Origin of the sequence: Chryseobacterium edaphi, assembly GCF_025628985.1 — a bacterium.
GTDB lineage: Bacteria > Bacteroidota > Bacteroidia > Flavobacteriales > Weeksellaceae > Chryseobacterium > Chryseobacterium edaphi.
In genome coordinates this window covers 1211099-1326441 of the sequence record NZ_JAOTEM010000001.1, presented here as the reverse complement: position 1 = coordinate 1326441, position 115343 = coordinate 1211099, and the positions used below count along the sequence as shown (strand labels likewise).

114 protein-coding genes (2 of these 114 running past the window's edge) are annotated in these 115343 nt (G+C 34.0%); 76 read left to right on the top strand and 38 right to left on the bottom strand.

Translation table 11 applies throughout. The features are described 5' to 3' along the window. The 3 genes from NZ698_RS06290 to NZ698_RS06280 form a co-directional block, all read left to right on the top strand. Positions 1-656: the 3' end of a TolC family protein gene (locus NZ698_RS06290; RefSeq protein WP_263002227.1), read on the top strand. Its footprint begins 697 nt before the window's first position; only the last 656 of its 1353 coding nucleotides appear in the window; the start codon falls outside the window, past its left edge; its stop codon occupies positions 654-656. A 65-nt stretch (positions 657-721) separates the two neighbouring features. Then, complete coding sequence (locus tag NZ698_RS06285) at positions 722-1783, top strand: efflux RND transporter periplasmic adaptor subunit (protein WP_263002226.1); 1062 nt, start codon at positions 722-724, stop codon at positions 1781-1783. A 7-nt stretch (positions 1784-1790) separates the two neighbouring features. Then, positions 1791-4979, top strand: coding sequence for an efflux RND transporter permease subunit (locus NZ698_RS06280; RefSeq protein WP_263002225.1), 3189 nt, complete (start codon positions 1791-1793; stop codon positions 4977-4979). 815 nt (positions 4980-5794) lie between these two features. Here NZ698_RS06280 and NZ698_RS06275 read toward each other — a convergent pair. After that, on the bottom strand, positions 5795-6391 hold the full coding sequence (locus NZ698_RS06275; RefSeq protein WP_263002224.1) for a T9SS type A sorting domain-containing protein: 597 nt from the start codon (positions 6389-6391) through the stop codon (positions 5795-5797). Positions 6392-6543: 152 nt separating this feature from the next. Between NZ698_RS06275 and NZ698_RS06270 the strand changes: the two genes are divergently transcribed. After that, positions 6544-7416, top strand: a complete 873-nt coding sequence (locus tag NZ698_RS06270) for an AraC family transcriptional regulator (protein ID WP_263002223.1) — start codon at positions 6544-6546, stop codon at positions 7414-7416. Positions 7417-7585: 169 nt separating this feature from the next. Here NZ698_RS06270 and NZ698_RS06265 read toward each other — a convergent pair whose 3' ends face one another. The 8 genes from NZ698_RS06265 to NZ698_RS06230 all read right to left on the bottom strand — a co-directional run bounded on the left by NZ698_RS06265 (position 7586) and on the right by NZ698_RS06230 (position 12322). Then, on the bottom strand, positions 7586-8032 hold the full coding sequence (locus NZ698_RS06265) for a KTSC domain-containing protein (RefSeq protein WP_263002222.1): 447 nt from the start codon (positions 8030-8032) through the stop codon (positions 7586-7588). A gap of 386 nt (positions 8033-8418) precedes the next feature. Continuing rightward, positions 8419-8748, bottom strand: coding sequence for a hypothetical protein (locus tag NZ698_RS06260; protein WP_263002221.1), 330 nt, complete (start codon positions 8746-8748; stop codon positions 8419-8421). Between the two features lie 81 nt (positions 8749-8829). Continuing rightward, complete coding sequence (locus NZ698_RS06255; protein WP_263002220.1) at positions 8830-9156, bottom strand: hypothetical protein; 327 nt, start codon at positions 9154-9156, stop codon at positions 8830-8832. 11 nt (positions 9157-9167) lie between these two features. Further along, positions 9168-9740, bottom strand: coding sequence for a hypothetical protein (locus tag NZ698_RS06250; RefSeq protein WP_263002219.1), 573 nt, complete (start codon positions 9738-9740; stop codon positions 9168-9170). 20 nt (positions 9741-9760) lie between these two features. Then, on the bottom strand, positions 9761-10342 hold the full coding sequence (gene nudK, locus NZ698_RS06245) for a GDP-mannose pyrophosphatase NudK (protein ID WP_263002218.1): 582 nt from the start codon (positions 10340-10342) through the stop codon (positions 9761-9763). Positions 10343-10375: 33 nt separating this feature from the next. Then, positions 10376-11284: a TIGR01777 family oxidoreductase gene (locus NZ698_RS06240; protein ID WP_263002217.1), complete on the bottom strand. Its 909-nt coding sequence runs from the start codon at positions 11282-11284 to the stop codon at positions 10376-10378. 97 nt (positions 11285-11381) lie between these two features. Continuing rightward, entirely contained in the window at positions 11382-11723 is a 342-nt protein-coding gene (locus NZ698_RS06235; protein ID WP_438265557.1) for a hypothetical protein, read from the bottom strand. Between the two features lie 2 nt (positions 11724-11725). Further along, positions 11726-12322: an HPP family protein gene (locus NZ698_RS06230; protein WP_263002215.1), complete on the bottom strand. Its 597-nt coding sequence runs from the start codon at positions 12320-12322 to the stop codon at positions 11726-11728. Positions 12323-12875: 553 nt separating this feature from the next. Between NZ698_RS06230 and pnuC the strand changes: the two genes are divergently transcribed. Together pnuC and NZ698_RS06220 are read left to right on the top strand one after the other, a co-directional pair. Beyond that, complete coding sequence (gene pnuC / locus NZ698_RS06225; protein ID WP_263002214.1) at positions 12876-13472, top strand: nicotinamide riboside transporter PnuC; 597 nt, start codon at positions 12876-12878, stop codon at positions 13470-13472. Beyond that, on the top strand, positions 13459-14478 hold the full coding sequence (locus NZ698_RS06220; RefSeq protein ID WP_263002213.1) for an acyl-CoA dehydrogenase family protein: 1020 nt from the start codon (positions 13459-13461) through the stop codon (positions 14476-14478). Before pnuC ends, NZ698_RS06220 begins: the two co-directional genes overlap by 14 nt. Before the next feature lie 15 nt (positions 14479-14493). On the opposite strand, the gene NZ698_RS06215 is transcribed toward NZ698_RS06220, so the two are convergent. Further along, the gene (locus tag NZ698_RS06215) at positions 14494-15135 is read right to left on the bottom strand and encodes a hypothetical protein (protein WP_263002212.1); all 642 of its coding nucleotides are present in this window, start codon (positions 15133-15135) and stop codon (positions 14494-14496) included. A 248-nt stretch (positions 15136-15383) separates the two neighbouring features. Here NZ698_RS06215 and NZ698_RS06210 point away from each other — a divergent pair, with 248 nt between their 5' ends. From NZ698_RS06210 to NZ698_RS06190, 5 genes are all read left to right on the top strand, one after another. Next, positions 15384-15716, top strand: coding sequence for a single-stranded DNA-binding protein (locus NZ698_RS06210; RefSeq protein ID WP_263002211.1), 333 nt, complete (start codon positions 15384-15386; stop codon positions 15714-15716). Positions 15717-15738: 22 nt separating this feature from the next. After that, the gene (locus NZ698_RS06205; RefSeq protein ID WP_263002210.1) at positions 15739-16200 is read left to right on the top strand and encodes an HRDC domain-containing protein; all 462 of its coding nucleotides are present in this window, start codon (positions 15739-15741) and stop codon (positions 16198-16200) included. A gap of 141 nt (positions 16201-16341) precedes the next feature. Beyond that, positions 16342-17712 (top strand): histidine--tRNA ligase, encoded by a 1371-nt coding sequence (gene hisS, locus NZ698_RS06200; RefSeq protein ID WP_263002209.1) that lies wholly within the window; start codon positions 16342-16344, stop codon positions 17710-17712. Positions 17713-17716: 4 nt separating this feature from the next. Then, positions 17717-18784 carry a leucine-rich repeat domain-containing protein gene (locus tag NZ698_RS06195; protein WP_263002208.1) on the top strand — a complete coding sequence of 356 codons (1068 nt, stop codon included), beginning with the start codon at positions 17717-17719 and terminating at the stop codon, positions 18782-18784. Then, entirely contained in the window at positions 18781-19578 is a 798-nt protein-coding gene (locus NZ698_RS06190) for a class I SAM-dependent methyltransferase (protein ID WP_263002207.1), read from the top strand. Before NZ698_RS06195 ends, NZ698_RS06190 begins: the two co-directional genes overlap by 4 nt. Positions 19579-19634: 56 nt before the next feature. On the opposite strand, the gene NZ698_RS06185 is transcribed toward NZ698_RS06190, so the two are convergent. From NZ698_RS06185 to NZ698_RS06175, 3 genes are all read right to left on the bottom strand, one after another. Continuing rightward, positions 19635-19877, bottom strand: coding sequence for a YtxH domain-containing protein (locus NZ698_RS06185; RefSeq protein ID WP_263002206.1), 243 nt, complete (start codon positions 19875-19877; stop codon positions 19635-19637). Positions 19878-19974: 97 nt separating this feature from the next. After that, on the bottom strand, positions 19975-20817 hold the full coding sequence (locus NZ698_RS06180; protein WP_263002205.1) for an isoaspartyl peptidase/L-asparaginase: 843 nt from the start codon (positions 20815-20817) through the stop codon (positions 19975-19977). Between the two features lie 56 nt (positions 20818-20873). Beyond that, the gene (locus NZ698_RS06175) at positions 20874-21758 is read right to left on the bottom strand and encodes a cyanophycinase (protein WP_263002204.1); all 885 of its coding nucleotides are present in this window, start codon (positions 21756-21758) and stop codon (positions 20874-20876) included. A 197-nt stretch (positions 21759-21955) separates the two neighbouring features. On the opposite strand from NZ698_RS06175, the gene cphA reads away from it, so the two are divergent. Continuing rightward, entirely contained in the window at positions 21956-24583 is a 2628-nt protein-coding gene (gene cphA, locus NZ698_RS06170) for a cyanophycin synthetase (protein ID WP_263002203.1), read from the top strand. A gap of 282 nt (positions 24584-24865) precedes the next feature. Here cphA and NZ698_RS06165 read toward each other — a convergent pair whose 3' ends face one another. From NZ698_RS06165 to NZ698_RS06130, 8 genes are all read right to left on the bottom strand, one after another. Beyond that, positions 24866-26050: a hypothetical protein gene (locus tag NZ698_RS06165; protein WP_263002202.1), complete on the bottom strand. Its 1185-nt coding sequence runs from the start codon at positions 26048-26050 to the stop codon at positions 24866-24868. A gap of 75 nt (positions 26051-26125) precedes the next feature. After that, positions 26126-26959, bottom strand: a complete 834-nt coding sequence (locus NZ698_RS06160; RefSeq protein WP_263002201.1) for a type 1 glutamine amidotransferase — start codon at positions 26957-26959, stop codon at positions 26126-26128. A 33-nt stretch (positions 26960-26992) separates the two neighbouring features. After that, positions 26993-28111, bottom strand: a complete 1119-nt coding sequence (locus tag NZ698_RS06155) for a carboxylate-amine ligase (RefSeq protein WP_263002200.1) — start codon at positions 28109-28111, stop codon at positions 26993-26995. Positions 28112-28135: 24 nt separating this feature from the next. Next, positions 28136-29089 (bottom strand): ATP-grasp domain-containing protein, encoded by a 954-nt coding sequence (locus tag NZ698_RS06150; RefSeq protein WP_263002199.1) that lies wholly within the window; start codon positions 29087-29089, stop codon positions 28136-28138. A gap of 42 nt (positions 29090-29131) precedes the next feature. Next, positions 29132-29845 (bottom strand): alpha/beta hydrolase-fold protein, encoded by a 714-nt coding sequence (locus NZ698_RS06145; protein ID WP_263002198.1) that lies wholly within the window; start codon positions 29843-29845, stop codon positions 29132-29134. 125 nt (positions 29846-29970) lie between these two features. Next, positions 29971-31182: an ATP-grasp domain-containing protein gene (locus NZ698_RS06140; RefSeq protein WP_263002197.1), complete on the bottom strand. Its 1212-nt coding sequence runs from the start codon at positions 31180-31182 to the stop codon at positions 29971-29973. A gap of 140 nt (positions 31183-31322) precedes the next feature. Next, entirely contained in the window at positions 31323-32738 is a 1416-nt protein-coding gene (locus NZ698_RS06135; RefSeq protein ID WP_263002196.1) for a M17 family metallopeptidase, read from the bottom strand. Positions 32739-32744: 6 nt separating this feature from the next. Then, positions 32745-33866 carry an alpha/beta hydrolase gene (locus NZ698_RS06130; protein WP_263002195.1) on the bottom strand — a complete coding sequence of 374 codons (1122 nt, stop codon included), beginning with the start codon at positions 33864-33866 and terminating at the stop codon, positions 32745-32747. A 217-nt stretch (positions 33867-34083) separates the two neighbouring features. On the opposite strand from NZ698_RS06130, the gene glgB reads away from it, so the two are divergent. From glgB to apaG, 7 genes are all read left to right on the top strand, one after another. Next, positions 34084-36030, top strand: a complete 1947-nt coding sequence (glgB, locus tag NZ698_RS06125) for a 1,4-alpha-glucan branching protein GlgB (protein WP_263002608.1) — start codon at positions 34084-34086, stop codon at positions 36028-36030. A 2-nt stretch (positions 36031-36032) separates the two neighbouring features. Further along, complete coding sequence (locus tag NZ698_RS06120) at positions 36033-37439, top strand: glycogen synthase (RefSeq protein ID WP_263002194.1); 1407 nt, start codon at positions 36033-36035, stop codon at positions 37437-37439. A gap of 134 nt (positions 37440-37573) precedes the next feature. Then, positions 37574-38842 (top strand): glucose-1-phosphate adenylyltransferase, encoded by a 1269-nt coding sequence (locus NZ698_RS06115; RefSeq protein WP_263002193.1) that lies wholly within the window; start codon positions 37574-37576, stop codon positions 38840-38842. 71 nt (positions 38843-38913) lie between these two features. Next, entirely contained in the window at positions 38914-39954 is a 1041-nt protein-coding gene (locus NZ698_RS06110; protein WP_263002192.1) for an SRPBCC domain-containing protein, read from the top strand. A 123-nt stretch (positions 39955-40077) separates the two neighbouring features. Beyond that, a complete protein-coding gene (locus NZ698_RS06105) occupies positions 40078-42894 on the top strand; it encodes a 2-oxoglutarate dehydrogenase E1 component (RefSeq protein ID WP_263002191.1) in 2817 nt (938 codons plus the stop codon). 40 nt (positions 42895-42934) lie between these two features. Then, positions 42935-44185, top strand: a complete 1251-nt coding sequence (odhB, locus tag NZ698_RS06100) for a 2-oxoglutarate dehydrogenase complex dihydrolipoyllysine-residue succinyltransferase (protein ID WP_263002190.1) — start codon at positions 42935-42937, stop codon at positions 44183-44185. Positions 44186-44266: 81 nt separating this feature from the next. Beyond that, entirely contained in the window at positions 44267-44653 is a 387-nt protein-coding gene (apaG, locus tag NZ698_RS06095) for a Co2+/Mg2+ efflux facilitator ApaG/CorD (protein ID WP_263002189.1), read from the top strand. Positions 44654-44660: 7 nt separating this feature from the next. On the opposite strand, the gene NZ698_RS06090 is transcribed toward apaG, so the two are convergent. The 3 genes from NZ698_RS06090 to NZ698_RS06080 are packed head-to-tail and all read right to left on the bottom strand — an operon-like array spanning position 44661 to position 47121. Next, entirely contained in the window at positions 44661-45215 is a 555-nt protein-coding gene (locus NZ698_RS06090; RefSeq protein ID WP_263002188.1) for a 3'-5' exonuclease, read from the bottom strand. 32 nt (positions 45216-45247) lie between these two features. Further along, positions 45248-46231 carry a glycosyltransferase family 2 protein gene (locus NZ698_RS06085; RefSeq protein ID WP_263002187.1) on the bottom strand — a complete coding sequence of 328 codons (984 nt, stop codon included), beginning with the start codon at positions 46229-46231 and terminating at the stop codon, positions 45248-45250. A 5-nt stretch (positions 46232-46236) separates the two neighbouring features. Further along, positions 46237-47121 (bottom strand): lysophospholipid acyltransferase family protein, encoded by an 885-nt coding sequence (locus NZ698_RS06080; protein ID WP_263002186.1) that lies wholly within the window; start codon positions 47119-47121, stop codon positions 46237-46239. Positions 47122-47303: 182 nt separating this feature from the next. On the opposite strand from NZ698_RS06080, the gene NZ698_RS06075 reads away from it, so the two are divergent. Beyond that, positions 47304-47885: a thioredoxin family protein gene (locus tag NZ698_RS06075; protein ID WP_263002185.1), complete on the top strand. Its 582-nt coding sequence runs from the start codon at positions 47304-47306 to the stop codon at positions 47883-47885. A gap of 34 nt (positions 47886-47919) precedes the next feature. On the opposite strand, the gene NZ698_RS06070 is transcribed toward NZ698_RS06075, so the two are convergent. The 7 genes from NZ698_RS06070 to NZ698_RS06040 form a co-directional block, all read right to left on the bottom strand. Continuing rightward, positions 47920-49281, bottom strand: coding sequence for an aldehyde dehydrogenase (locus tag NZ698_RS06070; RefSeq protein WP_263002184.1), 1362 nt, complete (start codon positions 49279-49281; stop codon positions 47920-47922). Between the two features lie 112 nt (positions 49282-49393). Then, entirely contained in the window at positions 49394-49912 is a 519-nt protein-coding gene (rplI, locus tag NZ698_RS06065) for a 50S ribosomal protein L9 (RefSeq protein ID WP_263002607.1), read from the bottom strand. A gap of 134 nt (positions 49913-50046) precedes the next feature. Further along, positions 50047-50349 (bottom strand): 30S ribosomal protein S18, encoded by a 303-nt coding sequence (gene rpsR / locus NZ698_RS06060; RefSeq protein ID WP_034757623.1) that lies wholly within the window; start codon positions 50347-50349, stop codon positions 50047-50049. A gap of 31 nt (positions 50350-50380) precedes the next feature. Then, positions 50381-50722 carry a 30S ribosomal protein S6 gene (gene rpsF, locus NZ698_RS06055; RefSeq protein WP_263002183.1) on the bottom strand — a complete coding sequence of 114 codons (342 nt, stop codon included), beginning with the start codon at positions 50720-50722 and terminating at the stop codon, positions 50381-50383. Positions 50723-50852: 130 nt separating this feature from the next. Then, positions 50853-52217, bottom strand: a complete 1365-nt coding sequence (locus NZ698_RS06050) for a chloride channel protein (RefSeq protein WP_263002182.1) — start codon at positions 52215-52217, stop codon at positions 50853-50855. Between the two features lie 184 nt (positions 52218-52401). Further along, on the bottom strand, positions 52402-53718 hold the full coding sequence (locus NZ698_RS06045) for a dihydrolipoamide acetyltransferase family protein (RefSeq protein ID WP_263002181.1): 1317 nt from the start codon (positions 53716-53718) through the stop codon (positions 52402-52404). A 63-nt stretch (positions 53719-53781) separates the two neighbouring features. Then, complete coding sequence (locus tag NZ698_RS06040; protein ID WP_263002180.1) at positions 53782-54609, bottom strand: SAM hydrolase/SAM-dependent halogenase family protein; 828 nt, start codon at positions 54607-54609, stop codon at positions 53782-53784. Between the two features lie 124 nt (positions 54610-54733). Between NZ698_RS06040 and NZ698_RS06035 the strand changes: the two genes are divergently transcribed. From NZ698_RS06035 to NZ698_RS06020, 4 genes are all read left to right on the top strand, one after another. Then, a complete protein-coding gene (locus tag NZ698_RS06035) occupies positions 54734-55690 on the top strand; it encodes a PhoH family protein (protein ID WP_263002179.1) in 957 nt (318 codons plus the stop codon). A 98-nt stretch (positions 55691-55788) separates the two neighbouring features. Next, positions 55789-56454 (top strand): porin family protein, encoded by a 666-nt coding sequence (locus tag NZ698_RS06030; RefSeq protein ID WP_263002178.1) that lies wholly within the window; start codon positions 55789-55791, stop codon positions 56452-56454. Positions 56455-56584: 130 nt separating this feature from the next. Further along, positions 56585-57106 carry a hypothetical protein gene (locus NZ698_RS06025; RefSeq protein WP_263002177.1) on the top strand — a complete coding sequence of 174 codons (522 nt, stop codon included), beginning with the start codon at positions 56585-56587 and terminating at the stop codon, positions 57104-57106. 209 nt (positions 57107-57315) lie between these two features. Next, the gene (locus NZ698_RS06020; RefSeq protein ID WP_263002176.1) at positions 57316-57951 is read left to right on the top strand and encodes an outer membrane protein; all 636 of its coding nucleotides are present in this window, start codon (positions 57316-57318) and stop codon (positions 57949-57951) included. 116 nt (positions 57952-58067) lie between these two features. On the opposite strand, the gene ffh is transcribed toward NZ698_RS06020, so the two are convergent. After that, entirely contained in the window at positions 58068-59429 is a 1362-nt protein-coding gene (ffh, locus tag NZ698_RS06015; protein WP_263002175.1) for a signal recognition particle protein, read from the bottom strand. Between the two features lie 459 nt (positions 59430-59888). On the opposite strand from ffh, the gene atpB reads away from it, so the two are divergent. The 34 genes from atpB to NZ698_RS05845 all read left to right on the top strand — a co-directional run bounded on the left by atpB (position 59889) and on the right by NZ698_RS05845 (position 90961). Beyond that, positions 59889-61040, top strand: a complete 1152-nt coding sequence (atpB, locus tag NZ698_RS06010) for a F0F1 ATP synthase subunit A (protein ID WP_263002174.1) — start codon at positions 59889-59891, stop codon at positions 61038-61040. A 38-nt stretch (positions 61041-61078) separates the two neighbouring features. After that, positions 61079-61297 (top strand): ATP synthase F0 subunit C, encoded by a 219-nt coding sequence (locus tag NZ698_RS06005; RefSeq protein WP_263002173.1) that lies wholly within the window; start codon positions 61079-61081, stop codon positions 61295-61297. A 104-nt stretch (positions 61298-61401) separates the two neighbouring features. Further along, positions 61402-61896, top strand: a complete 495-nt coding sequence (locus NZ698_RS06000) for a F0F1 ATP synthase subunit B (protein WP_263002172.1) — start codon at positions 61402-61404, stop codon at positions 61894-61896. Between the two features lie 2 nt (positions 61897-61898). Further along, positions 61899-62438 carry an ATP synthase F1 subunit delta gene (gene atpH / locus NZ698_RS05995; protein WP_263002171.1) on the top strand — a complete coding sequence of 180 codons (540 nt, stop codon included), beginning with the start codon at positions 61899-61901 and terminating at the stop codon, positions 62436-62438. An 18-nt stretch (positions 62439-62456) separates the two neighbouring features. Beyond that, positions 62457-64034 carry a F0F1 ATP synthase subunit alpha gene (gene atpA, locus NZ698_RS05990; protein WP_263002170.1) on the top strand — a complete coding sequence of 526 codons (1578 nt, stop codon included), beginning with the start codon at positions 62457-62459 and terminating at the stop codon, positions 64032-64034. A gap of 84 nt (positions 64035-64118) precedes the next feature. Beyond that, entirely contained in the window at positions 64119-64988 is an 870-nt protein-coding gene (gene atpG, locus NZ698_RS05985; protein ID WP_263002169.1) for an ATP synthase F1 subunit gamma, read from the top strand. A gap of 96 nt (positions 64989-65084) precedes the next feature. Next, a complete protein-coding gene (locus NZ698_RS05980) occupies positions 65085-66446 on the top strand; it encodes a hemolysin family protein (protein WP_263002168.1) in 1362 nt (453 codons plus the stop codon). 12 nt (positions 66447-66458) lie between these two features. Continuing rightward, on the top strand, positions 66459-66764 hold the full coding sequence (locus NZ698_RS05975; protein ID WP_263002167.1) for an ATP-dependent Clp protease adaptor ClpS: 306 nt from the start codon (positions 66459-66461) through the stop codon (positions 66762-66764). A 122-nt stretch (positions 66765-66886) separates the two neighbouring features. Next, on the top strand, positions 66887-67501 hold the full coding sequence (gene udk, locus NZ698_RS05970; RefSeq protein ID WP_050380023.1) for a uridine kinase: 615 nt from the start codon (positions 66887-66889) through the stop codon (positions 67499-67501). Positions 67502-67504: 3 nt separating this feature from the next. Then, positions 67505-67861, top strand: a complete 357-nt coding sequence (locus NZ698_RS05965; RefSeq protein ID WP_263002166.1) for an FtsB family cell division protein — start codon at positions 67505-67507, stop codon at positions 67859-67861. A 96-nt stretch (positions 67862-67957) separates the two neighbouring features. Beyond that, positions 67958-69118, top strand: coding sequence for a methylmalonyl-CoA mutase family protein (locus tag NZ698_RS05960; RefSeq protein ID WP_263002165.1), 1161 nt, complete (start codon positions 67958-67960; stop codon positions 69116-69118). 11 nt (positions 69119-69129) lie between these two features. Continuing rightward, positions 69130-69600: a hypothetical protein gene (locus tag NZ698_RS05955; RefSeq protein WP_263002164.1), complete on the top strand. Its 471-nt coding sequence runs from the start codon at positions 69130-69132 to the stop codon at positions 69598-69600. After that, positions 69593-70033, top strand: coding sequence for a DinB family protein (locus tag NZ698_RS05950; protein WP_263002163.1), 441 nt, complete (start codon positions 69593-69595; stop codon positions 70031-70033). Before NZ698_RS05955 ends, NZ698_RS05950 begins: the two co-directional genes overlap by 8 nt. Positions 70034-70037: 4 nt before the next feature. Then, the gene (locus tag NZ698_RS05945; protein ID WP_263002162.1) at positions 70038-71186 is read left to right on the top strand and encodes a class I SAM-dependent methyltransferase; all 1149 of its coding nucleotides are present in this window, start codon (positions 70038-70040) and stop codon (positions 71184-71186) included. Between the two features lie 125 nt (positions 71187-71311). Beyond that, positions 71312-71569: a hypothetical protein gene (locus NZ698_RS05940; protein WP_263002161.1), complete on the top strand. Its 258-nt coding sequence runs from the start codon at positions 71312-71314 to the stop codon at positions 71567-71569. Between the two features lie 137 nt (positions 71570-71706). Beyond that, the gene (locus NZ698_RS05935) at positions 71707-73086 is read left to right on the top strand and encodes a dipeptidase (protein ID WP_263002160.1); all 1380 of its coding nucleotides are present in this window, start codon (positions 71707-71709) and stop codon (positions 73084-73086) included. A 115-nt stretch (positions 73087-73201) separates the two neighbouring features. After that, positions 73202-74755: a T9SS-dependent choice-of-anchor J family protein gene (locus NZ698_RS05930; protein ID WP_263002159.1), complete on the top strand. Its 1554-nt coding sequence runs from the start codon at positions 73202-73204 to the stop codon at positions 74753-74755. 223 nt (positions 74756-74978) lie between these two features. After that, the gene (locus NZ698_RS05925) at positions 74979-75944 is read left to right on the top strand and encodes a T9SS type A sorting domain-containing protein (RefSeq protein WP_263002158.1); all 966 of its coding nucleotides are present in this window, start codon (positions 74979-74981) and stop codon (positions 75942-75944) included. Between the two features lie 76 nt (positions 75945-76020). Next, a complete protein-coding gene (locus NZ698_RS05920) occupies positions 76021-76728 on the top strand; it encodes an SDR family oxidoreductase (protein ID WP_263002157.1) in 708 nt (235 codons plus the stop codon). Between the two features lie 140 nt (positions 76729-76868). Then, on the top strand, positions 76869-77615 hold the full coding sequence (locus NZ698_RS05915) for an electron transfer flavoprotein subunit beta/FixA family protein (RefSeq protein WP_263002156.1): 747 nt from the start codon (positions 76869-76871) through the stop codon (positions 77613-77615). Positions 77616-77696: 81 nt separating this feature from the next. Beyond that, positions 77697-78644 carry an electron transfer flavoprotein subunit alpha/FixB family protein gene (locus NZ698_RS05910; RefSeq protein ID WP_263002155.1) on the top strand — a complete coding sequence of 316 codons (948 nt, stop codon included), beginning with the start codon at positions 77697-77699 and terminating at the stop codon, positions 78642-78644. Between the two features lie 188 nt (positions 78645-78832). Then, a complete protein-coding gene (locus tag NZ698_RS05905; RefSeq protein ID WP_263002154.1) occupies positions 78833-79432 on the top strand; it encodes a bifunctional nuclease family protein in 600 nt (199 codons plus the stop codon). A gap of 21 nt (positions 79433-79453) precedes the next feature. Then, positions 79454-80713, top strand: coding sequence for a nucleoside permease (locus tag NZ698_RS05900; protein ID WP_263002153.1), 1260 nt, complete (start codon positions 79454-79456; stop codon positions 80711-80713). Between the two features lie 114 nt (positions 80714-80827). Beyond that, a complete protein-coding gene (locus NZ698_RS05895; protein WP_263002152.1) occupies positions 80828-81382 on the top strand; it encodes an RNA polymerase sigma factor in 555 nt (184 codons plus the stop codon). Further along, the gene (locus NZ698_RS05890) at positions 81348-82043 is read left to right on the top strand and encodes a hypothetical protein (RefSeq protein WP_263002151.1); all 696 of its coding nucleotides are present in this window, start codon (positions 81348-81350) and stop codon (positions 82041-82043) included. Before NZ698_RS05895 ends, NZ698_RS05890 begins: the two co-directional genes overlap by 35 nt. Before the next feature lie 79 nt (positions 82044-82122). Then, on the top strand, positions 82123-83202 hold the full coding sequence (locus NZ698_RS05885) for a hypothetical protein (protein ID WP_263002150.1): 1080 nt from the start codon (positions 82123-82125) through the stop codon (positions 83200-83202). 158 nt (positions 83203-83360) lie between these two features. After that, a complete protein-coding gene (locus NZ698_RS05880; RefSeq protein ID WP_263002149.1) occupies positions 83361-83744 on the top strand; it encodes a hypothetical protein in 384 nt (127 codons plus the stop codon). Then, complete coding sequence (locus NZ698_RS05875; protein ID WP_263002148.1) at positions 83741-84145, top strand: hypothetical protein; 405 nt, start codon at positions 83741-83743, stop codon at positions 84143-84145. The genes NZ698_RS05880 and NZ698_RS05875 overlap by 4 nt, the downstream gene beginning before the upstream one ends. A gap of 25 nt (positions 84146-84170) precedes the next feature. After that, positions 84171-85349: an acetyl-CoA C-acyltransferase gene (locus NZ698_RS05870; RefSeq protein WP_263002147.1), complete on the top strand. Its 1179-nt coding sequence runs from the start codon at positions 84171-84173 to the stop codon at positions 85347-85349. 7 nt (positions 85350-85356) lie between these two features. Continuing rightward, the gene (locus NZ698_RS05865; RefSeq protein ID WP_263002146.1) at positions 85357-85566 is read left to right on the top strand and encodes a gliding motility protein GldL; all 210 of its coding nucleotides are present in this window, start codon (positions 85357-85359) and stop codon (positions 85564-85566) included. Between the two features lie 743 nt (positions 85567-86309). Further along, positions 86310-87788 (top strand): MFS transporter, encoded by a 1479-nt coding sequence (locus NZ698_RS05860; RefSeq protein ID WP_263002145.1) that lies wholly within the window; start codon positions 86310-86312, stop codon positions 87786-87788. Between the two features lie 73 nt (positions 87789-87861). Then, on the top strand, positions 87862-88788 hold the full coding sequence (locus NZ698_RS05855) for a mevalonate kinase family protein (protein ID WP_263002144.1): 927 nt from the start codon (positions 87862-87864) through the stop codon (positions 88786-88788). 11 nt (positions 88789-88799) lie between these two features. Then, positions 88800-89729 carry a UbiA family prenyltransferase gene (locus tag NZ698_RS05850; protein WP_263002143.1) on the top strand — a complete coding sequence of 310 codons (930 nt, stop codon included), beginning with the start codon at positions 88800-88802 and terminating at the stop codon, positions 89727-89729. Positions 89730-89794: 65 nt separating this feature from the next. Then, positions 89795-90961 carry a proline dehydrogenase family protein gene (locus tag NZ698_RS05845; protein ID WP_263002142.1) on the top strand — a complete coding sequence of 389 codons (1167 nt, stop codon included), beginning with the start codon at positions 89795-89797 and terminating at the stop codon, positions 90959-90961. Positions 90962-91016: 55 nt separating this feature from the next. On the opposite strand, the gene NZ698_RS05840 is transcribed toward NZ698_RS05845, so the two are convergent. After that, entirely contained in the window at positions 91017-91553 is a 537-nt protein-coding gene (locus NZ698_RS05840) for a helix-turn-helix domain-containing protein (protein ID WP_263002141.1), read from the bottom strand. 848 nt (positions 91554-92401) lie between these two features. Here NZ698_RS05840 and NZ698_RS05835 point away from each other — a divergent pair. Beyond that, positions 92402-93511 (top strand): M14 family zinc carboxypeptidase, encoded by a 1110-nt coding sequence (locus NZ698_RS05835; RefSeq protein WP_263002140.1) that lies wholly within the window; start codon positions 92402-92404, stop codon positions 93509-93511. Between the two features lie 49 nt (positions 93512-93560). Here the strand turns inward: NZ698_RS05835 and NZ698_RS05830 are convergent, their stop codons facing one another. After that, positions 93561-94067 (bottom strand): DUF4920 domain-containing protein, encoded by a 507-nt coding sequence (locus NZ698_RS05830; RefSeq protein WP_263002139.1) that lies wholly within the window; start codon positions 94065-94067, stop codon positions 93561-93563. A 142-nt stretch (positions 94068-94209) separates the two neighbouring features. Here NZ698_RS05830 and NZ698_RS05825 point away from each other — a divergent pair, with 142 nt between their 5' ends. The 3 genes from NZ698_RS05825 (at position 94210) to NZ698_RS05815 (ending at position 98393) form a co-directional block, all read left to right on the top strand. Beyond that, on the top strand, positions 94210-95625 hold the full coding sequence (locus NZ698_RS05825) for an APC family permease (RefSeq protein ID WP_263002138.1): 1416 nt from the start codon (positions 94210-94212) through the stop codon (positions 95623-95625). Between the two features lie 424 nt (positions 95626-96049). After that, the gene (locus NZ698_RS05820) at positions 96050-96490 is read left to right on the top strand and encodes a GPW/gp25 family protein (RefSeq protein WP_263002137.1); all 441 of its coding nucleotides are present in this window, start codon (positions 96050-96052) and stop codon (positions 96488-96490) included. Between the two features lie 19 nt (positions 96491-96509). Further along, positions 96510-98393 carry a type VI secretion system baseplate subunit TssF gene (locus NZ698_RS05815; protein WP_263002136.1) on the top strand — a complete coding sequence of 628 codons (1884 nt, stop codon included), beginning with the start codon at positions 96510-96512 and terminating at the stop codon, positions 98391-98393. A 54-nt stretch (positions 98394-98447) separates the two neighbouring features. Here NZ698_RS05815 and NZ698_RS05810 read toward each other — a convergent pair whose 3' ends face one another. The 3 genes from NZ698_RS05810 to NZ698_RS05800 form a co-directional block, all read right to left on the bottom strand. After that, a complete protein-coding gene (locus tag NZ698_RS05810) occupies positions 98448-98747 on the bottom strand; it encodes a putative quinol monooxygenase (RefSeq protein WP_263002135.1) in 300 nt (99 codons plus the stop codon). Between the two features lie 21 nt (positions 98748-98768). Next, on the bottom strand, positions 98769-99449 hold the full coding sequence (locus NZ698_RS05805) for a type 1 glutamine amidotransferase domain-containing protein (protein WP_263002134.1): 681 nt from the start codon (positions 99447-99449) through the stop codon (positions 98769-98771). A gap of 388 nt (positions 99450-99837) precedes the next feature. After that, positions 99838-100407, bottom strand: coding sequence for a Crp/Fnr family transcriptional regulator (locus tag NZ698_RS05800; protein ID WP_263002133.1), 570 nt, complete (start codon positions 100405-100407; stop codon positions 99838-99840). A 196-nt stretch (positions 100408-100603) separates the two neighbouring features. On the opposite strand from NZ698_RS05800, the gene uvrA reads away from it, so the two are divergent. The 7 genes from uvrA to NZ698_RS05765 all read left to right on the top strand — a co-directional run bounded on the left by uvrA (position 100604) and on the right by NZ698_RS05765 (position 106608). Continuing rightward, positions 100604-103432: an excinuclease ABC subunit UvrA gene (gene uvrA / locus NZ698_RS05795; protein ID WP_263002132.1), complete on the top strand. Its 2829-nt coding sequence runs from the start codon at positions 100604-100606 to the stop codon at positions 103430-103432. A gap of 75 nt (positions 103433-103507) precedes the next feature. Beyond that, positions 103508-104293: a leucine-rich repeat domain-containing protein gene (locus NZ698_RS05790; RefSeq protein ID WP_263002131.1), complete on the top strand. Its 786-nt coding sequence runs from the start codon at positions 103508-103510 to the stop codon at positions 104291-104293. 160 nt (positions 104294-104453) lie between these two features. Beyond that, positions 104454-104858, top strand: coding sequence for a hypothetical protein (locus NZ698_RS05785; RefSeq protein WP_263002130.1), 405 nt, complete (start codon positions 104454-104456; stop codon positions 104856-104858). A 111-nt stretch (positions 104859-104969) separates the two neighbouring features. Beyond that, on the top strand, positions 104970-105482 hold the full coding sequence (locus tag NZ698_RS05780) for a DUF421 domain-containing protein (RefSeq protein ID WP_263002129.1): 513 nt from the start codon (positions 104970-104972) through the stop codon (positions 105480-105482). A 3-nt stretch (positions 105483-105485) separates the two neighbouring features. Continuing rightward, positions 105486-105980, top strand: a complete 495-nt coding sequence (locus NZ698_RS05775; RefSeq protein WP_263002128.1) for a GNAT family N-acetyltransferase — start codon at positions 105486-105488, stop codon at positions 105978-105980. A gap of 88 nt (positions 105981-106068) precedes the next feature. Beyond that, positions 106069-106215 (top strand): hypothetical protein, encoded by a 147-nt coding sequence (locus NZ698_RS05770; RefSeq protein ID WP_263002127.1) that lies wholly within the window; start codon positions 106069-106071, stop codon positions 106213-106215. Between the two features lie 108 nt (positions 106216-106323). Then, positions 106324-106608, top strand: a complete 285-nt coding sequence (locus NZ698_RS05765) for a hypothetical protein (protein WP_263002126.1) — start codon at positions 106324-106326, stop codon at positions 106606-106608. 65 nt (positions 106609-106673) lie between these two features. Here NZ698_RS05765 and NZ698_RS05760 read toward each other — a convergent pair whose 3' ends face one another. Further along, entirely contained in the window at positions 106674-106988 is a 315-nt protein-coding gene (locus NZ698_RS05760) for a DUF4286 family protein (protein WP_263002125.1), read from the bottom strand. Positions 106989-107136: 148 nt separating this feature from the next. Between NZ698_RS05760 and gyrA the strand changes: the two genes are divergently transcribed. From gyrA to NZ698_RS05725, 7 genes are all read left to right on the top strand, one after another. Then, the gene (gene gyrA, locus NZ698_RS05755; RefSeq protein WP_263002124.1) at positions 107137-109731 is read left to right on the top strand and encodes a DNA gyrase subunit A; all 2595 of its coding nucleotides are present in this window, start codon (positions 107137-107139) and stop codon (positions 109729-109731) included. A 24-nt stretch (positions 109732-109755) separates the two neighbouring features. Then, on the top strand, positions 109756-110808 hold the full coding sequence (locus tag NZ698_RS05750; RefSeq protein WP_263002123.1) for a tetratricopeptide repeat protein: 1053 nt from the start codon (positions 109756-109758) through the stop codon (positions 110806-110808). Positions 110809-111058: 250 nt separating this feature from the next. After that, complete coding sequence (locus NZ698_RS05745; RefSeq protein ID WP_219969150.1) at positions 111059-111895, top strand: 1,4-dihydroxy-2-naphthoyl-CoA synthase; 837 nt, start codon at positions 111059-111061, stop codon at positions 111893-111895. Positions 111896-112032: 137 nt separating this feature from the next. Continuing rightward, positions 112033-112578, top strand: coding sequence for a PH domain-containing protein (locus tag NZ698_RS05740; RefSeq protein ID WP_263002122.1), 546 nt, complete (start codon positions 112033-112035; stop codon positions 112576-112578). Then, positions 112562-114067 (top strand): PH domain-containing protein, encoded by a 1506-nt coding sequence (locus NZ698_RS05735; protein ID WP_263002121.1) that lies wholly within the window; start codon positions 112562-112564, stop codon positions 114065-114067. Before NZ698_RS05740 ends, NZ698_RS05735 begins: the two co-directional genes overlap by 17 nt. A gap of 11 nt (positions 114068-114078) precedes the next feature. Beyond that, positions 114079-115008, top strand: coding sequence for a 1,4-dihydroxy-2-naphthoate octaprenyltransferase (gene menA, locus NZ698_RS05730; RefSeq protein ID WP_263002120.1), 930 nt, complete (start codon positions 114079-114081; stop codon positions 115006-115008). A 307-nt stretch (positions 115009-115315) separates the two neighbouring features. Then, positions 115316-115343: the start of a metal-dependent hydrolase gene (locus NZ698_RS05725; protein ID WP_263002119.1), read on the top strand. 659 nt of this gene lie beyond the right edge of the window; only the first 28 of its 687 coding nucleotides appear in the window; it begins with the start codon at positions 115316-115318; the stop codon falls past the right edge of the window.

Sequence of the window (115343 nt, the reverse complement as noted above, 5' to 3'; positions counted from 1 at the left end):
TTGAAACGGATATCGAGCTTGAGGAAAAAACTATTGAGCCAAAACCTGAATTGGTTGCCGGAACTGTAGATTTAGATACAAGAACAGAAGTGAAAGTTTTACAGAAAAACAGAGAGCTTTTACAATTTAATAAGAAAGCGACTGAAGCTTATCTTTACCCTACAGTTGGTCTTCAGGCAAACTACGGGTGGGCCGGTCAGGGTGGAAAATTTCCTTTAACCAACGGATTGAATAACGGAGTTCTTTGGAGTGATTATTCAGCAATTGGTTTAAATATCAATATTCCGATTTTTACTGGTGGTGCTACAAAATCTAAAATCCAGCAGGCTGAAATTGATATTTTAGATATCGATCAGGATATTCAAAATACACAGTTGACTTTAAGTTTAGACTATAAAAATTCAATTACCAATATTGAAAATTCTTTGATCAATATTGAAAGCATGAAAAATAACGTAACGCTGGCTGAAAAAGTTCAGAAAGATACTCAGGCAAACTATCAGTATGGTTTGGCAACGTTGACTGAAGTTTTAGATTCTGAAAATGCTTTGACTGATGCAAAACAAAATTATACCACTGCATTATTAGACTATAAGCAAGCTGAGATTAAATTAATTAAAGCTAAAGGAGAACTTAATACATTACAAAACCCATAATAAACTATAGTGGAAATCTTTTATTTAAAAGGATTCTATTTACATTAAAAATAATCATTATTAAAATGAAAAAAACTTTAATATATATCATCGTAGCTGCAGTTCTTGTAGGTTTAGCGGCTTGGAAAATTGCAGACAACAAAAAGAAGCAGGAAACTGAAGTAAAAGAAGTAGCAAAGCAGGTTGACAAAATCAACGTGAATGTGATTACTGTTTCAAGAGAAAATATTGACACAGATTATTCAGCTAACGGAACTTTTATCCCCAAACAGGAATCAAATCAGTCTTCAGAAATCGCAGGACGTATTGTCAGTGTTTTCGTGAAAGAAGGTTCTAGAGTAGGAGCAGGTCAGGTTTTAGCAACTATCAAAAGAGACGCAATTGAAGTAGACGTTACCCAAGCTCAGAATAATTTGCAGAATGCCATTGCAGACAACCAGCGTTATGAAAATGCTTTTAAAACTGGAGGTGTTACAAAACAACAGTTGGATAACTCAAGATTACAGTTGAAAAACATGCAGGCTGCCGTTCGTGCTCAAGGTGTTAAAATCAATGATACAAGCATCAGAGCAGGGATCAGCGGCACCATCAACAAGAAAATGGTGGAGCCGGGAATGGTGGTTGCACCGGGAACAGCTTTATTTGAAATCGTTAATATCAACAGTTTGAAATTGTCAGTTTTGGTTGACGAAAGCCAGATTGGAAGAATTCAGTTGGGTCAGGAAGTTTCAATTAATGTTAATGTTTTGCCTGAAGAATCTTTCAGCGGAAGAATTACATTTATCGCTCCAAAAAGTGATGCTTCTCTTAATTTCCCTGTAGAAATTGAAGTTCAAAACAGAGGAAACCTTAAAGCGGGTATGTATGCAACAGCTTTATTTAAAACAAATAATGGTGCTGAAACGCAGAATATGCTGACTGTGCCTGCTGAAGCTTTTGCAAATGGGGTAAGCTCAGGACAAATTTTCATTGTTCAGAACGGAACTGCTAAAATGATTAACGTAAAAACCGGAAAAGTATATGGTGATAAAGTACAGATCATCAGTGGATTGAATGGTGGTGAGCAAGTAATTACCAGCGGACAGATCAACCTTGATAACGGTTCAAAAATCAATATCGTAAAGTAACAGAAGAATGAAGTTAGCAGAAATATCCATTAAAAGACCGTCCCTCGTTATCGTATTGTTTACGATTCTTACGCTGGGAGGTTTGTTAAGTTACTCCATGATGGGGTACGAGTTGATTCCGAAATTTGAAACCAACATGGTAACGATTTCTACGGTATATCCGGGAGCTTCGCCTTCTGAGGTGGAAACTTCGGTGACCCGAAAGATCGAAGATGCTGTAGGTTCTTTGGAAAACGTAAAAAAAGTAGAATCATCTTCATACGAAAGTTTATCGGTTATTATGGTTCAGTTGAACACTGGTGCCGATGTAAACTATGCTTTGAATGATGCACAGAGAAAGGTAAATGCTATTTTGGCAGACCTTCCTGAGGATGCAGATCCGCCATCATTACAGAAGTTCTCACTAGATGATTTACCGATCATGACTTTGAGTATTACCAGTAATAAACTGAATAATAAAGAGCTTTATGATCTTTTAGATAAAAAAATAGAGCCGATTTTCTCCCGTGTAAACGGTGTGGCTCAGGTTGACCTTGTTGGTGGACAGGAAAGAGAAATTCAGGTAAGTTTAGATGAAAAGAAAATGCAGGGTTACGGTCTTGCGATCGGAGATATTCAGCAGGCAATTCTTTCGTCCAACTTAGATTTCCCGACGGGAGCTTTGAAGACAAGAACTTCAAGATCTACGATCAGACTTTCCGGTAAATATAGAAATGTACAGGAAATGAACAATCTTGTGATTTCTAATAAAGACGGAGCACAGGTTCGTTTGTCAGATATTGCAACGGTTTTTGATACACAGAAAGATATCGAGAAAGTAGCGAGATTCAACCAGAATCCTACGATTTTGATGCAGGTGAAGAAACAGTCTGATGCAAATGCAGTATCGGTTTCAGAATTGGTACAGAAAACTATCGCCCAGGTTCAGACCAACTATAAAGCTCAGGATGTAAAAGTGAGTATTGTAGATGACTCTACAGACTTTACTTTGGAAGCTGCAGATCACGTAATTTTCGATTTGTTCCTTGCGATTATCTTGGTGGCAGTAGTAATGTTGCTATTCCTTCATAACATCAGAAACGCATTCATTGTAATGGTCTCAATTCCAGTTTCGTTGATTGCAACGGTGATTGGAATGTATTTGATGGGATATACCCTAAACTTGATGAGTTTATTAGGACTTTCATTGGTTGTGGGTATTCTTGTGGATGATGCGATTGTGGTTTTGGAGAACGTTTACCGTCACATGGAGATGGGAAAAAGCAGAATTCGTGCGGCTTACGATGGAGCTTCAGAAATCGGGTTTACAGTAACAGCGATTACGATGGTAATCGTGGTGGTATTCTTACCGATTGCAATGAGTTCAGGATTGGTTTCTGATATCCTTGCGCAGTTCTGTGTCACGGTAGTTATTGCGACCATGTTCTCATTATTGGCTTCATTTACCATTATCCCATGGTTATCTTCAAGATTTGGTAAATTAGTTCATTTGACAGGAAAAAATCCTTTCGAGAAATTTATCCTTTGGTTTGAAAAGCAATTGGAGAAATTCACTCACTGGATTTCAGGAATTCTGGAATGGGCTCTAAAATCTGGATTGAGAAGAATAATGGTGGTTGTAGTGACTTTTATTATTTTGATTTCATCATTTATGTTGGTAGCATTCGGATTTATTGGTGGAGAATTTTTCCCGAAAATGGACAGAGGTCAGTTCCTTGTTCAGATGGAATTACCAAAAGATGCTTCTGTAGAAAAAACCAATCAAGTGACTCTTGCAGTTGAAAAATATCTGAGAAATGATAAAGATGTTGTAGACATGATCACTACAGTTGGTCAGCAGTCATCAGGTTTTGGTGGAGCTCAGGCAACTTTATATCAATCTGAAATTCAGGTAATCTTAGTTGATAAAGCTGATCGTAACGAAAGCACAGACATCAAATCAGCGAAAATCAAGAGAGCTTTAGAAGAAAAATTCACAGGAGTTGAATTTAAAACAGCACCAATCGGATTAATGGGAGCAGATAATGCACCGATCGAAATGGTGGTAACAGCTCAGGATAATGCCACGGCAAATAAGGAAGCAAACAGAATTTTAGCTTTACTTAAAAAAGTTCCGGGATCTGTAGATGCTGAGTTATCAACCGACTCAGGAAACCCGGAAGTTCAGGTAAATATCGACAGAGATAAAATGGCTTCTTTAGGTTTAAATCTTTCAAGTGTAGGACAAACGATGCAGACTGCATTTAGTGGAAATACAGATGGGAAATTCAGAGCCGGAGAATATGAATATGATATCAACATCCGTTTTGGTGATGCCAACAGACAGTCAATTGATGATGTAAGAAATCTGATGTTTACAAATCCTGATGGTGAACAGATCAGACTAAGTCAGTTTGCAGATGTGAAAATGGGTTCCGGACCAAGTTTGCTTGAGCGTAGAGATAAAGCGCCTTCCGTAAAAGTAAAATCTAAAGTTGTAGGTCGTCCGGTAGGGGATGTTGCCAACGAATGGTCTGCTCAGTTTATGGATAACGAAAAAACAAAGCCAGCTGGTGTAACGTATATTTGGAGTGGTGATATGGAAAACCAGACTGAAGGTTTCGGTACTTTAGGAATCGCATTATTGGCGGCTATTGTATTGGTTTATCTGGTAATGGTTTCACTGTATGACTCATTCGTATATCCGTTTGTGGTATTGTTCTCAATTCCATTGGCATTGATCGGGGTAATGGTTATTTTGGCCATCACCGGAAATTCACTGAACATCTTTACGATGTTAGGGATGATCATGTTGATTGGTTTGGTAGCGAAAAATGCGATTATGATTGTCGATTTCGCCAATATGAGAAAAGCAGCCGGAGCAAATACGCACGACGCTTTGATTCAGGCTAACCATGCCCGTCTCCGTCCGATCTTAATGACGACGATTGCGATGATCTTCGGTATGATCCCGATTGCGATTGCAAAAGGAGCAGGAGCGGAGATGAACAACGGTTTGGCTTGGGTAATTATCGGTGGTTTGACCTCATCACTATTCCTTACTTTGATTATCGTACCGGTGGTTTATTCACTATTCGATTCATTATTAAGAAGAATGGGCAAAGGTGAACCGGTAGATTATGACGCTGAAATGAAAGCAGAATATGAAGAAAAAGAGCTAAGTGAAGATGGTTACACGCCAAAACACGTAGATTAATATAACAACCTTAATTAACCTGAAAGCGCATCAAAAATGATGCGCTTTTTTATTTTAAATCATGAAAAAAGTGTTTAAAATAATTCAAATATTTTAATTGAATTAACCGGACACGTTTTGAAGTGATCCAAATACGTTATACATTAATTCGATGATGTCATGAACCACAGAAGATACGTTACCTAACCTCAATTTTGACGTTCCCAACCCAAAATTATCAGTTGTCGACCCATGTCGATAGGTTATCAACCTCAGCCAACCCGTTCTGAAGTAATCCAGATACGTTCTATACTAATCTGACGGGATAATGAACCTTAAATCATACTTTCCACAACCCCAACGTCGAGGCTGCAGACCCTAAAGTATACGTTGACGATTACGCCCGATAAGTTATCAACCCCAACCGATTGCTCAAGAACCATTTCGGATATATCTTTAACCCCAAAAGACATGTAAAAAACATAGACGGATGATTTCGCAACCTCAAATTTCCTGTCGATCAACCTCAATCAATAGATCCGAAACCCCAACAGATGTGTAAATAACCTAATCTGTTCCGTAAATAACCTGGGAAGATTGGTTTAAATAATTAAAGGTGATATTAAAAAAACTTTGCGTTCTTAGCTAAGTGAAACGCCTTTGCGAACTTAAAATAAAGCAGTTGATATTAAAAAAAAATCTCTGCGAACTTTGCGTTAAAAAACCAACACAATAATATCAGCACAACAAAAAAAGTCAGATTTTCCTGAAAACTCAGCAAAACCTAACTCTAAAACAAACTATATAATATTCTTTTACAAAATTGAAATAATTGATTATCTCAAATTGATCACTTTATTAAAAACTTTACCGCCTTGCTCTACAGTAATAATGTAGTTGTCGGCTGTATTTGGATTTAAGTCGAAAGTCAAATCCAACTCACCATCAGTTGCAGATTTTGTCGAATTGTAATAAACAGTATTTGAAAAATCTGATACTGTAATTTTCACTGAATTTTTCAACCCCGAGAAATGCAATTTTGCTTTATTTCCATTTACAGAAAATTCAGGTTTTATGATTTCTGCCAAAGGTTTCTCTTCAATAAGAACTTTTTTGTCAGAGTTTACATTTATTTTATATTTCTCAATTTTACTTTCAGATTCTACGATCAAGTAATAAATTCCTGAATCAAGATCTTTAAAATTGTAAGATTTTGCAACGTTCTTATCTGAATTTAATTCTTCAGAAAGCAACTCACCATCAACATCACTATAAATCGTTACAGAAACATTTTTTGCGTTTGATACTTCAAAGGTTACGGTTTCTGCTTCGTTTTTTCCAAATGAAAGAGAAAAGTCCTTTTCTTTACTCATTGCACTCATAGAGATTGATAAGAAACCGATCATTAAAACTGATTTAAATACTTTTTTCATACTATTAATTTTTCACTTGTTAATACTGCAAATTTAGATCAAACCTCAACGCGGTTCTACTGCACAATTTTCTTATATATGTGCTATTTTAACCCTAAGATTAATTATTTAAATAGTATTTGTTAATTTTGCATACAAATAACATTATTGATATGAAACATTCGCATCCCGCCTTCGAAGCTGTAAAACCCAATCTGGGAAGCAGTTTCACGAGTTTAAAGTTTTTGAAAAATGAAAACATTAAGTCTCATGTTTGGCATTATCATCCTGAAATTGAGTTAATTTTCGTCTGTGGAGGTTCCGGTAAAAGACAAATCGGAAGTAATATCTCTTACTTTTCAGATGGAGATCTTGTTTTAATGGGAACCAACCTTCCTCATTGTGGAATGACCAATGAAAATACCAACAACGATTACGAAATGGTCATCCAGTTCAAACCTGATTTTTTAGGCGAAGAGATTTGGAATTTACCCGAAATGCAGAAGATTGCTAACTTACTGGAAAAAGCAAAAGCAGGAATTGTTTTCTCAGAAAATATTAAAAGAGATGTTGGTTTAAAAATTACCGAAATGCACGAAGCATCTTCACTTGAAAAACTGATGAAATTTATTAAAATTCTGGAAGAATTGGCTTCTACAAACGAATACAGGATTTTAAATGCAGGAAAATATTACTTGCAAACTCAGGTAGAAGATAACGAGAGAATCAATCATATTTTCAATTATGTGAAAGATCATTTTAAAGATCAGATCACTCTGGAAGAAATTTCTGATTTGGCGAGCATGAAAGTGCCTTCGTTTTGCCGTTATTTTAAGAAAATTACGAATAAAACTTTCACCCAGTTTGTGAACGAATATCGAATTACCCATTCCCTTAAACTTCTTGCTGAACAGCCTTTAAGCATTACCGATGTATGTTTTGAATCGGGATTTAATAATTTCAGTTACTTTAATAAAACGTTCAAAGAATATACCGGAAAAAGTCCGTCGCAGTACAGAAAAGAATTTAATTACTTATTGGATTGACATGATTTTGTATTTACAAACTCTATCGGAAAAACCACGTCAGTTCAAGTGGGTTTTTGAAGCAGAACATATTGAGAATTTGAAAACTGCCAAATAAAAAAACCGCATTCAGAGAATACGGTTTTATATTTTAACTGTTGTTACAGCAACTTTTATTTTCAAAAGAAAATTAATCAGCCATCACTTCACCAGACTTTCTAAAGATAAAATTTCCGTAGATATGTCTTCTTGCAAAACGGCTTGGAGAATCTGCATTCACCATTTTAATGTAGGTATTTCTTGGAACTCCGATATATTCGAACATTTTTCCATTCAGATGCTGAACTTTCAAGATCGATTTTTCAAGATAGAAATCCTGAATATTAGATTTTGTGATCGTTTCAGTATATTCTTCTTTATATTTTTCCTGAGTTTCAGGGTTGATGCTTACCAGAAAATGATAGGCTTCAATGATTGATTTGCTTTTTTCTTCAGCAGCCAGTTTCCCTTCTTCATCATTGATAAATTTATCAGGATGCGTATCTTTCATCGTATTCCTGTAAATCGTTTTTAAATCCTTTAACGTAGCAGTATTGTCTACTCCAAGAAGTTTTCTGTGTTCGCCTATTCTTTTCATATGAAGATATTTATCAATTTTCAAAGGCCATATGCAATTGAGATTTCATAATGGATGATCCTTTTTACGGGATGCAAAATTAGGCTTTTTAATTGAAAAAACCGTAAGTTTTTGATTATTAATTTGTTTGGAGGCAAAAAATTAGTTTTTCTTTTAATACAAGTAATATATTTTATATTCGCCTTAAGATTATCGTAACTTTCTTTTTAAGTTAATAAGTTTTTTCTTCCTGTTACTAATGAACTTGTTATAAAAGTTTCTGAAATATATTTCGCTATATCTGACTGTTATTTACCATCCTGTCCACACAAAGTATGATCTGTTCCAATATAAATTTGATAAGCAATTTTTTAATTGCTGGGTGAAAAATCCATCAATTAAGTATTTTAAGGAATGATTATCTTTCTCCAATGATCTGCATATTTATTTGCAAATCTTTCCTTTTCACTCTTAGGCAATTTAAAATAATAATCTTCTCGTCTCTCTTTTTCTTCGTAATTTTCATCTTCGTTACCAGATCTTTCGACAACTTCCAGGTAATGAACATAATGTCCGAATTCATGCAATAAAGTTCTGTAAAGTTGAGTATATCTCGAAGATTCAATTTTTATTCTTGAGCAAAATTTTCTTTTATCTTCAATGAAAATATGTCCATCTTCTTTTAGACGGGCAAATTCTTTTTGTTGATTAACAGTTTGTTTTTTTGTCCAGATCAATTTTTTATTTATCTCAACTGCATCTAGAATAATTGCGGGAAAATATTCATCTTCAAATTCAAAACTATATATAAGTCTTCCCTAAACCGGTGAAAGTATTTCTTCTTTTCGCTTAGGTTGTCTTAGAATTATAAATTTTAAATCTCCATAATCCTCTTTTGGAATTTGCTTAATAATACTTTCTAAATCATCGAATGTACAGGTGTGATGACAATTCTCTCGGGTTTCTTCTTCAATGAATAGAAACTCATGGTCATTAATAATTCTTACTTCTTTTTGATACTTTTCGATTCTTTCGTAAAACGATTTTAAAGTTCCATATGGTGTTGAAATCTGAAGTCTGTTATTTTGACCAAATCCTTGATTTTCGGTTCCTATGTTTCTGTTTCTCCGGACCGGATTGTACATTGATCTAAAATTTAGTTTTCCTGATTAAGGTATGTAAGTTTCGCATCTTTTACAAACTCATCAATACTCATATTTTTAACGGCTTTTGAATTCGTCAATTCTAAAAGGTAAATAATTGAATTCGGCAGATTTCTGTTTTTGGTAATCAGTCTGAATCTTTTTACTTTTTCATTTACGTTTAAAAAAGGAAGCTCAGAAGTTTTCACCAAAATATTATTCACATCAAAGCCAGCTTTCGGATCTTTTTGCAGTTTCAAAAATCTCTTTTGAGTTTTATCTGTAGTTTCATCAAGAAATTTCTGCATCTGATAATCTGTCAGAAGTTGAGGATAAACCAAGCCTTGCTGTAAAATTGAAACAGTCAATTTATCAGTTTTTTCAAAGTAAGTTACTTTGTCATCAAAAAGAATCTGGTTATCTTTTGTATTAATTTTACCTTCAAACTTTTTATAATTTTTCTTTTTATATTCTTTTTTAAAATGCTCAACGGCATGTTGATCTTTTGAGCTTAATACTTCTTTTTTCTGTCCGAATACCAACACAGAAAATAAAAAACAAAGTATTGCAGAAAATTGCAGTTTCATAATTTCAATTTTATAAATATTTACAACTTATTTTTAATGCGTAAATGCTGAATCAGCATAATGGTTTTTGCATCTTTTATTTCTCCCGAATCAATCATGCCGAGAGCTTTTTCAAAACCAATTTCGAGAACCTCAATGTCTTCACCTTCATCTTGAAGTCCGCCACCATTTGTGATTTTCATTTCACTTGAATATTCGGCAATGAAAAAATGCAGAATTTCTGTGACGGATCCCGGTGACATATATGCTTCAAAAATTTTCTCAACTTTTGATATTTTGTAGCCGGTTTCTTCTTCGGTCTCCCTTTTGATGCATTCTTCGGGATTATCGTCATCCAGCAAACCAGCACATGCTTCAATCAGCATTCCTGTGGAATTTCCGTTGATGTAAGTCGGCATTCGAAATTGTTTTGTAAGAATAACTGTTTTTGAAATCGTATTATAAAGTAAAATGACAGCACCATTTCCTCTGTCATAAGCTTCTCTGCTTTGAGTTTCAACAGTTCCGTCTTTCTTTTTAATATTAAATGTGATCTTTTTTAAAGTATACCAATTATCTGACAAGATTTCGGTTTTTTCGATATGTACGTTTGTATTTTGCATAGATTTTACAATCTTGATAAGATAATTTGTTAATTAATTTTTAGTTAAAAGATTTTTTAATGCAGGTTTTAATTCAGTAAATTTAAATTGAAATCCTTCATTTTGAAGTTTTTCCGAAGAAGTTCTGGAACCTTCAAGCAATACCACCGACAACTCGCCAAAGATCATCTTCATCACAAATCCAGGAATATTGGGTATAAACATAGGTTTGTTTAAAACTTCTGCAATCTCTTTCGTGAAATTTTCATTGTCGGTATGTTGAGGAGCAGAAGCGTTGTAAGCTCCATTTATATTTTCGTTTTTTAGCGCAAATTCAAATACAGAAGAAAGATCATCAATATGAATCCACGGGATATACTGTCTTCCGGTTCCTACTGGTGATCCGATCCCGAATTTTACGGGAACTGACATTTTTTTCAATGCACCTTCATTTTCAGAAAGAACGATGGCTATTCGTACTTTTACCACTCTTTCGGCAACACCTTTTTCTTGAAATTCATCCGCTGCTTTTTCCCAAAGAATCACAACTTCACTTAGAAAATCATTTCCTTTTTCGTCATCTTCTTTAAATATTTTTTCGGAAGTAATCGCTCCGTAAATTCCAACGGCAGAAGCTGAAATGAACGATTTTAATTTTATATTTTTCTTTTGTAGAGTTTCTAAAATCAGTTTTGCAGAATCAACACGGCTTGAAATAATTTCTTTTTTTCTTTCGTTACTCCAACGTTTTTCCGAAATATTAGCTCCGGCAAGATGGATGATGTGACTTACATTTTCGAAAGCTTTTTCATCAATGGTTTTATTTTCGATATTCCACTCAAAATCATTTTCATGTTTTTTAGTTCGTGTCAGAAAGCGAACTGTATATTCGTTTTCAAGTTTTTTGGCTAAAACTTTTGCGACGGCTCCGCTTGCTCCTGTTATTACTACGACTTCTTTCATGTATTGATTTTGCTTTTTATTTAATTAATTTTTAGATAATTGTCCTTCCTTTAAGGTGGGATAAAAAATTATCTAAAAATTTTTCATCACATTCCATTTAATTCTTAACAATCAAAATATAATCTTCATCTAAAATTTTATAGCCTTGATCATAAACAAATTTATATTCTGAACCGTTTTTATAAACTTTTATTTGTGTGAAATAATTAAAATCAAATCCTAAGCCACTCAATTTAGATTTGGCGATTTTGGTTTTTCCTTCAGTATTTGTATCGCTCAAGATACGGTAATTTCTGCGGAGTTTATTATTTACGTTCCGCATCAGATTGCTAGAATCTTTATTTTGTTTATTGTTATAAGCATTTCTACACGCGTCATTGCAGAATTTTTTATCTGATCTTCCAATGATTTTTTCGCCGCATTCAAGACAGTTCATAATAATTAATTTTTCAAATTGTGCTTGTGTTTTTTATGAAGAAGCTTTTTCCATTTACTGTTTGTAGGATAACTTCTGTTTTTTGTGATATTATTAAAAAATAAAGCTACCAAAAGTAAAATAACGCATCCCGACAAAACAGGAGACAACACATACCAATATCCCAATTCAGGAATTTTTCCGGTTGATGTTACTGCAATCAAAGCCGTCGCGCCACCGGGAGGATGAAGTGTTTTTGTGCATTGCATTAATACAATTGAAAGTGCAACCGCCAAAGGTGCGGAAAGCCATAAAATATCAGGAACAATCTGATAGATAGTGACTCCAACCAAGGCTGAAAGTACATGACCGCCAACGAGATTTCTAGGTTGAGCCAAAGGACTCTGAATAGCGCCGTAAATCAAAACACTTGATGCGCCGAATGATCCGATAAGAAATACATTTTCTTGTTCGAGTAAATAGTGGGACTGCAAAAAAGCAATGATTCCAATTCCGAAAAAAGCTCCGAGAAAAGACCAGAAATGTTCTTTATAGTCGACAAGCGTTTCTTTATAAATCACATATTTTGATACACGGTAAGTTCTTCGTAGCGTCTTCTTCACAGTTTGGTATTAAAATTTAAATATACAAAATATCCATTTGAAAACGGTTGTTGTTTTACCGCAAATGAGACAAAAGAAATAATTCACAAGCGATCAATCATTAAGTACTTTGTATTTCTTTGTTAAATGAAATGCCATTGTCTATCTTAAAAAGAGCATTTATTGTAAAAGCCTTGTTTTTCTTAGCGTTAAAAAAAACCGTAAGGATATAAGATAGTAAAAAAAAACCTGAAATAAAGATATACAAAGCCGTTCCACTTATTTTTGAATAAAAAGATTATAAGAGTGACTAATGATTTTAAAATTTTAACAGGAATTTTTTATATTCTCTTTGAAATCTGAAAAATAAAATATTTTATCTCTTTTGTGGATAAAAAAACTTTTCAGTTTAATTTTTTATTCTCAGAAAAAAGTTCCACTTTTGCGGCATCAATGGGGTGCTGCACGATTGCGGCTGAGATGATACCCAGGAATCTTCCACACCTGATCCGGATAATACCGGCGTAGGGAATTTGATTTTATCATCTCATCATTTAATTTTATAAAAGTTAATTTGATGCAGGAAATTTTACAACAGACAACTTGGCCTGAATGGTTGGGTGTCTTCTTTTCAATTTTTCAGGTTTTATTAGCCCGAAAAAACAACTCAAACAATTATCTGTTTGGAATTGCAGGAGTTTCACTCACGCTTTATGTAATGATTACTTCGAAACTTTACGCAGAGTTTACGCTGAATCTCTACTATTTAATCATGAGCATTTACGGATGGCTTTACTGGAAATTTGGCAAGCGAAAATCCGAAACTGCGATTTCCGAAACTACAAAGCAGGAAAAATTAATAACTGCGGGAATTGTCACTGGAACTTTCAGTCTTTTTTGGTTTTTTCTGACGCATTTTACCGATTCTGATGTTCCGATTTGGGATTCTTTGGTCAGCGCGTTTGCATGGGCAGGAATGTGGTTGATGGCGCGCAGAAAAATTGAAAACTGGATTTTATTGAATGTTAGCAATATCATTGCGATTCCGTTATTGATTCACAAAGATCTCTATTTGTATGCAGTTTTGACGGCTTTCTTGTTTATCGTCGCAATCTCAGGATATTTGGAGTGGAGGAAAATAATTAATAAAAAAGAGAATGCTTACGCCTGAAAAAATCAGAAAAGAAATGTTGGGAGCTTCTGAAGTTTCTGCGTTAATCATGAATCAAATTCATCATGAAAGATTGCTTCAGATTTGGGTTCCTAAAATCTATGGCGGATTGGGATTTCGCTTACGAGAAGGTTTGTCTGTTTTACATGATTGGTCAAAAATCGACGGAAGTTTAGGCTGGATGTTAACATTATGTTCGGGAGCAAATTTTTTCTCAAGAAATTTAAAACCAAATATTGCAAAAGAATTATTCTCAAACCAAAAAACCTGTTTCGGTGGAAGCGGAATGATTGGAGGAACAGCAGAAAAACAAGCTGACGGAACTTTCATGATCGACGGCCTTTGGCATTTTGCTACGGGAGCGCCACATTTAAGCCATTTTACGTTAAATGCAAAATTAACTGAAAATGGGATTCCTTTGATCGATGAATCCGGTTCTGAAATTATACGTTCTTTTGTTATTTCTAAAGATCATGTAGAAGTTATTCCCAATTGGAAATCGATGGGGATGAAAGCAACCGGAACGTATTCTTTTAAAGTTGATCATGTAAAAGTTTCGGAAGATTACAGTTTTATTTACGATGAATTTTTCACAGAAGATGTTTTAGACAAAATTCCATTCAGAATTTTTGCAGATTTAACTTTGCTGGTCAATTATCTTGGAATGGCGTCTCATTTTTCGGAGGAAGCGATTAAAATTCGACCACAACTTGATCTGAATTCATTTAATGAAAATATAGAACAGCAGATGGAGAAAGTGTTTCAATATGCTGATGAAATTGAAGATTTACTGAATGATTTTGAATTAGTAAATTCTGAAAAACAATCTGTGATTCACAGTTTTGCAACCAGTTTGGTAGAAAAATTATCGCATGAGATTTTGGAAATTTATTTTCAGTTGGGACTTCGGGCAACTCATACAGATTCTGAAGTTTATCACATTTTTTGTGATTATTTTACAGCGACGCAGCATTCTAACTTTAGGAGGGAGTTTGTTGGAACTTAGTCAATTTTGTGCATCTCATTCATTCACTAACTCGATCCAATAATTGACTAACTCATCTTTAGAAAAAAGCTTTGAAATTTCTTTTTTAACATTTATACTTTGTCCATTTGTATTATCTATTTCATTTTGAAAAGGTTTAGTTATTGAGTAGTACCATTGCTTTTCGATTAAAAGATCTTTTGGTGAAAATGTCTTGATGGGACCTACTATTTTATATGAATCAACCAAAATTGTATCAATCTGCATATTTTCATAGGGATTGCTAATTTCAATTGAATCATCGTGCAATATCTCTTTTGCAATTTCCTGATCTGTAAGATTACCGTAAACGGATGTCCAAAGATAAACAGGTTGATTTGAAAGATTTAAAAAACCGCCTTTTTCAATAATATTATCATTAACTTGAATCCTTGAATTCACTAAAACTTTATCACAATATGAATAAACTTTATGATTTCCACGCTCAAGAACTAAATTATATTCTTTCTTAGGTTTAATTATATATTGTTTATTATCAATTTTGACAATCATATCTTTTAAATATGGATTGTACATTACAATATCATTTTCATGAGATTTACTGATAAAGAAAAATGTAAGTAATAAAATTGCAGGAAGCAATGCTAAAAATATAAAAAATAAATTTTTACTTTTCATTTGAAAATTTAAATATTGTTTTAGAACTTGTAAACTTAAAATGTAAATGAATCCAAATATAATAAATAAATTCTACCAAGATTAAAATTTATATAGTTAAAACGGACAGCCGTTTTCAAACGACTACAAGCGAATTCAAATAATTTTCTACCGAATAAATTTTCAAACCTTATGAATCTTTGCAACAGAGATTTGAGAAAACAGTGAACGTCTCTTATCTGAATAATTAATTAAAAAAAATAAAAGTTATGTCACTAAGAAACAAAGTTACCTTGATTGGTCACACAGGAAAAGAAGTTGAAATGATGTCTTTCGACAACGGAACTCTCAGAGCGACTGTGTCGTTGGCAACAAATGACCATTACACCAATGCAAAAGGTGAAAAAGTCGAAGAAACACAATGGCACAGTCTCGTTGCGTTTGGAAAAACTGCCGAGATCTTTCAGAAGTATGTTCCGAAAGGAAAAGAAATTGCCATTGAAGGAAAAATTACATACAGATCGTATGACGATAAAGACGGCGTGAAAAGATATATTACAGAAATAAGAGTTGATGAACTTTTACTTTTAAGCGGAAAATAAATGTCGAATTCTAAAATCACAAATGATGAATATCAAAGTTTTAAAAGTGAGAATTGCAGATGAATTTCTGCTTCAGGATCAAAAGATGATTGATGATTTTCTAAACAATCACGAGATCATCAAAGTGGAAACCGCTTTTGTACATGATGAAAGTTTCTGGTCTGTTGTTTTGTATTTTAATGAATATAAAACTATAGTCAACAAAAATGTGGTGAAAGATTCAAAAACGGCAAAATATTCTGCAGAAGATGAAACGCTGAATCCCGATGAGATCGAAATTTTGGATGCTTTAAAACTTTGGCGTTCTGAAAAAGCCAGAGAGCAGAATCTTCCATCATATTTTATTGCCACTAACAAAGAGCTCATTTCTGTAGCAAAATATAAACCTGCAAAAATTGAAGAACTGCTTGACATCAAAGGATTCGGAAAGCATAAAATTGAAAACTATGGTGAGGAGATTCTTGAAATCCTGGAAAGTGTCTGAAAATTTCAAAACTTAAAACACAAATGATTAAATGAAAGGTCGGCGAGTAAAATCTCCGGCTTTTTATTCATTTAAAAGTCTTTTCAATTCCTTATTTTTGCAGGTAATTACTCATTACCTATTATTTATTACTCATAAGATATGAAGCCAAGCTTAGCAAAAGGAACGAGAGATTTTACATCACTGGAAGTTTCAAGAAGAAAATACATCATCAATATATTACAGAAGAATTTCGAATTATTTGGATTTCAACCTTTGGAAACTCCAAGTTTTGAAAATCTTTCTACTTTGACAGGGAAGTATGGTGAAGAAGGAGATCGTTTGATTTTTAAAATATTGAATTCAAGCATTAACGAAGCTAAAGATGATAAGAAAGTTCAGATGCAGAATGATTTTCAGAAAGCTTTAGATAAACCTTTCAGCTCAGAAAGTCTTACTGATAAAGCTCTTCGTTATGATTTAACAGTTCCTTTCGCAAGATTTGTAGCCATGAATCATGGAAAATTGACTTTCCCTTACAAACGTTACCAGATTCAGCCAGTTTGGAGAGCCGATCGTCCACAAAAAGGAAGATTCAGAGAATTTTATCAGTGTGATGCCGATGTTGTAGGAAGTGAAAGTCTTTGGCAGGAAGTTGATTTGGTACAATTGTATTTAAAATCTTTTGCTGAATTAAAAGTCTCCGTAACCATTCACATCAACAACCGAAAAATCCTTTCAGGTTTGGCAGAATATGCAGGAATTACGGATAAATTGATTGAGTTCACCGTTGCTTTAGACAAATTAGACAAAATCGGGAAGGATGGGGTAGTGAAAGAACTTTTAGAGAGAAATATTTCTCAGGATTCGATTGATAAACTGGATTTTTTATTCACTCAATCAAATGATGCCTTGGAAAACCTTCTTCAGCTAAAAGAAAAATTTGCAGGAAACGAAACCGGACTAAAAGGTGTTGAAGAATTGGAATTTGTTCTGACTCAGTCTGTGAATTTAGGCGTTGATATTCAGAATCTGGTTTTTGATATTACTTTGGCTCGTGGATTAGATTATTATACCGGAGCGATTTTCGAAGTGAAAGCTGATGAAGCACAAATGGGATCTATCGGCGGCGGCGGAAGATATGATAATCTGACTGAAGTTTTCGGAGTGAAAAATGTTCCGGGAATCGGGATTTCTTTCGGTTTAGACAGAATTTATCTCGTAATGGAAGAATTGAATCTTTTCCCTGAAGATCCTACTTCAAACGTAGAATATCTGTTTGCTAACTTTGGTGGTGAAGAAACCCTTGAAGCTTTGAAATTGATCATCCAATTAAGAGATAAAGGAATTTCTGCAGAATTGTATCCTGAAAGTTCAAAAATTAATAAGCAATTTAATTATGCAGAAAAGAAAGGAATTAAAAACCTGATTTTCTTAGGTGAAGAGGAAATTAAAAACGGAACAGTTACTTTTAAAAATCTTGAAGCTGGAGAGCAGAAAACGGTTTCTTTGGAAGAGTTTATGAAATTTTAGAATCATGAAAAAAATTATATTCTTCTCACTTTTTTTGTCTGTATTTATGCAGGCACAATATGAAGTAATGCCAGACATTCCAAAACAAGATCTAAGTAAAGAGAGTGATCGCGTTGTGCTTACAGAAATTACTTCTTTTCCGGAACATATTTTTAAATGGAATATCAAATCACTTACCATAAGTGAATCTGACCAATTGAAAAACATTCCTAAGGAAATTTCCAGATTTAAAAATCTTGAATTTTTTATGCTGACAGGAGGTCATAAAATTACTGATTTTCCGAAGGAGTTTGCGTCATTGAATCACTTGAAAAAGCTTGCACTGCATAATATGCTTACCACAAGAATATCTCCTGTGATTTTTAATCTGAAGGAATTGGAGGATTTGGAATATGCACAGTTCAGCTACTTTGAATTTCCCGAAGATATAGGAAGACTGAAAATGTTAAAAAAACTTGCAATGTCAAGAGGCTTAGATATCAGAAGCTTAAAAAATGTAGAGGGAAAATCAGGTAGAAATATTCCTTCGACTATCAAAAATCTGGAAAATTTGGAAACCTTGTCACTTAGCAGTAATTTGATGTCTGCATTGCCAGAAGAGGTTGGTTTTTTGAAAAATCTTAATGATGGTTGGTTTTCGAGTAATGTCTTGGAAACGTTACCAAATGGATTTTCTAAATTGCAGAAATTAAAGACATTGCATCTGGATAGTAATAGTTTTAAAGTTTTTCCCAATGCTTTATATAAAGTTGCAAGTTTGAAGCGACTCGATATTTATAAAAACCAAATCAATACAATCCCTGCCGGAATCGGTGGAATGACAGGTCTTACCGGTCTTTTTATTGATAAAAACCAGCTCACAAATGAATGCTTGAGTGAAATTTATAACCTGGAAAATCTTGAAGTTTTGGATATTCGTAACAATAAAATTACTTCTTTCCCCCCAGGTTTGGAAAAAATGAAAAAACTGAAAGTGATGTATATATCAGGGAATAATATTTCAGCTCAAGAAGTCTCGCATGCACAATTTCTTTTACCTACTGCGAAATTTATTACTCAGGAAATGCCATGAAAAATTATTTAGAAATCAACAAAAACTCCTGGAACGCTAGAGTAGAACCTCATCTTGAATCAGATTTCTACTTTGTTGATGAATTTCTTAAAGGAAGAACCTCTCTCAATTCTATCGAACTTGAGCTTTTAAGTGATATAAGAGGTAAAAGTATTTTGCATCTGCAATGTCATTTTGGTCAGGATTCTATTTCAATGTCTAGATTAGGAGCTAAAGTGGTGGGAATTGATTTGTCTGATAAAGCAATTCAGGCTGCGAAAGATTTAGCTGGGAAATGCGGAACAGATACTCAATTTGTTTGTTCAGATGTTTACGATCTACCCAATGTTTTAGACCAAAAATTTGATATTGTTTTTACAAGTTACGGAACAATTGGCTGGTTACCAGATTTAGATAAATGGGCAAATGTTGTCAGTCATTTTTTAAAACCTGATGGAGAATTTATCATGGCAGAATTTCATCCGGTAGTTTGGATGTACGATGATGATTTTAATGGAGTTGCTTACAATTATTTTAATGAAAAACCAATTATAGAAACTTCAGAAGGAACTTATGCAGATGCTTCTGCCGCAATTGTTCAGGATTATATTTCGTGGAATCATCCTTTATCTGATGTTCTGCAAAATTTAATCAATAAAAACTTAGAAATAGAAAGATTTCAGGAGTTTGATTGGTCTCCGTATCCTTGTTTTAAACAAGTTGAAGAATTCGAAAAAGGAAAATGGAGAATCAATAAATTCGAAAATAAAATACCACTGGTATACGCTATAAAAGCAAAAAGAAAGTCATCGTAATTGATGACTTTCTCTTGTATATGAATGTAAATAATATTAAAATATGTTATCTAAAATTAGATATTTGAAGCTGTATCTTCGACTTTAGATTTTGCTTCGTCAAATTTATTTTGAGCCTGCGAAGCTACATCATTTGCTTTAGATTTCAAATCGTTCCCCCATTTATTTAGGTTATCCTTTGCGCTGTTGATTTTGTCTTTTACTGCTTGTTGCTCTTCCGGAGTAGATTTTTTGTATTTCCAATATGCAAGAGCTCCAATTCCTAGTAATGCTAATAATCCATTTGTCTTATTTCCCATGATTTCTGATTTTAAAAGTTATATTAAATTGTTATATAACTTAGTATGTAAAATACGTGCCAAAAAATAAATGGGATTGATAAATAAATGTTAAAATTTAATTAAAGATTTCAAAATTTTCACCATCAAAACTTGCAAATACCATGGTAGGATAGGAATCCTGATGATGAATATTTCCGTCTTTATCGATAGCTATTGCACCCGCAAAACCGTCGATTGTTTTTAGCTCTGCAAAGGTTTTATCAAAAGCTTGTTTAAGATTCATTCCGTCTGTAACTCTTGTGACAATCTTAGTTGAGGTTGCATTGCTTACAATGTCTTCACCAACTCCGGTACAACTTACTGCACAGAATTCATTGGCATAATTTCCGGCAACGGTCGCAGAATCTGAAATTCTTCCAGGAATTTCAAAACCTTTTCCTCCTGTTGAAGTTGCAACAGCCAATTTTCCATTTTTGTCAATAGCAACACAGCCAACTGTTCCTTTCCCGCCAGTTTTTAATTTAGCTTCATATTCTTTTCTTCTTTGAGGAATTTCAGTTGAGAAATTTTCAAAACCATGTTCCGAGGCATAGTTTTTTGCGCCACTTCCGCCCAAAACTCTGTCATCTTCTTTCATTAAATCTTTAGCTACAAAAATCGGATTCTTCACATCCTGAATATTGATGACACCGCTCATTTTCTGAGTTTCTCCATCCATAATTGCAGCACTCATACGGATAATTCCGTCACTTTGAATTTGTGAACCTATTCCTGCGTTATACAACTCATCGTCTTCCAAAAGTGAAACTGCATAGGCAACTGTATCAAATGCTGAATGCAATTCTAAATATTCGTAAGCTTTTTTAGCAATTTCCTTTAAAGAATTCTGTTTGGCAATTTTCACATCATGGCTCTGATCGCCTTCAGAAAAAAAACCGCCGTGTATTATGATTTTCATAGAGTTAATTTGCTTTTAAATATATAAAAAAAGTGAAGAAATCTTCACTTTATACTTTATGTTTGAGGTATAGGATTAAACTGAGAATTTTCTATCGTGAGTTTTCTCGTCGTTAAATCGTAATGGTCATTCATAGACATTACGTGAACGGTCAGATTATCAATGGAAATTGGTTCGCCCAAATTAATATTAGTAAGATTCGTGTCTTTTATAAATCTTCCGTCAACAATAATCACCAATCCGGAACCTACCGCAGTCATCGTGTCATTATGAATGAAAAGTCCGGTGTCTTCACCCAGACCAATTCCTAGTGTTCTCGGATTATTAACAACAGCCTGAAAAAGTCGACCAATTCTGCCCCTTTGTACAAAATGTGTATCAACGATTACATTATCGATCAAGCCTAATCCTTGTGTAGTTTTTATTTCTCCCTTTAAAAGTGCTTCGGAGCTGCTTCCCTGATAAATCATATTTTCAGAAGCTGCAGCAGCACCCGCAGAAGTTCCGGAGTAGATGAAATCCTGCTCCTGATATTTAAGCAAAATGGTATCGTGAAATCTTGTTCCACCAAGAATAGATGTTAATCTCAGCTGATCTCCACCGGTAAACATGACAACATCTGCTGCGTTTGCTCTTGCAACGATGGCGTCAGAATTTGCTTCTTCACGATTGTGAATATCAAGAATGTTTACATTTTTTGCTCCTAAAAATTCAAAAGCTTTTTTGTATTCTGCGCCTACAATTTGAGGGATTTGTGATGCAGTTGTGATTACTTCAATGATTGAGTTTTCTTTGTTTTTTGACTCTGTAATGATCTTTCGTAGAATTCCTCTTTCAAAAAAGTTAAGATTTTTTTCAATGTTTTGATCGTAATCGGTTTCTGAAAAACTGCCTTTATTAACAGCTCCCCCGATAATAATTAATTTTCCAACAGGTTTCATAGCTGGCAAAGTTAGAAAATTATTAATTGTTAAGAAAATTTCAAAGGAGTTTTAATGCATTTGATTTGATTTTAAATTGATTACAAATTTTAAAGTTTTTTAATAAATCTTTAACGAGTCTGTGGTTTTTTTTAAGGTTTTACATTATCTTTGATTTTAAAAGAAAATTTTATTAATATAAATTTCGTCACTAAACTATGAAAATTGAGAAGATACAAGCTTTGAGGGGTCCTAATATTTGGAGTATTAGAAGAAAGAAGTTGATACAGATGCGTTTGGATCTTGAAGAGATGGAGAATTTTCCTACCAATAAAATTGAAGGCTTCCGTGAAAGAATAGAAAAACTAATTCCTTCACTGATCACTCACAGATGTTCCGAAGGTACTCATGGTGGTTTTTTTCACCGTGTAGAAACTGGAACCTGGATGGGACACGTTATAGAGCATATCGCTTTGGAAATTCAGACACTTGCAGGAATGGAATGTGGTTTTGGCAGAACGCGTGAAACAAAATCTCCGGGTATTTACAATGTCGTATTTGATTATATTGAAGAAAATACAGGAATCTACGCAGCCGAACAAGCTGTAGAAATAGCCCATGCTTTGATAAACGGCGATGAGTATGATATCAATGCCTGTATTCAAAGATTGAGAGAAATCAGAGAACGTGTACGTTTAGGTCCGTCAACAGGAAGTATTGTAGAAGAAGCGGTTTCAAGAAAAATTCCTTGGATCAGATTGGGAAGCAACTCTTTAGTGCAGTTAGGTTACGGTGTTAATCAACAAAGATTTCAGGCTACAATTACAGGAAATACAAGTTCTATTGCTGTAGATATTGCCTGTAATAAAGAACTCACGAAAAGAATGCTGCATGATGCTGCAATTCCGGTTCCTACTGGTGACTTGATTACAAATGAAGAGCAGCTTCAAAGCGTTATTGAAAAAATTGGATACCCCATCGTGATTAAACCACTAGACGGAAATCATGGAAAAGGTTCATCTATCAATGTTAACGATTGGGAAGTTGCCAAAATTGGTTTGGAACACGCTCAGAAATATTCAAACAAAGTAATTGTTGAAAAATACATTACAGGTTATGATTTCCGTGTTTTGGTGATTAATAATAAGATGGTTGCCGCTGCAAGAAGAGTTCCTGCACACGTTGTTGGTGATGGTGAAATGAATCTTCAGCAATTAATTGATAAAGAAAATGAGGATCCGAGAAGAGGTTACGGTCATGAAAATGTGCTTACCGAAATTAGTATTGATAAAGACACTACAGAATTGCTGGATAAGCTTCATTACACATTGTCATCAGTTCCTCAAAAAGGAGAAGTTGTTTATTTAAAATCGACGGCAAATTTGTCAACAGGTGGTACTTCGATTGATGTTACCGATATGGTGCACCCCGAAAACATCACAATGGCAGAAAGAATTTCAAAAATCATCGGTTTAGATGTTTGCGGAATTGATATTATGGCAGAAAACCTCACTCAGCCTTTAAAAGAAAGTGGTGGAGCGATCATTGAAGTGAATGCTGCTCCAGGTTTCAGAATGCACTTGGCTCCAAGTGAAGGTCTTCCGAGAAACGTTGCTGCACCGGTTGTAGATATGTTGTATCCTCAAGGAAAACAGTTTACCATTCCAATCATTGCAGTAACGGGAACTAACGGTAAAACAACAACAACGAGACTGATTTCTCACATCGTTAAAAATAACGGATACAGAGTTGGTTTTACTACTTCAGACGGTATTTACATACAAAATACAATGCTGACAAAAGGTGACACTACAGGTCCTATTTCTGCTGAATTTATACTAAAAGATCCTACCGTAGAATTTGCAGTTCTGGAAACTGCGAGAGGCGGAATCCTTCGTTCCGGTTTGGGATTTTCTCAATGTGATATTGGAGTTTTAACCAATATTAAAGAAGATCATTTAGGTTTAAATGATATTCACAGCCTGAAAGATTTGACGAAAGTTAAAAGAGTAGTGCTCGACAGCGTAAAGAAAAACGGATGGAGTGTTTTGAATGCACAGGATGAGTATTCAATGAGAATCATCAATGATTTGCCAAGTAACGTTGCAATCTTCAGTTTAGATGAAAATAACGAACACATCAAGAAATTCGCAAAAGAAGGACGTATCACATGTGTTTATGAAGAAGGTTACGTGACGATCAAAAAGGGCGACTGGAAAATCAGAATCGGAAAAGCCAAAGACTTCCCGATAACAATGGAAGGAAAGGCAAAATTCATGATAGATAATGTTTTGGCGGCAAGTTTGGCGTGTTATCTTCAAGGTTTTGGAATCGAAGATATTTCAAATTCTCTGAGAACATTTATTCCAAGTGCTCAACTTACGCCAGGAAGACTGAATATCTTTAAATTTAAAAACTTTAAGGTTTTAATAGATTTTGCCCACAATCCTGCAGGATACGAAGCGATTGAAGATTATCTTAAAAATGTAGAATCTACAAAGAAAATCGGTATTATTTCAGGAGTTGGAGACCGTAGAGATGAAGATATCAGATTATGCGGAAAGATCGCAGGAAGAATGTTTGATCATATCATTATTCGTAACGAAAAGCATCTTCGTGGAAGAACTGAAGAAGAAATCAACGGATTAATTATCGACGGAATGCAGGCTTCAGGCAGAAATGTGAGCTACGAAACGATTCCTAAAGAAATAGAAGCTCTAAAACACGCAATGGGAATGGCAGAAGAAGGTACATTTATTACTGCTTTAAGTGATGTCATTTCTAATGCAATTGATCTGGTACAGGAATATCAAGCAAGAGAATTGCTTGAGGATGATAGAACTTAATTAAAATTCAATATCATAGAAAAAGAAAAACCTCAGAAAATATTTCTGAGGTTTTTTTACTTATAAATTTTCCCAAATAGATTTTATCTTCTGCATTTTTAATAAATATAAATAAAGAGGAATCAATTCTAATCTTATAGTGAAATTGATATTCGGAACTGTAAACGGAATAACAACCATCATGATTATACAAACTGCAATACCAATAATTGCATCGACTATTGCGGCTCGTGCCGCCCATTTTTGTTCAAACCAAAGTCCATAAGCTACAATTGTATTAAATTATTCTTCTGCAAAAAAAGCATTGGAACTTCCAATCCAGATGGCATCTTTCTTATTAAAATCTACATTTACCATCGCAGCCTTGGTCATTCTACCTAGATTTTCCAGAAGAATAGGACGCTCATCATTTTCTCTCCAAATATAAAGTAAACGGATTTCAGCTTTTGAAAATTCACCGTTAATATCTTCAAAAATGGGTTCATAAATTACTTTTCTTTGCAAAATATAGTTTTCTTTATCTTCAATGGTATCTGTAATTTCTATCGTCGGATTTAAATTCACTCCGCTTCCTGCAAAAGAAAATAAAGGTTTCAATACGAAATTTTCAAGATTTTCACTTTCCGGAAATTCATGTAAAAAATAACTTTTAGGAACGAATTGATGCTTCAGCATCGGTAAAAGGAATTTTGAAATTTTAAAAAACCAATTTGGATGGGTGATCCATTTTACGTCGGCATCTTCTCGGAAATCAAATTCAAACTCAAGATCAGGAATTCTATCTAATTCATCAAAAATGACACGGTTGTAAATCCTGTTGATCTGAATTTTTTTACCATCATTTTCGTAAAATAATTTTTTTTCTTCTTTTTTTACTTTCGTAAGACAGACTGTTTTTATTCCTAATAATTTTTCAGTTAAAGCAAAATCAATTGCAGTTTTTTGTTTTTCAGGGAAAATTTCAAGTAAGATAACATTTTCAGGATTTTCTTCACCAACAATGAGTTCTTTCAAATAATTTTGAAATTCTTCATGAGGCATCTTGCTTTTAATTTCATTTAAAAAAGGATAAACTTCGGAGAATGTTTCCTCAAAAACTTTCTGAAAAGCGTACAATGAAGGGAAAGCTTGCAATTCAATTAATTGGGGTTCTATAGCGCCATCTTCACCTCTGCAGATTCCAAAATCAATCGTGAAAAAATGTGGTTGTTTTGTATCATTAGGAACTTTACAATTTTCCGGAATGGCTTTTTCTAAAGTGCCTTCAGGTAAAGCTTTAATTTGATCAATAATGCTTTCACTTGCATCAATCAGTTTGTCTTTAAATTCATTGGTAAGAAACATAGGACTTTCGGAAAGCCTGAAAGAAGCTGATAATCCGCTTTTTTCTTTTAAAATTTCTTTAAAACGTTCATATTTTTCCTGACTAAACTCCTGATTAAACTGCTTTCTGTATTTTGGAATCATGTTTTTTTCTTTTGTGATTTAAAAAATCGAGCAGTTGTGCTCGATTTTTATTGATAGTTTTTATTTTAATAAGATTTAGGCCATCGCTTCAATCTCTTTCAAAATGTTTTTTTTTGCTAGTCTCAAAAATCTTGGAAGAATTTGTGCCTGAGTAAGAACAATTTTATCTTCATCATCCATTCTGTCAATCGTTTCAAGATATTTTTCCATTCCGAAATTTTCGATCATGGCAGTTTTGTTCTTTTCATCTTTCAGATTTTCGATCATACCTTCAGGATTTGCTTCAGGGTGAAACTGAGTTCCGAAAATCTCATCTGAAAAACGAATCGCCATCACTGCTCTTTCGAAATTCACATGCGGACGAAATTTCTCAATTGCTACGATTTTCATTCCTAATTCTTCAAAACGATCAACATTAGGTTCGATAAACTGATAAGCTCTTGAATCTACTGCATAAAATGGTTCCGGAAGATTTTTAAATAAAAATTCCTGATCACCATCTTCAGTTTTATGCACAGGCATTACACCAAAAGAATAAGAATTTCTTTTACAGACATTTCCTAATTCCCAATGAATGCTTGCTAACTGAAACGAATGGCAAATTAAAAATAAATATTTTTTCGCCTCACTTTCCTTATTATGCTGATAAACTGAATCTAAAAAATTCGCAAATTTTTCTTCCCATTCAAACCCTTCACGATGCGGATTTCCCGGACCTCCGGATGAAATGAAGATGTCAAAATCTTCTATATTCGGAATTTCATTTTTAAATCTTACATCAAAAACCTCGATACTGATATTCTCTTCAGACTGCTGCTTGAAAGCCTCAGAAATCTCTTTAATATTTTTGAATCCCTGATTTACATGATTATTATTCATGTCAAGCAATGCAATTCTTACATCTCTCATAACTTCATATTTTATGCAAAGTTATTAAAAATATTATGAAGTTGGCTGGCTGTGTGTAATACCATATTCTGTCTCAGAGATCATGTAATCAACGACTTTCTTCAGATCTCCGGTCTCTTTGTACACCGCAAGTTGTCTGTCTGCACCGGTTCCGTTTTCTAGAATTTTCCAAGCATATTCGACTTCTTTTCTGCATCCTAGCTCGTCTACAACATCATCGATAAACTCTAGCAATTCTTTCAATAAATCAGGATAAGGTACAGATTCTTCCTTACCAAAATCAATTAATTGAGAGTGAATTCCGTCTCTAGAAGCGCGCCATTTATTTTCATTAAGCAATAATCTTCTGTAGCTTCTGAAACTTAAATTTTGCTGATGCAATTTGTAAATTTTAGCTACTAAACTCTGCATAATTGCCGCCAGACAAACCGTTTCTTCGATTCTTAATGGCATATCGCAAATTCTGAATTCAATAGTAGGGTAGAATGGGTGAACACGTAAATCCCACCATATTTTTTTAGCATTATCGATTGTTCCGGTCTTCACCAAAAGATCAACGTAGCTGTCAAATTCTGCTAAAGAATTAAAATAACTAGGAATTCCCGTTCTTGGAAACTTTACAAAAATTTCCTGTCTGTAAGATCTGAATCCTGTGTTTCTACCAATCCAAAACGGTGAATTTACTGAGAGTGCATAAACGTGCGGCAGAAAATAGCGCATCACATTCTGAATTCTCACCCCTTCTTCACGATTCGGAATTCCGATGTGAACATGAAGACCAAAAATTAGATTTCCACGGGCAACGTCGCCCATATCATCTACAATTTTGTTGTAACGCTCACCGTTGGTAATCGTATTGTGTTCCCAATTTGAGAAAGGGTGTGTTCCGCCTCCTGAAACGCGAAGTCCCTGTTCGTGAGCTGTATTGATAAGGTGTCTTCTCAGATTTGTCAGTTCAGCCTGTGCTTCCTGAATGTTTTGGCAGATTCCTGTTTCCATTTCAATCATTGATTCGTGCATTTCGTGCTTTAAGTTTTCACTCAAAACAGCTTTTCCGCCTTCAATGATTTTTGAAACATGAGAAACCAAATCTCTGCTTTCTAAATCGATGATTTGATATTCCTCTTCAATCCCAATAGTAAACTGATGCATTTTTAATTTGTGTTTTGTATGGTTTTATTTTACTGAATCTTTCACGAAAGTTCCCCAAGAGATATTTTGTTTTCCCGGAACGTATTCTTTAGCTTTTTCGATCGCCAATTTTGCAGAATGCTCAACAATCCAAGCGAAGTTTTCTTCACCTACAGAGTTTCTGTCTGCATCCGGCGCAGGATTACAGAAGTCAATTGCATAAGGAATTCCGTCTCTCACGGCAAATTCTACGGTGTTGAAATCATATCCTAAAGCTTCATTCATTTTAATCGTATAGTCATGAATCACTTTTAACAATTTTTCTAAATCTTTCCCTTCAGTCTGATGCGTCGTTGCATATCTCAAATGGTGCGGATTTCTTGGTTCGTAAGGCATGATATGAACATATTTTTTACCTAAACAATATACTCTGTAATAATCCTGGAATACAATTTCTTCCTGTACCATCATTACCAACTGCTCTGTTTCAGACAATTTATCCCAAAGATCTTCCGGACTTTCAACTCTGTAAACGCTTTTCCAGCCACCACCATCATGAGGTTTCATATAAGCAGGAAAACCAACGTAATTGAAAATATAATCCCAATCGTGAGGAAATTTCAGGTTTCTGAATGATGTTTCCGAAGTATCGGTAGGTCTCTCGTATGAAGGCAGCAAAACTGTATTAGGTAATGGAATTCCGAGTTTAGACATTAATGCATTATTGAAAAACTTTTCATCTGCGCTCCACCAGAATGGGTTGTTGATGACATACGTTCCGTTCAATGCTGCGTTTTTAAGATAAGCTCTGTAAAAAGGTACGTCCTGAGAAATTCTGTCAATAATTACGGCATAACCGTAATCTGAACCTTGCTCTAATTTATCGATTGTTACCGCTTCTGCAACAATTTCTCCTTTTCCAAGTTCGTTTACTTTATCAATAAATGCCCACGGAAACGTGTCTTCCATACCAAATAAAATTCCTACTTTTTTTGCCATAATTTGTTTTTTAATGTTTTAATATTTTAAATAGTTTTAATTTTAAGAAAAGAATGTTCCGATAAAAGTTGGGAATGCCATTCTCCAAAGAGGCCAGTCGTGGTTGATCCATCTTTTTTCATCATACCAGAAATCGATTCCTTTTGCGCGGAGAATTTCTGCCATTTCTATGTTTTTATCCTTACAAATATCTTCGTCTGAAGTGCTGAGAACAATATGCATATGTTTGTATTTCCAGGCTTCATCGTTTTTTACAAATTCTCTCGGACAGTTGTAATAAACCAGCTCGTCAGAAATTCCATCCATGAAATTTCTAATGCTGAAAGCCCCTGAAAGTGAAAACAAATGAGAAACTACGTCCGGAAATCTAAATGCAAAATTTGATGCATGATAACCTCCGAAGCTTGCTCCTGCAACCGCTACACGATGAGTACCGTGAAGTTTTTGGATGTATGGTACAAATTCCTGAATCAGAAACTGTACATATTTTTCGTAATTTCTAATTCGTTGTTGTGGTGAAATTTTATCATCATAAAAAGTCCACGCATCAATCGTCTGAATGTTGTATAATTTTACTTTTCCCTGTTCAACAAACCAATCGATACTGCTGTTGAGATGAAAATCATGGTTTTGAGTATATTGTCCCTGTGAAGTCGGAAACATGATGATCGGATATCCGAAATGTCCCGTAACTTCAACTTTAAGGCTAATTCCTAATATATGTGAGTAATAGTCTGTGTGTTCTATATGTTGCATGTACTATAGATTTTTAGTTTTTAAATTTTAAAATCGAATCTAAATTAATAACTGCCAAACTCCAAATTAATTCATTTCAAATTAATAAGTCTTTGGATTTCAATTAATTTCATAATAACTAATCGTTACGCAGTCGGTTTTTCTTTCGGAGGAATAATATTGAGAAGATGTGCATGAATTTTTTCCGCAGCATGATCTAATCTTTCTACTACTTTCTCGGAATCTTTCGATTTGTAAACAATTCCTACATGATAATCGATCGGAAGAAATTTTACAACTTCTTCACATTCAAATTGATTATAATCCGGTTCTTTATCTTTAATTAAAGCAACGATTAATCCTGAATAATATCCTGTAGGTTTAGAAACTTCGTAGTTTTTTCCTCGGAGAAGTGCATCTTCAATTTTCGCCCATTCACGCCAAATGTTGATGTTGCTGGAAGCTTCCACCAAATCAGGAATGTGCGCACCACCAACTCTTGAAGAAGTTTCAAGGAAATACCATTTTCCATCTTCTTTTCCTCGGATAAATTCTGTGTGAGTAGCACCGTTCATCAATCCAAAATTCATTAAAACCTTAGAATTGGCTTCGTCAAGTGCAATAAATTCTTCAGAATATCTTCCTAATGTTTTAGTTCTGAAAACACCGCCTTCATGCGAAACTTCCATTGGTGGAGCGAGATATTTTGAAGCTGATGTAAAAACAATTTTTTTATTAAAAGTGAGACTGTCAACGTGATAAACGTCTCCCGGTTTAAAGCTTTCCAAGAGAAAAAGATGACGTTCTTCGCCTAACTTTTCTAAAGCTTCCCAAAGTTCTTCTTTGGTTTTCAGTTTTTTAATTCCTGATGCAGAAGCCTCTGATCTTGGTTTCAAAACCCAGGGTGCCGGAACTTTATTCGTGAAATTTTCTACTTCCTGATCGTTGAATACCGCAGTGAATTCAGGAACATTGATCCCCGAATCTTTAGCTTTTTGGCGCATTGCCAGTTTATCTCTGAAGTAACGGTGTGTTGTCTGTCCCATTCCGGGAATACGGAATGTTTCGCGAATCAATGCAGCTTTTTCTACATCGTAATCATCCAACGCAATTACAGCATCAACTTTTCGGGTTTTCATCAAATGTGAAAATCCCTGTACAAGATGATCAAGATTCCAGACAGATGGTTTCATTTCGGGCATATAGAAAACCTCATCAATGGTATGCCATGGCCAATTTTTTTCTTTGAGATTTTCAGATGTTACCAAGATTACTTTATTTCCGAGTTTCTTCATCTCATCCATAAAATCATAACCTTTGTAATAGCACGAAATGCATACAATAGTTTTCTCCTCCATATAATGTTTTTTAAATTTTAATGAATATTCAAAAATAAAAGCAATTTTTTATTGATGTTTTAATGTTAAAAATCAATATTCGATGCGTATTTGAAAATCACTAATCAATTATACAGAGATTTTTTGAAATAAACTAATTTTTAGTGATAATTTTCAATTAAATCGGCTAATAATTGTACACCATAACCTGTTGCAGCTTTATCTTTTGCATATCCTACATTTCCAAAGGCTACTCCGGCAATATCTAAGTGTGCCCAGTTGCTGTGCCCGTCGATGAATTCTTCTAAAAATTTTGCTGCAATAATGCAGTCCCCGATTGGTTTCATTGAGATATTTTTAAAATCAGCCACATCAGATTTAAAATCATCTTTCCAGATATCCCATAGAGGTAAATTCCAAACTCTCTGATTGGTTTTATCACCTGTTTGTATCAAAAGATTTTTCAGTTGTTCGTTATTTGAAAACATAGCACCACAAGTATCACCGAACATTCTTACTGAACTCCCTGTTAATGTTGCCAAATCAATTAAAATATCAGTCTTATAATTTTTAGATAGATAGGAAAGTCCGTCTGCCAAAGTCATTCTACCTTCTGCATCGGTATTCAAAACTTCTATTGTTTTGCCATTGTAAGCTGTAATGACATCGCTCGGTAAATAGGCATTTTCGGAAACTGCGTTATCTGTAATTGGTAAAATAGCTGTGATATTAACAGGTAATTTCATTTGTGAAGCATAAATTAAAGCGCCAATCACTGCTGTTGCTCCTCCCATGTCAGATTTCATGTAATGCATATTGTCAGAAGCCTTGATAGAAATTCCACCAGTATCAAACAACACACATTTTCCTACCAAACCAAAAGTCTTTGCATTTTTAACTGTTGTTTTATATTCTAAAATGGTAAAAGCAGCATCGTAAGCACTTCCCTGATTCACAGAAAGGAAAGCTCCTAAACCTAATTCCTCACATTTTTTTCTATTGAAAACGGTATATTTCAGTTCATTTTTTTTAGCTAAATTTTTCAGATAAGCATTAACGGCATCGGGTCTTTTTAAATTGGCGGGTTTGTTGAGCCAATCCTGACAAGCGGTTTGTCCTTCGCAAAGTGCATCGGCTCTGCTGATAATATTGTCTAATTTTTTCTGACTTAAATTACCAAAATGGAATTCAAATTTATCATTCCAGAATATATGATTTTTCTCAAAAGGATAATTGTATGTCCCAAGGAAAAGTCCTTTTACAAATTCTTCAAATTGTTTTTCATTAATAAAATCTGCTAAAATTAAAGTAGAAACTTCCTGAAAGTTTTTCTTTTGACTTTGAGAAAATTTCATGGCAACTTGTTGAAATTCAAAATTTTGCAGGTTTGATTTTCCAAGTCCGATAAAATAAGTAACGGTTTCTTCTTTGGCATCTACGAAAATCTCATTTTTCTTTCCTGAAAAGAGGAGAGAGATATTTTTATTGTATTTTTTGCTGTTTTCCGACCAAGATTCTTCTGTGAATAGTTCGAAAATTTGAGCGTAATTTTTATTTCTTTTATTTAATAGTTTCATAATATTTTAGTTTTCTATAGTGTCCTGATGTGGCGTAACTTCCACAGGATTTTCTGTATTGTTGTAAAATAACCATTCGATTGCTCTCGGAAATTCCTGTGACCAGTAAAATTCGCTGTGAGAACCTTCAGGATTGATGTTGGTTTTAAATTCAAAATCAAAAAGGTTTTTCTTTTCCCATCTTTTCAGATAATTTTCAAAAACCTGAATTCTTTTCACCATTTTCGAACCTTCCTGTTCACCGCCGTAGAGATAAATTTTAGTTTTAAAAGGAACTCTGAAACTCATCATCGGGAAATTGTTATTTGGCTCAACCCAAAGTGACGGAGAGAAAATTAATAATTTTGAATAAACTTCCGGATACAAAAATCCGCTGTAAATACTGATTAAAGCTCCCAAAGAACTTCCTCCGATTCCGGTGTTATCACGATCTCTTTTGGTGCGGTAATGTTCGTCAACAAAAGGTTTTAAAGTGTCTGTAATAAAACGAATGTATTTTTTCCCTTCGGAACCATTCGCAACATTGTCATTATCAAAAATATATTCTTTGATTCTTTCTTCACTTCCGTGTTCAATGGCAATAATAATCACATCGCCACGACCATATTCCGCAAGGATTGAAAGCTTTTTATCGATTTCCCAGTTTCCATAGGGACTTCCTTCGTTGAATAAATTCTGAGCATCCTGTAGATAGAGTACAGGATATTTTTTGTCTGAAACATAATAATCATAAGGTAAAAGTGCCCAGACTTTACGGTGTCTTTCAAGCTGAGGAATGTAAAATTCTTCTGAAATAATCTCCACAATTGGAAAAAATTCCTGCTTAAACGGTCCCCAATTGAATCTCCATTTTTCTACGGTATGCGAAAAAGTACCTTCTGACTTCTGAACTTTTTTATTCGGGGTTATACTTCCATATTTGTCGAGCTCTACATTTTCCCAACCCCCTTTTGTGAATTTAAATTCAATAATTTCAGGTAAAAATTCATCAGATATGTCGATGTAGTAATTGTTTGGATCGATTTGTGCAAGCTGAAAACGGAGATCTTTAGGATTCCAGATATTGAAGTTTCCGGTTATGAATATCGGTCTTTCATCTGCTTCCTCTGTGTAAAGTGTAAACTTCATATTTGTGTTTAATAAATAGGTAATTCAATTAAACCGATAAAAGTATAAAAAATCTTTTTATATAAGTTATTTAAAATTAATAAAAAACTGAGTTTTACACAGGAAAAATTTATATATTTGATAGTCATCGCAACTTGCAGACAAACCATTTAACATAATTTTTTTTGGTTTCTTTTAAAATAAAGTAATGATGCTGTCAAGTTAAAAAAACACTATGATGAACTCGGTAAAAACCTATACACTTTTCTCGGATCATGATGTATATCTCTTTAAGGAAGGGAAACATTATCGGCTTTACGAAAAATTTGGCGCACATTCTGTCGAAAAAGACGGAGTGAAAGGTGTTTATTTTTCAGTTTGGGCTCCCAATGCAAAAAAAGTTTCGGTGATTGGTGATTTTAATAATTGGAATCATCAGGATCATATCCTTTTCCCGCGATGGGATGGGTCGGGAATCTGGGAAGGCTTTATTGCCGGACTTAGCTGGGGAACGCTTTACAAATATGCGATAGAAAGTTTAGGCAAAATTTTAGAAAAAAGTGATCCTTACGCATTAAGTTGGGAACAAAATCTTCAGGCTGCATCATTGGTTTCAACCAATTGGTATGAATGGACTGATGATGACTGGCTGGAAAAACGCTGGAAAAAAAACAATCTTGAAGCGCCGATTTCAGTATATGAACTTCATTTAGGATCTTGGTTCCGACATGCAGAATCTCCTGATGAATTTTTAAATTATAGAGTTATTGCAGGAAAATTGGTTCCTTACATAAAATATATGGGCTTTACTCACGTGGAGTTTATGCCTGTTATGGAATATCCGTATGACCCAAGTTGGGGTTATCAGATTACAGGTTTCTTTGCGGCAACTTCAAGATTTGGTTCACCGCAGGATTTAATGTTTTTAATCAATGAACTGCACAAAAATGATATTGGAGTAATCCTTGACTGGGTTCCTTCACATTTTCCCGGCGATGCCAATGGTTTGCACCGTTTTGATGGAAGTTATCTTTATGAACATGAAGATCCGAGAAAAGGCTTTCATCCCGACTGGAAATCGTATATTTTCAACTACGGAAGAAATGAGGTTAAATCTTTCCTGATTTCAAATGCGATGTTCTGGCTCGATCGTTATCATGCCGACGGTTTGCGCGTTGATGCAGTGACCTCGATGCTTCATTTAGATTATTCAAGAAATGAAGGCGAGTGGGAACCGAATATTTTTGGAACAAACGTCAATCTTGAAGCAAAAGCTTTTCTACAGGAATTTAATACGGCGGTTTATAAAGAATTTGGCAACAGTATTATAACGATTGCTGAAGAAAGTTCAGATTTTCCTTTGCTGACAAAACCCGTTCATGATGGAGGAGTTGGTTTCGGAATGAAATGGATGATGGGCTGGATGCACGATACTTTAGATTATTTTAAAGAAGAATATGATAACAGAAAAAACACGCATCACCAACTGACTTTTGCGTCAATGTACATGTATAATGAAAATTATATGATGCCTTTGTCTCACGATGAAGTAGTACACGGAAAAGCAAGTCTGATTTATAAAATGAAAGGCGATGAATGGCAGAAATTTGCCAATCTCAGAGCTTTATTTGTATATATGTTTACTCATCCTGGAGCAAAATTATTGTTTATGGGAGATGAGTTCGGACAAACCAGAGAGTGGAATTTCAAGCAAAGTTTAGATTGGCATTTATTGGATTTTCCTATTCATAAAGGACTTCAGAATTTAGTTAAAGATCTAAATCATTTATATAAAAATGAAACGGCTTTTCATGAAAATCAATTTAATCCGGATGGTTTTGAATGGGTAGAAGCTGATGATACCGAGAATTCCGTTTTAATTTATTTAAGGAAAGGAAAGAAAAAAGATAATGTTCTGATGGTTATTTTAAACCTCACTCCAAATACATTTGACTATAAGGTTGGAGTCAACGCCGGAACAAATTGGGAAGTAATTTTCAATTCTGATGATGAACAATATAGCGGTAGTGGAGTAAAGACAACCATTTTTAAAGAAGAAGATGAAGAGTGGATGCATCGTCCGAAATCAATTTTCCTGAAACTGCCACCACTTGCAGGAATCGTCTTAAAAATGAAAAAGGAAAAAAAGTATAAATCACAAAGAATAAAACAACACAAAAAATAAACATGACAATTTATCACCTTAGCACAGAATGTTATCCCGTAGCCAAAGTTGGAGGTTTGGCAGATGTTGTCGGAGCACTTCCAAAATATCAGAACAAAATAAAGGATGTTGACGCCAAAGTAGTAATGCCTTGGTACAACAAATCTTTTGTATATGACCACAATTTTGAAGTGGTTTTTGACGGTTTTATTCATCAGGGACAGAATATGCTTCAGGTTCAGGTAATGAAGGAGAAATCAAATACTTTAGGTTTTGAATTGTTTATGGTAAAAATTCCCGGACTATTAGACCGTGAAAATCCTTACGGTTATCAGGATGAAAGTTTTCAGTTTCTGGCATTTCAGCATGGGGTTTTACATTGGTTGACTGCCATGCAGATTCGTCCCAATGTCTTGCATTGTCATGATTACCACACAGGATTAGTACCCTTCATGGTAGAGAATTGTCCTGAATTTAGTTTTCTAAAAGGTGTGAAAACAATAGGAACGATTCATAACGGTGAATATCAGGGAATGATGCGTTGGGATATGATTCACTTTATGCCGTCATTTGATCATCATAAATGGGGACTTCTCGATTGGAACGGTTTCATCAATCCATTAGCGAGTATGATTAAATGTTCTCATGCGTTTACAACAGTTTCTGAAGGTTATCTTGAAGAACTTTTTGTAAGTTTTAAAGGTTTGGAAAGTTTAGTCAGAGACGAATTTGGAAAAGCCTACGGAATTATTAACGGTATTGATTCTGATGTTTGGAATCCTGAAACAGATTCTATGCTTGATTTTAATTTCAATAAAAAAAATGTTCTTAAAATTAAAAAGAAGAACAAACAGAAACTTTGCAAAGAATATGGTTTGAATCCTGATTTGCCACTTTTTGCTTTCATTGGAAGATTTGCCACAGAAAAAGGAGCAGATTTACTTCCTGAAGTTGTCTGGAGAAGTATTAAGCAAACTTACGGTTCACTAAATATTATGATTTTGGGATCGGGGAATTCTTATATTGAAGATAAATTAAAAGAATTAAATTACGTTTACGCCAATTTCGCCACAGATATTGGGTATAAAGAACATTTGTCTCACAAAATTTACGCTTCGGCAGATTTTTTGTTGATGCCTTCAAGAGTAGAACCTTGCGGTCTTAATCAAATGTATGCAATGCGATACGGAACGGTTCCGGTTGTGAGTTATACAGGTGGATTGAGAGATACCGTAAAAGATATTTCTACCGGAGGTTCAGGATTAAATTTTACCTATCCCGGCGTTGACGATATTATTCATGCAATGGTTCGCGGACTAGCAATTTTTAATCAAAAAAAGGCGATGGATGATTTGGTGCTTTCAAATATGAATTTTGATTTTGCATGGGAGAAATCTGCGGAAAAATACATAGCTTTATATAAGAACTAAATTCAAAATTTTAGAATCAAATTATTAAATTTAAGCGTAAAATAATTTAAATTTTTCGCATCGGATAATGATTGAAATTGTAATCAAAAAATATACTAATAATACTAATAATAAGGTAAACCACAAATAAATTTATGAATCCAAATGTTATTTCAATCGTTTTAGGAGGAGGAAGAGGTACAAGGCTTTTCCCGTTAACATATTCAAGATCAAAACCCGCTGTACCGATTGCCGGAAAGTACAGATTGGTCGATATTCCTATTTCAAACTGTTTAAATTCGGGATTAAATAAAATCTTGGTTTTAACACAGTTCAATTCGGCATCCTTAAATGCTCATATTAAAAATTCTTATCATTTTGATATTTTCAGTAAAGGTTTTGTAGATATTTTGGCTGCTGAACAAAATGTTGAAAACGAAAGCTGGTTTCAGGGAACTGCCGATGCGGTACGTCAATCAATGAAGCATTTGGAAAAATATGACTATGAATATATTTTAATTCTTTCAGGAGATCAGTTGTATCAGATGGATTTTAATGCGATGCTTGATTTCCATATCGAAAACGGAGGTGATGTCACGATTGCAACAATTCCTGTAAATGCTAAAGATGCTACAGGATTTGGAATTTTAAAATCTGATGATGAAGGTAATATCACTTCGTTCATTGAAAAACCAAGTTTCGAACTTTTAGATGGTTTACAATCCGAGGTTTCAGATACAAATAAAACTGCAGGAAAAGAATATTTAGCTTCGATGGGAATTTACATTTTTACTAAATCTATTTTAAAGAAAATGTTTGAAGACGGAGCTGGAGACGATTTTGGTAAAGATATTATTCCAAGCTCAATTGGGAAATACAGTACTTTAAGTTATCAGTATGAAGGTTATTGGACAGACATCGGAACGATTGAGTCTTTCTACGAAGCAAACTTAGATCTTTGTCAGGATTTCCCTCAGTTTAATTTGTTTTCATCTTCACCGATTTACACCAGAGCGAGAATGCTTCCGCCTTCGAAAATTAACGGTTCTTATGTAAGTAAAGCTGTTTTTGGTGACGGATGTATCATTTTAGCAGATAAGATAGAAAATTCAGTGATCGGAAACAGAACAAGAATCGACAAAGGAAGTACGATTGTAAATTCTTATGTGATGGGAGCCGATTTTTATCAGAATACTGCTGAAATTGTAATGAATGACAGACAAGGTCAACCCAACATGGGAATCGGTAAATACTGCTATATTGAAAAAGCAATTTTAGATAAAAACTGTTACATTGGTGATAATGTACGAATTATTGGCGGTAGGCATTTACAGGACGGAGACTATGGAACACATTCTGTACAAGATGGAATTGTCTGCGTGAAAAAAGGAGCAATTTTGCCTCCCGGAACTCATATCGGATAATAATTCAAACAACATACAAACTAGAGTGATCATATATTGGTCACTTTTTTTATTTGTATTACTTTTGCGTGATGCGTTTTTTCAAAATCATAGCCATAATTGTTGTTTTGCTTGTGGGAGCTTATGCTGCTTCCATGTATTATTTCGTTGACGAAAGCAAAAGTTTTAAAGTGGAAAAAGAAGTAGATTTTCCTTTAGAGAAAGTGTATAACCAATTTAATAATCTTCAGCATTTCACAAGATGGAATAATTTCTTTACTAGTTCAAAAACTATTACCATCGATTATTATACACCATATGAAGGACAGGGAAGCGCAATAAGCTACAATGATCCTAAAAGCGAAGACGGTGGTGAAATGTTTATCCGTTATGAAAATCCCAATAAAACTTTAAGATATCAGCTTTTTGAGGATGAAGATGAAAATCCAACTTTAATTGATGTTAAATTTACACCTGTTTCTGCTGAAAAGACAAAGATCACCTGGTTTGTACACACTCCAAAGTTATCTGTTTTGACGAGAGCTCAGAATTTCTGGACTGAAGACAAATTCACCGAAAATATAGATAAAAGTATGGTGAATCTTAAAAATGTCTTGGGAAATAAAGTTTCAAAAGACAATCTCATGGCGTCAATCAAATACGACAGTTTGATGGTTGAGAAGGAAGAAGCAAGAATGCTCTTAGGGATAAGCGTAAGTACATCCAATAAGCAAGATGCTTTGTATAGAAATATTGTAATGAATTATAATAAAGTTTACAATTTTGTTACAATGGATTTAGGAAAAAAAGATGATGAATTCGGTTATCCAATCTTAATTACTGACGCAGATAATTTTAAAGATAAAGAGGTTTCATATTATTTCGGAATTCCCTTGTCAAAAAAAATTGGAGTGAATGATAATAATTTTAGTTTCAGATCGATAAATCCTACTCAAAATTATGTGATGTATTATAAAGGTACTTATGTGGGAAGAGTAAAATCAATTCAGCAGTTGATACAAAAAGCAAAAACTGACGAAATGAGATATGGTGACATTTACCAGACTTTTATAGAACAGCCTGTAGAGGATAAAGATGTCAATATGAAGATTTCTCTATCTGTTTATAAATAAATATGATACAAATCATTTCTTTATGTTTTTTTTAATAGTTCGGCACTTCCCAAAGTCGGTTTTTTTTATTAAATTTGAGGATTAATATTACTAACAAAATTTAATAATAGATAAACTGTAATAATGGACAGATTTTCATTCCTAAACGCAGCTCATTCTCAGTTAATTGAGGATTTATACCAACAATACTTAAAATTCCCGGATTCTTTAGAACCATCATGGAAAGCCTTTTTTCAAGGCTTTGATTTTGCATTGGAGAACTACAGCGATGACGACAGCATTCAGATTGTACAGAATTCTGTGAACTCTGCACCTGCAGTTCAGCAGATTTCTCAGGCAGCAGCCAATGGTGAAGTTCCGGAGCATATCAAAAAAGAATTCAAGGTGGTAAATCTTATCGAAGCTTACAGAACGAGAGGCCACTTGTTTACAAAAACCAATCCTGTCCGTGAAAGAAGGCATTATACGCCAACTTTAGATATAGAAAATTTCGGTTTAGATCAATCAGATTTAAATACAAAATTCAACTGCGCTACAGAAACAGGGATGAAAGGTCCTGCAACTTTACAGGAGTTGATCAGACATCTTGAAACGATCTACTGTGACTCAATTGGTGTAGAATATACGTACATCAACAATGTTGAGGAGAAAGACTTTATCAAGCAGTGGATTCAGGTAAACGAAAATCATCCAAGCCTTAATGCAAACGAAAAAACCGAGATTTTACTTAAATTAAATCAGGCTGTAGCATTTGAAAATTATCTTCATACAAAATTTGTAGGTCAGAAAAGATTCTCACTGGAAGGTGGCGAAACTTTAATTCCTGCTTTGGATCAATTGATCTCAAGATCTTCTCAATTGGGAGTTGATGAGGTTGTTCTTGGGATGGCTCACAGAGGAAGATTAAATGTTTTATCTAATATTTTCGGGAAATCTTACAAACAGATTTTCTCAGAATTTGAAGGAAAAGAATTTGAAGAAGATGTATTCTCAGGCGACGTTAAATATCACTTAGGTTCATCTAAAAAAATAAAAACAGCATCAGGAGAAGAAGTTTCTATCAACTTAACTCCGAACCCGTCTCACTTGGAAACTGTTTCTGCTTTGGTAGAAGGTATTTGCCGTGCAAAGGTAGATGACAGATACAAAGGAGATTTTTCTAAAATTTTACCAATCGTTATTCATGGTGACGGGGCTCTTGCCGGACAAGGTATTGCTTACGAAGTTGCTCAAATGATGACTTTGGAAGGTTACAAAACTGGCGGAACGGTTCATATCGTTGTGAACAACCAGGTTTCATTTACGACAAATTATGCAGATGCAAGATCTTCAACATATTGTACAGATATTGCTAAAGTTACAGAATCTCCTGTAATGCACGTGAATGCAGATGATGCTGAAGCGGTAGTTCATGCAATCCATTTTGCGGCTGATTTCAGAGCTAAATTTGGTAAAGATGTATATATTGATTTATTAGGTTACAGAAAATATGGTCATAACGAAGGGGATGAGCCAAGATTTACACAGCCTAATTTGTATAAATTGATTTCAAAACATCCAAATCCGAGAGAAATTTATAAAGATAAATTGATTCAGGACAGTGTAATTTCTGATGATGTTCTTAAAAATATGGAAACTGATTTCAAAACTCTTTTAGATAAAGATTTTGATGCTTCCAAAGAAATTGAGAAAAACGTAATGGATTTATTCATGTCAGAAGACTGGACTAATTTCCCGATTGCAAAAAGAGGAGCAGTTCAGAATGCTGTTGACACGAAATATGATTTAGCTAAATTGAAAGAATTGGCAATCAAAATGTCAACACTTCCTGCAGATAAAAAATTCATCAATAAAATCACAAGACTTTTTGATAACCGTCTGAAAGCGATTGATGCAAACTCTTTGGATTGGGCATTAGGAGAATGGTTGGCTTATGCTACATTACTTACCGAAGGTCACAATATCAGAATTTCTGGTGAAGATGTTGAAAGAGGAACGTTCTCTCACAGACATGCGGTAATCAAAACTGAAGATACTGAAGAAGAATTTATTCCATTAAGACATGTTTCTGATAACAGATTTGATGTATTCAACTCTCACCTTTCAGAATATGGAGTTTTAGGATTCGATTATGGTTATGCAATGGCATCTCCGAATACATTGACAATTTGGGAAGCTCAGTTTGGAGACTTCGTAAACGGAGCACAGATCATTGTTGATCAATATTTGGCTGCAGCAGAAGAAAAATGGAAAATTCAGGACGGTTTGGTCATGTTGTTACCTCACGGTTCAGAAGGACAGGGTGCAGAACACTCTTCAGCAAGACTGGAAAGATTCTTAACACTTTGTGCGAATGAAAATATGGTTGTGGCAAACATTACTTCTCCTGCAAACTATTTCCACTTGTTGAGAAGACAATTGAAATGGTCTTTCAGAAAGCCGTTGATTGTAATGAGCCCGAAATCATTATTAAGACATCCAAAAGTGGTTTCCCCGCTTGAAGATTTCTCAGAAAAAGGATTCCAGCCAATTTTGGACGATCCTACTGCAGATCCGGCAAAAATCGAAAAGTTGGTTCTTTGTTCAGGTAAATTATACTTCGAATTATTAGCTAAAAAAGAAGAGTTGAATTGTGAAAATGTTGCATTAGTAAGATTTGAGCAGTTATATCCTCTTCAAAATGATGCTATCGAAGCTATCTTCGAAAAATATTCAAACAGAAAATCAATTGTTTGGGCACAGGAAGAACCGGAAAATATGGGAGCTTGGTCTTACATTTTAAGAAACTTCAGAAATACAGGAATTGAAGTGATTTCTCCTGTTGCAAGTGGTGCACCTGCTCCTGGAAGTCACAAAATGTTTGAGAAAAACCAGAACTCAGTAATCAACAGAGTTTTCGACAGAGATGATGCTCCTGCAAAAAGACCTGTTACAGCATAATTTAAAATAATATTCAATTAAAAAATAAAAAATACTCAATATGTCAATTTTAGAAATGAAAGTTCCTTCACCGGGCGAATCAATTACAGAAGTTGAAATTGCAACTTGGCTTGTAAAAGATGGTGATTACGTAGAAAAAGATCAGCCTATCGCTGAAGTAGATTCAGACAAAGCAACTCTTGAATTGCCTGCAGAACAAAGTGGTGTTATCACTTTAAAAGCGGAAGAAGGTGATGTGGTACAGGTAGGTCAGGTAGTTTGTTTAATTGATATGGATGCTGCTAAACCTGAAGGTGGTGCTGCTCCGGCTGCTGAAGCTCCAAAACAGGAAGAAGCGCCTAAATCTGCCGAACCTGCAAAACAAGAAGCTCCAAAACCGGCTCCTGCAGCTCCTCAATCTTACGCTACAGGTTCTCCTTCTCCGGCTGCAAAGAAAATTCTTGACGAAAAGGGAATTGATGCTTCTCAGGTTTCAGGATCTGGAAGAGATGGAAGAATTTCAAAAACTGATGCTGAATTGGCTGCTGTTCCTGCAATGGGTGGAAGCTCTTTGACGGCTACAGGTGCAAGATCTACAACGACTACAAAACTTTCAGTTCTTAGAAGAAAAATCGCTCAGAGATTGGTTTCTGTAAAGAATGAGACTGCAATGTTGACCACTTTCAACGAAGTTGATATGTCTGAAATTTTCAGATTAAGAAAGCAGTATAAAGAGGAATTTGCTCAAAAGCATGGAGTAGTACTTGGTTTTATGTCTTTCTTTACAAAAGCTGTTACAAGAGCATTACAAATGTATCCTGATGTGAATGCATCAATCGACGGAGATTTCAAAATTAACTATGATTTCTGCGATATTTCAATTGCGGTTTCAGGTCCTAAAGGATTAATGGTTCCTGTATTAAGAAATGCAGAAAACATGTCTTTTGCGAATGTTGAAGGAAACATCAAAGATTTGGCAATCAAAGTAAGAGACGGTAAAATTACAGTTGACGAAATGACTGGTGGTACTTTCACGATTACAAACGGTGGTACTTTCGGATCTATGTTGTCTACACCGATTATCAACCCGCCTCAATCTGCAATTTTGGGAATGCACAACATTATTCAAAGACCGGTTGCGGTTGACGGACAGGTTGTCATTCGTCCAATGATGTATGTTGCTATGTCTTATGACCACAGAATTATCGACGGTAAAGAATCTGTAGGATTCCTTGTTGCGGTAAAAGAAGGTATTGACAATCCGGTAGAAATTCTATTGGCAGGAGATGAGAAAAAAGGTCTTGGATTGTAATTATTAATTTCCAGGAACATCATATACAATCTCGCCTTCAAAAAAGGCGAGATTTTTGTATCAAACAACAAAACGAACAAAATGTTTTCTAAAATTACTTCGAACATCAAGGTATCTGTGAATCCTGAGTATGATAGCAAGAACAGTTATCCTTCCGAAAACCGATTTGTTTTTAAATACAATATTCTAATCGAAAATGAAGGAGATTTCCCAATAAAGGTTCTAAAAAGAAAATGGTTGATTTTTGATGTAGGATTTGGGTTTACTGAAGTTGTAGGTGATGGTATAATCGGTTTGACTCCGGAAATAATGCCCAATGATGAATTTGCTTACTTTTCTAATGTAATGCTTCGTTCAGGTGTTGGAAATATGAGCGGTAAATATTTGGTGAGAAACGAAGAAACACACGAGAATTTTGAAATTGATATTCCGAAATTTAATTTACTTTCAGCAGTTCTTATCAACTAAATTTTAGTTAAAGTTTTTTTAACTTTGATTTAAAACTTTCATGGATTTCCTCATTTCTTGATATGAAAAGTTTTTCAAAAGCCAGTAAAGAAATTCTTGCACAGGCTTCTGCATCATCTCCCGCTCTGTGATGATTAAATTTAATCTGATGTGTTTCTGCTAAATGTTTTAAACCATATTTAGGAAGATAATTCCAGGACTTTTTTGCCACCTGAATGCTGCAGAGATAGTTTAAATTGGGTTTAAACATTCCGTAATAATCAAGGCAGCTTCGCAAAACTCCTGCGTCAAAACTTGCATTGTGAGCAATCATTAATGTTCCATACATCATTTCCTGCATTTCGTACCAGATTTCGTCAAATGTTGGTGCATCTTTTACGTCATTTGGTAAAATTCCGTGTACATCAATATTTCTTTGATTAAAATAAGGAAAACTCGGTGGCTTGATGAGCCAGGTTTTAGTTGAAATAATCTGCGAATTTTCAACCACACAAATTCCCACCTCGCAAGCCGAATGTCTTTCGTGGGTAGCCGTTTCAAAATCTATTGCGCAGAAATCCATAAATTATTATAAATGATAAGTAGTTGTTGATTTTAACCTTTTTTATTTCCCAAAAAGTGCTTAAAAATGAGCCAATCAGTTTGATAATACTTTTTAATCTGATTATTTTGTCTGAGTTTCAAAGTTCCGGGAATATGTGAATAAAAGCCGAAATGTCCTCGTAAAACTGCCCAAAGATGAGATAATCCATTTTTGTAAGCAAAATAAAAAGCTGCTGCTCCGTCGAGAATCATTCTAAGAATTAATACCCAAATCAAACTCGGAAACGGTAAATTTTTCAACATCATTGAAAGATTATTTCTGATGTTCAGGAAAGTTTTTTGAGGACTTTGTTTGTTTAAGGTTCCGCCACCAACATGATAAACTTTTGACTTTCCGGTATAGTATATTTTTTTTCCGGAATTTTTTAATCTCCAGCATAGATCAATTTCTTCCTGATGAGCAAAAAATCTATCGTCAAAGCCATTTTGTTCCCAAAAATCTTTTGATCTGATAAATAAACAACATCCGGAAGCCCAAAAAATTTCAGTTTCATCATCATACTGACCTTTATTTTCTTCCACATCATCAAAAACACGACCTCTGCAATAAGGATAGCCCAAATTATCAATCAGTCCACCTCCTGCTCCTGCAAATTCAAAATAAATTTTATTGGTAAATGATAATATTTTTGGCTGAATTGCCGCAATTTGATTGTCTTTTTTAAATAAATTTAAAACGGGTTCTATCCAGTTTTCTGTAACTTCTACATCAGAATTTAATAGGCAGTAAAATTTAGCATCAATTGATTTTAAACCTTCATTATAACCTCCCGCAAAACCGTAATTTTTATCATTTATTATAATTTTTACCGTGGGAAATTGTGTTTGCAGAAAATTGACAGAATCATCAATCGAAAAATTGTCAATAACATACACTTCTGCATTTTGAGAATGACTGATAACGCTTGGAAGAAATTTTTCAAGCCAGCTTTTTCCGTTCCAGTTGAGGATGACAATTGCTAAATTTTCAGACATTGATTTTAAATTTTTTCAGAATCAAACGTTTTGATAGAATCCTGATATTTCCATTTTCTGTGTGACCAAAGATAATTATCAGGTCTTTTTTTAATAGTATTTTCTAACAGTCGGTGAAACTTTCTTACAACTTCATTATTCACGAATTTCTCTCCGTCTGGCTCGATTCTGTGATAATTGATCTGATAATGACCTCGCTTTACTTTTTTCATTTCAGTATAAAGAAAAACCAAATCCATTCTTGTTGCCAATTTATCATACCCGATAAATGCCGGTGTTTTTTGATTAAGAAACTCTAATCCGTAATTGACGTGTGAGGAATGAGGTGTCTGATCTGCTACAAAAAGATAAATAGAGTTTCCGTCGTTTTTATTTCTGAAAATATTGAGAATCACTTCATTTGCTTCCAAAGCATCATTGCCAAACTTGCTTCGTACTTTTTTCATCTGTTTTTCCCAAAATTCACTGTTTACTTTTCTATAGACAGGATGACAGTTGGTTTGTGGGACGATTGTCGCAAGAGCATTCATCCATTCCCAGTTGAAAACATGACCTGCCAAAAGAATAATGTTTTTGCCTTCTTCCTTTGCTTCGTGAAATAGATGTTGATTGATGTGCTGCATTCTTACTCTTGTCTCCGTCTTAGACATTGTGAAGGATTTGACAGTCTCTGCGAGATAATCTGAAAAATTTAAATAAAACTTCTTTCGGATTTCTGAAATTTCTTCAGGTGACTTTTCCGGAAATGAATTTTTAAGATTCTGAGTAATGATTTTTTTTCTGTAACCGACAAAATAATAATTTAAGAAGAAAATAATGTCCGAAAAAATATACAATATTTTAAGCGGCATTTTCGAAATTAAGTAAAGTATTTTGATCAGAAAATTCATAAAGTCTACAAATTTAGCAATAATAAAATTATGGTTTCATTTTTGCTGCAAATAAGTATTATTTTTTTAATTTTATAGTATGAAATTGATACGGTTTCGGATCACAAATAACATTAAAATTACGCAATTGCATTACTGTCCCAACTAATTTTGGATGACCTTTAAAATAATTTATTTTACATATGAAAAAGATTTCAAAAAACATAGCAATTCTAGGATTTCTGTCGATCGGAAGTTTAACATTTGCTCAGAATACGAAAGATATACCGGTTAAAAATTCTGATGACAAAGCATTGATCGTAAAAACAGATCATCAGGAACTAGAAGCAAAGAAGAAAGCTGCTGAGGAAAAAGCCAAACTTCCGAAACCTTATGATGCAAAAGCCGACGCTGAAAAAGACATTGAAAATTTGGTAGCAAAAGCTAAAAAGGAGAAGAAAAACATTATGATTCAAGCGGGAGGAAACTGGTGTATTTGGTGTTTGAGATTTAACCAATATGTGCAGACAACTCCTGAACTTAAAAAATTGGTTGACGATAATTATTTATATTATCACCTGAATTATTCTCCGGAAAATAAAAACGAAAAAGTTTTTTCGAAATATGGAAATCCGGGAGATAAGTTTGGTTATCCGGTATTCATTGTTTTAGATGGAAACGGAAAAATGATTCATGTGCAGCAAAGTGATGTGCTGGAAGAAGGAAAAGGATACAGTCTTGAAAAAGTAAAAGAGTTTTTCAATACCTGGACAACAAAATCATAAATAAAAAAACCGAGAATTTTCTCGGTTTTATTTTTTACAAAAGTTTTTTGATCCATTTTATTTTGTTTTCAGAATAGGGTGGATATTTCAAATCAGGTTCACCCCAAGTTGCACGGTCTAAAACTGCTTTCTGATGTGAGAAAGCTTCAAAACCGAATTTTCCATGATAACTTCCCATTCCTGAACTTCCGACTCCGCCAAACGGAAGATTATCGTTTCCTAAATGCATCACGACATCATTGATGCAACCACCCCCGAAAGATAATTTTTGCGTAAACAGATCTTTTTCTTCATTATTATTCGTGAAAAGATACGCTGATAAAGGTTTTTCCAATTCTAAAACTGAATTCAGCGCCTGATGAAAATTGGTAAATGAGATTACCGGAAGTAGCGGTCCGAAAATTTCTTCCTGCATGACATTATCTTCCCAACTGACATTATTTAAAATAGTTGGTTCTATAAAAAGGCTATCCTCAATAGATTTTCCTCCAAAATAAATTTTATCAGGATTAATCAGTTTCACAAGTCTTTCGAAATTTTTCTTGTTGATAATTCTTGTGTATTGTTCAGAATCTGGCTCATATTTAAATTCATTAATATATTTTCTCAGCATTTCTAACAATTGCTCTTTCACAGATTCTTCAACTAAAATATAATCTGGTGCGACACAGGTTTGTCCGGCATTTAGAAATTTTCCCCAAACAATTCTTTTCGCAGCAATTTCCATGTTAGCTTCTTTTGTAACGATTACAGGTGATTTCCCACCCAATTCTAAGGTTACAGGAGTCAAGTGTTCTGAAGCAGCTTTATAGACTATTTTACCAACCTTTGTGCTTCCTGTGAAGAATATTTTGTCAAATATTAACTTTAAAATTTCTGTTGTTTCATCAATTCCGCCCTCAAAAACGTGAATATATTCAGAAGGAAAATTCTCATTAATGATTTTTACCATTGCCTTCATCGTATTTTCGGCAATTTCACTTGGTTTCAGAATACAACAATTTCCAGCAGCAATTGAGGCTATTAAAGGCGATAATGAAAGTTGATAAGGGTAATTCCAGGCTCCAATTACCAAAGTACAGCCAAGAGGCTCTGAATGGATTTTGCTGGTGGCAATCTGATTGGCTAAGTTGGTCGTGACTTTCTTTGGTTTTGAAAGTGAATTTAAATTTTTTAAATAATAATCAATATCTTTTAGAATAAATGAAATTTCGGTGACATACGTTTCAAACTGAGATTTACCGAAATCTTTATGAATTGCTTCATACAATAAATTTTCATTCTGAATAATTAAATCTCTCAGTTTTTCGAGATACATCTTTCTGAATTTTACATTCTTTGTTTTTTGCGTGTTGAAAAATTCTCTCTGAGAGTGGAGTATATCTTGGTAATTCATTCTTGACAATTTGAGGATAGTCACTTACCGTAAAAAATATGCCAAAGTATAACCATAAAAAAAACCACTTCTTGCGAAGTGGTTGATATATTTGAGAAAATCTCTTGAAATCTTAAGCTTCTTCAGCTGGAGTTTCTTCTACTTTAGCAGCTTTAGGAGCAGCTGGTTTAGGAGCTTCTACCGGAGCATCAGATACTACATCAAACTCGAAGTTGTACTCTACATTTCTGTGAAGTCTTACAACTGCAGTTACTTTACCAGTTCTCTTAATAGTGTTTCCTGGGATTTTGATGTATTTTTTCTCAACTTGTACACCAGCTTTAGCCAATGCTGCAGAAAGATCTGCATTGTTGATAGATCCGAATAATTTGTCACCAGAACCTACTTTTGCAGGAATAGTGATAGAAGTTTTCTTCAATTGATCAACTACACCGTTTGCTGTAGCGATTAATTTAGCTTCTTCTTCTTTTCTAGCTTCTAACGTAGCTTCTAAAGTCGCTTTGTTTTTTGGTGTAGCTAAAAGAGCAATTCCCTGAGGTAACAAGAAGTTTCTTGCATAACCTGGTTTTACATTTACTGTATCGAATTCAAGACCTAAATTTTCTACGTCTTTTTTAAGGATAATTTCCATTGTTGTTGTCCGTTTTAGAGTTCCGAGTTCCGAATTTAATTTCGGGTTTCTCTTCACTTCGTTAGAATTTAATATTAATTCAGCAACAAAAGCCAAAAGCTGAAAGCTCGTAGCTAATTGCTAATTGCAATTTTTTATTTTAATAAATCAGCTACATAAGGCATCATTGCAAGGTGTCTTGCTCTTTTGATAGCCGAAGAAACTTTTCTTTGGTATTTTAAAGAAGTACCAGTGTATCTTCTTGGTAAAATTTTACCTTGTTCGTTAACGAACTGTAATAAGAAATCAGCGTCTTTGTAATCAACGTGCTTGATTCCGAATTTTTTGAATCTACAGTACTTTTTATCAGTTTTTGTATTGATATCAAGTGGAGTAAGGAATTTTACTTCAGATTCACCTCCAGCAGAGGCTTGTTTAGCCATATCATCTATTGCCATGTCTTTGTCTTTTTTTAATTTGGGTTAGTAATTAAGCTCTTGAAGCTTTAAGTTTAGATCTTCTAGTTACAGCATAGTCAATAGCATGCTTGTCTAGTTTTGTAGTAAGGTAACGAATTACTCTTTCGTCACGTTTGAATGCCAATTCTAAATCAGCAACTACAGTTCCTTCACCTTTAAACTCGATTAAAGTGTAAAATCCGTTCTTTTTTAGTTGAATCGGATAAGCTAATTTCTTCAATCCCCAATTTTCTCTAGTGACAATTTCACAGTTCTTTTCTTTTAAAAGATCTACATACTTGTTCACTGCTTCCTCCACCTGAGCTTCAGATAGAACGGGAGTTAAAATGAAAACAGTTTCGTAATTGTTCATAATGTTAAATGAATTTGTTAATTATTTCGAGGTGCAAAAATATGAATTATATTTGTAATACACAATAAATGAGAGATAGTATAAAGAAATTAATTTGATTAAATCGTTTAAATCAATTAAAAATAAAAATCTAAACCGCTTCATCTTCTTTACTTCTGATTTCTGCAAGAAAATTCATTTTCAAAACATCATACAGAGAATGTCTGCTGACTAAAATAGAAGCAATTGAAGAAACCATCCCGGCCAACATCAAATGAAAGATCAAAGAATGTCTGTCTGTCATTTCCAAAACAATAATTGCTGAAGTAAAGGGAGCTCTCGTAATTCCTGTTAAAAACGCAACCATTCCTGCAAGTACTACAACGTTGGTTTCATTCTGAGTTAAATGAATAGCTCCAGAAATCACCGAACCAATACTTGCACCCGCCGTCAAAGCAGGAGCGAAAATTCCGCCTGCGCCACCTGAAGTAAAAGATAAAGCGGGACCCAACATTCTTAAAATAGGAACATACCAATCCTCATGCTTATCCTGAGTAAATAGTACACGTTCCATAATTTCTTTACCTGAACCTAAAATTTCTCTGCTTATAAAAAAAGAAATACATGCAATGAATAAAGCGCAACCAATAAGAAATAATACATTGGATTTGTCCGTTTTAAGTGTTTTCTTTTTCCAGTCATTCATTTTCAGCATGGTTACAGAAAGTTGACTGGCAAAAATTCCTGCAACACCACCAACAAGAATAATCGGGAACATGACCATTAACGAAACATCATTGGTTTTCGGATATCCTAAATATAAATAAGAACCGGCTAAAGTTTGCGCTGTTAAACCTGCAATAATTACGGCAGTAAAAAGGGCGGTTTTAAAATAATTGATGTGGGTTTTTGAAAGTTCTTCAACAGCAAAAACAATTCCGCCCAAAGGAGTATTGAAAGCTGCAGCAAGTCCTGCCGCTGCACCAGTCATAATCATGTTTTTCTTCGAAATTTTCGGCCACCATTCCGGAAGGTATTCATTGACTTTTCTGAAAATTGAACCAGCAATTTGTATGGTTGGTCCCTCTCGTCCGACTGCGCCTCCACCAATCACCAAAACAACGGAAGAGATAATTTTAAAAACAATTATTTTTAAACTTAGAAGACTTCGTATTTTTCTATGTTCTTTTGGATTTGCCAATTCTACAGCAGCCATGACCTGCGGAATTCCACTGCCTTTTGCGTAGGGTGCAAATTCTTTAACGAGCCACCATGATAGTACAAAACCAACAGGAGCAATAAAGAAAATCATCCAGTCGTGCCAGTTGAGGATGAAATGTAATAAATTTTCTCCCCAAGCGAAAATTTTCGCATACATCACTGCAAAAAAGCCGGTAATCACCGAACCAATCCAAAATGGAATTGCCTGAAGAAGATTGTTCTTAAGCTGTTCATTTCGGATATTATCGAAGGATTTTTTGAGACCTTTGCGAATTGATGACAAAATTTTGCGCATAACTCAAATCTAAGCTATTTTTTGTGAATCTGAAAATTTTACATCAAATTCAAATAAGAAAATTTTGAATTTAATAATATCGTCAATTTTAAATTCAAACAAAAAAACAAAAAAACCTCCGAAAAATTCCGAAGGTTATATTTAAATGAATAATTGGCAATTAATCATTACCATTATTCATTACTTATATTTCTGTATTAAGATCCCAGTTTTGAAGGTAATCATGAACATGTTTCAACATCATTCCACCTAGAGAACCATCTACCACTCTGTGATCGTAAGAGTGAGACATAAACATTAACTGACGGATTGCGATTACATCACCGTCTTTCGTTTCAAGAACTGCCGGTTTTTTAACTATAGCTCCGATTGCCATAATAGCAACCTGCGGTTGAGGAATAATAGGAGTTCCCATCAAATTTCCAAAACTTCCAACATTAGAAATTGTGTATGTTGCACCTTGAGTATCTTCAGGTCTTAATTTTTTGTTTCTTGCTCTGTAAGCTAAATCGTTGATCGCTTTTGCCAAACCAGAAAGTGATAACTGATCAGCATTTTTAATTACAGGAACGATAAGATTTCCATCTGGTAAAGCAGTTGCCATACCGATATTGATGTTTTTCTTCTTAATGATGTTATCACCGTTAATAGAAACGTTAATCATTGGGAAATCCTGAATTGCTTTTACAATTGCTTTTACGAAAATCGGCATGAAAGTCAGTTTTTCACCTTCACGTTTTTCGAACATATCTTTATTTTTAGCTCTCCATTTTACAACGTTGGTTACGTCTGTTTCGATGAAAGAGGTTACGTGAGGAGCAATGTGCTTTGCTTTCACCATGTTTTCAGCGATGATCTTTCTCATTCTGTCCATAGGAATGATTTCGTCACCTGCAGCTACAGAAATCGTAGAAGCTGGAGCTGAAGTTACTACTGGTGGAGTGGGCGCTGCCTGAACTGGAGCAGATTGTTGTGGTACTGCTTGAGGCTGATTTCCTCTATTGGAAACGTGTGATAAAATATCTTCTTTGGTAATTCTTCCTTCTAAACCGCTTCCTTTGATGGTTTTCAGTTCAGATTCAGAAATATTTTCCTGTTGAGCAATAGATTTTACAAGTGGAGAAAGGTAAAGATCTCCCGAAAATTCTACAGGAGAAGTAACAGTTGGATTTAAAGGCTCTTCAATTGCTTTAATGGTTTCTGCATCAGGAGTTGGAGTTTCAGTTTTTCCTTCTTCAGAAGCTGTACTTCCACCTTCTCCTTCAATTTCTAAAATAGCAATGGCTTCACCTACTTTTGCAACTTCGTCTTTTTGTTTAAGGATCTTTACGATTTTCCCCGAAACAGGTGTCGGTACGTCTGAATCTACCTTGTCTGTTGCAATTTCAACTACCGAATCATCTTCTTTTACCTGATCACCTTCATTGAATAACCAAGTGATCACCGTAGCTTCCATCACGCCTTCACCCATAGAAGGAAGCAATAATTTGTATTCTGCCATTTTCTAATTTTAGATTTTGACAAATATATAAAAAAAATCGGTTTTTTTATGAAATAGATAATTTTAGAAAAATTCGATGTAAATATTTTCTCCAACGTTTAATCCGAAAAGGGTTTTGGCGCCGTTCTTTTTACTGCCTTTATAAATGGTCAATTCTAGCATTTGACTATCATTAAAAATTGCTGCGGATTGCCCGTGGTACTCAGTTTCTCTGTCCCAATCGGTTACCACTTCTGTATGGCTTGAGTAGATTTTCGATAAACTCAAATTTCTGAACTTTATAGTGAATTTTTCGAAACCTTTAGCCAAAGTTTCAAAGAATTCTTTACTGATATTTGATATTATGTTTCCGAAATTATCAATGTACATTACCTCACCAATGATCATTTTTTCGGGCTCATTATAGACCGGTTTTGGAAATAAAAGTTGTTTAACATCCTCAATTTTTCTTCCAATGACTTCAGGTAGTCCTCCATTTGCTAAATGTACTGCAACCGGAACGAAAACATCGGTCGAAGTGAAATTGACAACATCATCAAATCTGTTGTTGAGCGTGATTTCATAAATCGCTTCAGGTTTAATATCAAAAAATATCAAACTTAGCAATCCGTTGTCGGCGGCAAGAAAATAAGAACCGTCAGCTTTGTAAAGAATGTTTTTTCTCGATTTGTGAAAAAAGCTGTCAACTGCTACAATGTGAATCGTTCCTTTTGGGAAATATCGATATGCATTTCTTACAATATATGATGTCTGAATCAGGTTATATGCCTGAATATCATGACTGATATCAATGCTGTCTACCTCAGGATTCAAAGACAGGATTTTCCCTTTCATAGCCGAAACTCTGTAATCTAAACGTCCGAAATCTGAAGTGAGGGTAATAATTGACATGAATAATCTGATAGAACTGCAAATTTATCTAAAATAAAGGAAAAGATTTAATTATTGTGGATAAGAATTTGATTTAAATCTGAAAAAAAACTTTTAAATTTAAAATCTAAAATAAAATATTTGCATGTTTGAATTAACGTATGATTTAGAAGGTATTGATTCAAAAAACTTCTATGGTGTTAACAACCAATATTTCAATTTAATAAAATCCAGCTTTCCAACCCTTAAAATCACCGGCAGAGATCACCATATTTTTGCGATGGGTAATCAGGAAGCCCTTGATATATTTAAGCTAAAACTAGACGATATTGTGTCGTTTATTTCAAAAAACAATTCGATCGGACTAAAAGATGTTGAAAATTTTCTAAATCTTAAAGATGAAAATGAAAAACATCTGGTTTTTGATCAGGACATCATTGTAAAAGGCGTAAACGGAAAAATTATTAAAGCTAAAACCACCAATCTTAAACGACTCGTAAAAGAGACCGAGAAAAAAGATATGGTTTTTGCGATTGGTCCTGCAGGAACAGGTAAAACGTATACGAGTGTAGCTTTGGCAGCAAGAGCTTTGAGGGACAAAGAAGTAAAAAGAATTGTTTTGACGAGACCTGCCGTAGAAGCAGGGGAGAGTCTAGGTTTTTTACCGGGAGATCTGAAAGAAAAACTTGATCCTTATTTACAGCCTTTATATGATGCCCTTCGTGATATGATCCCGCATGAAAAACTGGAAGGTTTTATAGAAAAGAAGGTCATTGAAGTTGCTCCGCTTGCATTTATGCGAGGAAGAACTTTGGATGATGCGTTTGTAATTCTGGATGAAGCACAAAATACCACTCATGCTCAAATGAAAATGTTTCTGACGAGAATGGGGATGAATGCCAAATTCATTATCACCGGAGATCCAACGCAGATCGATTTGCCACCAAAACAGCATTCAGGATTAAAAGAAGCAATGCGCATTCTGAAAGATGTTAAAGAAATTGGTTTTGTGTATTTAACGGAAGAAGATGTGGTACGTCATCCTGTCGTGAAAAAAATCATTCTGGCTTACAACGAAGAAGATAAGAAAACAAGAGAATAAATATAATGATGATTTTTCTCATAAAAGTTTAAAAATATTTTGTGAATCCATAAAAAGTGATATATTTGGACTCTTAAAATTTGTTAAAACTTTAAACTATGAAAAAATTATTATTGATTGCTTCTGTCGTTTTGATGGGAGTTGCAACAAAAGCTCAGGAATTCAGATTTGGTCCTAAAGCAGGATATTCTTTATCTACATTAAAATATAAAGACAATCAGGATGTAGATAGTACAGATCCTATGCACACATTTTATGTAGGTGGAGTTGCCGAATATAAAATCAGTGATAACTTTGGAATTCAGGGTGAGCTTTTATATTCTCCGCTTGGTGGAAAAATTAACGAGCAAGCTCAAGATCCGGATGACGCTGCTACTTACATTAAGATTCAGCAGAAGACGACTTTAGAAACTTTATTGATTCCCGTATCTGCAAAGTTTTTTGTATCAGAAAATTTTTCACTTTCTGCGGGTGCAAGCTTTGGTGTGATTCTTTCAGCTAAATCTAAAACAGTCGCTGATTTTGGATTGGGTGTGATTCCTGGATTTGAAATTTCAGCAGATGATGAAAGAGATATTAAAGATCAAATCAATACTTTAAACATTGCTCCTTTTTTAGGTGCTGAATTCATGCTAGAAAACGGATTATTCTTTGATGCAAGATATAATTATGGAGTTTCAAATCTTGCAAAAAATTCTGGAGACGGAAAATTAACTAACAGCTTCTTACAAGTTGGTGTTGGTTTCAAATTTGGAGGAAACTAAAATCAAGAAATTAATTAAATCTAATAGAGCAGGGCAATTTGTCCTGCTTTTTTCATGATGTGGTACCTTGCGGCATCTATTTTGCTGTTAAGTGAATCAATATTTGATAATAAACTTTAAATAAATAGAAATGAAAAAAATACTATTATTAGGTGCATTCGCATTGTTCGGCGGATTAGCTCAGGCTCAGGAAGGATTAAAATTGGGTGGTCACATTGGTATTCCAGTTGGTGATGCAAGCCGATACTCATCGTTTACATTTGGTGTTGACGGTGCATATATGTGGAACATCGCTAAGAATTTTGATTTGGGTGTAGCCACAGGATATTCTCATTTTGTAGGCAAAGCTTACGAATTCAAAGGTGATCGTTACAAATCTGATGACTTCGGATTCATCCCGGTTGCAGTTTCCGGAAAATATAGCTTTGCTAAAGCTCCTATTTTTGTGGCTTTGGATTTAGGTTACGGAATTTCTGTAAAGGATGGAGTAGATGGTGGATTATATGCACAACCTAAATTTGGATATCAAAGAAAAAATATGGAATTGTATGTTGGCTATCAAACAATCGGCAGCAGAAGAGATTTCGAAAGAGAAAGAATTGATAATAATTTTGGAGCTATTAACTTTGGAATTAATTTCTTTTTAAAGTAAAATTTTTTTAAAACAAGTCATATTACACTCCAATTGCAGAATTGGAGTTTTTTATTTGGTTTCTTTAAATTTTATTTAATTAATTCTCCCTGATTTGATTTTAATCCGAAAAAGTCAATATCCATGCGTGATTTTTATCATGTTAACAAATTTTAATTTTAAATTTTGTCATTATACATTTGCACTCAGAAAGTATAAAATTATTCAAAATGAAAAAATTATTAATTGCAAGTGCAATTGCACTTTTCGGATTATCAAATGCTCAGATGACAAAGGGTGACTGGGTCTTCAGCGGAAACACAGGTGCTGGATTTAACAATGTAAGCACAAAATTCAAAGCAGAAGGAATGTCTGAAGACGGACCAAAAGTGAGCACTTTTTCTGTATCACCATCTGTAGGATATTTTGTTATTGATAAATTAGCAATCGGTATTGAAGCAAATCTTTTGACTGCTACAACTAAATATGATGGTGATAAATCTACTACAACTAGTTTTTCTATCATGCCAAATGCAACTTATTATTTTGCAAATGACAGCAAATTAGTACCTTATATTGGTGCCGGTATTGGTTATGCATCGGTAAAAAACAGTGGAGAAACTGAAGTTTTGGGTGAAACTTTCAGTGATGAAACAACAACTGACGGTCTTGCATGGAAAGCAAAAGCTGGAGTTACTTACATGGCTACTCAATCTTTGGGTATTAATTTGGGAGTTTCTTTTGATCAGTTTTCAAACAAAGAAACGTATTCAGGTATTGATGTAAAAACCCAGGTAAATACTTTTGGTGTTAATTTAGGTTTTTCTTATTTTCTTAAATCTAAATCTCAAAAAACAGACAAATAATCTGTCATTTTGATTTAAAATAATAATCCGATTCAAAAACTGAGTCGGATTTTTTCGTTATAAAAAAAACTCTCAGAGAAATCTGAGAGTTTTATATTTTTTGAAATTTTGTCAAATTATTTTCCGAACATTCCACCCATTCCAGGCATATTTGGCATTTTGCTCATCATTTGCATCATTTGTTTTCCTTGAGGTCCCTGCATCATTTTCATCATTTTCCCCATTTGGTCAAATTGTTTCATCAAAGCGTTTACATCTTCAATTTTTCTTCCTGCACCTTTTGCGATTCTACTTTTTCTCTGAGTATTGATGATAGAAGGTCTTCTTCTTTCTTCAGGAGTCATCGAATAAATAATTGCTTCAATATGTTTAAATGCATCGTCGCTGATCTCAACATCTTTAATGGCTTTTCCAACTCCCGGAATCATTCCCATCAAGTCTTTCATATTACCCATTTTCTTGATCTGATTGATCTGCTTCAAGAAATCATCAAAACCAAATTCATTTTTAGCGATTTTCTTATGAAGTTTTTTTGCTTCCTCTTCGTCAAACTGCTCCTGAGCTCTTTCTACCAAGGAAACAACGTCTCCCATTCCCAAGATTCTGTCGGCCATCCTTTCCGGGTAGAAAAGATCTAAGGCTTCCATTTTTTCTCCGGTTGAGATAAATTTGATTGGCTTTTCAACTACAGAACGAATCGTTAGAGCAGCTCCACCACGGGTATCTCCGTCTAATTTTGTTAGAACAACTCCGTCAAAATTCAAAGCTTCGTTGAAGGCTTTCGCCGTATTTACAGCATCCTGACCTGTCATTGCATCAACAACAAATAAAGTTTCGCTTGGTTTAATGAAATAATGAACAGATTTAATCTCATTCATCATCTGCTCGTCAATCGCAAGACGACCTGCCGTATCGACGATGACCACATCATGACCGTTTTGTTTTGCGAAATTGATTCCGTTTTCAGCAATCGTAGAAGGATTTGTTGCCCCTTCTTCTGTATAAACAGGAACACCAATTTGTCCACCAAGAACTTTCAGCTGATCAATTGCAGCAGGACGGTAAACGTCACAAGCAATCAATAAAGGTTTTTTATTCTTTTTAGTTTTTAAATAATTAGCAAGCTTTCCAGAAAAAGTAGTTTTACCAGAACCCTGAAGTCCGGCGATCAAAATTACAGAAGGTTTTCCTGCAAGATTAATTCCTTCCTGAGAACCTCCCATCAAATCTACCAACTCATCATGAACAATCTTCGTCATCAATTGTCCCGGAGTAAGAGATGTAAGAACGTTTTCACCTAAAGCTTTATCCTGAACTCTTTTGGTAAGATCTTTGGCAACTTTATAATTAACGTCGGCATCTACCAATGCTCTACGGATCTCTTTTACGGTTTCCGCAACGTTGATTTCGGTGATTTTTCCACGTCCGGAAAGATTGTGAAGTGCTTTGTCTAATTTATCCTGTAAACTATTGAACATATTGATTATAAATTATAGTGTGCAAAAATAAGGAAATTTTAATTATTTATCATATATAGTATAAAGAGATTTGTTTTGAATGTAAATTATAATCTTATTTTTGCAAAATGAATTTTTTGGATAGCTTCATTGTCATTTCTCTAATAGCAATTTTGAATATTATCGTATTTATAATATTTAAAAAATATTTAAATGGGAAAGAAAATGCAGGAATGAAATTTCTCACGCTTAATATTTCTAAGGATTTATTGTGGCTGATCATTTCATTATTAATAATAGAGAAGACAAAACCCAATTTTTTATTGATCATAATATGCTTTATTGCTGCATCCATAACTATATATATACCGATAATAAAGCAGATTAACAAATCTTGATTTTTTTGATGATAAATATCAATTTTTAATATTGGTAAAGTTTAATAAAATCAATATATTTGCACACGATTAAAAAAGAGATATGAACAGAAAAGTTTCTTCATTATTTTTCGCATTTTTATTTGTGTTTATGAGCAGTTTTGCCGCTGCACAGCACGAGACTGAAGGTGAAAAAGTGGCTGAAAAGGTAGAGCATGCAGAAGGTGATAAGCCCTTTAATGCTACAAAGATGATCATGGAACACATTGGTGATTCTAACGAATGGCATTTATGGACTACTAAAGATGAAAATGGAGAAGAACATCATACTTCTTTTCCACTACCTGTTATTATTAAAGATAATGCGGGATGGCATACTTTCTTATCTAGAGATATTGCACACGGTCACGAACATGATGGTTATACTCTACATGAAGGGCAAGTAGTTTCAACTAAAGGAATTCAGAAAGCAACTCTATTTGCTTTAATCGGAGGAAAACAGAAGTCAAGTGACGTTTTCTTTGATATGTCTATCACAAAAAATGCCGCTTCAATGTTATTATCAGTTATCTTTATGATGGCGGTATTTATTGGAATGGCAAGAAATTATAAAAAATCTCAGTTACCAAAAGGTGCAGGTAAATTATTAGAACCTGTAATTGTTTTCATCAGAGACGAAGTGGCTATTCCGAATATTGGTTCAGTGAAATACAAGAGATTTATGCCATATTTGTTAACAGCATTTTTCTTTATCTGGTTTAATAACTTATTCGGATTGATTCCTTTCTTTCCTGGAGGTTCTAACTTGACTGGTAACATCGCAATCACATCGGTTTTGGCAATCATTACTTTATTGATTACAGTGTTCAGTGCCAATAAAGATTACTGGAAACACATCTTTATGCCACCAGTTCCTTTATTGTTGTACCCAATTATGATTCCAATCGAAATCATTGGGATCTTTACAAAACCTTTCGCTTTAATGATGCGACTTTTCGCAAACATTACTGCAGGTCACATTATGATCTTAGCGATTATCTCTTTGATCTTTATTTTTAAATCACCATTCTTAGGATTTGCATCTGTACCATTGGCATTATTTGTTTCTGTATTGGAACTTTTAGTTGCGGCATTACAGGCATATATCTTTACAGTATTGTCAGCATTGTTTATTGGTATCGCTGTTGCAGAACACGATCACGATCATGCTCACAACGATGATGACAGTGTAGGTCACGACACAATGGTAGCTTAATTAAACGAAAAATAATTTTAACTAAATATTTATTTATTATGGACATCACAACTGGAACAGGATTAGTTTACGTAGGAATTGGTTTAGCAGTATTAGGAGTAGGTCTTGGTATTGGTAAAATCGGTGGGCACGCTATGGATGCTATCGCTAGACAGCCAGAACAAGCTGGTAAGATTCAAGGAGCAATGCTTATTGCTGCAGGTCTTATTGAAGGTGCTGGTCTTATCGCGATTATCTTTGGTGCTTTCATCAAGTAATTATCCTCAGAAAAAATATTCTTAGCAGTGAAGCGGTTGGCTGCTGCTAAGGATTTTTAAAAAAGATATCCATAAATTATTACATTAAAAAAAGAATTACAGATATGGGAATTATAGAACCTGGAATTGGACTTTTGTTTTGGATGACGCTTACATTCGCTATCCTATTATTTATCCTTGCTAAATTTGCTTGGAAACCAATTGTAAACGCAGTAAATGACAGAGAAGCTTCTATCGTTGATGCTTTGAATCAGGCTAAATTGGCTAAAAAAGAAATGGAAGATCTTAAATCCGATAACGAAAGAATTATTCGTGAGGCTAAAATTGAAAGAGATTCCATCCTTAAAGAAGCTAGAGAAATTAAAGACAGAATTGTAGGAGAAGCTAAAGATGTTGCAAAAGCTGAAGGAGATAAAATGATCGAAGCTGCTAAGCAAACGATCCAGACAGAAAAGAATGCTGCAATGTCAGAAATCAGAACTCAGATTGGTGCTTTATCTGTAAATATTGCAGAATCTATCTTGCAGAAAAATTTAGAGAAAACAGAAGCTCAGGACGAGTTGGTTCAAAATTATTTAAACAAATCTAATCTTAACTAAGAATGCTTACATCTAAAGTAGCTAAAAGATACGCACAAGGTTTGCTGGATTTCACAAACGAATCCGGACAGACTAATGCTGTATTTTCTGAAATGAAAGATGTTAAGAAACTGATGTCTGAATCTGAGGATTTAAACAAATTTTTCAAAACGCCTTACATCGATGCAAAAAAGAAAGAGGACGTTGCAAAAGAGATTTTTAAAGGTTTTTCACCGGTTTCTCAGAATTTGATTACTTTAGTGATCAGACAGGGTCGTGAAAATCATTTGAAAAATATTGCTCAAGAATTTATCAATAAAGTTGAAGATATCAATGGCGTACAGAGAATCACTCTTACTACAGCGACTCAGCTTTCTAAAGAAAATATTGATCAGATTTTAAAATCTACAGATTTAGTAAAAGCAGGTTCAAACTTTGACCTAAATCTTACGATCAATCCTGATATTTTAGGAGGATATATTCTAAGAGTAGGAGATCAGCAGATCGATGCATCTGTAAAATCTAAGCTTAATAATATCAAAAAAGATTTTCATTTAAATTAAGAAAAAAACAACCATATAATGGCAGAAATAAATCCGGCAGAAGTATCTGCGATCTTAAAACAACAGTTGGCCAACTTCGACACTCAATCAAATGTTGAGGAAGTAGGTACAGTTTTGACCATCGGTGATGGTATTGCTCGTGTATACGGGTTAGAAAATGTACAGTACGGTGAGTTGGTAAAATTTGCTAGCGATGTAGAAGGTATCGTACTAAACTTAGAGGAAGACAACGTAGGTGTGGCTCTTTTGGGTGAAAGTAAATTGGTAAGAGAAGGAGATACAGTAAGAAGAACAAACAGAATCTCTTCTATTAAAGTAGGAGAAGGGATGTTGGGTAGAGTAGTTGATACTCTGGGTAACCCAATCGATGGTAAAGGACCTATCGAAGGTGAATTGTACGAAATGCCATTGGAAAGAAAAGCTCCTGGTGTTATCTACAGACAGCCGGTAACTGAGCCTTTACAAACTGGTATCGTTGCGATTGATTCAATGATTCCTGTAGGAAGAGGTCAAAGAGAGTTGATCATTGGTGACAGACAAACAGGTAAAACTACTGTTGCGATTGATACAATCATCAACCAAAGAGAATTTTTTGATGCAGGAAATCCTGTATATTGTATATATGTTGCAATCGGGCAAAAAGCTTCGACGGTAGCTCAAATTGTTAAAACTCTTTCTGATAAAGGAGCTTTAGCATATACTGTAATTGTTGCTGCAAATGCTTCAGATCCTGTTCCAATGCAGGTTTATTCTGCAATGGCAGGTGCTTCTATCGGTGAGTTCTTCAGAGACTCTGGTAGACCGGCATTGATCGTTTATGATGATTTATCTAAACAAGCGGTTGCTTACCGTGAGCTTTCTCTATTATTGAGAAGACCACCGGGACGTGAGGCTTATCCTGGAGACGTTTTCTATCTTCACTCAAGATTATTGGAAAGAGCGGCGAAGGTAATTGCTGATGACAATATTGCAAGCCAAATGAATGACTTACCAGATTCATTGAAGCCAATCGTAAAAGGTGGTGGTTCATTAACTGCACTTCCTATTATCGAAACTCAAGCAGGTGACGTTTCTGCATATATTCCAACAAACGTAATCTCTATTACAGACGGACAGATCTTCTTGGAGTCTGACTTGTTCAACTCAGGGGTTCGTCCAGCGATCAACGTAGGTATCTCTGTATCGAGAGTAGGAGGTAATGCTCAGATCAAATCAATGAAGAAAGTTTCTGGTACTCTTAAATTAGACCAGGCTCAGTATAAAGAATTAGAAGCGTTTGCTAAATTCGGTTCTGACTTAGATGCATCAACTTTAGCGGTTATCTCCAAAGGAGAAAGAAACGTAGAGTTGTTGAAGCAACCGGTAAATTCTCCACTTCCTGTAGATACTCAGGTTGCAATGATTTACGCGGGTACAGAGAACTTAATGAGAAACGTTCCTGTTAAGAAAGTAAAAGAATTTCAGGAAGAATATATCGCTTTCCTAAGATCTAAGCACCCTGAAACGATGGCTGCAATCAAAGCTGGGAAAATCGATAACGATATCACAAGTGTTCTTAAGCAGGCTGCTAATGATTTAGCTTCTAAATATAACTAAAATTAGTTGATGATTGTTGGTTGATAGTTGACAGAATTTTCTAAAACTAGCAACCAACAACCGACAACCAACAACTAACCCAATATGGCAAACTTAAAAGAAATACGAGGAAGAATCAGTTCAATTTCATCTACGATGCAAATTACACGTGCTATGAAAATGGTTTCGGCTGCGAAACTAAAAAAAGCACAGGATGCCATCGTAATGTTGAGACCGTATTCTGAAAAATTGCAGGAAATCATCCAGAATGTAAATTCTAGCTCAGATCCTGATCAGGTTTCTATTTATGCTCAAAAAAGAGAGGTTAAAAAAGTACTTTTCATCGCTGTAACTTCAAACAGAGGTTTGGCAGGTGCATTTAACTCAAATATTGTGAAAGAACTTAATATTCAGTTTCAGAATAATTCTCAGTACGAAATTGAAGTTCTTACCATTGGTAAAAAAGCTTATGACGCGGTAAGAAGAAACCGTACAGTGTTTTCAAACGAAAGCAGTGTTTTTGATAAGTTAAGTTTTGATGTAGTTTCAAACGTTACCGAAACGGTAATGAGCAACTTCAGAGAAGGTAAATTTGACGAAGTTTATGTAATCTACAATAAATTTGTTAATGCTGCTACTCAGGAAGTGATCACAGAGAAAGTTCTTCCAATTTCTATGGTTGAAACTGATACTGTAGAAACTCAGGTGGAAACAGATTATATCTTTGAACCAAACAGAAATGAGATTCTGGATAATTTGATTCCTAAATCTATTAAAACTCAGGTTTTCAAAGCAGTCTTAGATTCAGTAGCTTCAGAGCACGGTGCCAGAATGACAGCGATGCATAAAGCAACTGATAATGCACAAGAGTTGAAGAATGATTTAGTTATCTTCTACAACAAAGCAAGACAGGCTGCCATTACAAACGAGATTTTAGAAATCGTTTCAGGAGCAGAAGCATTGAAAAACTCGTAAGAATATATTCAAAAAATATTAAAGCATCGATAACTTCGGTGCTTTTTTTGTTAGTTTTATTTTATATATCTTTGTACAATAAATTATAATTTCTAAATGGACTCTGACATAGTCAGGCTTTTACTAGCCTTGTTTCTTGTTTTATTAAATGGCTTTTTCGTAGCCGCAGAATTTTCAATTGTTAAAGTTCGTTATTCTCAAATTCAGTTGAAAGCTGCCGAAGGCGATTCTATGGCTAAGCAAGCTGAGCATATTATCAAACATCTTGATGAGTATCTTTCTGCTACACAGTTGGGAATCACACTAGCTTCACTAGCTTTAGGTTGGGTAGGTGAAAGTGCAATGCATCACGTCATTGATAACTTATTTCATTCTTTAAATATAAATTTTAGCGAATCGACAGTTACAACAATTTCTGTAGTCATTAGTTTTCTGATTATTACGATAATGCATATTGTTTTTGGTGAATTGATTCCAAAATCGATCGCAATCAGAAAGGCTGAAGCTACTACAATGGCAACTGCAGTTCCGTTAAGAGTATTTTATACAGTTTTCAAACCATTTATTTGGTTGATGAATATCATGTCCAATGGATTTTTAAGACTTTTGAAAATTCATCCCGCTTCAGAACAGGAAATTCACTCTACAGAAGAACTTCAGCTTTTGGTAAAACAAAGTGCAGACAGCGGAGAAATTGAAGAAGAGAATTACGAGATCATTAAAAATGCATTTGATTTTACAGATCATTCTGCAAAACAGATCATGGTTCCTAGACAGAATATTACGTCAATAGATTTTGCAGATGATTTAAATGAAATCATTACTAAAATCATGGACAGTGGATATTCCAGAATTCCGGTATATGAAAACTCAATTGATAATATCATTGGAGTATTTTATACAAAAGAAATCATCAGAGAATTCGTTAAAAGAAAAGGAGTTTTGAGTCATGAAGATTTGAGCGAATTGATGCGTGAATCGTTCTTTGTGGTTGGAAGCAAGAAGATTTCAGATTTATTGAAAATTTTCCAGCAGAAAAAACAGCATTTGGCAATTGTAATTGATGAATTTGGCGGTACTGAAGGAATTATTACATTAGAAGATATTTTAGAAGAATTGGTTGGTGAAATTCAGGATGAAGAAGATGATGAAGAGAAATTGGTTGATAAAGTAGGTCACAATACTTTTTGGGTAAAAGCTACACAGCCTCTTGATGAAATTAATGAGTCTTTACCTAAAAAGCTCACCGTTTCTGAAGAAAGTGAATACAATACTTTGGCCGGATTTATTTTGCACGCCTTAGAAGACATCCCTGAAGAAAATCAGGAATTTGATTTGGAAAACTATCATTTCAAAATCTTAAAAATGAATAATAAGAGTGTAGAAATGGTAGAATTGATTTATAATGAACCCAATAATATCGTCGATGATATTATAGACAAATTAGGAGAAGATTAAAATTTTTAGACAATGATTTTTTATAATAGCATAAAAGATTACGAAAATCCAAAACGTCAGTACGAAGAAGAAGTTCTCGTTTTGGATGAGACTGATGAAGTTTACAAATTGATTTTGCACAACGATGACATTCATACTTTTGATGATGTGATCGAGGCTTTAATAGAAATCTGTAAACATGATCTTATACAAGCTGAACAATGTACAATGCTTGTTCATTATAAAGGCAAATGTACAGTGAAAACAGGATCAATGGATGTTTTGAAACCCATGCACGAAAAATTAATTTTAAGAAGCTTAACAAGCGAAATAGTATAATAAAAAACTCTGGCAAGTCGCCGGAGTTTTTTATTTTGAAAATTAAATAATTTGACTGAATATTTTAATCTTTCAATTCTTTAATCTTTTAATTGTTTTATATTTGTAAAAACTATATTAGAATGCTTGTAATAGGAATTGCGGGAGGAACAGGATCCGGCAAAACTACGGTTGTTGATAAAATTATTCAGCAGCTTGATATTGAAGGAATGAATATTTTGTCTCAAGACAATTATTACCACGATAATCACAATCTTACATTAACAGAAAGGGAAGCGTTGAACTATGATCATCCCAAGTCAATAGATTTTGAACTGATGCTGAAACACGTAAAAGCATTAAAAAATAACGAATCAATTGAGCAGCCTGTCTACAGCTTTGTTACGCATTCAAGAACAGGTGATCACGTTACCGTTGAGCCAAAAAATGTATTGGTTGTAGAAGGGATTTTGGTTTTAACGAACAAAGAATTATTGAAAGAATTTGATTTGAAAGTGTTTGTACACGCAGATTCCGACGAAAGACTCATCAGGAGGATAAGAAGAGATACACAGGAAAGAGGAAGAGATCTGAACGAGGTTTTACACCGTTATCAGACGACCTTAAAGCCGATGCATCAGGAATTTATCGAACCGTCAAAAAATGATGCCGATTTGATCATTCCAAATATGAAGCAGAATTCTGTGGCGATAGATTTTTTAACGACCGTTATCAAAAATTCACTGAGAAAACATTAAAAAATGGCTGAAAAAGAATTAATTAAAGACATTCAACCCAAATCGGAGACCATTAAATTTATTCAGCATTATGTTTTGAATAAATATGTAATTGCCATTTGTCTTTTTTTGGTTTGGATGATTTTCTTCGATAAAACTTCGTTTTTAGTAATTAATGAGCTCAATGGTGAAATCAATAAATACGAAGAGCAACTCGATTATTATAAAACAGAATATGAAAAGAATGATCAATTCTATAAAAAACTGATGAATAATAAATCTGAGAAAGAAAAATACGCCAGAGAAAATTATTTCATGAAAAAACCGAATGAAGAAATCTTTATTTTGGTTGTTGACAGCGCTAAGATTGCCAAAAAATAATGTTAAAGTTAATTGTGATTAGTCAATTATCTTCCCTGTCAATTTTAAAATAAGTCTGCGAAATAGAAATTGCTCATTACCCATTACTCATTACTTATGTCAAAAAATACATTTGAAAGCTGGGAAAATTTAGTCAAGAAACAGCTTAAAACTGACGATATTTATACAATTCTGAAAAAAGAAAATTTAGAAGGAATTGACGTAAAACCTTTTTACAATGATGTTCAGAAACCATTGGTTAATCTTCCGAAAGTAGAAGAAAGTACTCATTTGGTAGCAACCTATCATGAAACTTTGGAAGAGGATGTTTTTGCATTTTTATTAAATGAAAATGTTGAGAATTTGGTTGAGAAAACTATTTTTATCAATAACAAAGCTTTAACTGAACACATCAGTCCTGCAGATGAGGATCAGTATTTTTCTTTGGTTGATGTTTTTGATGAAAGCAATATGGTGATTGATGATCAATTGGTAAAAGAATTATTAGCAAAAAGTTTTAAAAGAAATATTTGTATTGACGTTTCACTTCACCAAAATGCAGGTGCATCTATCGTTCAGCAGTTGGGAATTGCTTTGGCAAAGACTAAGGAATTAGTCGAAGTTTATGGAGAAGAAATTTTAAATAAAATTTTATTCAGATTGGCTGTTGGAGGAAATTACTTCTTTGAAATGGCTAAAATTCGTGCATTCAAATTGGTTTTTAATCAACTTTCAAAAGAATATGGCTTAGATGAAATTCCTTACATTTTTGCTGAAACTTCTTTAAGAAACAAAGCAATTTCAGACAGCGAAAATAACTTGATTCGTTCTACTTTAGAATTAGCTTCGGCGATGATTGGTGGAGCAGATGCAGTTTTTAGTACCAATTATCAGATTGGAAACATTACTGAAAATTCGGAAGAAATTTCATTCAAGCAACAAATCGTTTTAGCTTACGAAAGCATAATCAATGTATTTGAAGATGCATCAAACGGAAGTTATTACGTTGAAGATATCACACAACAGATTGCAGAAAAATCTTGGCAGTTCTTTTTAGAAATTGAAGAAAACGGAGGTTATTTACAATCTTTAAAACAAGGAATTCTTCAGAAAAAAATCTACGATCAGGCTGTTGAAGAGCAAAAGTGGGTTGAAGAAGGAAAAATAAAACTGATTGGTGTGAATTTATATCCAAAATTAGATGTCAAAAAGTCTGTTGAAGAACTTTACAACGAAAAAGAAATTAAAGCGGTTCGTTGGGCTGAAATGTTTGAATAAAATTACTAATTATGAAAAGAAATTTGCTTTTATTTTTTCTAGCCATCTCTTCATTCTGTTTTTCACAATCAGCAGATAGCTTACTTGGAAAATGGTCAGGGAAGGACGGAAACAATAAAATTGGAGCGTTTACATTTTTCCCGGATAATTATGTGGCCGTAGAAATTGATGATATGTTTATCGATGGAAGAAATTATATAATTCCGGCAGGTCCAAATAAAGGCAAAAAAGCATACGTTAAATATATTGTAGATTATTCTGTAAATCCAAACAAGTTGATTATCAATGCTTTTTATAAGGATGGAAATGATATTATTGAAGAAAGTCAATTTCTAAATGGCTTAATAGAATTTGTCGGTAAAAATCAATTAATGATACAATTAGATTTTGATAAAGAAAATTTAAAAAAAATAGATCCATCAGGTAAAAGCACTCTAGTTTTAAATAAAGTTGAAGAACTAAAAAACTTGAGTAATGAATGAAAAGCTAATTGATTTATTTGAATATACTTATCACTTTAATAAAGAAATGATTAAAATTATTTCAGAAAATATTTCAAAAGTAGACGAGAAAACGATCAGTTTAATCAATCATACTTTAAACGCTCAACAAGTCTGGAATTCAAGAATTTTAAATGAAAAATCTTTTGAAGTCTGGCAAATTAATTCGTTTGAAAAATTAGAAGAAATAAATAATCAAAATTTTCAAACAAGTATTCAAATTATTAAAAACGCAGATTTTGACCAAATAATTGAATATCAAAATTCAAAAGGAATAAAGTTTGAAAATACTGTTTTTGAAATACTTTTTCATGCAATCAATCATTCAACTTATCATCGTGGACAAATCAATTCGTTATTGAAACAAAACGGAATTGAACCTATATTAACAGACTATATTTTTTATAAAAGATAATTCTTTGGAAATCCCAATTCTCCATCAGGAAGTTCAAAACTATATTGATGCAAATCTAAATTCAGATCTGCATTCTTTACTATTAAAAAAATCACCGTTTTCTGATGTTTCCATGCAGGAAATCGTTCAGCAGATTAAAGGTAAACAGGTTGCACAGAAAAAATTTCCGTTTTTGTTAAAAGAAGGAATTGTTTTTCCACCGCAGCTTAGTCTTGAGCAATCTTCATCAGATAAAACAGCGGTTTACAAATCAAAAATTTTAAAGGGAAAGAAATTTATCGACCTTACAAGCGGTTTTGGAATCGATGCGTATTATCTTTCACAAAATTTTGATGAAATCACTCTGGTCGAACAAAATCCTGAACTTTTAAAAATTGTAGAACATAACTGGAAAATTTTAGGCAAAAGGGCAAAGTTTATCAATCAAAAACTGGAAGGTTTTCTTGATCAGAATTCCGAAACGTTTGATGTTATTTACCTTGATCCGGCGAGAAGAGACAATAATAAAAACAAAGTCTTTCTCTTAGAAGATTTGTCTCCAAATATTCTTGAAATTCAGGAAAAACTGCTTTCTATTTCGAAAGAAGTTGTGATTAAGCTTTCTCCACTTATTGATTTGAAATATCTAGTATCAGTTTTAAAAAATATTTCGAGAATTGATATTATTTCAGTTAAAAATGATGTGAAAGAAGTAGTTGTTTTTTTGACTAACGAAAATTCGGGAAAGATTAAATGTCACTGTACCAATTTGGAAAGTGATGAATCTGACCTTGTTTTTGAATATGGAAGTGAGGAAAATGCTCACTCAGAGTTCTCAGAACCTGAAAAGTTCATTTATATTCCGAATAATACAATTTTAAAAGCCGGCATTTTTAATTTAATCTCTGAAAAATTTAATCTTAAGAAACTTCATCCAAACACTCATATTTATACTTCTGAAAATAAAGTAAATGATTTTCCCGGAAGAACAATTGAAATGGAAGTGGTTGATGGTAAGCAGATTAAAAAGAAAGATCAATTTAATATTATTTCTAAAAACTATCCGTTAAAACCTGATGATATTAAGAAAAAATATGGTCTTAAAGATGGCGGAAACAACTACCTTATTTTTACACAATCCAAAAAAGGGAAAATAATATTAAAATCAGTATAAAAATGTTGCCGAAAAATGCAATATTTCTTACTTTTGGGCAATCAAAATTTTGACTTGAAATCGCTTTGTCTATTATTAATGAAGATTTAACGATTGCAAATGACTTTTAAAAATAAATAAATCATATGAAAAAATTAATTATATGTTTGGCCATCGCAACAGTTGCAGTAAGCTGTAAAAAAATTCAGGCAGGTGGAAACAAGAATACTTTGAAACTTGAAGAAGGTGTAGAAAGATATTCTGACGATCATCAAGGTGGTCACGAAGGTCACACAGCTGAACCTGCAAGTGAAGTTCCTGCTCATGGTGCTCACGAAACTGAAGCTCCTAACACAGACAGTGCAACAGCAAAACATGCTGATTCTGTAAAAACCGGACATTAATTTGCTCTCAAAATATAAATAAATCCTGTACTTGCTGCGGGATTTTTTTTGTTTTAAAACTGTCGTGAAGATAAAACAAAGTTTTTGTTTGTTGGAGCAGTCCAATTTTTTTAAATTTAGCCAAATTAATATTTACAATGCAAGAGACATTAAATTACATCAACGAAAACAAACTTCGTTTCGTAGATGAATTGTTTGAATTACTGAGAATTGCTTCTATTTCTGCTGATCCGGCTTATAAAAATGAGGTATTATTATGCGCTGATATAGTTGCAGAACACCTTAAAAATACAGGTGCAGACAATGTAGAAGTTTGCCAGACAAAAGGTTATCCTATCGTTTTCGGAGAAAAAATCATCGATAAAAATTTGCCAACGGTATTAGTTTATGGTCATTACGACGTTCAACCACCGGATCCTTTAGAGTTGTGGAGAAAACCACCTTTTGAACCTTATATTGAGAAAACTGAACTTCATCCGGAAGGAGCTATTTTTGCAAGAGGTTCTGCAGATGATAAAGGACAGTTTTTTATGCAGATCAAGGCTTTTGAAGCAATGATGAAAACCAATTCTCTTCCTTGTAATATTAAATTTATTTTTGAAGGTGAAGAAGAGGTAGGTTCTGTAAGTTTAGGTGACTTTGTGAATGAATTTAAAGAAAAATTATCTTGCGACTGCATTTTAATTTCTGATACGCATATTTACAGCAACGAACAACCGACTGTTACTACTGGTTTAAGAGGTTTAAGCTATGTAGAAGTTGAAGTAGAAGGACCAAACAGAGATTTACACTCAGGACTTTATGGAGGAGCAGTTCCGAATCCTATTCATGTGCTTTCAAGAATGATTGCAAAATTGATCGATGAAGACGGACAAATCACAATCGATGGGTTTTATGATAATGTAGAAGATGTTTCAGATGCAGACAGAGCAGACATGAATAAACTGAAAGATAATCCTGAAGAATTTAAAAAGTCAATTGGTTTAAATGATGTTGAAGGTGAAGCGGGTTATACCACTTTAGAAAGAACTTCAATCCGTCCGACATTGGATTGCAATGGAATTTGGGGTGGTTATACAGGTGAAGGTGCAAAAACCGTTATTCCTTCTAAAGCTTCTGCTAAAATTTCTATGCGTTTGGTTCCTTATCAGACACCAGAAGAAATTACAGAAAAGTTTACCAAATATTTTGAAAAGATAGCTCCGCATAATGTGAGAGTAAAAGTTACTCCGCACCACGGTGGTTTACCGTATGTTTTGCCAACAGATACCAAAGAATATTTAGCCGCTAAAAATGCAATGGAAACAGCTTTCGGAAAAGAAGTTCTTCCTTATAGAGGTGGAGGAAGTATACCAATCACTTCAATGTTTGAGCAGGTTTTAGGAGCAAAGTCTGTATTGATGGGATTTGGTCTTGATTCTGACGCAATTCATTCACCTAATGAGCATTATGGTTTATTTAATTTCTATAAAGGAATTGAAAGTATACCTTTGTTCTTTGAAAACTATTCAAAATAACGATAATAAGTCCTCAAGAAGTTTTTCTTGAGGATTTTTTTAATTTTAACAGTTTTTTTTTAGTTGATTTGTTAAACTTTATTATATTTACATTAAATAATTTAAAATTAATTTTATGAAAAAAGTTTTATCCTCTTTATTGCTAACAGCATCTGCTATAGCTTTTGGACAGGTTTTTAGTGCAGGTTTTGAAACTAATTATGGACCGATAACAAATTGGACATTGTATAATGTTGATGGTTTAACTCCTAATTCAACTGTAAGTTTTGTCAATGCTGCGTGGGTATCTTCAGCTGAAGAGGTAGGTAATAATGTAGCAATGTCTACATCTTATTATACTCCTGCTGGCATTTCAAATGACTGGATGGTTTCTCCTGCAATCACACTTCCTTCAGGTACAAACACTTTATATTGGCATGCGCGATCGTATGATGCAACATACAAGGAATCTTATAAAGTATATATTTCCACAACTGGGAATGCTGTTTCAAACTTTACAACACCAGCTCTTACAGTTAATGGTGAAGAAGCAACTTGGCAGAATAAAAGTATTGATTTAAGTTCTTATGCTGGACAGACTATTTATATAGCTTTTCAAAATTTTTCTAATGATGCATTCTTAGGAGCAATCGATAATGTTCACGTTCTGAATGGAACTTCACCGCAGCCAGGAAGAGTTATGACAACATCTAATGTAGGATTAACTTCAGCGAGGTTAAATTGGACAGCTGCTACTGGTGTGACAGGATATGACTATTCAAGAGGTGCTGTTGGTCATACACCGGCAGTGACTGGTAGTGTAACAGGAGCAACTACAAATTTTGCAGATATAAATAGTGGATTGTCTGCCAATTCAATGTATGAATATTATGTTAGAAGTAAAAATAATACTGTAAATGGAGCATGGATAGGACCGTATAGATTGTTTACTGCTCAAGCTCTTGGTGCTGGAACACCATATTCCTATGGTTTTGATAATACTTCTACTGGTTTTTATCAAAATGATGGATGGACAGGAGCTTGGTCTACGAATGCTACCGCAGGAAATCCACAAGCAGGGGCTCAAATGGTATTCTCAAATAATAGTACAACTGCTGCAACAAATAGATGGTTATTTTCAAAACCATTTAATTTATCGGCTGGAAATACATATACAGCAACATTTTATCTAAGAAATTTTGGTGGAGCTACACCTCCTGCGCAAAGTGTAAAGTTAACTGTTGGAAATGAGGCGACTAGTGCTGCTCAAACAAACACAGTCTGGACTTCTTCAACAGTAGCTAATACAACTTGGACACAATATACAGCAACTTTTACTCCAGCATCAACAGGGACATATTATTTTGGATTTAATCATTTTTCTCCTATTCAAGCATCTGCTGTTTCATTAGGATTAGATACATTTAATATTAGTGGGGTTTTAGGAGTAAATGATACTGAAGTTATAAAAAAAGGAATTTCTATATATCCTAATCCAGCTACTGATTTTGTTACAATAAAATCGGATTCTAAAATTAATAATGTAGAATTATTTGACGCAAGTGGAAGAAAAGTTTCTGTATACCTAAATGATAATAAAATTGATGTAAGAAGTTTAACTCCTGGAAGTTATCTAATAAATATAGAAACTAAGGATGGTATTTCTACTGAGAAATTTATCAAAAAATAAGAACTAATAAATCTTAATATATTTTAAAACGCTCCAATTGGAGCGTTTTTTTTAGTGGATTAATAAGGTTTGATTATATTTTCAAAGAACATTATGAAATTTTATATATAATTTGCTTTTAAAAATAAAATAATTAGAAATATAATTTTATATTTTTAATTATTTTAGACAAAATGTATATTTGTTATAAAATAAACGTTAACTTTAATCAAATTTAATTATTATGAAAAAATCACTACTATCTTTACTTCTTTTAGGTTCTATTTATGGACAGGCACAAATACTTCAGCAAGAAAATTTTGATGCACTTAATACAGCTACTGCGGTTGGTCAGTCTTCTCCGGCATTCGCAGTTCTTGGGGGGACAAATGCCGATTATTCCATTGTAACATCTGGAACAGGAAAAGCTTTACAGATTGCTGTCCCGAATACTGCAGGAGCGTCTAGATACATGTGGAAAAGTGGTTTAGCTGCAGCTTGGACAGCTAGAACTTCGGGTAATAATATATTTCAAGTACAATACGATTATTTTACAGGTGCTGCATCTACAAGCACTAATGGTGGTGGAATTGAAGTGATAAATGCTCCCGGAGCAGTTTTTATTGGATTGTCGGTAAACCAAGCTACAAAAGCAGTAAGAGGAGTATATACTACTGCCGCAGGTACAGATACAAGTACTGATGTTGGTACAGGAACAACTCCAGCAGTTGTTACATTGCCTGCTAATACGTGGGTCAGATTAGGGTTTGCATATAATGCTACAAATGGAACAGTTACATTCAAAGGTCCAGGTTTTTCAAAAGTTATAACTGGAACATTTATTACCACTCCTGACGAGATTGATTATGCTGCATACGATTGGTTGGGAACAAATGCAGTTGCTTCTACTCATTTAATTGATAACATGGTTTCTAACGCGGTAGCAACTGAAAATTTACTTTTAGCTACAAGTGATGTGGTTTTAAAAGAAAAAGGTATCAAAATATTTCCAAGTCCTGCAGTTGATTTCATTAATGTAGATTCAAAATCGAAAATTTTAAATGCCTACATTTATGATATGTCTGGAATCAGGAGAGATGCCAATTTGTCTAATAATAAAGTAGATGTGAGAGAACTATCAAGTGGAATTTATCTATTAGGTTTAAAAACAGAAGAAGGTTTAGTAACCAAAAAATTCATCAAAAAATAAAAACCAAAAATCTTAGTATATTTAAAACGCTCCAATCGGGGCGTTTTTGTTATTTTAGAGAAATAAATTTAATATTATGATTGAAAATAAAGTAGCCTACATCACCGGTGGAACAAAAGGAATTGGTTTTGGTGTTGCTAAAATTTTACTTGAAAACGGAATTGCAGTTGCATTTTCGGGAAGAAAACAAGAGGATGTAGAAAAAGCCGAAAAGGAACTGCGAAAATACTCTGAACAGGTTTTCGGAATTGTCTCCGATGTCAAAAGTTTAGAAAATGAGTTAGAAGCAGTTCAAAATATTGTAGAAAAATTCGGGAAATTAGATTTTGTTATTGCCAATGCAGGTTTGGGTATTTTCAAACCTGTTGACGAATTAACTTCTGAAGAATGGAATTCTATGATTGAAACGAACTTAACGGGAGTTTTTCATACTTTAAAAGCTTCAATAGAAGAATTAAAGAAAAGCGAAGGATACTATATCACCATTTCAAGTTTAGCGGGAGCAAATTTCTTTGAAAACGGAACAGGTTATAATGCTTCAAAATTCGGTGTCGTAGGTTTTACACAAGCTGCGATGATTGATTTGAGAAAATATAATATTAAATCTACCGTAATAATGCCTGGTTCTGTCGCAACGCATTTCAACGGAAACGAACCTTCCGAAAAAGATAATTGGAAAATTCAACCAGAAGATATGGGGAATTTAGTATTAGATATTTTAAAAATAAACCCACGAGTTTTGCCGAGCAAGATAGAGTTTAGAGCAACAAAACCAAAGAGTTAGAAACTTATAATGCGCTGAATAATAATTAAATAAGTATTATGCATGCATAATATATTTTTTATTTATATTTACAACACTTAACAAACAAAATTGCTTCTCTGATTTTATTGGACGCAGCAAAAAGAAAATATAGTATACATATGAAAATATTAGTTTGTATTAGTAGTGTTCCTGATACTACTTCTAAAATTAACTTTACAGCAGATAAATCTGCATTTGACAAAAACGGAATTCAGTGGGTGATCAATCCACTTGATGAATTTGCTTTAACAAAAGCAATCAAATTACAGGAATCTCAGGGAGCAACTGTAACAGTAATGAATGTTGGAGATGCAACTACAGAACCTGTGATCAGAAAAGCTTTGGCTATCGGAGCAAACGATGCGGTAAGAGTAAATCTAGATCCTAAAGACAGCTATTCTACAGCAAAAGAAATTGCATCTGTTGCTCAAAACGGAGGTTATGACTTAGTACTTTGCGGTAAAGAATCTATCGATTATAACGGAGGTTCAGTTCCGGGAATGGTTGCTCAGTTATTGAATCAACCTTTTGTAAACGCTTCAGTTGGTTTAGATGTAAACGGAAGCGAAGCAACTGCTGTAAGAGAGATTGAAGGTGGTAAAGAAACGATTTCAGTTAAACTTCCTGCTGTAATTGCTGGTCAGAAAGGTTTGGTTGATGAGAAAGATTTAATTATCCCAAATATGAGAGGAATTATGTCTGCAAGAACAAAACCTTTGCAGGTTGTTGAGCCTACTTCGTCTGAAGTGAAAGTTCAGGGAGTATCTTATGACTCAGTTCCGCCAAGAGCAGCGGTAAAAATGGTTTCTCCTGATAATTTAGATGAGCTGGTAAGATTACTTCACGAAGAAGCTAAAGTTATCTAATATAAGGCTATTGCTGAGTAAGAGGTTTAAATTTCTAAATCTTAGCCTAAACCAAAACCTTTAATTTAAAAATTTTAAAAAATGGCAGTATTCGTATACGCAGAAAATATAAACGGAGTTTACAAAAAAGCAGCTTTTGAAGCAGTTTCTTACGCTAAAGCAGTTGCAGATCAAGCTGGCGAAACAGTTACAGCAATCTCTGTAAACCCTACAGATTCTTCAGATTTATTGTATAAATATGGAGCAACAAACGTAATCAACATTAAAGACGAAGGTCTTAAAAATTTCTCCGCAAAAGCTTATGCTCAGGCTGTAAGTGAAGTTGCTGACGGAAATATTCTTGTTTTCCCTCACACTACAGATGCTTCTTCAGTAGCACCCATGTTGGCTGTGATGAAGAATTTCTCTTTAATTACAAATGTTTTGGAAGCACCGGAAAGCCAGTCTCCATTTCAGGTAAAAAGAAAAGCTTTTTCAGGAAAAGGATTTATGCATGCAAAAGCTGAAGGAGAAGGTGTAATTCTTACCGTTTCTCAGAATGCTTTTGGTGTAAAAGAAAATGCAGTTTCAGGTTCTGAAGAAGTGAAAAATCTTTCCGTAGCCAATGAAGATACAAAAGTGATTTCTCATGAGCAAAGTTCAGGGAAACTAGATCTTAAAGAAGCTGAAGTAGTAGTTTCTGCAGGTAGAGGAATGAAAGGTCCTGAGAACTGGGGAATGGTAGAAGATTTAGCTAATACTTTAGGTGCTGCTACAGCTTGTTCAAAACCGGTTTCAGATATCGGATGGAGACCTCACACAGAACACGTTGGACAAACAGGTAAGGCAATTTCTCCAAATTTATATATTGCAATCGGAATTTCAGGAGCTATTCAGCATTTGGCTGGTGTAAACTCTTCTAAAACAATTGTAGTAATCAACAGTGATGCGGAAGCTCCGTTCTTCAAATCTGCTGATTACGGTGTAGTTGGAGACGCTTTTCAGATTCTTCCTGCATTGAACGAGAAAATCAAAGCACTTAAAGGATAGGCAATTGTGAATTGTCAATTCGCTTTGCTTGTCAATTTTTAAAATTCACTTGCACAGCAAAATTGACTTATGAAATAAAATTTACTATTCACTTTATAACAATTCATAGATAAAAGCTCGGCTTCCGGGCTTTTATTTTTGTCTAAAAAGTAAAACCTACAATAAAAAATTAATTTATATTTGTAGTCATGGATTATAAACAGCTAATCATTCGCGGAATATCGTACAGCCAGACCCAATCGGGAGCTTACGCATTGTTATTGGAACATGAGGAAACACACATTAAATTACCTGTTGTTATAGGAAATTTCGAGGCACAATCCATTTCATTAGGCCTTGAAAAAGACATTCATCCGCCACGTCCACTTACTCACGATTTATTTACAAAATTTATAGTTTCTGCACAGTTTGAATTGGTATCTGTTATCATTTATCAGATTGTTGACGGAGTTTTCTTTTCAAATATCAATTTTAAAAATAAACTAAACGAAGAGGAGTTGATCCTGGATGCCAGAACTTCTGATGCCGTTGCGATGGCGGTAAGGTTTGATGCACCTATTTTTACTACTCAGCAAGTTTTGAATGAGGCAGGAATTCTTCTTGAATTAGAAGAAACCGCAAAAGAAGAGGAAGCTTTTTCCGAAACCATTCAAGATGAAGACAGTATGAAAAATGTTTCTATGGAAGAGCTTCAAAAGCTATTGGATGAAGCTGTGAAAGAAGAAGACTTTGATACTGCTCTTGAAATTCAGGAGGAGATCAAAAGAAGAAAAAAGAAAATTGATTAATAGAAATATTATAAATACACGATGAATTTAAAATTACGATTGACCATTCTTAGCTTTCTTCAGTTCTTTGTCTGGGGAGCGTGGCTTATTACTTTTGCCAATTATTGGTTTGGTACAATGCATTGGGGTGGTGAAGAATTTGGAGTTGTTTTTACAACTTTAGGAATAGCTTCCATTATCATGCCTGCAATCACCGGAATCATTGCTGACCGATGGATGAATGCCGAAAAATTGTATGGAATTTTACATTTGGGATATGCCATCACTTTACTTTATTTGCCGCAAGTAGATAATCCCACAACATTTTTTTGGGTGATGTTGGTTGCAATGCTTTTTTATATGCCAACAATTTCGCTTTCAAATTCTATTGCATATTATGTATTAAAGAATAATAATTTTGATGTAGTAAAAGTTTTTCCGCCAATTCGAGTTTGGGGAACTTTAGGCTTCATTGCAGCAATGTGGATTACCAATTTGACTGATAATAAAGCTTCAGCAAACCAATTCTATATTGCGGCGGCTTTCGCTGTGATTTTGGCTATTTACTCATTTACTTTACCTCCTTGTAAACCGCAAAGTCTTATCCCAAAAGATGCATCACTGGCTGAAAAATTAGGACTGAATGCTTTTAAACTTTTTGGAAATTCCAAATTGGCTTTGTTTTTCATATTTTCAATGTTTTTGGGAGCTGCTTTGCAGTTAACGAATATGTATGGAGACGTTTTCTTATCAGATTTTGGTAAAAATCCGGCTTATGCAGAGAGTTTTGTAGTGAAACGTTCTACATTGATTATGTCAATTTCACAGTTTTCTGAAACTGCATTTATCCTTGCAATTCCGTTTTTCTTAAAAAGATTTGGAATTAAAAATGTAATGTTGATTTCAATGTTTGCTTGGGTTTTACGTTTTGCATTCTTTGCTTATGGCGATCCTTACGGATTTGGACTTGGCTTAATCATACTTTCTTGCATCGTGTACGGAATGGCATTCGATTTTTTCAATGTGTCAGGTTCTCTTTTCGTGGAAACAACAACAGATTATAAAATTCGTTCTTCTGCACAGGGTTTATTTATGATGATGACCAATGGTTTTGGAGCTATAGCGGGAAGTTTCGGGAGCGGTTGGATTATTTCGAACTTCTTCACTTTAGAAAACGGAGATAAAATGTGGCACGAGATCTGGCTCATTTTCGCAGGTTATGCATTATTAATTACCATTTTGTTTGCTATTTTCTTCAAACATAAACACGATCCGGAAGCTATTGCTACTGTTAATCACTAATTTTAAATCACCGATTGTCAAAATATAAATTGCACTTTTGAAAAAAAGTGCAATTTTTTTTATTTTCGGGCAACCATTTCAAACTTTTGCCGTCTTATAGATAGAAACCGATACATGAAGAATTTAGAAGAGAATTTTAAACTTGCCAAAAAACAAGACCGGAGAGCCCAGAAAGCTCTTTACGAATTGTTTTCATCTAAAATGTTGGCAGTTGCAAATTCTTATACGAATAATATTCATGACGCTGAAGACATTTTATTGAATGCTTTTTTAAAATGTTTCAGTAAAATAGAAGATTGTAAAGAATGGAAGAGTTTTCCGTTTTGGCTGAGAAAGATTGTGGTAAACGATTCTATCACTTTTGTCAGGAAAAACAGAAATATTCTTTATTCAGATATTGAGATTGCTGATGATCTTGCAGACGATGAGATTGATGAGAGACTAAATGAAATTAATCTCGAAGAGATATTTTCTCAAATGCCTGAAGGATATAAACTGGTATTTAATCTTTATGTATTTGAAGACAAAAAGCATCAGGAAATTGCTGAAATTCTTAATATTTCAGATGGCACAAGCAAAAGCCAGTTGAGCAAAGCCAAAAAATGGATTGCTGATTATTTAAAAGCAAAAGAAAATGGACAAAAAAATACTGAAACAGCTAAAATCTGAGTACGAAGAGCTCGAAATAAAGCCTTCTGCAAACCTCTGGGATCAGATCGATGCAAATTTGGAAAAAGGGTCTGCATCACTTCCGAAATCATCTTTCTCTCTTAAATGGTGGAAATATGCAGCTGTTTTTTTATTACTGATTTCTTTGGGAACATTGATCTATTATAACAGAGATTTTAATACTGAAAAAACAGACTATATCGTAAAACAGAATCTTAAAAAGGAAGTATTAGAAACAGAGATTCATTCAGAAATAATTCCTCAAGGAGAAAATCCAATAGTAGAAACTGTTGCGAATAATTTCAAAGAAACGGATCTGAAAGTAAAACATAATAACAAAAATGATTTAGTACCACAAAAAGAAACTATCAAACCACAAATTTTAGAACCTGTAGAACCAAAAATTGCTATGAATCAACCAGAAAACATAATTGATCAACCTGCAATTGTTGAAAATAAGATGAATCCTGTAACCTTAGATAAAAAGAAAATCAGCTACATAAGCGCAAACGATCTTTTATTGGGAAGAGAACTTGACAAATCCCGTGAAAATGCTAATATGGACAGTAGAAATTTCGGTGTTATCCATCTTAATAAAGTGCTTCCTAATTTTGGTAATGTTACGGTTCTGGGAGTAAGTGTTTATGTAGATCCTAAATAAATTAATAAACTTTTCAAATAAAAAATACTGCTACAATAGTTTGCAGAAGTAAAATAATGTCTAAAAATAATTACTAAATATGAAAACTAAAATTGCCTTACTCGCTGCTGTTATTGCGTTTTCCTATGCAAATGCTCAGGAAAATCCTTATACTGACATCCATATGAGAAACTATTCCAAAAAAATTGATAGTATTATCGTCTCTGAAAAAGCTAAAATGAATACTGAGCTTGATAATTTAGATAAAACTTTTAAAGAGAATAAATTATCGGCAGAAGAAAAGCAGAAACAGAGAAATGAAGTTGCCACAAAATACGAGCAGATTATCAATGAAAAAGTTGATAACGAGAAAGGTAATTTAGAAAATGCTACCAAGGAAATGGTAAAAAGTTCTGTAATGGGAAAAGGAAAGGTTTTTGACCAGATCGGTTTTGCCCAGAATAATGCAATTCTTAGTTTTAAAGATCAAAAAAAGACTAAAAAAGAATTATTAAAGGAAAATGACTTAAATATATCTTTTGCTTTTGCAAATCTTACAAATTCTGCCGGTTCTCTGAATTTGGCAAACAGATCTGAGATCAAATTTGGAAAATCTTCATCGTACGTTATCGAATATCGTGCGACAAGACAATTTGGTTCGCTTACTTCTCCTGTGTTCTATAGAATCGGATTGGGTTTGAGAACTGATACTTATGGTTTAGATAATTCTAAAGTTTTCGTACAGCAGGACCGACAGATTTATCTTTCGGATTTTACTCAGGGGAATTTAAAAAAATCAAGAATTTCTAATTATTATGTGACTGTTCCTATTGATTTTGTTTTTGTTTTAAATCCTAAATATACTACTGAAAACGATGTGAGAATGTTGGATAATTCCAAAGGAAATTTCAGAGTTTCAGCCGGAGTTTATGGAGGCGTAAGATATTTAAGTCAAAATCAAATTATATACAAGAATTTTGAAGATCATAGAACAAGCTACAGAGAAAATATCGATGGATCTGTCAATAACTTCCTTTTAGGTGGTAAACTATCTCTCGGATATGGTGCGTTGAATATTTTCATAAAGAAAGATTTTACTTCGATTTTTAATGAAAATGCCAAAATAAATAACAAATATGGGATTCAGATTGGTTTAGAATTATTGTATATTAATTTTTAAGTATTCATCTGAATTTAAATTGTATTAAATAATAATTAATTTTTAATTAAATATTTTGTCAATATTAACAGTTAGTAATCAATTATTTGATTTTAAAACACACCTTCATTAAGTGTGTTTTTTTTTGTACTTTGGCTTTCTAAGAATCTTATAAAAAGATGAAAAATATACAGTTAGTTGGATTGATTTTGGTGATCGTTGGAAGTTTTCTTCCGCTCGTTCATGTTCCTGTTATCGGGAATTGGAATTACTGGAAAGTAGACCATTATCTGGCAATCGCTTGTTGGGTTTTCTCGGCAATTGCATTGTTTGGAATTATGAATGATAATTCGAAAATCGTTAAAACTTTTAGTATTTTACTACTTCTGTTGTTTCTGTTTACCATTTTTGCGACAAAATATCAAGCTTTTAGTTATTTCAGTTTTCTTCCTTTCAAATCATGGACAGAAACTTTAGCCGCAACAGTAAAGCTAAAATGGGGTTGGGCTGTAGAGTTTTTAGGAGCTATCATTATGTTATTTGCAACGAAGAAAAAAATATGAAAGCATACACAATTTTAGCAATCATATTCATTTTTTCTTCATCTAAAATGAAATCTCAGGAGCATTTTCTTCTTCCGGACAATCCCGCAAAATGTCATCTCATAAAAGAAGGGAAATTTATCAAAGAAGGAGATTCTGCTAAAAAATGGAATATCGTTATTAAAAAAGATTCGCAGCGAGAATATTTTAACAATAATAAAGATTACATCAAATATAAAATTGAATTTCTAGACAACTGTACTTATAAAGCAACAGTTACGGCAAAAACAGATGGAAAATATCCGATGAGAATAGGTGATGTAATAACCTACAAAGTTGTAGAAACAGATCATCAGTTCTTGAAAATAGAAACTGTAAACTATAATAAAACGGAAGAAATCATCCTTGAAAGAGTAGAATAAATTAAAATTAAATAAATAAAAAAATATGAAAGAAGTATTCATAGTTTCCGCAGTAAGAACGCCAATGGGAAGTTTTATGGGAAGCTTATCTACAGTTCCTGCTACAAAATTGGGATCAGCTGCCGTAAAAGGAGCGTTAGAAAAGATCAATCTTGATCCTAAAAACGTTCAGGAAATTTATATGGGTAACGTGTTACAGGCAGGTGAAGGACAGGCTCCGGCTCGTCAGGTTGCTTTGGGAGCTGGACTTTCAAACGAAACGCCGTCTACAACGATCAATAAAGTGTGCGCTTCAGGAATGAAAGCGGTAACAATGGCTGCACAGGCAATCAAAGCAGGTGACGCAGACGTTATCGTTGCAGGCGGTATGGAAAATATGTCTTCAGTTCCGCATTACTACAATGCAAGAAACGCTACAAAGTTAGGCGACGTAAAAATGCAGGATGGAATGGTTTTAGACGGTCTTACAGATGTTTACAACAAAGTTCATATGGGCGTTTGCGCAGAAAAATGTGCTGCAGATTACCATTTCACAAGAGAAGATCAGGATAATTTTGCAATCGAATCTTACAAAAGATCTGCAAAAGCTTGGAGCGAAGGGAAATTTTCTGAAGAGGTAGTTCCTGTTTCGATTCCGCAAAGAAAAGGAGATCCGATCATTTTTTCTGAAGATGAAGAGTACAAAGCAGTAAATTTCGACAGACTTCCTACACTTCCTACAGTTTTCAAAAAAGAAGACGGAACCGTTACAGCAGCGAATGCATCTACTTTAAATGACGGTGCTTCTGCATTGATTCTTGTTTCAAAAGAGAAAATGGAGGAATTAGGATTGAAGCCTTTAGCAAAGATTATTTCTTACGCAGATGCAGCTCAGGAGCCTGAAGACTTCACAACCGCACCTTCAAAAGCGTTACCAATTGCTCTTAAAAAAGCAGGTTTAGAGATTTCAGATATTGATTTCTTCGAATTCAACGAAGCATTTTCTGTAGTTGGTTTGGCAAACAATAAAATTTTAGGATTGGATGCTGCTAAAGTAAACGTAAACGGTGGTGCGGTAGCTTTGGGACACCCGCTTGGAAGTTCAGGCTCAAGAATCATCGTTACGCTGATCAATGTTTTAAAACAAAACAACGGAAAATACGGTGCTGCAGCTATCTGTAATGGTGGTGGCGGAGCTTCTGCTATTGTTATTGAAAATATGTAAGAAACTTATGAAAGCAAAATACGCCATAATAATCTTTTTGGTAGGCTTCCTTATTACATTATTTGGAGCTTGGCTGAAAATTACGCACTTTTCATTTGGACCGTTTAATGGCAATATTTGCTTAACAATAGGTTCAGTAATTCAAGGATTGGGTATTTTGCTGATTATCTTTAAAGTTCTGACGAATCAAAGATTTAAAGATTTTTTAAATAAATAAAATTTTTTACGATTAATATATAAGCCAAAAGCATACTTGTTTTTGGCTTTTGTTTTTAAGCTTTATAAAAGAATTGATCACTTTTATTATATCAATGGGAATGGGCTTTAGCCTATTTTGATAATGTATAAAGTCTGATTGGCTTTAGCCAAAACTTATAATAATGAGAACTGAATAAGCGCTAAATTTTCGGAAACGTACAACATATTAAAATGAATAAATATAAATGCTCCGTAGGAGCAAAACGTTTGTAGAATAATATCGATTTTACGGCTGAACTCCGTAGGAGCGACATCTTAAAACCCTACATTTTCCACCCAAAAATACATTCATTTAATTAAAAAAAATAAATGCTGAAATTCCTCCTTTAATTTCAAATATTGTTATGCCGTCGGAACTTCCGACAATCAAAACCAAAAGAGGATCACGCCGTCGGAACTTCCGACGATGAGAACCGAAACAGAGGGAAGCTGTCGGGAACTCCGACGAGGCAAACCTAAAGTGTTTTGAACCGTCGGGAATTCCGACGGAGAGAATCTAAACAAAGGGAGACTGTCGGAACTTCCGACGAAGTAATCCTAAAAAAGAGGGATATCTTTAAGTTCTGACGGACAAAAAAGAAATTAATATTAAATAAAAAGAACATCCATTATTAATTCTTATCTAAATATGAAAAATAACAAACAAAAAACAACCGAACATTCAACGGTTTTTCTATTTTTGTGCAACTAATTCGATTGAAAATGTCTGAAACTGAAATTCAACCAACAAATAATATCAAGAACAATCCAAAGATCATGAAAGCCTGGGCAGTATACGACTGGGCAAACTCTGTGTATTCTTTGGTGATAACTTCTGCAATTTTCCCTATCTACTACACAATTCTTACCACTGCATACAACAGAAAAGAATATGTAGCCGCAGCGAATGAAGTTCAGGAAATACCTGTGAGAAATATGATCAAAGTTTTCGGCGAGACCTACGAGCCGGAAGCTGTATTGAGTTTTTCGTATGCTATTTCATTTTTCCTGGTTGTTTTACTATCTCCGTTTTTGTCTTCATTGGCAGATACTATCGGGAATAAGAAATCCTTTTTACAGTTTTTCTGTTATCTGGGAGCAACATCTTGTATGGGATTAGCAATGTTTACAGGGATGGAAAATATATTTCTTGGGTTACTTTTCAGTATCACGGCAAGTGTGGGTTTTTGGGGAAGTTTGGTATTTTATAATTCATTTTTACCAGACATCGCAACACCCGAAAAACAGGATTCACTTTCTGCAAAGGGATATATTTACGGCTATTTAGGATCAGTCGTTTTATTGATTATCTGTTTGGTGTTGATTCAGGTTGTTGCTAAAGGTCCGGAACAAACAAATATTTATATAAGAGTAAGCTTTTTATTGACGGGAGCTTGGTGGTTTGGCTTTTCACAGTATACTTTCAAGCATTTACCTCAGTTTGGGGATGTTAAAGATAAATTGCCAAAAGATTTGGTATTATTAAACTATAAAAATATCTTCAAAAGACATGAAGAGCAAGGTGGTTTCTTTGAGGTTTTAAAAGATAATATCAGCTTTTATAAAGATATTGCTAAAGAAAGTTTCAGAGAATTATTCAGAGTGGGAAGCAAATTATTTGCTGATAAAAGCTTGAAATTCTTTTTATTAAGTTTCTTTTTCTACAGTGTCGGAATGCAGACTATTTTCCTGATGGCAGTTCCGTTTGGAAGTACAGATATATTCCCTAAACAGGCAGATAAATATAAATTGATTATCACCATTTTAGTGATACAGATCATTGCGATTTTCGGAGCATTCTTATTTTCAAGATTATCGAAAAAGATTGGAAACAAAAATGTAATTACCATCGCTGTTGTTATTTGGATTGCTTGTTGTATTTCAGCATTTTCTTTAAATAAGGAAAATCCTAACCTTCAATTACAGTTTTACGGTTTGGCAGGCTTGATTGGTTTGGTAATGGGTGGTTTGCAGGCGATGTCTAGATCTACCTATTCAAAGCTTTTACCTGAGAACTCAATGGAAAATACGACATATTTCAGTTTTTACGATGTACTTGAAAAAATTGCAATCATTTGTGGTATGCTTATTTTCAGTGTAATCATTCAGAAATTCGGAAATATGCAGTATGCGTTTATTGCGATGTCTACTTTTTTTGCAGCAGGAGCGATAATTATCAGATTCTTAAAAACAAAAGTGTAAAATCCTTAAAATGGCTTAAAATTTGTTAATATTGAGCAGAAAGCATTAACTTTGCACAAAGATTTAAACGCAAATGACAAATCCTTTATTTTACGCTAAAATTATCCTTTTCGGAGAATACGGAATGATCGAAGACTCTCAAGGTCTTGTAGTTCCTTACAGCTTCTATAAAGGCACATTGAAGTTCTCAGATTCTGATTCGGAATTCGAAAAAAAATCTAATCAACATTTACAAAAATATTCTGATTTTCTGGCTAATTTAGATTTACCAGAAAATTTCAGATTAGATGTTTCCCGTTTTAAAGATGATATCTCAAAGGGACTTTTCTTTGATTCAAACATTCCTCAAGGATATGGAGTAGGAAGTTCAGGAGCTTTGGTTGCGGCTATTTTTGAAAAATATTGCTTCACAAAACATGATCCTGAAAATATTTCTAAAGACGATCTGAAAAATATAAAAGCTATTTTTGGTGAAATGGAAAGTTATTTCCACGGTAAAAGTTCCGGAATGGATCCTTTGATCTGCTACATGAATTTACCGATTCTTATCGAAAATAAAGAGAATTTAGATAAAGTTGCCATTCCAAAAGGCGAGGAAGGAAAAGGTGCAATTTTCCTTATTGATTCAGGAATTACAGGAGAAACCGGACCGATGATTCAGATTTTCTTTGAAAAAATGAAGACTGAAGGTTTCCGTAAGACTTTGAAAGAAGAGTTTATCCGTTACAACAATGCTTGTATTGATTCTTTCCTTAAAAAAGATATGAATCCGTTCTTTAGAAACCTTAAAAAGCTTTCACATTGGGCTTATGAACATTTCCGTCCGATGATTCCTGAAAGCATTTTCAACATATGGAAAAAAGGATTAGATTCTAATGCTTATTATCTTAAACTTTGCGGAAGCGGAGGTGGTGGTTATATTTTAGGTTTCACCAAAGACTACGAAAAGGCTGAAAAAATGCTTGACGGTTTCCATAAAGAAGTGATTTACAGATTCTAAAAATACCGGGAATGAATTCTGAAAAAGAGACTTTCCAGGAAAAGAATTTTGTTTCCAAATCTCTGTTTTACAGACTTTCCCAATTTGTCGGTTTTCTTTTAGGAGCAAGGTTTTTTGTTGCAATTTTATTAACGTTTGCATTGTACGTTTCTACTTTTTTTCTGTTCAATCAGGAAGAATCTTTCAGGAATTTCGTGTTTGATTTTAAAGTTCATGGTATTATTTTCTGTACTGTTCTCTCAATTTTAGCAGGAGGAATTATCAACCAATTTTATGATTTCGAAAAAGATCATGTCGTAAAACCTTTTAGAACAAGGATTCAAAGTTTCATCAAACAAAAATATTTTCTGTATGCATATCTTGGTCTCACAGTAATTTCGTTGGGAGTTGCAAGCTTTATTTCATACAGAGTTTTGATATTCTTTATTGTTTACCAGTTCTTTATGTGGTTTTATAGCCATAAGATGAGCCGTATTTTAATTTTAAATAATCTGACGTTTGTAAGCCTTACTTTATATCCTTTCTTTGGAATGATGGTTTATTACGAGACTTTTTCAAAGAAAGTTCTTTTAATGGCAATCTTTTTATTTTTAATTCTTCTTTGCATTGATATTGTGAAAGATACATTGACAAAAAGAGCAGATAAAGTTTTTGGCTATAAAACGATTCCCAATTCATTTAAAGATAAAACTTCCAAATCTATTATTATTTTCCTGATTATTTTGACAATGGCAGTTTCAATGAAGCTGATCGCAAAAACGGGGATTTCGGGTTTTATGTCTTATTACTTTTCTGCGGGATTATTTGTGATGATTTTCTGTATTCATTTTCTTTTAAATTATTCTAAACGAAGTAAGTTTATCACAATCAATATATTACGCTTCTGGGTTTTCATTGGAATTATCGCAATGTTGCTGAATGGAATCGAAGGTAAATTGTAGAAAATATATTTTAATAACGTTATGGTTATTCTTACATTTGCCAAAATCAAAATTTAATAAAAAGAATGCCCATTTTCAACGATACTAAAGTTGCGTTTGCCGATAAGACAGATGCACAGTTAAGAAAAGCGTATTGGATGTTTAAAATGATCGAACAGCCCGCTTTGACAAGTCTTGGAACTTCTGTCCTTAATTTCACCGTTCATAATAATTTCCCATTCGTTACCGGAATTGTAAAAAAAACTTTGTTTGAACAATTCGTAGGCGGCGAAACTCGCGAAGAAAGCATGAAAGCGGTGAAGCAGCTTTTCAAAAGAGGTGTAGGAAGTATTTTCGATTATTCGATTGAAGGGAAAGAAGATGAAGAGACTTTTGATGGTGTTTGTCAGGAAATTAAAGATATTATTAAATTTTCTGTGGGAAATCCCGCAATTCCTTTTATTGTCTTTAAACCTACTGCTTTTGGAAGAATTGATCTGTACGAAGCTGTTGGAAAAAATGCAGAGCTGACTTCAAGCCAGAAAGAAGAATGGGCAAGAGTTGTAAAGAGATTTGATGAAGTATGCAAACTCTGTCACGAACACGATAAGAAAGTAATGATCGATGCAGAAGAATCCTGGATGCAGGATGCAGCAGATCAGCTTTGTGAAGAGATGATGGAAAAATATAATCAGGAAAAACCGATTGTCTGGAATACCATTCAAATGTACAGAACCCACCGTTTGGAGTACATGGAAGAAAATCTTCAGAGAGCGAGAGAAAAGAACTATTTCATTGGTTATAAGATCGTTCGTGGTGCTTATATGGAAAAGGAAAGAGCAAGAGCCGCAGAAAAAGGTTATGCAGATCCGATTCAGCCAAACAAAGAAGCTTCAGATAGAAATTACAATGCAGGAATTGATTTTATCTTAAATCACCTTGATAAAGTTTCTGCTTTCTTTGGAACTCACAATGAGGTCTCATCTGAACTGGTGATGGATAAAATGAAAGCGAAAGGTTTAGAAAACGACAATCCTCACATCTATTTCGGACAGCTTTATGGGATGAGTGATAACATCAGTTTCTATTTGTCTGATAAGGGTTATAATGTAGCTAAATATCTTCCATATGGACCTGTGAAAGATGTTGTTCCATATCTGACGAGAAGGGCTAGAGAAAATACTTCGGTTGCCGGACAAACCGGAAGAGAATTGGGTTTGATAAAAAAAGAACTTGATAGAAGAAGAAAATAATTTCTTTCTAAATATAAATTGAAGTCTGATCAGAAAATGGTCAGACTTTTTTATTTTATGGCTCAAAACTTTCAAATTTTCCGTTTTCGTAGAACAAAACAATACGTTTTATCTTATTGATTTGATTTTCAATAACTTGATTGGTAATTTGTTCATTCGTTTTTTCTAATCGCTGAGAATTGGATATTTTTTCTGTAGCTTTACTTTGATGCGAAATAGCAGATTCTCGCACGACCGAAATTTCTTCAGCTTTTTCTTCTTCGTTTCCAAAATCTTCATCATCATTCATCATTGTGAATAAATCGGGAAGCGAAGTCGGTTTCGTTTTTTCTTCTGAATTTTCACTCTCAGAAATATTCTCTGTTTCCAGTAAATCAGATTTAAGCATTTCGCCGTCACCATTGACCAACCAATCCCACAAAATTTCTGGAAATCTTGATTTTATCTTTATAATAAATTCTAGGGAAGGTTTATTTCTCCCGGAAGTAATATGTGAAATGGAAGAACGCTGCACATCGATCTCATCTGCAAATTCAGATGAACTCAACTTAGAGTATTCTATAACCTTTGAAATTCTCTCATTTAAACTCATAAAACAAGTTTTTAACCTTATTACAAATGTAAAAATAATGTTTACAATTGCAAAGTACAAACGTAAACAATGTTGATAAAATTGAATATACAAAAGTAAATTATATAATATTCTTACTATCAGTTTATTATGATATTTTTGTTGATGATATTTAAATTTTCCTATTATTTATAATTGATAACATCTACTAATATTACACTTAAAGTAAACCTCGAGATAAGGTTTTTAATTAAAAATTTTAATTAAAATTTTCGGGAATCTAGTTCTTAAATTCACTGCATAAGCCTCCTAGAAGTATTTTGCAACTGATATATCGTCTATGGAGTGGGAGAGAGGCTATATAGCTGGTTTTGTATGTTATTTCTTATATATACGTTATTATTTAAACTATATAAGTGCTACTAAGCCTTTATTAAAAGTAGTTTTAACAAAATATTATGACTAAGAATCTTATTAATTTTTATTACACTGATAAAATATTTACAACAGGTAATTAAAGCTCTTTATATGTTCAAAAAGTAATAGAATAATTAAAAAATCCAGCTATTTACATTTGTGTAAAGTTTAATTTTTTAACTGTATTCCACATTATACACGTTTAACATAATAACACTCATTTTCAGATATTTACACTTATTCACACTTAAAGCATATCTATTGTATTTCTTGAGTTAAAATTTATAAACTACTGAATTTAAATATTTTAAGCAAGATGAATTAAATTATTATCAATCCACAATTTAACTAACAGACTTTTTGGCAATTGACATTGTTTAATGAGATTACAAATGTGAATTTTATTTTATGATTAAAAAACATTATTTTTGACTCTTGTAAATTGAGTTTAGATGAATTTTGAACATTTGTATATCCAAAATCCCGATTTCCCAAATCGCTATATTTCTCCCGAAAAATTTTTTTCTTACCTACAGACCAATCTCAGTGATTATATTGTCGAGATAGGAAGATCTTATTTAAAAAAACCTATTTATAAATTGACAGTAGGAAACGGAGAGATGAAAGTTTTAGCATGGTCACAAATGCACGGGAATGAATCGAACGCCACTCATGCAATGCTCGATCTTTTAACAACGTTGGATAAAGTTCCTCAAATGAAAGATGAACTTTTCAGTCAGATAAGTTTAGATTTTATCTTTATATTAAATCCAGACGGTTCGGAAAGATGGACGAGACTTAATGCTATAGAAATTGATCTGAATAGAGATTTCTATAATGAAGCAAGTGTAGAAATTAAGTTTCTTAAAAAAATAGCTTTTGAGAAAAAATATGATTACGCTTTGAATCTTCATGAGCAACGCACGATTTTCACAACAGACGGAATTCATCCTGCAACACTCTCCTTTTTAGCTCCTTCAGAAAATGAGGAAAGAACCATTACAGAAAACAGAAAGAAATGTATGGCAGTAATTGGGCAGGTTTATGATCATTTAAAAGATTTGATTCCCAATCAGATCGGAAGATATACAGATGAGTTCTATCCCACTTCTACAGGCGATAATTTCATCAAAGCAGGAATGCCGACCATTTTATTTGAAGGTGGACATTTCATCGAGGATTATACAAGAAACGGAACCAGAAAATATTATACAATTGCTTTATATTACGCCTTAAAAGCAATCAGCGAATTGAAATCTGAAATTAAAGGTTGGGAAAAATATCTGGAAATTCCCGAAAATCAGGAAACGCATTATGATATTGTTTACAGAAATGTAAAGTTGAATACAGATCATGAATGTATTTTAGATATTGCCGTTCAGTACCGAGAAATTTTTGAGGAAGGAAAAGATGAAATATCATTTGTTCCTTTTGTAATGGAGGTTGGTAATGTTAGTAAAAGAAAGGGCTGGCTTGAAATCGACTGTACCGGAAAAAAGTTTATAAGCGAAACAAAATATCCTAAATTAGATGCTGAAGTCAATTTCAAAATAGAAGAATAAAAAAAGCGGAACAAATTTGTTCCGCTTTTCCTTTAAATTTTATCAATTATTAGTTGACAACTTTGATTCCGTTGGCTACAAATCTGATCTCTTCTTTTGGCTTTATAATCGCATCAATTTCTGCTTGAGGTTTTTTAGCATCTTCTGCGTAGTGCTTTTGTTCGTCGATAGAAGTTACTTTTCTTTCAGCGTTACCTTCCAAAACCACATTTTTACCTTTCAAAGCGGTTGGTACGAAAAACCCGTAGTCTTTCATTTTCACAAAAAACTGAGTATCATCTTCAGTTTGAATCGTTAACCAACAACCTTTTTTATCGCAAACGTCAACGACTTTTCCTTTGATGGCTACGTTTTCAACTTTTTTATTATCCTTCTTTAATTTTTTAGCAAGTTTATCAACAGTCATCGCTTTAGATTCTGATGAAGCTACAACTGATCCGTAAGTATCGCCCACGATTGCATTTCCTGCTGGAGGACCAGATTTTCTCTCTTCCTGTGCGAATGCTAACGAAGAAACACTTATTGCGACTAAAAATAATATGGATTTTAATTTCATTTTTAATATTTTTTCCAAAATTAATAATAAAATTTGAATTGCGAATGATCTTAAGGTTGATAAAAAACAGGTACTTCTCAAATTCAAAACAAAATTCGAAATCAATTGCATATTTATCTATATTTGAAGGGAATATTTGAATATGCAGAAAAAACTAAAACTTTGGGACGCAACGATGCTCGTAATGGGCTCCATGATCGGTAGCGGAATTTTTATCGTAAGCGCAGACATGATGCGAAACCTCGGTTCCGGCTACTGGATGATCGTAGTCTGGATTATCACAGGAATCATGACAGTTGCAGCTGCAATAAGCTATGGTGAACTTTCAGCACTGTTTCCTAAAGCCGGCGGACAATATACTTATCTCACAGAAATTTTTGGTAAAAAGATGGGTTTCCTGTATGGATGGGGATTGTTTACGGTGATTCAAACCGGGACGATAGCTGCCGTTGCAATGGCTTTCGGAAAGTTTACAGCCTATCTTGTTCCTTCGCTAAATGACGCGGCACCTATTTTTCAAAGTGGGGAATTTAAAATTACATGGATTCAAATGTTGGCCATTGCCATTATTCTTTTGCTTACCTACATCAACACGAGAGGTGTAGAGAGTGGAAAAATTCTTCAGAATGTATTTACAGGTTCAAAAATATTAGCATTATTAGGCCTGATTGCTGCTGGTTTTATTTTCGTTGATTTTTCACATTTAGCAGAAAATTCCAGCTTGGGAACTAATGCTTTTAACAATATTGATAAAGACACCACAGGAAACTTTCTAAAAACAGGATGGAAATCCATTGACGGAATGACTTTAATGGGTGGAATTGCTGCTGCAATGGTTGGTTCGGTCTTTAGTTCTGTTGCCTGGGAAAGTGTGACTTTTGTTTCTGGTGAAATTGAAAATCCAAAGAAAAACGTTGTAAAAGCAATGATTTTGGGAACTTCGGCTGTAATGCTTTTATATATTGCAGTAAATTTTGTTTATTTAAATGCTATCGACCGAGACTCCATCGCATTTGCAGCGAATGATAGAGTAGCGGTTGCTGCTTCCCAGAATATTTTTGGGAGTGCAGGAACCGTGATTATTGCGGTTTTGGTAATGGTTTCTACTTTCGGATGTAACAACGGATTGATTTTAGCAGGAGCAAGAGTTTTTCAGACAATGGCGAAGGACGGTTTGTTTTTCAAATCAGCGATAGACAATAATAAAAATGATGTTCCTTCAAACGCGCTTTGGATGCAGGGAGTTTGGGCTTCTGTTCTTTGTCTGAGCGGACAGTACGGAAATCTCTTAGATATGATTTCATTCGTCATCGTTCTATTTTACATGATTACCGTTTTTGGAGTGATTTATTTAAGATTCAAACAACCTAATCTTGACAGACCTTACAAAACATGGTTATATCCGGTAACACCAATTATTTATCTTGTAATTGGAACAGTTTTTTGTGTTCTTCTATTAATTTATAAACAACAATATACTTGGCCAGGATTTCTGATCGTTTTATTGGGACTACCCGTCTATTATATCATCAACAGAAATAAAAATATGGATGTTTAAGTTTTTTTAGGAGCTTAATCCCGCTTTCCGCTGTATCTTTTTTGCAATTCCCTTCGACTTCGCTCAGGGAACTGCAAAAAAGGATGCCGCTTCAATCGGGGCTATAGATTTCGTTAAGAATTCTGCTTTTGTCATTATTAGGACTGGAGGAGAAAGCAATCTTTAAAATATCCGTTCTTCACTAAACTATTTAAGTAATAAAAACTTTGTGCTCTTCTATTAGTGAAACGCCTTTGTATAACTTAAAAACAGTTAGTAGTCAAAAAATCCTTGTGAGATTTGCGTTTAAATAAGAATTGCCATTTAAGACGAAAACCTAATAAAGTTTCATCAGATTATCACGCATTATTTCCCGAAAATGATTAATTTGGTATTTCATTTTAATTAATGACACCAAAAAAATAAAATAGAGAACGAAATATCTATGGACACACCAAATTACCGGATGCCTTTTGTGCCATCAACACTGATGTCTGAAGGTGGAAGTATAGACACTTGCGATATGGGTGAAAGTATTGCCCACAACATTATGCTTTTGATCACAACCAAAAAAGGCGAAAACAGATATGATGAAAATTACGGAAACGATGTTTGGAGTCTGGAATTCGATAACGGAGTTACATCAGCTGTCTGGGAAAATGTTTTTATTAAAAGTCTTAAAAAACAGATTCAGGATTTTGAACCCAGAATCGTTCAGCCTCAGATCGATGCTCATGTAGAAATCGTTGAGCACAACTACGACACTAAAGAGCATACGGAAATCAAGAAAAAAGTAAAGATTGCCATCAATGCAAAAATGGAGGAAACCGGAGAACGCTTCAGTTTTTCTACCGAACTTTTTCTGAGTCCGATGTCAATCGATTAATCACCACCTTATCACAAATATGAATTTAGATCAGAATATCTATTCGAAAGAATCTGTAAAGGCGAGAATGCTGCAAAACGCAACTAAAGTTTGGGGATTGAAAAGTCCGCAGTCGCTTGATCCTTTCGTCAAACTTTTAATTGATGCTTTCAGTACCGAAGTTTTTAAGGCTAATAATGAAATTCAGACTGTCAATGCGAGAATTTTAGAAAAATTGGCGAAACTTCTAACACCGTCAATTTACACGCATCCAATTCCGGCACATGCCGTTGCATTTACCGAACCTTTTGAATCTTCGGAAGTTCTGCTGGAACATACTGAATTTTTCTTCAGAAAGCAGATGAATTCTACGGTAAAATCAGAATCAGATAAACAATTAAATATTCCTTTCACACCGATAGGAAGCGTAAAAACCAACAAAGCACAGACTGCGATCATGTTTGTAGGAAATACTTGCTACAGCATAGACGAACGACTAAATAAAATACCGATTTCAAGGTTTCAGGGAAGACCGTCTGATTACAGGAAAGTAACGATAGGAATCAATGTTTCAAAATATACCAATGATAAATTTCCAAGATCTTTAGGATTGTATTGTTCAAATCCTGCATTTGAGCATTTAGATTTTGTGTATAAATTGCTTCCCTACATTACTGTTTCAAGTAATGGAAATCCTTTGTTTGTAAAGGAAGGTTTAACATATCTCAAAAAAGAACAGGCAGAAGGTTACGAACAGCTTTTTCATGAACAATCGATTCAAACGAAGATCATTCAGGATATAAAAAACATTTATCATCATAAATTCATTGAAGTAACAGGACTTTCGCGAGATCTTTTTTCGGAATCGGGAACATTGCCTCAGGATTTGGATTTTTTAAACGGAAGAGAAGAAATTCAGAAATATATTGACGGGAAAAACTTCTTGTGGCTGACTTTTGAATTTCCGCCGCAGTTTTCGGCCGAGATTTTAGATAATTTTACTTTTGTATTAAACGCTTTCCCCATTTACAACCGAGGCTGGAAAAAAACAGAGTACAGTCTCGACATCATGGGAAATAATATTCCGTTGATTACCGAAGAAGGCGAACATTTTCTTTATGTAGATGAAGTTCAGGACGGGGAAGGAAGAAAGTACACGGAAATTCCATTTACACCTTCGGATGATTTAAAAAAAGGTTTGTACACTGTCAGAAAAGGCGGCATGGAAAGATTCAACAACAGAAATGCGGTTGATATGATTTCGAATGTTCTTGAACTGACAAGAGACGAAATTGCAGCATTTTCATTATTAAACCGGGACAACGTCAAAGGAATGCTCAGCGAAATGTCTGACAAGATGAAATCGATGGTGCAGAAAGTAAACAACGCTAAAAGAAGCATCAAACAGGAACTCAACTATGTCATCATGGAACCTGTTGAAAAAACCGATCATACTTACGCTTCGTTCTGGATTACCCATTGTACTTTTGCCAATCACATGCGACCGGGAACTGAACTTTCCAATCAGTTAAAGTCTCAAACATTGATCCTTTTAACCGAAACCATCGGTGGTGCGGAAGAACAGAAAGGTTCGGATAGTATTCAGGCTTACAAATATGCATTGACGACGAGAGATAAAATTATTTCTTTGGAAGATGTAATAAACTATGTGAGAATGGTTTTGAAAGATGAATTAAAAGATGTTCGTGTAAAAAGAGGAACAATGATCAGCAACAAACCGAAAGAAGGTTTCGTGCGTACCGTTGACGTTGAGGTCGTACCGCAAAATTATTCGTTTTACGGAAGAGTGTATTGGGAAAATATGGCGAATATTCTGAGAAATCAAATCATTTCCAAAGCCATCGACGGAATAGAATACAGAGTTTTGGTATCTAACGAAGACATCGATTTTTTTGATAATTAAATAAAATAAAATTCCGGAAGATCAATTATTTCCGGAATTTTTATTTAAATAAGACTAAAATATCTGATCCATTACAATTACCTCTCTGTTTTCCAGCAAAGGAACAATCTGTTTCACAACCAGATTCTGATAGTGCTCTGAGTTTTTATGAAATTCCAAAGCTGATTCATTTTCATATCCTTCAAATAAAATCAATATATTTTGATTGGCTTTGCTCTGATGGATTTTGTAAAACAAATTTCCTTCTTCTTCAGAACTTTTTTTGGAAGCTTCTTTCAAAATTTGAAGAACTTCATCTAGTTTTCCTTCTTTTACCTGCCATTTGGCGTAAACGTAAATTGCTTGTTCACTCATCTTTTTAGATTTTAATTTTAATTATAAATTTTTAGATTCTAAAATGGCAACGATTTTTTCGCCAACACCTTTTGCAGAGGCAGGATTTTGCCCGGTCACTAAATTTCCGTCAGCAATACTGTTAGCAGACCAAGCTTCCGCAGCATGAAAAATAGCGCCTTGTTCTGTCAATGCAGTCTGCAGATCGAAAGGAACATCAGCTCTCGCATAGCTATCTTCTTCTTCTGTGGTGAAAGAAGCAATATTTTTACCATTGACAAGATAAGTTCCGTCGCTTAATTTTACATTTAATAAAGAAACCGGACCGTGACAAACAGCTCCTACAACTGCGTTTCTCTCATAAGCTTCAGCGATTACTTTTTTCAGTTCAGCATTTTCCGGCATGTCGACCATTGGAGCCAAACCGCCGGGAACGAAAACTGCGTCATAATTATTGACATCAACTTCTGAAAGTTTTGCAGCTTTGTGCATATCTTCCCAACCTTTTCCTGTAAGAAATTTTAAATTGTCAGGATCATCAGCTAAATTTAAGGCGTCTAAAAATGGTGATCCACCCGTTAAACTTGCAAAATCGATTTGAAAATCTGCATTTTCAAATTCTGCATAAGGATGCGCAACTTCTGATAAGAAAGTTCCTGTTCTTCTTTTGTTTGGCCCGATTGCGTTTGCGTTGGATACGATGATTAATACTTTTGCTTTCATATGTATAAATTTTAATTATTTATTTAAATTTCTACAACAAATTTATGTCGGTTCAAAGCCTCAACTGAAGGAGGAAAGTCACAAAAAAAGTGTGACCGAAATCACACTAAGCTTTGAATATTTAAATCAATTAAAATTTATAAATATGGTTGTGCATTTTGAAGAGGTAATTAAGGGATTTAAAAATTAAAGCAATAGTATTTCTTTGCTAAATGAAATGCCTCTGTTTATCTTAAAAAAGAATTTAGTGTAAAATCCTTGTCTTACTTTGCGATAAAAAAACACAAGGAAAGACAAAGAATTATAAAATAACATTTAAATAAAGGTTACAAAGCCGTTTCACTTATTCTTGAAAGACAAAGATTTAAATGCAAAAGGGTTTAAATAATTATTTTGTATTCGAATAAAGCCTGCTCAATGTTTCCCTACTGACTCCCAGATATTCTGCAATATATTTTTTAGGAATCTGAAGCATGAGATCGGGATATAATTTTGAAAATTCTTCATATCGCTGCTGAGGTGTGCTGGATAGCAAAAGTCGTATTCTGTCCTGCAGTGCAACATAACCGTTCGTCAGTTTTACTCTGAAAAAATGCTCCATGGTGTGAAATTCTGCAGCCAGCTTTTCTCGTCCTTCCAAAGTAAGACACAGAACTTCTCCATCTGAAAGGCATTCTACAAACATCGTCGATTTTTTTTGCTTAAAGAAACCGGAATAATCGGTCATCCACCAATTTTTTTTGGCAAATTGTACAATGTGTTCTTTTCCGTTTTCGTCGAGATAAAATACTTTATAAATTCCCTCTAAAACCAGAAACTCAAATTGCACATCGTCGCCCTCATGAAGAAGAAACTGATTTTTACGGACGTTTTTATGTGTAAAGAATGTTTTGATAGATTCAAATTCTTCATCGTTGATGGTGGTTATTTCTTCGATATGCTGTCGTAATCTGTTCATGAATGTTGATTAATACGGTGTAAATTTAAATAAAATTAAGGAAGAGAGAAGATGATGATCTGACAAGATTTAGATTTAAAATTTATAAAAATTAATATCGCTTTCATCTAAAATCGAAACTATTTTTAACTCAATAAATTCCATAAAATTCCGTAATTTTGCAAATCGTGATTTTCATGTAAGGTCACCCCAAATTATGAGTGAATCAAAAGAATATATAGAAGTTTACGGAGCCAGAGAACACAATCTTAAAAACATTGATGTCAAAATTCCGAGAAACGAACTGGTGGTCATCACCGGACTTTCCGGAAGCGGAAAATCGTCATTGGCTTTTGATACGATTTTTGCAGAAGGACAGCGTCGTTACATAGAAACTTTCTCTGCGTATGCGCGTCAGTTTTTAGGCGGTTTGGAACGTCCCGATGTTGATAAAATCGAAGGATTATCTCCCGTAATTGCAATTGAGCAGAAAACAACCAATAAAAACCCACGCTCTACAGTAGGAACGGTGACTGAGCTTTACGATTATCTCCGTCTTTTGTTTGCAAGGGTTTCTGATGCCTACTCTCAGACGACAGGAAAGAAATTGGTAAGTTACACAGAAGATCAGATTCTTGATACAATTAAAGAAAACTACAAAGGCGAAAAGCTGATGTTGATGGCTCCGGTTGTGCGTTCAAGAAAAGGTCATTATCACGAACTTTTTGTTCAGATGGCCAAAAAAGGATACGGACAGGCGAGAATTGATGGTGAATTGCAGGATATTGAGTATGATTTAAAACTCGACCGTTACAAAACCCACGATATCGACATCGTCATTGACCGTTGGATCATCGGTGAATCTGCCTCTGAAACGAGAATGGAGAAATCACTCAGAACCGCAATGGAAATGGGGGAAGGTGTAATCGGAATTCAAAAACTGGGAAGTACAGAAATTGAATATTTTTCTAAAAATTTAATGGATGCTGAGACAGGACATTCATTGGCTTTACCGGAACCGAATACTTTCTCTTTCAACTCTCCGAAAGGAAGTTGCCCAAGCTGTAAAGGTTTAGGGACTATTAAAAAAATCAACACCGATTATTTTGTTGAAAATCCGAAATTATCGATTAACCAGGGAGGTTTATTACCATTGGAAGATATTAAATCGAATAAATGGATTTTAGCTCAGATCAAAAATATTCTTGAAATTTTCGGTTTGGGATTGACGACTCCGTTTAAAGATATTCCTGCAGAAGCATTGGATTATATGTACAACGGCTGTCACAAAGAATTTAATAAAGACCTGAAATACGCAGGAATTACCAAAAAAATAAAGATCAGCTTCGATGGTTTGATTCCTTTTATGGAGGAAATCATTGATGAGAAAGAATCTTACGAAGGTGTTTTGCTTGAAAGACATTTCACTACCGAAGAAACCTGTCCTGAATGTAAAGGAACCCGTCTTCAGCCGGGAAGTTTAAGCTTTAAAATTGACGGAAAAAATATCGCTGAAATCAACGGTCTGAGTTTATCAGATTTAAAAGATTGGCTGAGAGATGTTAAAGATAAATTTTCGCCGAAACAAGCAATTATCGCCCATGAAATTTTAAAGGAAATCGAAACCAGACTTCAGTTTTTGCTGGATGTAGGTTTGGAATATTTAAGTCTGAGCAGAAGTTCAAAAACGCTCTCCGGTGGAGAATCTCAGAGAATCCGTTTGGCAACGCAAATTGGTTCTCAGCTGGTGAATGTTCTGTATATTTTGGATGAACCAAGTATCGGATTGCACCAGAGAGATAATGAACGATTAATTAATTCATTAAAGAATCTTCGTGACATCGGAAACTCAGTGTTAGTAGTAGAGCACGACAAAGATATGATTATGGAAGCCGATGAGGTTTTGGACATTGGTCCGAGAGCCGGAAAATTCGGTGGAGAAATTCTTTGGCAGGGAAAACCTGCAGATTTATTGAAAGCTGACACCATTACTGCAGATTATATCAACGGAAAAAGAAAAATTGCCATTCCGGAAGTAAGAAGGGAAGGTAATGGGAAAAGTATCGTCTTGAAAGGTGCTACAGGAAACAATCTTAAAAATGTTACGCTTGATATTCCTTTAGGAAAACTGGTGGTGGTAACAGGAATTTCAGGAAGCGGAAAATCTTCTCTGATCAACGGAACTTTGTATCCTATTCTGAACAAACATTTTTACAGAGCCGTACAGGAACCTTTGCCTTACAAAAAAGTGGAAGGTCTTGACAATATCGATAAAATTGTAGATGTTGACCAAACTCCGATAGGTAGAACGCCCCGTTCAAATCCTGCGACGTACACAGGAATGTTCACCGACATCAGAAATTTATTTTCAGAATTGCCTGAATCTAAAATCCGTGGTTATAAACCGGGAAGATTTTCTTTCAACGTAAAAGGCGGAAGATGCGAAACTTGTCAGGGAGGAGGTCTGAAAGTCATTGAAATGAACTTTTTACCTGATGTTTACGTGCACTGCGAAACCTGCAACGGAAAACGTTTCAACAGAGAAACGCTGGAAGTTCGTTACAAAGGAAAATCGATTTCCGATGTTTTGGATATGACGATTGATGAAGCGGTAGATTTCTTCCAGCCGATTCCGAAGATCTTTGCAAGAGTGAAAACTTTACAGGATGTCGGTTTGGGTTATATCACGATGGGACAACAGTCGACCACACTTTCCGGCGGGGAAGCGCAACGTATTAAACTAGCTACAGAACTCGCAAAAAGACAAACCGGAAATACTTTATATATTCTCGACGAACCGACAACCGGACTTCATTTTGAAGACGTAAAAATTCTGATGGATGCCATCAATAAATTGGTAGAATTAGGAAATTCATTTATCATAATCGAACATAATATGGATGTTATCAAATTAGCAGATCATATTATCGACGTTGGACCCGAAGGTGGAAAATACGGTGGTGAGATTATTGCTAAAGGAACTCCTGAAGAGATTATTAAATCGAAGAAGAGTTTGACAGGGAAGTATTTGAAGAAGGAGATGTAAAAGAAATTTCAACTTAATTATAGAAAAGAATTTGTGAAAGCAGATTCTTTTTTTATTTTTATAAAAACAGACTTTATGAAAAAGCCAAAAGAAATTATTGCTCTTGAAAAAGTTTATAATATCAAACTTCAACAGACATTTGTGAAAGATGATATTGTAACGGGCGAAAACACCAATCTGTTTTTAACTGATAAGAAGAATAAGGTTGTAGGTCTGAATCTCTCAGACAATAATATTGAGAGTATTAAGGGCTTTGAAAACTTCAATGAATTACTTTATCTGAACCTATATAAAAATTCTTTAAAAGTTGTTAATGGTCTGCAAGCACTCTTTAATTTAGAAATACTAATCATCAGCAATAATAAGATTGTAAAGTTAAATGAGATTCCCACACCTAAATTAAAGATGTTGAATCTATCACATAACTGCATAACTAAAATAAAAGGATTTGAAAAACTTAAAAATTTGGAAGAACTTTACTTAACGGGAAATCAGATTAAAGAGATGAATGCAATAAATAATTTGAAAAGTCTTAAAACTTTAAAAATAGATTTTAATGCTTTAACGGAGGTCGATTTTCAAGTATTGAGTAATTGTAATATAATTCATTTAGACTTACGTAATAATTGGATTAATAAATATAGGAATTTGGAAGTTATGAAAGAAATTAAGCATTTAAATCTGAAATACAATAAGATAAATGAGGTTGAAATAATTAAAGAGATTTTGAATTTAAAAAAGTTGAATTTTATAAATGTTGAAGGTAATCCTTTTCTGGACAAAACAGATTTAGAGTTATGGGGTTTTGGTTACGAGAATCATTTAGAAGATTTACGCAAATATTTTAGCTCCCTATGTTAACAATTCAATTATTTAAAAAATTTAATTAACTGACTATCAGTTTTTTAAATTCCAATGTTAACTCAATGTTAACTCAATGTGAAATTTGTATGAATATTTTTTTATATCTTTGAATTAGAAATCAAAACAAGTTTAATATCTAATTTAAAATCAGATCAATATGAAAAATAAAATCCAAATATTTGTTGCTTCTCTATTCGCATTAGGATTAACAGCAATTGCAGGTAATGTAAAGGCTCAGACTACTTCAAATAATACTATTCAGGAAGTTCAGTTAAATAAAAATGATGCATTCAATGAAATCAGAAATCTGTTAATTGCCAATTTCGATTTTACAAACTCTGACTATAAGCAGGGAGTCGTGAATTCAGAAGTGAAATTTGATATCGCCGACAACGGAAAAATCGTGAATGTACGTTCAAAAGGAGACTGCAAAAATGTGAGTAAAGAAATTGAAAAAGTGTTGAGTCATCTTCAGTATAAAATTGATCCGAGCAAATTGAATCAAAACATGATCGCATCGTCTTTCGTAATGCCGGTAAGAGTTGACATCAACAACAGATAATCAGAAATAATTGATCAAACAAACTATATACAATTTCCCTTGAACTGCTTGAAAAAGCAGTTTTTTTATTTCCTGTAATTGTCTACATTTGATTTTAAAATTTCCTAACCTGTGAATCCTATTCTTGATGTTGTTGTTCGCTCTCTTTGTGTTTATCTTTTTATGGTAATCGCTATTCGTCTTTTTGGGAAAAATCAGCTTTCGCAACTGAATGCGGGTGATGTTGTTTTGTTGCTTTTAATTTCAAATGCCGTACAAAATGCAATGGTTGGTGAAAACACTTCTCTTGAAGGCGGAATTGTCGCTGCGCTGGTTTTGTTTGCGGCAAATTTCACTTTGAAAAGATTGATGTTTTCCAATCGTTCTTTTGCGAGTTTTATGGAAGCTGATCCTGTAATTTTGGTAAAAGACGGAGTGGCAGATCATGTAGCTTTACGAAAAGTAAAAATTACCTTTGACGAAATCAACGAAGCCATCCGAGAACACGGAATTGAAACTATTGAGAATGTAAAACTGGCAATTCTGGAAGTTGATGGAAATATAAGTGTGATTTCTGAAGATGAAAAGGATAAGCAAACCCATTATTCGAGAATCAAAAGAAAAAATAAAAGAAAATATCATTAAAAAATGAATTACGAAATAAGAGAAATGCTTCCAAAAGATGAAACCCGTGTTATGGAAATTTTTCAACAAGGCATTGATAGCGGAATTGCTACTTTTGACACGGCACTTCCCAACGTTGAGGTTTGGAATACCAGTTTTATCAACGAATGTCGCTGGGTATTGGAAGATGAAACCAATGAAGTTATCGGTTGGTGCGCTTTGAAGCCCGTCAGTAAAAGAGAGTGTTTCAAAGGTGTAGCTGAAGTAAGTATTTATTTTGATCAGAATTCTACAGGGAAAGGTTTAGGTACACTTTTACTGAAAAAGTTGATTGTTGACAGCGAAAACCACGGATTCTGGACTTTACAATCCAATATTTTTCCTGAAAATGAAGCTTCCATTAAATTTCATCTGAAAAACGGTTTCCGAAATGTTGGAATTCGTGAGAAAGTAGGTCAACTTCATGGAAAATGGATGGATCTTGTAATGCTTGAAAGAAGAAGCCCGAATATTTTGTAGATTTTAAATTAAGGTTTCCGATTTTAAGGAAATGTTCTTTTGGCATTTTGATTGTATGATTCAGGTTATTAATTTAAAATCATTAATTATGAAATTTCTAAAAAATACAATCGCAGCCTTAGTTTTAGCCGCATTTTTTACATCATGTTTACCACATCCAAGTCAAAGACCAATGCCACCAGGACACGATAAAAAAGTAGAAGAACTGAAAGAGCACCATCCAAGAAATAGATAGGAGTTTATATTATTTTAGAAATTATTCCGTTATTCTATTTCGATCTTCCTTAATTGTTGGAGTAGATATTCCAATTTGCAGAAAAATAATTTAAAATTTACAGTCATTATGAAGTTTTTATCTAAAATTATCGGATTGGTTTTGGTCGTCTTCTCAATTGCGTTTTATCAGGCAGAACCAATTCAGAGACGTCATCATCGTGGTCCGCACAAAAGTCATTATCGTGGTCATCATAGACCAAAATATAAAAGAGTAACATATCACAGAGCTCCGAGGCATTATTATAAGAAACATTATTACAGACCTGCAAGAGCACACAGATATCATCCGCACAAAAGATATAAGCATCATCGTGTATACCGTAACAGACCGGTCATTATCATTCATCGTTAAAAAAAGCTGTCTCATTTTGAGGCAGCTTTTTTATGTAAGTTTAAAGTGCTTATTTACAATATACTTTAGATTTTCTTTTTCTTAGGATTTAAAAATGTCGTGAAAATCATCACTTCCTGGCCAAATTTATTTTCGATTCTTTCTGAGATATTTAGTAATTCACTTTCCATAAACTCCGATCTTTTTTCTTCATCATCAAAAATTAATAAAAGATTATAATTTTTTCCGTCTTCAATAAAATCACTGTGAACTTCAGAAAGTATATATTTGTCAACATCCATCAGGTTTTCAGTCATTATAACTAATGTGTCATCAACGTAATTTTCCCATTCACCAATATGATTTTTTGTACAATGGAAAGTAATGCTTAAGACGCTCATATTTTAAGAATTTTTAAGATTTTTTGAATAAATATTTCAACAAAAATCGGTAAAATTTTCGTAAATTAGCCCGTTATTAAATATTCAAAATAAATAGTTTTCAGGTTGTTTTTTAAACATCTGATTATCATTACAATAAAAGTTATATATGCAAAAAGAAGGAGAAAGATTGATTCCTATCAACATTGTTGATGAAATGAAGTCATCTTATATTGATTATTCAATGTCCGTTATTGTTTCAAGAGCTTTACCGGATGTAAGAGATGGCTTGAAACCTGTTCATAGAAGAGTACTTTACGGTATGTATGGATTAGGGGTTTTTTCAAACAGAAAATACTTAAAATCTGCAAGAATTGTTGGGGATGTTTTAGGTAAATATCACCCACACGGAGATTCTTCTGTATACGATGCAATGGTAAGAATGGCTCAGCCGTGGAGTTTACGTTATCCACAAGTTGACGGGCAAGGTAACTTTGGTTCAATGGATGGTGATCCGCCTGCAGCAATGCGTTATACTGAAGCAAGATTAAAGAAAATTTCGGATGATATTTTATCTGATCTTGATAAAGAAACAGTAGACTTTCAGAATAACTTCGATGATAGCTTGACGGAACCAAGCGTAATGCCTACAAAAATTCCAAATCTTTTGGTAAACGGTACTTCAGGTATCGCAGTAGGTATGGCGACCAATATGGCGCCTCATAATCTATCTGAAGCAGTTGATGCAATAACTGCGTATATTGACAACAGAGAAATCACAATTGATGAATTGATGCAGCACATTGTAGCTCCGGATTTTCCAACAGGTGGAATTATCTATGGTTACGACGGTGTAAGAGATGCTTTCCATACAGGAAGAGGAAGAGTAGTTCTTAGAGCAAAGGTAAGCTTTGAAGAAGTGCACAACAGAAATGCAATTATTGTAACTGAGATCCCTTATCAGGTAAATAAGGCTGAAATGATCGCCCGAACAGCCGAATTGGTAAAGGATGAAAAAATTCCAGGTATCTTTGAGATCAGAGACGAATCAGACAGAAACGGAATGCGTGTTGTTTATGAATTGAAAAACGATGCGATTCCTAATGTTGTTTTAAATTTATTATATAAATATACTGCACTACAAACTTCATTCAGTGTAAATAATATTGCATTGGTTCACGGAAGACCAGAGCAGTTGAATTTAAAAGATATTATTCATCATTTTGTTGAGCACAGACACGTTATCATCGTAAGAAGAACGGAGTATGAGCTTAGAAAAGCGAGAGAAAGAGCACATATTCTTGAAGGTTTCATGAAGGTGATCGGAACTCAGGATTCTTTAGATAAAGCAATTTCAATCATCCGTCACAGTGCAACTCCGCAGGCGGCAAAAGAAGGAATTATTCAGGAATTTGATCTATCTGAACTTCAGGCGCAGGCGATTCTAGACCTTCGTTTGGCTCGTCTGACAGGAATGGAGCTTGATAAGATCCGTGATGAATACGAAGCAATCATGAAAGAAATTAATAATTTGGAAGATATTTTGGCAAACGAACCAAGAAGATTCCAAATCATTAAGGATGAATTAGCTGAAATTAAAGAAAGATACGGTGACGAAAGAAGAACTGAAATCGATTATTCCGGAGGTGAAATGTCAATCGAAGATATTATCCCGAATGAAGCGGTAGTTCTTACAATTTCTCACGCAGGATATGTGAAGAGAACGTTACTTTCAGAATATAAAATTCAGAGCAGAGGTGGTGTAGGAAATAAAGCGGCAACAACAAGAGATTCAGATTTCTTGGAATATATCGTTTCTGCGACCAATCACCAGTATATGTTATTCTTTACAGAAAAAGGTAAATGTTACTGGTTAAGAGTATTTGAAATTCCTGAAGGTTCTAAAACGGCAAAAGGAAGAGCGGTGCAAAACTTGATCAACATCGAACCGGATGATAAGATTAAAGCTTACATTAGAACAAACAATCTGAAAGATGCCGAATATGTAAATCAAATGAGCGTTGTAATGGTAACCAAAAATGGTACGATTAAGAAAACGTCTCTTGAAGCTTATTCACGTCCGAGAGTAAATGGTGTAAATGCAATTGAAATCAGAGATAATGACATGTTGTTGGGTGCTTATTTAACGAATGGAACTTCAGAAATCATGATTGCTACAAAGAATGGAAAATGTATCCGTTTCCCTGAAGCAAAAGTAAGAGAAGTTGGTAGAGGTTCTATCGGTGTTCGCGGGATTAGTATGGAAGAAGATGATGAGGCAATTGGTATGATTGTTGTGAACGACTTGGAAAATGATACAGTACTTGTGGTATCTGAAAAAGGATATGGTAAGAGAACAGCTGTAGAAGATTATCGAATAACCAACAGAGGTGGAAAAGGTGTTATCACTTTAAATATTACTGAAAAAACAGGTAATCTTATTGCTATTCAGAATGTTACAGACGAAGATGGATTGATGATTATTAATAAATCGGGGGTTGCGATCAGAATGAATATGAACGAGATGCGTGTAATGGGTAGAAATACTCAGGGTGTGAAAATGATCAATCTGAAAAAGAATGATGAAATTGCAGCCATCGCAAAAGTTGAAATGGATAAAGATGTAGTTGAAGAAGAAGAGCTTTTGGAAGGGGCCGAAACTGCAATTTTACCAACAGAAGATGGTGATGCTCCTGAAATAGAAAACAATTCAGAAAATGAAAATTCAGAAGATCAAACTGAAGATTCTGACTCTAAAGAATAATTAATATAAATTAAAATTGTTATTATGAAAAAGCTAATTTTAGGTATAGCTATTGTTTCATCGGCATTTGTTTTTGGACAAAAAGATGCAAAAGATGTTAACGCGCAATTACAAGCTTCTAATAAAGCAGCAATGGATGCTTATCAGGCGAAAAACTACGCTGTTGCAGCTCCTAAGTTTTTAGAAGTATATAATTTGATGAAAACAAGTGGTCAGGATGATAAAGTTTATATGTATTATGCAGGACTTAGTTATGCTCTTGCAAATAATGTAGACGAATCGATTAAAATTTATACAGATTTGATCAATTCTGGCTATACAGGTGTTACAACTCAATATACGGCTAAAGAGGTTAAAACTGGTGCAGTCACTTCTCTAAATAAAGGTATTTGGGAGGGTTTAAAAAAAGCTGGGACTAAAGACTATACTGATTTCAAAATCGAGCAAACAAAAAGTTTAGAGGTGGATATGTATGAAACATTGTCATCTTTACTTTTAAATGCTAAAAGGAATGACGAAGCTTTAGCTTTAATTGATAAAGGTTTAGCTAAATTTCCTACCAATGCTAAATTGAAAGAATATCAAGGTTCAGCTTTATACGCAACAGGTAATACAGACAAATTTTTGGCAAATTTAAAAGAGCAACTGGCTAAAAATCCTAACGATGCAACTAACTGGTACAATTTAGGAGTTTTACAAGCAAAGACTCCAGCTACAGAAGCTGAATCACTTGGTTCGTTTCAAAAAGCTATTGAACTTGCAGGAACCAATACTGCGTTGCTAAATAATGCTTATCAGAATTTAGTGTACACTTCACTTGGAGATGATGCTAAAGCTGTTGAGAATATTAATACGTTGAGAAAGTCAGATCCAGATAAAGCAACAACATTAATTGAGGCGAGAAAGGAGAGATTCAACAAAGCATTGCCACATGCAGAAAAGTGGTATCAAACCAGTCCTGAAAATATCGAAGCTGTAAGTACATTAAAAGAAATCTACGGGATTACAAAAAATATCCCGAAGATGAATGAAATGAAAGCTAAAGAAGCAGAACTTAGAGCAAAACAGCCAAAATAATTCAATTAAGAATTTACATAGAGAAACCGAAGCATTTTTGTTTCGGTTTTTTTTTATATTTTTAAATATTAAAAGAAATACATTTTTTTGTTCTCACTAATAGCTTGATTTTCAAATTAGTTATTAAATTTTTATTGAAATATTAATAGTTTAAATTCTGATGAAATGTGAAAGAAATTTCAGAAATTATCATCAAATTTCAATTTCAAAATTCTCCTTAATTCCGTATCTTTGAGAAAATTTTTACAAAATGATCGAGTGGAAAACCGTCAAAGAATACGAAGATATTACCTACAAAAAATGTAATGGCGTAGCAAGAATTGCCTTCAACAGACCTGAAGTTCGTAATGCTTTCAGACCAAAAACAACTTCAGAATTGTATGATGCTTTTTATGATGCTTACGAAGATTCTTCGATAGGGGTCGTTTTGCTTTCCGGAGAAGGACCGAGTTCTAAAGATGGAGGTTGGGCTTTTTGCAGCGGAGGTGATCAGAATGCAAGAGGTCAGCAAGGTTATGTAGGTGAAGACGGAAGACACCGTCTAAATATTTTGGAAGTTCAGCGTTTGATCCGTTTTATGCCAAAAGCGGTGATTGCGGTTGTTCCGGGTTGGGCAGTTGGTGGAGGTCATTCTCTTCACGTGGTTTGTGACTTGACTTTAGCCAGTAAAGAACATGCTATTTTCAAACAAACTGATGCCGATGTGACGAGTTTTGACGGCGGTTACGGTTCTGCTTATTTAGCAAAAATGGTGGGACAGAAAAAAGCGCGTGAAATTTTCTTTTTAGGTAGAAATTATTCGGCGCAGGAAGCTTTGGAAATGGGAATGGTAAATGCCGTGATTCCTCACGAAGAATTAGAAGATACTGCGTACGAATGGGCGCAGGAAATTTTAGCTAAGTCTCCGACTTCAATCAGAATGCTGAAATTTGCCATGAATCTTACAGATGACGGAATGGTTGGCCAGCAGATTTTTGCAGGTGAAGCAACACGTTTGGCTTACATGACAGAAGAAGCGAAAGAAGGTAGAAATGCTTTCCTTGAAAAAAGAAAACCGGATTTCGGAAAAGATCAGTGGATCTCTTAAAATATAAATAATGAGCAATAGGTAATGAGTAATTTCATTACCTATTATTTTGTGCTAAATACATTCTCAGATTATAAAAGTTTCTAAAATAACAGAAATAAATCTTCCTCATCTGCAAAATGTGCGGAAAATAAATTATGGAAAACAACTTTCAAAATTTTCAGGTTTTCGATCTCAAAATCCCTGATTTTGGTGATTTAAAACTCGTGTCCATATCGCCAAAATATCTGCAGATTATTTTGCTGAACATTGTATTATTCTCGGTTTTCTTAATCGGAGTGATGGGGGTAGCTTTTTATTTTTTTTATTTTAATCTAAGTTCACTGGAGATATGGGCAATTGTAGTTGGAATTTTTCTGCTGATTGTTTTTCTGTTTTTAAATGCTGTGATTGGTTTTAAATTCAGAAAATATGCGATCCGTGAAAAAGATTTGGTGTATCAACATGGCTGGTTTAAGCGAACTTTAATGATTGTTCCCTTCAAAAGAATTCAGCATATCAAAGTAGAGCAGGGTTGGTTTTCTAAGATCTTAAACCTAAAATCAGTTGCAGTTTATACAGCTGGAGTGAGCGGCGGTGATATCACCATCAACGGCCTCCCAGAAGATATTGCAGAAGGAATTAATAATTTGATCCGTGATAGTATTTCGAAGGAAAAAACAGACAATGGAGGAGAAGCATAATTCTTTTTTTCAGCCTCAACGACAGTCGAAAACGGGCATTGTATTGCTTTTCTTATATAATGTAGGATTGGTCGTTAAAAACCTATGGGTTTTCATCATATTTTATTTTGTTAAAAATAAAGATATAGAACTCTGGATGATTATCATTTCGGTAATCGCAGTTTTATTGATTCTCATTGTTTCTGCGATTCTACAGTATTATCATTTTAAATATTACATCGATGATGAAAATGATGAATTTGTCATTCATCAGGGAATTATAAATACTTCAGTCACCAAAATTAAAAGAGAAAACATTCAGGAGGTTAATATTTCACAACCTTTTGTTCATCAGTTTTTTAATATTTACAAACTTGAAATTGACACACCCGGAAGTTCTGAGAAGGAAGTGAAAATTTCTGCTTTGACCAAACAGAATGCAGTAGATCTTAAAGAATATCTGCTGACGGAGAAACAAATAGAAAACGCTCCTGAGCAGGCTAATGAACTCAGAGAAATCAAAGAAAATAAAGAACAGCATCCGGTTAAAATCTCCACCGCAAATATCTTAAAATATGGAGTTACAGCCAATTATGTTCAGAGTTTTTTTGCGTTGGTCAGTTTGGTGATTTATGGTTTTTCTGAACTCAGTAATCTGCTCAAAAAAGTAGAATTTAAAACTCAATTAGATTACGACACGGTAGAATCTCAGTTTTTGGCATTCTCTGTTCCTATGATTTTAGGATTGGTTTTGATAGTCATTATTGTGGGTATAATAATTAATGCTGTTCGAACACTTATCAAATTTTTCAACTTTACAATCAATGAGAACAGGCAGAGTTTTTCTTTCGAGTATGGTTTGTTTAATACACGCAATTCAATTGTTAACAAATCGAAGGTGCAGGTCATCACAGAAACGCAAAACTGGATTCAGAAGAAATTGAATATTTCTTACGTGAAATTTCTTCAGATTGGAAAGAATGAGGAAGAAGATGAGAAAAATGTAGCTGCTGTTCCTGGAATTTCTAATTCTGAAAAAGTACAGCTGCTCTCAGCTATCTGGGAAGAAAATCCCACTTTTGCAGATTTTTTAAAACCAAATTTCAGACTAATACTGGTCAATACTTTTGAGTGGATTTGTGTGCCTTTGATATTGGTATTCCTGATAGAGAAAGACATTTTTATAAACTATTGGTTTTTAGTATTTATCCATATTGTTTTAGTAGAATTACTTATTTTAATTTCATTCCGCAATTTAAAATTATTTTTTAACGAAAGATTTATCAGACTAAAATCAGGAATTTGGGATATAAATCATAAAACTTTTGAGGTAGAAAAGCTTCAGACTGTAAAAATTTCTCAGTATTTTTGGCAAAGAAAAACAAACTTGGGAAGTATCACTTTTTATACATCTGCAGGACGCTTCAAAATAGTCGCTTTAGATTTTTTTAAATTAAAAAAACTGCTGAATTACTGTATCTATAAAATTGAAAATTCTAAGAATAATTAAATAAAAACTTGATGTCAGATTGGATAAAAGCTGCAAGGCTTAGAACATTACCGCTTTCCCTGAGCGGAATTATCATGGGGTCATTCATTGCAAAATGGAGACTCTGGGGCGAAGGTGGAACTTGGGACTGGAAAATTTTTGCTTTAGCACTTTTGGTTACTTTACTGTATCAGATTTTATCAAATTATGCCAACGATTACGGTGACGGAATAAAAGGAACGGATGCTAAAAGAGCTTCCGAAGCCGAAGCAAGAGCGGTAGCTTCAGGGAAAATTACAGCAAAACAAATGAGAAATGCTGTGATTTTATTCTCAGTATTATCTTTTGTGGCAACGGTTGCTTTGTTATACATCGCTTTCATTCCCGAATATATGAATGAATTTTATATTTTCATCGGATTAGGAGTGGCGAGTATTTTAGCGGCAATCGGTTATACAATTGGTAAAAAACCTTACGGATATATGGGATTGGGAGATCTTTTTGTATTTGTGTTTTTTGGTTTGGTTTCGGTTTGTGGAAGTTATTTTCTATTTACAAAAACATTCAGTTGGGATATGCTTTTGCCTGGAACAGCGGTGGGAATGATGAGTATGGCGGTTCTTAATCTCAATAACATGAGAGATATCGAGAGCGATAAATTATCAGGGAAAAATAGTTTCGCTTTGAGAATTGGTTTTAAAAATGCCATGATTTACGAAATGGTTTTACTGCAGTTCCCATTGATTTTAATCCTTATTTTTTTAGCTATAAACGGATTTTTACAGTCACAGAATTATTATGTTTTCATCGTGATGATTTTAATTATTCCATTTGCTAAACTGAGAAGAAAAATCATGGAAGTCAAAGAACCGAGGCAACTTGATCCATTCTTGAAGCAGGTTGGAATTCTTACCTTTATGATGGCTTTGTTTACAGCAATCGGTCTTAATCTTTTCAAATAATTAAAGATAATTTCCATACAGAATGGATAACCAAATAATAAGGATTACTAATCAAATATTATCAATTTTTATATTGATTTCCAGTCCATTTTTTATTTATTTGACTTCGATTACATTTATAGAAGATGGAGGTCCAATGGGATTTGGATATATAGTAATCCCATTTTTTATTATTTATATTTTGTTCATGATTCCGGCAATTATTTCTTTATTTAAGAAAAATCATTCCAATAAATTTTATTTTTTGATGAATATAGCTGGTTCTATTTATACAATGTTACTTCTAATTTTACTAATATAAATTAAAATGAAAATACAATACTTAGGACAAAACT

Bases quoted from the DNA above. Each gene is read 5' to 3' on its own strand.
- NZ698_RS06285 (WP_263002226.1), top strand. From the start codon at position 722: ATGAAAAAAACTTTAATATATATCATCGTAGCTGCAGTTCTTGTAGGT.
- NZ698_RS06280 (WP_263002225.1), top strand. From the start codon at position 1,791: ATGAAGTTAGCAGAAATATCCATTAAAAGACCGTCCCTCGTTATCGTA.
- NZ698_RS06275 (WP_263002224.1), bottom strand. From the start codon at position 6,391: ATGAAAAAAGTATTTAAATCAGTTTTAATGATCGGTTTCTTATCAATC.
- NZ698_RS06270 (WP_263002223.1), top strand. From the start codon at position 6,544: ATGAAACATTCGCATCCCGCCTTCGAAGCTGTAAAACCCAATCTGGGA.
- NZ698_RS06265 (WP_263002222.1), bottom strand. From the start codon at position 8,032: ATGAAAAGAATAGGCGAACACAGAAAACTTCTTGGAGTAGACAATACT.
- NZ698_RS06255 (WP_263002220.1), bottom strand. From the start codon at position 9,156: ATGTACAATCCGGTCCGGAGAAACAGAAACATAGGAACCGAAAATCAA.
- NZ698_RS06250 (WP_263002219.1), bottom strand. From the start codon at position 9,740: ATGAAACTGCAATTTTCTGCAATACTTTGTTTTTTATTTTCTGTGTTG.
- nudK (WP_263002218.1), bottom strand. From the start codon at position 10,342: ATGCAAAATACAAACGTACATATCGAAAAAACCGAAATCTTGTCAGAT.
- NZ698_RS06240 (WP_263002217.1), bottom strand. From the start codon at position 11,284: ATGAAAGAAGTCGTAGTAATAACAGGAGCAAGCGGAGCCGTCGCAAAA.
- NZ698_RS06220 (WP_263002213.1), top strand. From the start codon at position 13,459: ATGCTTACGCCTGAAAAAATCAGAAAAGAAATGTTGGGAGCTTCTGAA.
- NZ698_RS06215 (WP_263002212.1), bottom strand. From the start codon at position 15,135: ATGAAAAGTAAAAATTTATTTTTTATATTTTTAGCATTGCTTCCTGCA.
- NZ698_RS06210 (WP_263002211.1), top strand. From the start codon at position 15,384: ATGTCACTAAGAAACAAAGTTACCTTGATTGGTCACACAGGAAAAGAA.
- NZ698_RS06205 (WP_263002210.1), top strand. From the start codon at position 15,739: ATGATGAATATCAAAGTTTTAAAAGTGAGAATTGCAGATGAATTTCTG.
- hisS (WP_263002209.1), top strand. From the start codon at position 16,342: ATGAAGCCAAGCTTAGCAAAAGGAACGAGAGATTTTACATCACTGGAA.
- NZ698_RS06195 (WP_263002208.1), top strand. From the start codon at position 17,717: ATGAAAAAAATTATATTCTTCTCACTTTTTTTGTCTGTATTTATGCAG.
- NZ698_RS06190 (WP_263002207.1), top strand. From the start codon at position 18,781: ATGAAAAATTATTTAGAAATCAACAAAAACTCCTGGAACGCTAGAGTA.
- NZ698_RS06185 (WP_263002206.1), bottom strand. From the start codon at position 19,877: ATGGGAAATAAGACAAATGGATTATTAGCATTACTAGGAATTGGAGCT.
- NZ698_RS06180 (WP_263002205.1), bottom strand. From the start codon at position 20,817: ATGAAAATCATAATACACGGCGGTTTTTTTTCTGAAGGCGATCAGAGC.
- NZ698_RS06175 (WP_263002204.1), bottom strand. From the start codon at position 21,758: ATGAAACCTGTTGGAAAATTAATTATTATCGGGGGAGCTGTTAATAAA.
- cphA (WP_263002203.1), top strand. From the start codon at position 21,956: ATGAAAATTGAGAAGATACAAGCTTTGAGGGGTCCTAATATTTGGAGT.
- NZ698_RS06165 (WP_263002202.1), bottom strand. From the start codon at position 26,050: ATGATTCCAAAATACAGAAAGCAGTTTAATCAGGAGTTTAGTCAGGAA.
- NZ698_RS06160 (WP_263002201.1), bottom strand. From the start codon at position 26,959: ATGAGAGATGTAAGAATTGCATTGCTTGACATGAATAATAATCATGTA.
- NZ698_RS06155 (WP_263002200.1), bottom strand. From the start codon at position 28,111: ATGCATCAGTTTACTATTGGGATTGAAGAGGAATATCAAATCATCGAT.
- NZ698_RS06150 (WP_263002199.1), bottom strand. From the start codon at position 29,089: ATGGCAAAAAAAGTAGGAATTTTATTTGGTATGGAAGACACGTTTCCG.
- NZ698_RS06145 (WP_263002198.1), bottom strand. From the start codon at position 29,845: ATGCAACATATAGAACACACAGACTATTACTCACATATATTAGGAATT.
- NZ698_RS06140 (WP_263002197.1), bottom strand. From the start codon at position 31,182: ATGGAGGAGAAAACTATTGTATGCATTTCGTGCTATTACAAAGGTTAT.
- NZ698_RS06135 (WP_263002196.1), bottom strand. From the start codon at position 32,738: ATGAAACTATTAAATAAAAGAAATAAAAATTACGCTCAAATTTTCGAA.
- NZ698_RS06130 (WP_263002195.1), bottom strand. From the start codon at position 33,866: ATGAAGTTTACACTTTACACAGAGGAAGCAGATGAAAGACCGATATTC.
- glgB (WP_263002608.1), top strand. From the start codon at position 34,084: ATGAACTCGGTAAAAACCTATACACTTTTCTCGGATCATGATGTATAT.
- NZ698_RS06120 (WP_263002194.1), top strand. From the start codon at position 36,033: ATGACAATTTATCACCTTAGCACAGAATGTTATCCCGTAGCCAAAGTT.
- NZ698_RS06115 (WP_263002193.1), top strand. From the start codon at position 37,574: ATGAATCCAAATGTTATTTCAATCGTTTTAGGAGGAGGAAGAGGTACA.
- NZ698_RS06110 (WP_263002192.1), top strand. From the start codon at position 38,914: ATGCGTTTTTTCAAAATCATAGCCATAATTGTTGTTTTGCTTGTGGGA.
- NZ698_RS06105 (WP_263002191.1), top strand. From the start codon at position 40,078: ATGGACAGATTTTCATTCCTAAACGCAGCTCATTCTCAGTTAATTGAG.
- odhB (WP_263002190.1), top strand. From the start codon at position 42,935: ATGTCAATTTTAGAAATGAAAGTTCCTTCACCGGGCGAATCAATTACA.
- apaG (WP_263002189.1), top strand. From the start codon at position 44,267: ATGTTTTCTAAAATTACTTCGAACATCAAGGTATCTGTGAATCCTGAG.
- NZ698_RS06090 (WP_263002188.1), bottom strand. From the start codon at position 45,215: ATGGATTTCTGCGCAATAGATTTTGAAACGGCTACCCACGAAAGACAT.
- NZ698_RS06085 (WP_263002187.1), bottom strand. From the start codon at position 46,231: ATGTCTGAAAATTTAGCAATTGTCATCCTCAACTGGAACGGAAAAAGC.
- NZ698_RS06080 (WP_263002186.1), bottom strand. From the start codon at position 47,121: ATGAATTTTCTGATCAAAATACTTTACTTAATTTCGAAAATGCCGCTT.
- NZ698_RS06075 (WP_263002185.1), top strand. From the start codon at position 47,304: ATGAAAAAGATTTCAAAAAACATAGCAATTCTAGGATTTCTGTCGATC.
- NZ698_RS06070 (WP_263002184.1), bottom strand. From the start codon at position 49,281: ATGAATTACCAAGATATACTCCACTCTCAGAGAGAATTTTTCAACACG.
- rplI (WP_263002607.1), bottom strand. From the start codon at position 49,912: ATGGAAATTATCCTTAAAAAAGACGTAGAAAATTTAGGTCTTGAATTC.
- rpsR (WP_034757623.1), bottom strand. From the start codon at position 50,349: ATGGCAATAGATGATATGGCTAAACAAGCCTCTGCTGGAGGTGAATCT.
- rpsF (WP_263002183.1), bottom strand. From the start codon at position 50,722: ATGAACAATTACGAAACTGTTTTCATTTTAACTCCCGTTCTATCTGAA.
- NZ698_RS06050 (WP_263002182.1), bottom strand. From the start codon at position 52,217: ATGCGCAAAATTTTGTCATCAATTCGCAAAGGTCTCAAAAAATCCTTC.
- NZ698_RS06045 (WP_263002181.1), bottom strand. From the start codon at position 53,718: ATGGCAGAATACAAATTATTGCTTCCTTCTATGGGTGAAGGCGTGATG.
- NZ698_RS06040 (WP_263002180.1), bottom strand. From the start codon at position 54,609: ATGTCAATTATTACCCTCACTTCAGATTTCGGACGTTTAGATTACAGA.
- NZ698_RS06035 (WP_263002179.1), top strand. From the start codon at position 54,734: ATGTTTGAATTAACGTATGATTTAGAAGGTATTGATTCAAAAAACTTC.
- NZ698_RS06030 (WP_263002178.1), top strand. From the start codon at position 55,789: ATGAAAAAATTATTATTGATTGCTTCTGTCGTTTTGATGGGAGTTGCA.
- NZ698_RS06025 (WP_263002177.1), top strand. From the start codon at position 56,585: ATGAAAAAAATACTATTATTAGGTGCATTCGCATTGTTCGGCGGATTA.
- NZ698_RS06020 (WP_263002176.1), top strand. From the start codon at position 57,316: ATGAAAAAATTATTAATTGCAAGTGCAATTGCACTTTTCGGATTATCA.
- ffh (WP_263002175.1), bottom strand. From the start codon at position 59,429: ATGTTCAATAGTTTACAGGATAAATTAGACAAAGCACTTCACAATCTT.
- atpB (WP_263002174.1), top strand. From the start codon at position 59,889: ATGAACAGAAAAGTTTCTTCATTATTTTTCGCATTTTTATTTGTGTTT.
- NZ698_RS06005 (WP_263002173.1), top strand. From the start codon at position 61,079: ATGGACATCACAACTGGAACAGGATTAGTTTACGTAGGAATTGGTTTA.
- NZ698_RS06000 (WP_263002172.1), top strand. From the start codon at position 61,402: ATGGGAATTATAGAACCTGGAATTGGACTTTTGTTTTGGATGACGCTT.
- atpH (WP_263002171.1), top strand. From the start codon at position 61,899: ATGCTTACATCTAAAGTAGCTAAAAGATACGCACAAGGTTTGCTGGAT.
- atpA (WP_263002170.1), top strand. From the start codon at position 62,457: ATGGCAGAAATAAATCCGGCAGAAGTATCTGCGATCTTAAAACAACAG.
- atpG (WP_263002169.1), top strand. From the start codon at position 64,119: ATGGCAAACTTAAAAGAAATACGAGGAAGAATCAGTTCAATTTCATCT.
- NZ698_RS05980 (WP_263002168.1), top strand. From the start codon at position 65,085: ATGGACTCTGACATAGTCAGGCTTTTACTAGCCTTGTTTCTTGTTTTA.
- NZ698_RS05975 (WP_263002167.1), top strand. From the start codon at position 66,459: ATGATTTTTTATAATAGCATAAAAGATTACGAAAATCCAAAACGTCAG.
- udk (WP_050380023.1), top strand. From the start codon at position 66,887: ATGCTTGTAATAGGAATTGCGGGAGGAACAGGATCCGGCAAAACTACG.
- NZ698_RS05965 (WP_263002166.1), top strand. From the start codon at position 67,505: ATGGCTGAAAAAGAATTAATTAAAGACATTCAACCCAAATCGGAGACC.
- NZ698_RS05960 (WP_263002165.1), top strand. From the start codon at position 67,958: ATGTCAAAAAATACATTTGAAAGCTGGGAAAATTTAGTCAAGAAACAG.
- NZ698_RS05955 (WP_263002164.1), top strand. From the start codon at position 69,130: ATGAAAAGAAATTTGCTTTTATTTTTTCTAGCCATCTCTTCATTCTGT.
- NZ698_RS05950 (WP_263002163.1), top strand. From the start codon at position 69,593: ATGAATGAAAAGCTAATTGATTTATTTGAATATACTTATCACTTTAAT.
- NZ698_RS05940 (WP_263002161.1), top strand. From the start codon at position 71,312: ATGAAAAAATTAATTATATGTTTGGCCATCGCAACAGTTGCAGTAAGC.
- NZ698_RS05935 (WP_263002160.1), top strand. From the start codon at position 71,707: ATGCAAGAGACATTAAATTACATCAACGAAAACAAACTTCGTTTCGTA.
- NZ698_RS05930 (WP_263002159.1), top strand. From the start codon at position 73,202: ATGAAAAAAGTTTTATCCTCTTTATTGCTAACAGCATCTGCTATAGCT.
- NZ698_RS05925 (WP_263002158.1), top strand. From the start codon at position 74,979: ATGAAAAAATCACTACTATCTTTACTTCTTTTAGGTTCTATTTATGGA.
- NZ698_RS05920 (WP_263002157.1), top strand. From the start codon at position 76,021: ATGATTGAAAATAAAGTAGCCTACATCACCGGTGGAACAAAAGGAATT.
- NZ698_RS05915 (WP_263002156.1), top strand. From the start codon at position 76,869: ATGAAAATATTAGTTTGTATTAGTAGTGTTCCTGATACTACTTCTAAA.
- NZ698_RS05910 (WP_263002155.1), top strand. From the start codon at position 77,697: ATGGCAGTATTCGTATACGCAGAAAATATAAACGGAGTTTACAAAAAA.
- NZ698_RS05905 (WP_263002154.1), top strand. From the start codon at position 78,833: ATGGATTATAAACAGCTAATCATTCGCGGAATATCGTACAGCCAGACC.
- NZ698_RS05900 (WP_263002153.1), top strand. From the start codon at position 79,454: ATGAATTTAAAATTACGATTGACCATTCTTAGCTTTCTTCAGTTCTTT.
- NZ698_RS05895 (WP_263002152.1), top strand. From the start codon at position 80,828: ATGAAGAATTTAGAAGAGAATTTTAAACTTGCCAAAAAACAAGACCGG.
- NZ698_RS05890 (WP_263002151.1), top strand. From the start codon at position 81,348: ATGGACAAAAAAATACTGAAACAGCTAAAATCTGAGTACGAAGAGCTC.
- NZ698_RS05885 (WP_263002150.1), top strand. From the start codon at position 82,123: ATGAAAACTAAAATTGCCTTACTCGCTGCTGTTATTGCGTTTTCCTAT.
- NZ698_RS05880 (WP_263002149.1), top strand. From the start codon at position 83,361: ATGAAAAATATACAGTTAGTTGGATTGATTTTGGTGATCGTTGGAAGT.
- NZ698_RS05875 (WP_263002148.1), top strand. From the start codon at position 83,741: ATGAAAGCATACACAATTTTAGCAATCATATTCATTTTTTCTTCATCT.
- NZ698_RS05870 (WP_263002147.1), top strand. From the start codon at position 84,171: ATGAAAGAAGTATTCATAGTTTCCGCAGTAAGAACGCCAATGGGAAGT.
- NZ698_RS05865 (WP_263002146.1), top strand. From the start codon at position 85,357: ATGAAAGCAAAATACGCCATAATAATCTTTTTGGTAGGCTTCCTTATT.
- NZ698_RS05860 (WP_263002145.1), top strand. From the start codon at position 86,310: ATGTCTGAAACTGAAATTCAACCAACAAATAATATCAAGAACAATCCA.
- NZ698_RS05855 (WP_263002144.1), top strand. From the start codon at position 87,862: ATGACAAATCCTTTATTTTACGCTAAAATTATCCTTTTCGGAGAATAC.
- NZ698_RS05850 (WP_263002143.1), top strand. From the start codon at position 88,800: ATGAATTCTGAAAAAGAGACTTTCCAGGAAAAGAATTTTGTTTCCAAA.
- NZ698_RS05845 (WP_263002142.1), top strand. From the start codon at position 89,795: ATGCCCATTTTCAACGATACTAAAGTTGCGTTTGCCGATAAGACAGAT.
- NZ698_RS05840 (WP_263002141.1), bottom strand. From the start codon at position 91,553: ATGAGTTTAAATGAGAGAATTTCAAAGGTTATAGAATACTCTAAGTTG.
- NZ698_RS05835 (WP_263002140.1), top strand. From the start codon at position 92,402: ATGAATTTTGAACATTTGTATATCCAAAATCCCGATTTCCCAAATCGC.
- NZ698_RS05830 (WP_263002139.1), bottom strand. From the start codon at position 94,067: ATGAAATTAAAATCCATATTATTTTTAGTCGCAATAAGTGTTTCTTCG.
- NZ698_RS05825 (WP_263002138.1), top strand. From the start codon at position 94,210: ATGCAGAAAAAACTAAAACTTTGGGACGCAACGATGCTCGTAATGGGC.
- NZ698_RS05820 (WP_263002137.1), top strand. From the start codon at position 96,050: ATGGACACACCAAATTACCGGATGCCTTTTGTGCCATCAACACTGATG.
- NZ698_RS05815 (WP_263002136.1), top strand. From the start codon at position 96,510: ATGAATTTAGATCAGAATATCTATTCGAAAGAATCTGTAAAGGCGAGA.
- NZ698_RS05810 (WP_263002135.1), bottom strand. From the start codon at position 98,747: ATGAGTGAACAAGCAATTTACGTTTACGCCAAATGGCAGGTAAAAGAA.
- NZ698_RS05805 (WP_263002134.1), bottom strand. From the start codon at position 99,449: ATGAAAGCAAAAGTATTAATCATCGTATCCAACGCAAACGCAATCGGG.
- NZ698_RS05800 (WP_263002133.1), bottom strand. From the start codon at position 100,407: ATGAACAGATTACGACAGCATATCGAAGAAATAACCACCATCAACGAT.
- uvrA (WP_263002132.1), top strand. From the start codon at position 100,604: ATGAGTGAATCAAAAGAATATATAGAAGTTTACGGAGCCAGAGAACAC.
- NZ698_RS05790 (WP_263002131.1), top strand. From the start codon at position 103,508: ATGAAAAAGCCAAAAGAAATTATTGCTCTTGAAAAAGTTTATAATATC.
- NZ698_RS05785 (WP_263002130.1), top strand. From the start codon at position 104,454: ATGAAAAATAAAATCCAAATATTTGTTGCTTCTCTATTCGCATTAGGA.
- NZ698_RS05775 (WP_263002128.1), top strand. From the start codon at position 105,486: ATGAATTACGAAATAAGAGAAATGCTTCCAAAAGATGAAACCCGTGTT.
- NZ698_RS05770 (WP_263002127.1), top strand. From the start codon at position 106,069: ATGAAATTTCTAAAAAATACAATCGCAGCCTTAGTTTTAGCCGCATTT.
- NZ698_RS05765 (WP_263002126.1), top strand. From the start codon at position 106,324: ATGAAGTTTTTATCTAAAATTATCGGATTGGTTTTGGTCGTCTTCTCA.
- NZ698_RS05760 (WP_263002125.1), bottom strand. From the start codon at position 106,988: ATGAGCGTCTTAAGCATTACTTTCCATTGTACAAAAAATCATATTGGT.
- gyrA (WP_263002124.1), top strand. From the start codon at position 107,137: ATGCAAAAAGAAGGAGAAAGATTGATTCCTATCAACATTGTTGATGAA.
- NZ698_RS05750 (WP_263002123.1), top strand. From the start codon at position 109,756: ATGAAAAAGCTAATTTTAGGTATAGCTATTGTTTCATCGGCATTTGTT.
- NZ698_RS05745 (WP_219969150.1), top strand. From the start codon at position 111,059: ATGATCGAGTGGAAAACCGTCAAAGAATACGAAGATATTACCTACAAA.
- NZ698_RS05740 (WP_263002122.1), top strand. From the start codon at position 112,033: ATGGAAAACAACTTTCAAAATTTTCAGGTTTTCGATCTCAAAATCCCT.
- NZ698_RS05735 (WP_263002121.1), top strand. From the start codon at position 112,562: ATGGAGGAGAAGCATAATTCTTTTTTTCAGCCTCAACGACAGTCGAAA.
- menA (WP_263002120.1), top strand. From the start codon at position 114,079: ATGTCAGATTGGATAAAAGCTGCAAGGCTTAGAACATTACCGCTTTCC.